Origin of the sequence: Prosthecodimorpha staleyi (assembly GCF_018729455.1) — a bacterium.
GTDB classification, from domain to species: domain Bacteria; phylum Pseudomonadota; class Alphaproteobacteria; order Rhizobiales; family Ancalomicrobiaceae; genus Prosthecodimorpha; species Prosthecodimorpha staleyi.
This window is the reverse complement of sequence record NZ_JAHHZF010000004.1, coordinates 223,698-336,989: the sequence shown is the minus strand read 5'-3', so window position 1 is coordinate 336,989 and position 113,292 is coordinate 223,698. Positions and strand designations below refer to the sequence as shown.

At 68.3% G+C, this 113,292-nt stretch carries 108 protein-coding genes and 1 riboswitch (2 of these 109 running past the window's edge); of the genes, 35 read left to right on the top strand and 73 right to left on the bottom strand.

Translation table 11 applies throughout. The features are described from left to right. The 11 genes from KL771_RS09960 to phnC form a co-directional block, all read right to left on the bottom strand. Positions 1–1,029, bottom strand: the 5' portion of a protein-coding gene (locus KL771_RS09960; RefSeq protein WP_261968381.1) for an alpha-D-ribose 1-methylphosphonate 5-triphosphate diphosphatase. It extends 141 nt beyond the left edge of the window; 1,029 of the gene's 1,170 nt are visible here — the first part of the coding sequence; the start codon lies at positions 1,027–1,029; its stop codon lies off the left edge, out of view. A gap of 29 nt (positions 1,030–1,058) precedes the next feature. Then, positions 1,059–1,763 carry a phosphonate C-P lyase system protein PhnL gene (gene phnL / locus KL771_RS09955; RefSeq protein ID WP_261968380.1) on the bottom strand — a complete coding sequence of 235 codons (705 nt, stop codon included), beginning with the start codon at positions 1,761–1,763 and terminating at the stop codon, positions 1,059–1,061. Beyond that, positions 1,760–2,539: a phosphonate C-P lyase system protein PhnK gene (phnK, locus tag KL771_RS09950; RefSeq protein ID WP_261968379.1), complete on the bottom strand. Its 780-nt coding sequence runs from the start codon at positions 2,537–2,539 to the stop codon at positions 1,760–1,762. Before phnK ends, phnL begins: the two co-directional genes overlap by 4 nt. After that, the gene (locus KL771_RS09945; protein ID WP_261968378.1) at positions 2,529–3,422 is read right to left on the bottom strand and encodes an alpha-D-ribose 1-methylphosphonate 5-phosphate C-P-lyase PhnJ; all 894 of its coding nucleotides are present in this window, start codon (positions 3,420–3,422) and stop codon (positions 2,529–2,531) included. Before KL771_RS09945 ends, phnK begins: the two co-directional genes overlap by 11 nt. Then, on the bottom strand, positions 3,419–4,552 hold the full coding sequence (locus KL771_RS09940) for a carbon-phosphorus lyase complex subunit PhnI (RefSeq protein WP_261968377.1): 1,134 nt from the start codon (positions 4,550–4,552) through the stop codon (positions 3,419–3,421). Before KL771_RS09940 ends, KL771_RS09945 begins: the two co-directional genes overlap by 4 nt. Beyond that, positions 4,543–5,154 (bottom strand): phosphonate C-P lyase system protein PhnH, encoded by a 612-nt coding sequence (phnH, locus tag KL771_RS09935; RefSeq protein WP_261968376.1) that lies wholly within the window; start codon positions 5,152–5,154, stop codon positions 4,543–4,545. Before phnH ends, KL771_RS09940 begins: the two co-directional genes overlap by 10 nt. Before the next feature lie 7 nt (positions 5,155–5,161). After that, entirely contained in the window at positions 5,162–5,623 is a 462-nt protein-coding gene (gene phnG, locus KL771_RS09930; protein WP_261968375.1) for a phosphonate C-P lyase system protein PhnG, read from the bottom strand. Positions 5,624–5,690: 67 nt separating this feature from the next. Beyond that, positions 5,691–6,500: a phosphonate ABC transporter, permease protein PhnE gene (gene phnE, locus KL771_RS09925; protein ID WP_261968549.1), complete on the bottom strand. Its 810-nt coding sequence runs from the start codon at positions 6,498–6,500 to the stop codon at positions 5,691–5,693. Positions 6,501–6,901: 401 nt separating this feature from the next. Further along, on the bottom strand, positions 6,902–7,789 hold the full coding sequence (gene phnE / locus KL771_RS09920) for a phosphonate ABC transporter, permease protein PhnE (protein WP_261968374.1): 888 nt from the start codon (positions 7,787–7,789) through the stop codon (positions 6,902–6,904). 182 nt (positions 7,790–7,971) lie between these two features. After that, the gene (gene phnD, locus KL771_RS09915) at positions 7,972–8,886 is read right to left on the bottom strand and encodes a phosphonate ABC transporter substrate-binding protein (protein ID WP_261968373.1); all 915 of its coding nucleotides are present in this window, start codon (positions 8,884–8,886) and stop codon (positions 7,972–7,974) included. A 62-nt stretch (positions 8,887–8,948) separates the two neighbouring features. Next, positions 8,949–9,749: a phosphonate ABC transporter ATP-binding protein gene (phnC, locus tag KL771_RS09910; RefSeq protein WP_261968372.1), complete on the bottom strand. Its 801-nt coding sequence runs from the start codon at positions 9,747–9,749 to the stop codon at positions 8,949–8,951. Between the two features lie 172 nt (positions 9,750–9,921). Here phnC and KL771_RS09905 point away from each other — a divergent pair, with 172 nt between their 5' ends. The 3 genes from KL771_RS09905 to KL771_RS09895 all read left to right on the top strand — a co-directional run bounded on the left by KL771_RS09905 (position 9,922) and on the right by KL771_RS09895 (position 13,310). Continuing rightward, positions 9,922–10,539, top strand: a complete 618-nt coding sequence (locus KL771_RS09905) for a DapH/DapD/GlmU-related protein (protein WP_261968371.1) — start codon at positions 9,922–9,924, stop codon at positions 10,537–10,539. A gap of 111 nt (positions 10,540–10,650) precedes the next feature. Continuing rightward, on the top strand, positions 10,651–11,895 hold the full coding sequence (locus KL771_RS09900; protein WP_390866574.1) for a M24 family metallopeptidase: 1,245 nt from the start codon (positions 10,651–10,653) through the stop codon (positions 11,893–11,895). Between the two features lie 122 nt (positions 11,896–12,017). Further along, a complete protein-coding gene (locus tag KL771_RS09895; RefSeq protein ID WP_261968370.1) occupies positions 12,018–13,310 on the top strand; it encodes an NAD(P)/FAD-dependent oxidoreductase in 1,293 nt (430 codons plus the stop codon). A 15-nt stretch (positions 13,311–13,325) separates the two neighbouring features. On the opposite strand, the gene KL771_RS09890 is transcribed toward KL771_RS09895, so the two are convergent. Continuing rightward, on the bottom strand, positions 13,326–14,204 hold the full coding sequence (locus KL771_RS09890) for a LysR family transcriptional regulator (RefSeq protein ID WP_261968369.1): 879 nt from the start codon (positions 14,202–14,204) through the stop codon (positions 13,326–13,328). A gap of 604 nt (positions 14,205–14,808) precedes the next feature. Between KL771_RS09890 and KL771_RS09885 the strand changes: the two genes are divergently transcribed. The 6 genes from KL771_RS09885 (at position 14,809) to KL771_RS09860 (ending at position 21,628) form a co-directional block, all read left to right on the top strand. Further along, entirely contained in the window at positions 14,809–15,903 is a 1,095-nt protein-coding gene (locus KL771_RS09885) for an ABC transporter ATP-binding protein (protein ID WP_261968368.1), read from the top strand. A 103-nt stretch (positions 15,904–16,006) separates the two neighbouring features. Next, positions 16,007–17,053 (top strand): ABC transporter substrate-binding protein, encoded by a 1,047-nt coding sequence (locus KL771_RS09880; protein WP_261968367.1) that lies wholly within the window; start codon positions 16,007–16,009, stop codon positions 17,051–17,053. Positions 17,054–17,163: 110 nt separating this feature from the next. Next, positions 17,164–18,426: an ABC transporter permease gene (locus tag KL771_RS09875; protein WP_261968366.1), complete on the top strand. Its 1,263-nt coding sequence runs from the start codon at positions 17,164–17,166 to the stop codon at positions 18,424–18,426. Between the two features lie 4 nt (positions 18,427–18,430). Beyond that, positions 18,431–19,255, top strand: coding sequence for an ABC transporter permease (locus tag KL771_RS09870; RefSeq protein ID WP_261968365.1), 825 nt, complete (start codon positions 18,431–18,433; stop codon positions 19,253–19,255). Positions 19,256–19,280: 25 nt separating this feature from the next. Beyond that, positions 19,281–20,246, top strand: coding sequence for an agmatinase (gene speB / locus KL771_RS09865; protein WP_261968364.1), 966 nt, complete (start codon positions 19,281–19,283; stop codon positions 20,244–20,246). 53 nt (positions 20,247–20,299) lie between these two features. Then, positions 20,300–21,628 carry an NAD(P)/FAD-dependent oxidoreductase gene (locus KL771_RS09860; protein WP_261968363.1) on the top strand — a complete coding sequence of 443 codons (1,329 nt, stop codon included), beginning with the start codon at positions 20,300–20,302 and terminating at the stop codon, positions 21,626–21,628. Positions 21,629–21,671: 43 nt separating this feature from the next. On the opposite strand, the gene KL771_RS09855 is transcribed toward KL771_RS09860, so the two are convergent. The 27 genes from KL771_RS09855 to KL771_RS09725 all read right to left on the bottom strand — a co-directional run bounded on the left by KL771_RS09855 (position 21,672) and on the right by KL771_RS09725 (position 50,823). Then, complete coding sequence (locus tag KL771_RS09855; RefSeq protein WP_261968362.1) at positions 21,672–22,457, bottom strand: aspartate/glutamate racemase family protein; 786 nt, start codon at positions 22,455–22,457, stop codon at positions 21,672–21,674. 77 nt (positions 22,458–22,534) lie between these two features. Next, positions 22,535–23,854, bottom strand: a complete 1,320-nt coding sequence (locus KL771_RS09850) for a TRAP transporter large permease (RefSeq protein WP_315901493.1) — start codon at positions 23,852–23,854, stop codon at positions 22,535–22,537. Between the two features lie 12 nt (positions 23,855–23,866). Next, positions 23,867–24,367 carry a TRAP transporter small permease gene (locus KL771_RS09845; RefSeq protein ID WP_261968361.1) on the bottom strand — a complete coding sequence of 167 codons (501 nt, stop codon included), beginning with the start codon at positions 24,365–24,367 and terminating at the stop codon, positions 23,867–23,869. Positions 24,368–24,456: 89 nt separating this feature from the next. After that, positions 24,457–25,482, bottom strand: a complete 1,026-nt coding sequence (gene dctP, locus KL771_RS09840) for a TRAP transporter substrate-binding protein DctP (RefSeq protein ID WP_261968360.1) — start codon at positions 25,480–25,482, stop codon at positions 24,457–24,459. Between the two features lie 73 nt (positions 25,483–25,555). Then, the gene (locus KL771_RS09835; protein ID WP_261968359.1) at positions 25,556–26,542 is read right to left on the bottom strand and encodes a 3-hydroxybutyryl-CoA dehydrogenase; all 987 of its coding nucleotides are present in this window, start codon (positions 26,540–26,542) and stop codon (positions 25,556–25,558) included. Next, a complete protein-coding gene (locus KL771_RS09830) occupies positions 26,539–27,624 on the bottom strand; it encodes an NAD/NADP-dependent octopine/nopaline dehydrogenase family protein (RefSeq protein WP_261968546.1) in 1,086 nt (361 codons plus the stop codon). Before KL771_RS09830 ends, KL771_RS09835 begins: the two co-directional genes overlap by 4 nt. Positions 27,625–27,844: 220 nt before the next feature. Next, positions 27,845–28,888 (bottom strand): Ldh family oxidoreductase, encoded by a 1,044-nt coding sequence (locus tag KL771_RS09825; RefSeq protein WP_261968358.1) that lies wholly within the window; start codon positions 28,886–28,888, stop codon positions 27,845–27,847. Then, positions 28,885–30,567 carry a hydantoinase B/oxoprolinase family protein gene (locus KL771_RS09820; RefSeq protein ID WP_261968357.1) on the bottom strand — a complete coding sequence of 561 codons (1,683 nt, stop codon included), beginning with the start codon at positions 30,565–30,567 and terminating at the stop codon, positions 28,885–28,887. Before KL771_RS09820 ends, KL771_RS09825 begins: the two co-directional genes overlap by 4 nt. 11 nt (positions 30,568–30,578) lie before the next feature. Then, positions 30,579–32,624, bottom strand: a complete 2,046-nt coding sequence (locus tag KL771_RS09815) for a hydantoinase/oxoprolinase family protein (RefSeq protein ID WP_261968356.1) — start codon at positions 32,622–32,624, stop codon at positions 30,579–30,581. A gap of 167 nt (positions 32,625–32,791) precedes the next feature. Continuing rightward, the gene (locus KL771_RS09810) at positions 32,792–33,586 is read right to left on the bottom strand and encodes an ABC transporter permease (RefSeq protein ID WP_261968355.1); all 795 of its coding nucleotides are present in this window, start codon (positions 33,584–33,586) and stop codon (positions 32,792–32,794) included. 3 nt (positions 33,587–33,589) lie between these two features. After that, positions 33,590–34,477 (bottom strand): ABC transporter permease, encoded by an 888-nt coding sequence (locus KL771_RS09805; protein WP_261968354.1) that lies wholly within the window; start codon positions 34,475–34,477, stop codon positions 33,590–33,592. After that, positions 34,474–35,586, bottom strand: coding sequence for an ABC transporter ATP-binding protein (locus KL771_RS09800; protein ID WP_261968353.1), 1,113 nt, complete (start codon positions 35,584–35,586; stop codon positions 34,474–34,476). Before KL771_RS09800 ends, KL771_RS09805 begins: the two co-directional genes overlap by 4 nt. A gap of 127 nt (positions 35,587–35,713) precedes the next feature. Continuing rightward, the gene (locus tag KL771_RS09795; RefSeq protein ID WP_261968352.1) at positions 35,714–36,760 is read right to left on the bottom strand and encodes an extracellular solute-binding protein; all 1,047 of its coding nucleotides are present in this window, start codon (positions 36,758–36,760) and stop codon (positions 35,714–35,716) included. 57 nt (positions 36,761–36,817) lie between these two features. Further along, complete coding sequence (locus KL771_RS09790) at positions 36,818–37,483, bottom strand: RraA family protein (protein WP_261968351.1); 666 nt, start codon at positions 37,481–37,483, stop codon at positions 36,818–36,820. Positions 37,484–37,504: 21 nt separating this feature from the next. After that, on the bottom strand, positions 37,505–38,308 hold the full coding sequence (locus KL771_RS09785; RefSeq protein ID WP_261968350.1) for a carbon-nitrogen hydrolase family protein: 804 nt from the start codon (positions 38,306–38,308) through the stop codon (positions 37,505–37,507). 141 nt (positions 38,309–38,449) lie between these two features. After that, a complete protein-coding gene (locus KL771_RS09780) occupies positions 38,450–39,361 on the bottom strand; it encodes a LysR family transcriptional regulator (protein ID WP_261968349.1) in 912 nt (303 codons plus the stop codon). Positions 39,362–39,478: 117 nt separating this feature from the next. Beyond that, positions 39,479–41,074 carry an alpha/beta fold hydrolase gene (locus KL771_RS09775; protein WP_261968348.1) on the bottom strand — a complete coding sequence of 532 codons (1,596 nt, stop codon included), beginning with the start codon at positions 41,072–41,074 and terminating at the stop codon, positions 39,479–39,481. A gap of 3 nt (positions 41,075–41,077) precedes the next feature. Then, positions 41,078–41,782: an ABC transporter ATP-binding protein gene (locus KL771_RS09770; RefSeq protein ID WP_261968347.1), complete on the bottom strand. Its 705-nt coding sequence runs from the start codon at positions 41,780–41,782 to the stop codon at positions 41,078–41,080. Continuing rightward, the gene (locus KL771_RS09765) at positions 41,775–42,557 is read right to left on the bottom strand and encodes an ABC transporter ATP-binding protein (RefSeq protein WP_261968346.1); all 783 of its coding nucleotides are present in this window, start codon (positions 42,555–42,557) and stop codon (positions 41,775–41,777) included. Before KL771_RS09765 ends, KL771_RS09770 begins: the two co-directional genes overlap by 8 nt. Before the next feature lie 14 nt (positions 42,558–42,571). Then, the gene (locus tag KL771_RS09760; protein WP_261968345.1) at positions 42,572–43,531 is read right to left on the bottom strand and encodes a branched-chain amino acid ABC transporter permease; all 960 of its coding nucleotides are present in this window, start codon (positions 43,529–43,531) and stop codon (positions 42,572–42,574) included. Continuing rightward, positions 43,528–44,400, bottom strand: coding sequence for a branched-chain amino acid ABC transporter permease (locus tag KL771_RS09755; protein ID WP_261968344.1), 873 nt, complete (start codon positions 44,398–44,400; stop codon positions 43,528–43,530). Before KL771_RS09755 ends, KL771_RS09760 begins: the two co-directional genes overlap by 4 nt. A gap of 97 nt (positions 44,401–44,497) precedes the next feature. After that, a complete protein-coding gene (locus KL771_RS09750; RefSeq protein ID WP_261968343.1) occupies positions 44,498–45,622 on the bottom strand; it encodes an ABC transporter substrate-binding protein in 1,125 nt (374 codons plus the stop codon). Between the two features lie 36 nt (positions 45,623–45,658). Next, positions 45,659–46,519 (bottom strand): isocitrate lyase/PEP mutase family protein, encoded by an 861-nt coding sequence (locus tag KL771_RS09745; protein ID WP_261968342.1) that lies wholly within the window; start codon positions 46,517–46,519, stop codon positions 45,659–45,661. A 14-nt stretch (positions 46,520–46,533) separates the two neighbouring features. Further along, positions 46,534–47,043, bottom strand: coding sequence for a hypothetical protein (locus KL771_RS09740; protein ID WP_261968341.1), 510 nt, complete (start codon positions 47,041–47,043; stop codon positions 46,534–46,536). A gap of 8 nt (positions 47,044–47,051) precedes the next feature. Further along, positions 47,052–48,308, bottom strand: a complete 1,257-nt coding sequence (locus KL771_RS09735) for a 3-isopropylmalate dehydratase large subunit (protein WP_261968340.1) — start codon at positions 48,306–48,308, stop codon at positions 47,052–47,054. A gap of 8 nt (positions 48,309–48,316) precedes the next feature. Further along, positions 48,317–49,921, bottom strand: a complete 1,605-nt coding sequence (locus tag KL771_RS09730) for an FAD-binding oxidoreductase (protein WP_261968339.1) — start codon at positions 49,919–49,921, stop codon at positions 48,317–48,319. Further along, entirely contained in the window at positions 49,918–50,823 is a 906-nt protein-coding gene (locus KL771_RS09725) for an MBL fold metallo-hydrolase (RefSeq protein WP_261968338.1), read from the bottom strand. Before KL771_RS09725 ends, KL771_RS09730 begins: the two co-directional genes overlap by 4 nt. Before the next feature lie 372 nt (positions 50,824–51,195). On the opposite strand from KL771_RS09725, the gene KL771_RS09720 reads away from it, so the two are divergent. Further along, positions 51,196–51,966: an IclR family transcriptional regulator gene (locus KL771_RS09720; RefSeq protein WP_261968337.1), complete on the top strand. Its 771-nt coding sequence runs from the start codon at positions 51,196–51,198 to the stop codon at positions 51,964–51,966. 84 nt (positions 51,967–52,050) lie between these two features. On the opposite strand, the gene KL771_RS09715 is transcribed toward KL771_RS09720, so the two are convergent. The 6 genes from KL771_RS09715 to KL771_RS09690 form a co-directional block, all read right to left on the bottom strand. After that, entirely contained in the window at positions 52,051–53,046 is a 996-nt protein-coding gene (locus tag KL771_RS09715; protein WP_261968336.1) for an energy transducer TonB, read from the bottom strand. After that, positions 53,043–53,513 carry an ExbD/TolR family protein gene (locus KL771_RS09710; protein ID WP_261968335.1) on the bottom strand — a complete coding sequence of 157 codons (471 nt, stop codon included), beginning with the start codon at positions 53,511–53,513 and terminating at the stop codon, positions 53,043–53,045. The genes KL771_RS09715 and KL771_RS09710 overlap by 4 nt, the downstream gene beginning before the upstream one ends. Further along, the gene (locus KL771_RS09705; protein ID WP_261968334.1) at positions 53,510–54,130 is read right to left on the bottom strand and encodes a MotA/TolQ/ExbB proton channel family protein; all 621 of its coding nucleotides are present in this window, start codon (positions 54,128–54,130) and stop codon (positions 53,510–53,512) included. The genes KL771_RS09710 and KL771_RS09705 overlap by 4 nt, the downstream gene beginning before the upstream one ends. A 118-nt stretch (positions 54,131–54,248) precedes the next feature. Next, positions 54,249–56,414 (bottom strand): TonB-dependent receptor, encoded by a 2,166-nt coding sequence (locus KL771_RS09700; protein WP_261968333.1) that lies wholly within the window; start codon positions 56,412–56,414, stop codon positions 54,249–54,251. A gap of 93 nt (positions 56,415–56,507) precedes the next feature. After that, positions 56,508–56,885, bottom strand: a complete 378-nt coding sequence (locus tag KL771_RS09695; protein WP_261968332.1) for a DUF2946 family protein — start codon at positions 56,883–56,885, stop codon at positions 56,508–56,510. Between the two features lie 136 nt (positions 56,886–57,021). After that, the gene (locus KL771_RS09690) at positions 57,022–58,248 is read right to left on the bottom strand and encodes a lytic murein transglycosylase (RefSeq protein ID WP_261968545.1); all 1,227 of its coding nucleotides are present in this window, start codon (positions 58,246–58,248) and stop codon (positions 57,022–57,024) included. A gap of 554 nt (positions 58,249–58,802) precedes the next feature. On the opposite strand from KL771_RS09690, the gene KL771_RS09685 reads away from it, so the two are divergent. Next, entirely contained in the window at positions 58,803–59,216 is a 414-nt protein-coding gene (locus KL771_RS09685) for a DUF6481 family protein (protein WP_261968331.1), read from the top strand. 255 nt (positions 59,217–59,471) lie between these two features. Here the strand turns inward: KL771_RS09685 and KL771_RS09680 are convergent, their stop codons facing one another. Together KL771_RS09680 and KL771_RS09675 are read right to left on the bottom strand one after the other, a co-directional pair. Further along, the gene (locus KL771_RS09680) at positions 59,472–61,070 is read right to left on the bottom strand and encodes an ABC transporter substrate-binding protein (RefSeq protein ID WP_261968330.1); all 1,599 of its coding nucleotides are present in this window, start codon (positions 61,068–61,070) and stop codon (positions 59,472–59,474) included. Between the two features lie 88 nt (positions 61,071–61,158). Then, complete coding sequence (locus KL771_RS09675) at positions 61,159–62,031, bottom strand: DMT family transporter (RefSeq protein ID WP_261968329.1); 873 nt, start codon at positions 62,029–62,031, stop codon at positions 61,159–61,161. A 188-nt stretch (positions 62,032–62,219) separates the two neighbouring features. Between KL771_RS09675 and KL771_RS09670 the strand changes: the two genes are divergently transcribed. The 4 genes from KL771_RS09670 to KL771_RS09655 all read left to right on the top strand — a co-directional run bounded on the left by KL771_RS09670 (position 62,220) and on the right by KL771_RS09655 (position 65,523). Next, positions 62,220–62,396, top strand: a complete 177-nt coding sequence (locus KL771_RS09670; RefSeq protein WP_261968328.1) for a hypothetical protein — start codon at positions 62,220–62,222, stop codon at positions 62,394–62,396. 8 nt (positions 62,397–62,404) lie between these two features. Next, complete coding sequence (locus KL771_RS09665) at positions 62,405–63,823, top strand: amidase (protein WP_261968327.1); 1,419 nt, start codon at positions 62,405–62,407, stop codon at positions 63,821–63,823. A gap of 104 nt (positions 63,824–63,927) precedes the next feature. Continuing rightward, positions 63,928–64,116 (top strand): radical SAM protein, encoded by a 189-nt coding sequence (locus KL771_RS09660; RefSeq protein WP_261968326.1) that lies wholly within the window; start codon positions 63,928–63,930, stop codon positions 64,114–64,116. 3 nt (positions 64,117–64,119) lie between these two features. Next, positions 64,120–65,523 (top strand): amidase, encoded by a 1,404-nt coding sequence (locus KL771_RS09655; RefSeq protein WP_261968325.1) that lies wholly within the window; start codon positions 64,120–64,122, stop codon positions 65,521–65,523. A 146-nt stretch (positions 65,524–65,669) separates the two neighbouring features. Here the strand turns inward: KL771_RS09655 and KL771_RS09650 are convergent, their stop codons facing one another. The 4 genes from KL771_RS09650 to KL771_RS09635 all read right to left on the bottom strand — a co-directional run bounded on the left by KL771_RS09650 (position 65,670) and on the right by KL771_RS09635 (position 69,692). After that, positions 65,670–66,638 carry an ABC transporter ATP-binding protein gene (locus KL771_RS09650; protein ID WP_261968544.1) on the bottom strand — a complete coding sequence of 323 codons (969 nt, stop codon included), beginning with the start codon at positions 66,636–66,638 and terminating at the stop codon, positions 65,670–65,672. An 89-nt stretch (positions 66,639–66,727) separates the two neighbouring features. Further along, complete coding sequence (locus tag KL771_RS09645; RefSeq protein WP_261968324.1) at positions 66,728–67,825, bottom strand: ABC transporter ATP-binding protein; 1,098 nt, start codon at positions 67,823–67,825, stop codon at positions 66,728–66,730. Positions 67,826–67,836: 11 nt separating this feature from the next. Then, positions 67,837–68,733: an ABC transporter permease gene (locus KL771_RS09640; RefSeq protein ID WP_261968323.1), complete on the bottom strand. Its 897-nt coding sequence runs from the start codon at positions 68,731–68,733 to the stop codon at positions 67,837–67,839. A gap of 14 nt (positions 68,734–68,747) precedes the next feature. Further along, complete coding sequence (locus KL771_RS09635; protein ID WP_261968322.1) at positions 68,748–69,692, bottom strand: ABC transporter permease; 945 nt, start codon at positions 69,690–69,692, stop codon at positions 68,748–68,750. Between the two features lie 611 nt (positions 69,693–70,303). On the opposite strand from KL771_RS09635, the gene KL771_RS09630 reads away from it, so the two are divergent. Together KL771_RS09630 and KL771_RS09625 are read left to right on the top strand one after the other, a co-directional pair. Next, positions 70,304–71,176 (top strand): DMT family transporter, encoded by an 873-nt coding sequence (locus KL771_RS09630; RefSeq protein ID WP_261968321.1) that lies wholly within the window; start codon positions 70,304–70,306, stop codon positions 71,174–71,176. A 38-nt stretch (positions 71,177–71,214) separates the two neighbouring features. Continuing rightward, positions 71,215–71,928, top strand: coding sequence for an isochorismatase family protein (locus tag KL771_RS09625; RefSeq protein ID WP_261968320.1), 714 nt, complete (start codon positions 71,215–71,217; stop codon positions 71,926–71,928). A gap of 247 nt (positions 71,929–72,175) precedes the next feature. On the opposite strand, the gene KL771_RS09620 is transcribed toward KL771_RS09625, so the two are convergent. After that, the gene (locus KL771_RS09620; RefSeq protein ID WP_261968319.1) at positions 72,176–72,880 is read right to left on the bottom strand and encodes a GntR family transcriptional regulator; all 705 of its coding nucleotides are present in this window, start codon (positions 72,878–72,880) and stop codon (positions 72,176–72,178) included. A 337-nt stretch (positions 72,881–73,217) separates the two neighbouring features. Between KL771_RS09620 and KL771_RS09615 the strand changes: the two genes are divergently transcribed. Continuing rightward, a complete protein-coding gene (locus KL771_RS09615) occupies positions 73,218–74,213 on the top strand; it encodes a DMT family transporter (protein WP_261968318.1) in 996 nt (331 codons plus the stop codon). A 58-nt stretch (positions 74,214–74,271) separates the two neighbouring features. On the opposite strand, the gene KL771_RS09610 is transcribed toward KL771_RS09615, so the two are convergent. From KL771_RS09610 to KL771_RS09570, 9 genes are all read right to left on the bottom strand, one after another. Beyond that, the gene (locus KL771_RS09610; protein WP_261968317.1) at positions 74,272–75,423 is read right to left on the bottom strand and encodes an AbrB family transcriptional regulator; all 1,152 of its coding nucleotides are present in this window, start codon (positions 75,421–75,423) and stop codon (positions 74,272–74,274) included. Positions 75,424–75,438: 15 nt separating this feature from the next. Then, positions 75,439–76,356: a DMT family transporter gene (locus tag KL771_RS09605; RefSeq protein ID WP_261968316.1), complete on the bottom strand. Its 918-nt coding sequence runs from the start codon at positions 76,354–76,356 to the stop codon at positions 75,439–75,441. 12 nt (positions 76,357–76,368) lie between these two features. Continuing rightward, a complete protein-coding gene (locus tag KL771_RS09600; protein ID WP_261968315.1) occupies positions 76,369–77,370 on the bottom strand; it encodes an asparaginase in 1,002 nt (333 codons plus the stop codon). A 193-nt stretch (positions 77,371–77,563) separates the two neighbouring features. Next, the gene (locus KL771_RS09595; RefSeq protein WP_261968314.1) at positions 77,564–78,271 is read right to left on the bottom strand and encodes an isochorismatase family protein; all 708 of its coding nucleotides are present in this window, start codon (positions 78,269–78,271) and stop codon (positions 77,564–77,566) included. A 17-nt stretch (positions 78,272–78,288) separates the two neighbouring features. Beyond that, entirely contained in the window at positions 78,289–79,314 is a 1,026-nt protein-coding gene (locus KL771_RS09590) for an ABC transporter ATP-binding protein (protein WP_390866584.1), read from the bottom strand. Positions 79,315–79,362: 48 nt separating this feature from the next. Next, positions 79,363–80,529 (bottom strand): ABC transporter ATP-binding protein, encoded by a 1,167-nt coding sequence (locus KL771_RS09585; RefSeq protein WP_261968313.1) that lies wholly within the window; start codon positions 80,527–80,529, stop codon positions 79,363–79,365. Positions 80,530–80,543: 14 nt separating this feature from the next. After that, complete coding sequence (locus KL771_RS09580) at positions 80,544–81,446, bottom strand: ABC transporter permease (protein WP_261968312.1); 903 nt, start codon at positions 81,444–81,446, stop codon at positions 80,544–80,546. Positions 81,447–81,459: 13 nt separating this feature from the next. Beyond that, positions 81,460–82,416, bottom strand: coding sequence for an ABC transporter permease (locus tag KL771_RS09575; protein WP_261968311.1), 957 nt, complete (start codon positions 82,414–82,416; stop codon positions 81,460–81,462). Between the two features lie 96 nt (positions 82,417–82,512). Beyond that, positions 82,513–84,111 (bottom strand): ABC transporter substrate-binding protein, encoded by a 1,599-nt coding sequence (locus KL771_RS09570; RefSeq protein ID WP_261968310.1) that lies wholly within the window; start codon positions 84,109–84,111, stop codon positions 82,513–82,515. Between the two features lie 565 nt (positions 84,112–84,676). On the opposite strand from KL771_RS09570, the gene KL771_RS09565 reads away from it, so the two are divergent. From KL771_RS09565 to KL771_RS09545, 5 genes are all read left to right on the top strand, one after another. Next, complete coding sequence (locus KL771_RS09565; RefSeq protein ID WP_261968309.1) at positions 84,677–84,883, top strand: hypothetical protein; 207 nt, start codon at positions 84,677–84,679, stop codon at positions 84,881–84,883. A gap of 1 nt (position 84,884) precedes the next feature. Next, a complete protein-coding gene (locus tag KL771_RS09560) occupies positions 84,885–86,303 on the top strand; it encodes an amidase (RefSeq protein ID WP_261968308.1) in 1,419 nt (472 codons plus the stop codon). A 112-nt stretch (positions 86,304–86,415) separates the two neighbouring features. After that, positions 86,416–87,651 (top strand): DMT family transporter, encoded by a 1,236-nt coding sequence (locus KL771_RS09555; protein WP_261968307.1) that lies wholly within the window; start codon positions 86,416–86,418, stop codon positions 87,649–87,651. A gap of 26 nt (positions 87,652–87,677) precedes the next feature. Next, a complete protein-coding gene (locus tag KL771_RS09550) occupies positions 87,678–88,625 on the top strand; it encodes an acetamidase/formamidase family protein (protein ID WP_261968306.1) in 948 nt (315 codons plus the stop codon). A 3-nt stretch (positions 88,626–88,628) separates the two neighbouring features. Continuing rightward, the gene (locus tag KL771_RS09545) at positions 88,629–89,408 is read left to right on the top strand and encodes an SDR family NAD(P)-dependent oxidoreductase (protein ID WP_261968305.1); all 780 of its coding nucleotides are present in this window, start codon (positions 88,629–88,631) and stop codon (positions 89,406–89,408) included. Positions 89,409–89,489: 81 nt separating this feature from the next. Here the strand turns inward: KL771_RS09545 and KL771_RS09540 are convergent, their stop codons facing one another. From KL771_RS09540 to KL771_RS09525, 4 genes are all read right to left on the bottom strand, one after another. Then, complete coding sequence (locus KL771_RS09540) at positions 89,490–90,923, bottom strand: amidase (RefSeq protein WP_261968304.1); 1,434 nt, start codon at positions 90,921–90,923, stop codon at positions 89,490–89,492. A 5-nt stretch (positions 90,924–90,928) separates the two neighbouring features. Further along, positions 90,929–91,126 carry a hypothetical protein gene (locus KL771_RS09535; RefSeq protein ID WP_261968303.1) on the bottom strand — a complete coding sequence of 66 codons (198 nt, stop codon included), beginning with the start codon at positions 91,124–91,126 and terminating at the stop codon, positions 90,929–90,931. A 119-nt stretch (positions 91,127–91,245) separates the two neighbouring features. Further along, positions 91,246–92,652, bottom strand: a complete 1,407-nt coding sequence (locus tag KL771_RS09530) for an amidase (RefSeq protein ID WP_261968302.1) — start codon at positions 92,650–92,652, stop codon at positions 91,246–91,248. 10 nt (positions 92,653–92,662) lie between these two features. Next, a complete protein-coding gene (locus tag KL771_RS09525) occupies positions 92,663–92,872 on the bottom strand; it encodes a hypothetical protein (RefSeq protein ID WP_261968301.1) in 210 nt (69 codons plus the stop codon). A 572-nt stretch (positions 92,873–93,444) separates the two neighbouring features. Between KL771_RS09525 and KL771_RS09520 the strand changes: the two genes are divergently transcribed. From KL771_RS09520 to KL771_RS09470, 11 genes are all read left to right on the top strand, one after another. Beyond that, positions 93,445–95,061 (top strand): ABC transporter substrate-binding protein, encoded by a 1,617-nt coding sequence (locus KL771_RS09520; protein WP_261968300.1) that lies wholly within the window; start codon positions 93,445–93,447, stop codon positions 95,059–95,061. A 67-nt stretch (positions 95,062–95,128) separates the two neighbouring features. Then, on the top strand, positions 95,129–96,082 hold the full coding sequence (locus KL771_RS09515; RefSeq protein WP_261968299.1) for an ABC transporter permease: 954 nt from the start codon (positions 95,129–95,131) through the stop codon (positions 96,080–96,082). A gap of 21 nt (positions 96,083–96,103) precedes the next feature. Beyond that, positions 96,104–97,012 carry an ABC transporter permease gene (locus tag KL771_RS09510; protein ID WP_261968542.1) on the top strand — a complete coding sequence of 303 codons (909 nt, stop codon included), beginning with the start codon at positions 96,104–96,106 and terminating at the stop codon, positions 97,010–97,012. A 10-nt stretch (positions 97,013–97,022) separates the two neighbouring features. Next, positions 97,023–98,102 carry an ABC transporter ATP-binding protein gene (locus tag KL771_RS09505; RefSeq protein ID WP_315901492.1) on the top strand — a complete coding sequence of 360 codons (1,080 nt, stop codon included), beginning with the start codon at positions 97,023–97,025 and terminating at the stop codon, positions 98,100–98,102. 10 nt (positions 98,103–98,112) lie between these two features. Continuing rightward, positions 98,113–99,177 carry an ABC transporter ATP-binding protein gene (locus KL771_RS09500; RefSeq protein WP_261968298.1) on the top strand — a complete coding sequence of 355 codons (1,065 nt, stop codon included), beginning with the start codon at positions 98,113–98,115 and terminating at the stop codon, positions 99,175–99,177. A gap of 12 nt (positions 99,178–99,189) precedes the next feature. After that, positions 99,190–100,284, top strand: a complete 1,095-nt coding sequence (locus KL771_RS09495; protein ID WP_261968297.1) for an AbrB family transcriptional regulator — start codon at positions 99,190–99,192, stop codon at positions 100,282–100,284. Then, positions 100,281–101,702 (top strand): amidase, encoded by a 1,422-nt coding sequence (locus KL771_RS09490; protein WP_261968296.1) that lies wholly within the window; start codon positions 100,281–100,283, stop codon positions 101,700–101,702. The genes KL771_RS09495 and KL771_RS09490 overlap by 4 nt, the downstream gene beginning before the upstream one ends. After that, positions 101,699–103,126, top strand: coding sequence for an amidase (locus KL771_RS09485; protein WP_261968295.1), 1,428 nt, complete (start codon positions 101,699–101,701; stop codon positions 103,124–103,126). Before KL771_RS09490 ends, KL771_RS09485 begins: the two co-directional genes overlap by 4 nt. Before the next feature lie 40 nt (positions 103,127–103,166). Then, positions 103,167–103,364, top strand: coding sequence for a hypothetical protein (locus KL771_RS09480; RefSeq protein ID WP_261968294.1), 198 nt, complete (start codon positions 103,167–103,169; stop codon positions 103,362–103,364). Between the two features lie 17 nt (positions 103,365–103,381). Beyond that, complete coding sequence (locus tag KL771_RS09475; RefSeq protein ID WP_261968293.1) at positions 103,382–104,716, top strand: amidase; 1,335 nt, start codon at positions 103,382–103,384, stop codon at positions 104,714–104,716. Between the two features lie 439 nt (positions 104,717–105,155). Beyond that, positions 105,156–105,653 carry a hypothetical protein gene (locus tag KL771_RS09470; RefSeq protein WP_261968292.1) on the top strand — a complete coding sequence of 166 codons (498 nt, stop codon included), beginning with the start codon at positions 105,156–105,158 and terminating at the stop codon, positions 105,651–105,653. Between the two features lie 102 nt (positions 105,654–105,755). Here KL771_RS09470 and KL771_RS09465 read toward each other — a convergent pair whose 3' ends face one another. Beyond that, a complete protein-coding gene (locus KL771_RS09465; protein ID WP_261968291.1) occupies positions 105,756–106,433 on the bottom strand; it encodes an energy-coupling factor ABC transporter permease in 678 nt (225 codons plus the stop codon). A gap of 59 nt (positions 106,434–106,492) precedes the next feature. After that, positions 106,493–106,686, bottom strand: a riboswitch (cobalamin riboswitch). A 396-nt stretch (positions 106,687–107,082) separates the two neighbouring features. Between KL771_RS09465 and KL771_RS09460 the strand changes: the two genes are divergently transcribed. Continuing rightward, a complete protein-coding gene (locus KL771_RS09460) occupies positions 107,083–107,424 on the top strand; it encodes a MarR family transcriptional regulator (RefSeq protein ID WP_261968290.1) in 342 nt (113 codons plus the stop codon). A 307-nt stretch (positions 107,425–107,731) separates the two neighbouring features. Here the strand turns inward: KL771_RS09460 and KL771_RS09455 are convergent, their stop codons facing one another. From KL771_RS09455 to KL771_RS09425, 7 genes are all read right to left on the bottom strand, one after another. Continuing rightward, positions 107,732–108,907: a M20 aminoacylase family protein gene (locus tag KL771_RS09455; protein WP_390866573.1), complete on the bottom strand. Its 1,176-nt coding sequence runs from the start codon at positions 108,905–108,907 to the stop codon at positions 107,732–107,734. A gap of 94 nt (positions 108,908–109,001) precedes the next feature. Beyond that, entirely contained in the window at positions 109,002–109,466 is a 465-nt protein-coding gene (locus tag KL771_RS09450) for an L-2-amino-thiazoline-4-carboxylic acid hydrolase (protein WP_261968289.1), read from the bottom strand. Positions 109,467–109,525: 59 nt separating this feature from the next. Continuing rightward, positions 109,526–110,224, bottom strand: a complete 699-nt coding sequence (locus KL771_RS09445; RefSeq protein WP_390866581.1) for an ABC transporter ATP-binding protein — start codon at positions 110,222–110,224, stop codon at positions 109,526–109,528. Positions 110,225–110,226: 2 nt separating this feature from the next. Next, positions 110,227–110,979: an ABC transporter ATP-binding protein gene (locus tag KL771_RS09440; protein WP_261968287.1), complete on the bottom strand. Its 753-nt coding sequence runs from the start codon at positions 110,977–110,979 to the stop codon at positions 110,227–110,229. Next, positions 110,976–111,983, bottom strand: a complete 1,008-nt coding sequence (locus tag KL771_RS09435) for a branched-chain amino acid ABC transporter permease (RefSeq protein ID WP_261968286.1) — start codon at positions 111,981–111,983, stop codon at positions 110,976–110,978. The genes KL771_RS09440 and KL771_RS09435 overlap by 4 nt, the downstream gene beginning before the upstream one ends. Beyond that, on the bottom strand, positions 111,976–112,890 hold the full coding sequence (locus KL771_RS09430) for a branched-chain amino acid ABC transporter permease (protein WP_261968285.1): 915 nt from the start codon (positions 112,888–112,890) through the stop codon (positions 111,976–111,978). Before KL771_RS09430 ends, KL771_RS09435 begins: the two co-directional genes overlap by 8 nt. Before the next feature lie 104 nt (positions 112,891–112,994). Continuing rightward, positions 112,995–113,292, bottom strand: the end of a protein-coding gene (locus KL771_RS09425) for an ABC transporter substrate-binding protein (RefSeq protein WP_261968284.1). Its footprint extends 821 nt past the window's final position; 298 of the gene's 1,119 nt are visible here — the last part of the coding sequence; its start codon lies off the right edge, out of view — the gene reads right to left on this strand; the stop codon is at positions 112,995–112,997.

Genomic DNA, 113,292 nt, shown 5'->3' with positions numbered 1-113,292 from the left:
CGTGACGGTGCGGATGGCGCCGGGCAGACCGCCCATGGCGGCGACGCCGGCCAGACCGAAGGCGCCCTCGATCAGGCTGACCGGGACATAGTCGGACGACAGGATGTCGAGCAGACCGGCCTCGGCCAGATCCAGCGCCGACACGTTGCCGGAATGCGAGCCGCCGCGGACCACGTTGGGCGCGCCCATCAGCACCGCGACGCCGGCCTCGTGCGAGGCGCGGGCGGCTTCGAGCGTGGTCGGGAATTCGGCGATGGCGACCCGGTCGGCGAGCGATTCGGCGACATGGTCCTCGGTGGTGTCGTCATGGCTGGCCAGCGCGACGCCGGCCTCATGGGCGAGAGCGACCAGCGCCCGGCGGTGCGCGTCGTGATGGCGGTCGTGCAGTGCCTTGCGGCCGGCGATATAGACGTCGAGCTCGGCCTCGGTCTTGCTGGCCTTGCCGCGGTAGTAGTCGCGCAGCTTCTGCTCGTCGCGGAACTGGCGCTGGCCGGGCGTGTGGTCCATCAGACTGATCAGGCGGACATCGAAGCGCTCGACATAGTCGCGCGCCATCTCGACCACGTCGTGCGAGCAGATCTCGCAGCGCAGATGGGTGTGATGGTCGGCGCGCAGCAGCCCCGTCGTGCGCGCGTGTTCGATGCCTTCGCCGAGCGCGAACAGGCCGCCGGCCAGCGAGTTGCGGTCGCCGTCGGAGCCGGCGCGCAGGCTGTCGAACACCGTCGTGATGCCGGAGGCGGCGATCTGCGCGTCATAGGCGATCACGGCCGAGAACGGCTTCCAGAACACCTTCGGGCGCGGCGAATAGTGCGGCTCCAGATGGTCGGTATGCAGTTCGACCAGACCCGGGATCAGCACGTCCGCCCCGCAATCGATGGCGCCGGACAGGACGCGCCCCTCCTCGATCGCCACGATGGTGCCGTTCTCGACCACCACCGTCCCGTCGGTCTCGCGGTCGGCGAGCACGATGCGGCGGGCGGCGAGGGCGGTCGAGCCGCGTGCCTCCGACGGCTCGGTTCTCTTCAGCATGACGGTGTCGGGCTCCTCATCGGATGGGTTCACGCCGCCGTGGCGACCGCGAAGGCGGTCACGTCGACGATCCGGTCGGCGACGCGGTCGCGCACGTCCTCGTCGTGGAAGATGCCGATCAGCGCCACGCCGCGCCGCTTCTTGTCCGCGATCAGGTCGACCACGGCAGCGCGATTGCGGGCGTCGAGCGATGCGGTCGGCTCGTCGAGCAGCAGCACCGAATGGTCGCCGACGAAACCGCGGGCGATGTTGACGCGCTGCTGCTCGCCGCCCGAGAAGGTCGCCGGCGGCAGGCTCCAGAGCCGCTCCGGCACGTTGAGCTGTGCGAGCAGGCCGCGGGCGCGGATCTCCGCCTCGCCGGCCGGGACGCCCTGGTCGCGCGCGGCGGCGACGACCAGATCGAGCGCCGAGACGCGCGGGATGGCGCGCAGGAACTGGCTGACATAGCCGAGCGTGGTCTGTCGCAGGCGCACGATGCGGCGCGGCGCGGCGCTGGCCACGTCGACGGTTTCGTCCCGATCGCGCACCAGGATGCGGCCGGCATCGCAGCGATAGTTGCCGTAGATCATCTTCAGGATCGACGACTTGCCGGCACCCGACGGGCCGCCGAGCACGACGCATTCGCCGGCCGCCACCTCCAGGCCGACGCCGGAGACGACCGGCAGCACCTTGCCGTCCTGCAGGTGCATGACGAAGCTCTTGGAGACCCGTTCGAGGCGCAGCATCACGGTCATGTCAGCACCGAGGCGACGAGAAGCTGGGTATAGGGCTCGCGCGGGTCGTCGAGCACCTGATCGGTCAGGCCCGTCTCGATCACCCGGCCGTGGCGCATGACCATGATCCGGTGCGACAGCAGCCGGGCGACCGCCAGATCATGGGTGACCACGATGGCGGCGAGGCCGAGATCGGCGACAAGGCCGCGCAGCAGATCGAGCAGCCGCGCCTGGACGGACACGTCGAGCCCGCCGGTCGGCTCGTCCATGAAGACGAGGCGCGGGGCGGTGACCAGATTGCGGGCGATCTGCAGGCGCTGGCGCATGCCGCCCGAATAGGCGCGCGGCGTGTCGTCGATCCGGCTTTCGTCGATCTCGACCCGGCCGAGCCAGTCGATCGCGGTTTCGCGGATGCGGCCGTAGTGCCGCTCGCCGACCGCCATCAGCCGCTCGCCGACATTGCCGCCGGCCGAGATGCCCATGCGCAACCCCTCGCGCGGGTCCTGATGCACGAAGCCCCAGTCGGTCCTGAGCAGGAGCCGGCGCTCCGCTTCGTTGAGCAGGAAGAGATCGCGGGTGACGCCGTCGCGCATCCGGTATTCGATCCGTCCGGCACTCGGTTCGGCCCGGGTCGACAGCACGGAGAGCAGCGTCGACTTGCCCGAGCCGGATTCGCCGACCACGGCCAGCACTTCCCCGGCATGCAGGTCGAAGGTCACGTCCTGGCAGCCGATGCGGTGGCCGTAGAGCTTGGTGACGCCGCGCGCCACCAGGAGCGGGGCTTCGTCACTCTGCATGGCGTCCCCCCTCCGCGGCGGCGATCGGCGAGGCCATCGTGCCGCGATGGCCGGCCGCCTGTCGGCTTTGGCAGTGGTCGGTGTCCGAGCAGACGAACATCCGCCCGCCGCGGTCGTCGAGCACCACCTCGTCGAGATAGACGCCCTGCGCCGCACACAGCGCGCAGGGCTGGTCGAAGCGGTTGACCTCGAAGGGATGATCCTCGAAATCGAGGCTGACCACCTCGGTATGCGGCGGCACCGCATAGATGCGCTTCTCGCGGCCGGCCCCGAACAGCTGCAGGGCGGCGGAGCGGTGCATCTTCGGGTTGTCGAATTTCGGCGTTGGCGACGGGTCCATCAGGTAGCGGCCGGCGACCATCACCGGATACGCATAGGTGGTCGCGATATGGCCGTGGCGGGCGATGTCCTCGTAGAGCTTGACATGCATCAGGCCGTATTCGGCCAGCGCATGCATCCGGCGCGTCTCGGTCTCGCGCGGCTCCAGGAAGCGCAGCGGCTCGGGGATCGGCACCTGGTAGACCAGCACCTGGCCAGCCTGGAGCGGGGTCTCGGGGATGCGGTGGCGGGTCTGGATCACGGTCGCCTCGGCGGTGGCCGTGGTGGTCGCCACGCCGGCGGTCTTCTGGAAGAACTTGCGGATCGAGACCGCGTTGGTGGTGTCGTCCGAGCCCTGGTCGATCACTTTCAGCACGTCGTCGCGGCCGAGGATCGAGGCGGTGACCTGCACGCCGCCGGTGCCCCAGCCATAGGGCATCGGCATCTCGCGGCTGGCGAAGGGCACCTGGTAGCCCGGGATCGCGATCGCCTTCAGGATGGCGCGGCGGATCATCCGCTTGGTCTGCTCGTCGAGATAGGCGAAGTTGTACGCGGCTGCCGTCATTCCGCGGCCTCCCGATCGAGGGTGGCGGCCGTGGCGGCCTGTTGGGCCGCTTCTGCCTGCGCGGCGGCTTCTGCCGCCTGCTCGCGCCGCATCTGGCGGACGAGGCCGAGTTCGGCCTGGAAGTCGACATAGTGCGGCAGCTTCAGGTGCTCGACGAAGCCGGTCGCCTGGACGTTGTCGACATGGGACAGGACGAATTCCTGATCCTGCGCCGGCGCCCCGGTCTCCTCGCCGAGATCCTCGGCCCGGAGCGCCCGGTCGACCAGCGCCATCGACATGGCCTTGCGTTCGAGCTGGCCGAAGGTCAGCCCGTAGCCGCGCGTGAATTGCGGCGGCACGGTCGCCGAACCCTTGAACTGGTTGACCATCTCGCATTCGGTCACGCGCAGACGACCGAGCGGCACGGCGAAGCCGAGTTCCTCGGCGAAGAACTCGACCTCGACATCGCCGATGCGGATCTCGCCTGCGAAGGCGTGGGTGCGGCCGTAGCCGCGCTGGGTCGAATAGCCGAGCGCGAGCAGGAAGCCCTCGTCGCCGCGGGCGAGCGCCTGCAGGCGCAGATCGCGCCCGGCCGGGAAGGCGAGCGGTTCGCGGGTCAGGTCGGCGGGCTCCGCCGTCCGGTCCGGATTGGCTTCGATCAGGCCCTCACCGTCGAGGAGCGCGGTGACATGCGGGGCCGGCTCGAGCGCGCGGGCGGCCTCCGCCGGGGCTTCCGGCTCCCCGCCCGTGGCCAGATCGAAATCGATCAGCCGATGGGTGTAGTCGAAGGTCGGGCCGAGCACCTGGCCGCCGGGGAGATCCTTGTAGGTCGCCGAGACGCGGCGGACGACCCGCATGGCAGCGGTGTCAATCGGCTCAGAGCAGCCGAAGCGCGGCAGGGTGGTGCGATAGGCGCGGACCAGGAAGATCGCCTCGATCAGGTCGCCGCGCGCCTGCTTGATGGCGATGGCGGCGATCTCCGGATCGTAGAGCGAACCCTCGGCCATCACGCGGTCGACCGCTAGGGAAAGCTGTCCGGCGATCTGCTCGGGCGCGATCTCCGGCACGGTCGGGTCGCCGCGGCGTTCGTGGGCGAGCAGGCGATGGGCATTGTCGATCGCCCGCTCGCCACCCTTGACGGCTACATACATGCCGCATCCTCCGTGACGCGCGTGGACCGCGGCAGGCCGACGACGGTGTCGCCGGCGACCAGCAGCAGGTCGACCCCGCGCGGAAACATGCCGTGATTGGCGGAAAGTGCCGAAGCGAGGCCGGGAATCTCAGGTCGGATGCCGAGCCGGCGCCGACTCGCGATGCCTGGACCGACGAGCTCCAGCGGTCCCTCGGCAGACAGCGTCTCGACCTGGAGTATCAGCGTCGTGGAACGATCCGGGTAGTCAAGCGTGCCCTGCGCGAAGGCCGCGAAGCCCGTGAAGGCCGCCGGTTCGGTGATCACTCCGAAGGCCGCGCGGCCCGCATCGGCGACGATCGGCGCGCCCGTCTGGAACCGGAGGAAGTCGGCTAGACCTTCGACGGCGAGCGCGGCCGGATCGAGCCAGATCGGCGTTTCGAAGTCGGCCAGGGCCAGCAGCAGCGCGGCCGTGGCCGGCTGCAGCGGCGCAGGCGCCAGCAGGGCGGGCTCGACCATTTGGGCGAGGCCCGGTTCGGCAAAGGCCCGCATGGCAGCCCGGAAGGTGGCCTGGGCTTCATGCACCGGGTTCTCGAACCCGGCGGCGGACACGATGGCGGTCATGTCGATCTCAATCCTCGCCGCGGACCATGGTGAAGAAGTCGACCCGGGTTGCGGCGGCCCGGCGGGAGGCTGCCTCGTCCGCCGCCGCCAGCCTGGCCTCGACGGCGGTGACGAGTGCCGCCTCGATCGCGGGGCGGCGGGCCGGGTCCTGCCAGAGTGCGTCGGCGATCGCGGCCAGCCGGGCAGCGTCGGTATCGCGGCCGAGCCGATAGGCGTGACCGGTTCGCCCGCCATCGAGCCGGACGCTCGCCCGGGCTACGGTCGCCTCGCCCAGATTGAAGGCGGGTCCATCGCCGCCGATCCGGCCGCGCACCATGACGAGACCGGCCGCCGCCGGGCGCAGGTCACGCGCCTGCGCGATCGCGTCCGCATCCAATGCAACGGCCAGTTCGGCTGGGGTTGCGGCCGCGAAGGCCGCCATGGCGCGGCGGCGCGCAGTTGCATCGGAATCGATGTCGGAACCAGTCATCGCCCTCTCCGTTCGGCGCGACGGGTGTGCCGCCTTGCCATGACGATGCGATGACGCCCGGGATGTTTCAGACCGCCCGGCGCTCGCCGATGATGGCGAAGCGCAGGCGCTGCGACAGCATGTCGATCACCGCGACGGTGACAAGAACCATCAGCACCAGGAAGGAGACCTGCTGCCATTCCAGCGTCCGGATGGCCTCGGACAGATGCAGGCCGATGCCGCCGGCCCCGACGATGCCGATGATGGTTGCCGAGCGGGTGTTGGATTCGAAGTAGTAGAGCACCTGGCTCAGGATCACCGGCAGGATCTGCGGCAGGATGCCGAAGCGGACGGCGTGCAGGCGCGAGCCGCCGGCGGACAGCACGCCCTCGACAGGCTTGCGGTCCGCGGTCTCGATCGCTTCGGAAAAGAGCTTGCCGAAGGCGCCGAAATCCGACGACATGATCGCGAGCACCCCCGCGAAGGGGCCGAGGCCGACGACGTTGATCCAGATCAGCGCCCAGATCAGCGTGTCGACGCCGCGCAGCGTATCGAAGGTCCGCCGGGTGACGAAGCGCACGAGCCAGACCGGGACCGCATTGCGCGCGGCCAGGAAGCCGAACGGAAAGGCCAGCGTGGCGGCGATCAGGGTGCCGAGGAAGGCGATCGCCAGCGTCTCGCCGAGGGCATGCACATAGAGCGCCAGCTTGGAGGACGATCCCCAGTCGGGCGGCAGCATCAGCTTGGCGAAGACGCCGAGTTGCGACATCCCGGCCGCGATCCGCGCGATCGAGAAGCCCATCACGCCGAGGCCGACGATCACCAGCGAGACCAGCAGGCCGAAGACCAGGAGCGTCTGGGCCCGGCTCGATCCGGATGCCCGAAAGGCATCGACGATCACGAACAGGACATAGAGCAGGAACGGCACCGCCGCCGCGAAGGCGAGCGGGGCGATCACGCGCGTGACGATGGCGCCGAGGCCGGACGCCATGGCCCCTCCAGCCGCCGCAAGATCGCCGGCGAAGAGCGCGGAGATGGCCGCCACAAGGCCCTGCCCGGCCTCGCCCAGGCCACCGGCGACCGACTGGCCGGCCCCCAGGACGGCAAGGCCGAGCCCGACGGGCGTGATCCCGGCGACGAGGACCAGAGCCGACACGATACCGCCGATCGCCACCAAGGCGGCCAGTGCGGTCGCCAGGGAGAACCCCGCGGCGGGGAACTCGTCGGGGTAGCGCGCCATGATGGCGGCCCGATCGAAATGGCGATCGGAAAAGGGGCTTTGCGGCACGACCGGCGCCGTCATCGGCCACCCTCCGCGCCGAGAACGCGATGCCGCAGGGTTTCGGTCAGCATGTCGATCGCCACCACGGTGATGATGATCATGAGCAGGATGGCGCTCACGTCGGTGTAGTAGAACTTCCGGATCGCCTCGACCAAGTCCTGACCGATACCGCCGGCGCCGACATAGCCCATGATGGCCGCGCCGCGGACATTGACCTCGAAGCGCAACAGCATGTAGCTGGCATAGTTGGTCAGGATCTGCGGCAGGACCGCGAAGCGGACCGTCTCAACGAAACCGGCGCCCGTGGAGACGAGACCTTCGACCGGTTTCATGTCGATGTTTTCGACGACTTCGGAAAAGAGCTTGCCGAGCGCCCCCATCGTGTGGATGGCGATGGCCAACACGCCCGGCACCGGCCCTAGCCCGAAGGCGACCACGAAGATCAGCGCGAAAACGATCTCCGGGACTGTGCGGCAGAATTCGAGATAGCGCCGGGCGGCGAAGCGCAGGGCCGGCGAGCGGACCAGATTGCCGGCCGCCGCGAAGGACAGCAGGAAGGCGCCCAGCGCCCCGACCAGCGTACCCACATAGGCGATCAGCAGCGTTTCGCCCAGCTGCCGCAGCCAGCGCTTCCAGCCCCAATACCATTCGGCGACGCCGGTATCGGCGGTGTCGAGGCGCAGCACCGGCAGGATGTCGTGGATGTATTTCGTGAAGCTGCCGAAATTGGCGAACAGTTTCGCGGGCTGGACATCGGCGAGCCAGCCGGCCAGCAGGATCGCCGCCACCAGCAGGCCGAAGCCGGTCAGAGTCCGCCGACGCCGCGCCGCGGTGGCCTCCTGATAGCCGCGTTCCAGACGGTCGCGGACGGCGGGATCGAGGCGGGGAAGCGTGTCGGCGCGCATGGATCCGGTTCGTCGGTTCGGCCGAGGCCGGGAACGGCCTGACGGGAAGGGCGACCGGTAGATGGATCCACCGGCCGCAAGAGGTGGGCGGGCCCGTCAGGGCCCGCCGCCTGCAATTTCGATCGAGCAATAGCTAGATGAAAGGATCGCACCGCGCCGGGGCAGTGGCGCGGTTCGCAATCTCACGAAGCCTTCTTCTTGCGCAGTTCGTCGACGAACTTGTTGAGGTCGACGATCGGCTGATAGGCCTTGTTGTCGGTCGGTTCGAACGGCTCGTTCTTGCCGTCGGAGATGCGATCGAAGGCCGCCTTGTCCTTCTTGGCCGCGTTCATGAAGGCATCGCGGATCTTGGCCTTCAGGTCTTCCGGCAGATTGGTCGGATAGGCGATCGGCGAATTCACGATCATGTCCGACTTGAAGATCACGCGGAAATCCTCGGCCTTGACCATCCCCTTGGTCGCCATGCGGGTCAGATTGGAATCGTCGTCCGCATTCAACCAGTTGGCGGCGACATCGACCGTTCCCTGGCCGAGCGCGATCACGGCATTCTCATGGCTGCCGGTATAGACGACCTTGCTGAAGAAGGTTTCCGGATCGATCTTCATCTTGTCGAGCGCGAAGCGCGGGACGTTGTTGCCCGAGGTCGAGTTCGGATCGACCAGGCCGAGATTCTTGCCCTTCAGGTCTTCGATCTTGGTATAGGGGCTGTCCTTCTTCACGTAGAAGACGGAGTAGTAGCCCTTGACGCCGCCCTTGGAGACTTCGATCGCGAAGGCGTCGATCTTGGAGCCGATCATCAGCGCGCGGGCGAAGCTGGACGGGCCGTAGTAACCGATATGGATCTGGCCGGCCTTCTGGCCTTCGATCAGGGCCGCATAGTCCTGCGCGACGCGCAGGGTGACCTTGGTGCCGATCTCGCGCGACAGATAGTCCATGAAGGGCTGGAAGCGGTCGGTCACGCCGGAGGCGTTCTCGGACGGGACGATGGCGAAGACCAGCTCGGGATACTTGGCCTTCCAGTCCTGGGCGATGGCGGGGCCGGCCGCGAAGGCGAGCGTGGCGGCGAGGGTGCCGAGAACGGCGCGACGATTGATCATGGGTTCGGATCTCCTTTGGGGATCGGCAGAAACGGAAACGGAAGGACTGGGATCGGCCGGCGTCAGGCAAAGGCCTTTTCGCGCTCGGCCTTGGGCGCCACGGGGACCGTCTCGTCGACCACGTCGCCGGCCTCCAGCCCGTAGAGCCGGCGCGCCACGTCGTCGGTCAGGTCAAAGCCCCGGCCGTCGAACACCACCTTGCCGGCCGCCATGCCGACGAGCCGGTCGCAATAGGCGCGCGCCAGATCGAGGGAATGCAGGTTGCACAGGACGGTGATGCCGAATTCCTTGTTGATGCGCTGCAGCGCATCCATGACCAGCTTGGTGTTGCGCGGATCGAGCGAGGCGATCGGCTCGTCGGCGAGCAGGATCTTGGGTTCCTGAACCAGGGCGCGGGCGATCGCCACGCGCTGCTGCTGGCCGCCGGACAGGCTCTCCGCGCGTTGATGCGCGAAGCTGCCCATGTCGAAGCTGTCGAGGGCCGAAAGCGCGATGGCCCGGTCGTCCGCGCTCCACAGGCGCAGCACGGAAGTGCCGGTCGAGACCTTGTTGAGCCGGCCGAGCAGCACATTGGTCAGCACGTCGAGCCGGCCGACCAGATTGAACTGCTGGAAGATCATGGCGCAGTCGGCGCGCCAGGCCCGCAGCGCCGCGCCATTGAGCGCGGTCACGTCGCGATCGCCGAAGCGGATCCGCCCGGCGGTCGGGTCGTTGAGGCGGTTGATCAGCCGAAGCAGGGTCGACTTGCCGGCGCCGGACCGGCCGATCACGCCGACGAAGCTGCCGGCCGGGATCTCCAGCGACACGTCGTCGACGGCTGCCTTGGTGCCGAAACGTCGCGTCAGGCCTTCGATGACGAGCATGGCAGTCTCCCGGACCCGTTTGGTCGGGACCAACAGCTACCCGTGCTCGGCAACGCTTTAGTGACATGCGAGGCCGGAGCCGCCCGCCGTCCGCCTGCTGTCCACCCTGGGGCGTCATCGGAGCGTCATCGGACGGGCGCACCAGCGCGCGATCTTTCGACGGAGCCCCGCCATGACCAAGACCCTCGGCCACGCGCCGCTGATCCACCCGACAGCCTCGGTGCGCGATGCCGAACTCGGCCGTTACACCGAGATCGGCGCCCGCACCGCCTTCGCCGAAAGCGCGCTCGGCGACTATTCCTACGTGGTCAACGATTCCAACATCATCTACACGCGGATCGGCAAGTTCTGCTCGATCGCGGCCATGACCCGGATCAATCCGGGCAATCATCAGATGCACCGCGCCACCCAGGCGCATTTCACCTACCGCGCCTCGGCCTATTTCCCGGACGAGCCGGACGAGGACGCCTTCTTCGACTGGCGCCGGTCGCAGCCGGTCACGCTCGGCCACGATGTCTGGATCGGCCACGGCGCCATAATCCTGCCGGGCCGCAGCATCGGCACCGGCGCGGTGGTGGCGGCTGGGGCGGTGGTGACCAAGGATGTCACGCCCTACACGATCGTGGCCGGCGTCCCGGCGCGCGTCGTCAAGCGCCGCTTTCCCGAGGCGATCGCGGACAGGCTGCAAGCGCTCGCCTGGTGGGACTGGAGCCACGAACGCCTGCACGCGGCCCTGCCGCAGTTCCGCGCCCTGTCGGTCGAGGCCTTCCTGGAAGCCCATGGCGGCTGATCGGCGGCGAGACGCCGCAGGCCCGAATTAATGGCCGCATAGGCACTTCAAATCGCGGTCCGGACGGGTCTGCCGATAGCATCCGGCCCATCAACCGCGATGGACAGGCCAATGAACGCTCCGATCGAAACGACCTTGCAGGCGCCGAACGAACTTCGCCGCCTCCAGACCATGCATAATGGCGACAAGGTCGTGCCGACCTTCTCGGCCGGCGAGATGCAGCGGCGCCAGGACGGGCTGCGCGCGGTGCTGGCCGATCTGAAGCTCGATGCGGCGGTCCTGACCAGCTACCACAACATCAACTACTATTCCGACTTCCTGTACTGCTCCTTCGGCCGCCGCTACGCGCTCGTCGTCACCGACGCCAAGGCGGTCACGGTCACGGCCGGCATCGATGCCGGCCAGCCCTATCGCCGCAGCTTCGGCGACAACATCACCTATACGGACTGGCGCCGGGACAACTATTTCCACGCCCTGCAGCAGGAACTGCCTGCCGCGAAGCGGATCGGCCTCGAGTTCGACCACATCAATCTCGACTTCTACAAGGCCATGCAGGAGGCCTTCCCGGGCGCCGAATTCGTCGATCTCGGCAAGCCGACCATGTGGATGCGGACGTTGAAATCCGAGGAGGAGATCGCGCTGATCCGCCAGGGCGCGCGCATCGCCGATCTCGGCGGCGCCGCAGTTTGCAACGCGGTCCGGGCCGGGGTGCGCGAGCACGAGGTCGCGCTCGCCGGGACGCAGGCCATGGTGCGCGAGATCGCCCGCACCTTCCCGCACGCGGAACTGATGGATACCTGGGTCTGGTTCCAGTCCGGCATCAACACCGACGGTGCCCACAATCCGGTCACCTCGCGCGCCGTGCAGCCGGGCGACATCCTGTCGCTCAACTGTTTCCCGATGATCGCCGGCTACTACACGGCGCTGGAACGGACGCTGTTCTGCGAACATGCCTCCGACGAGCATCTGCGCATCTGGGAGATCAACTGCGCGGTCCATCGGCGCGGGCTCGAACTGATCCGGCCGGGCGCGCGCTGCTCCGACGTGGCCCGCGAGCTGAACGAGATCTATCGCCAGCACGGCCTGCTCGGCTTCCGCTCCTTCGGCTACGGCCATTCCTTCGGGGTGCTCAGCCACTATTACGGGCGTGAGGCCGGGGTGGAACTGCGCGAGGACATCGACACGGTGCTGGCGCCCGGCATGGTCGTCTCGATGGAACCGATGCTGTCGATCCCGGAAGGCCTGCCGGGCGCGGGCGGCTACCGCGAGCACGACATCCTGGTCATCCGCGAGACCGGCGCCGAGAACATCACCGGCTTCCCGTTCGGCCCGGCGCACAACATCCTGCGCGCCTGAGCGCGGCGTCGGCCGCCGAAGTGGAGGCGGGCGGCTGGCTCGACCGCCGGGCGGCCGGCACGGGCCTTGCGTGGGCGGCACCCGATCCTGGTGGCCGCCCCGGCCCGACGATGGACATCCGCATGACCGCGCCGACGCGACAGCCCCTGCCTGCCTCCCTTTATGCCGAAACCGCCCGCCCGGCGCCGCCGGAAACCCGGCTCGACGGCGATCGCCGGGCCTCCGTCGCGATCGTCGGCGGCGGCTTCACGGGACTGTCGACCGCGCTGCACCTGGCCGAACGCGGCATCGAGGCCCTGGTTCTGGAGGCCCACGAACCCGGCTGGGGCGCCTCGGGGCGCAATGGCGGGCAGGTCAATCCGGGGCTCAAATGGGAACCGGACGAGCTGGAGGCCGCCTTCGGCCCGGAGCGCGGCGGCGCCATGGCGGCGCTCGGCGGTGGCGCACCCGACCTGGTCTTCGACCTGATCGCCCGCCACGCGATCGCCTGCGAGGCGGTGCGCGGCGGCACCCTGCGGGCGGCCGTCAACGACCGCTCGGAACGCTCGGTCCGTGCCGCCGCCGAAGGCTGGGCGCGGCGGCGTGCTCCCGTCGAATGGCTGGACGCGCCGGCCGCGGCCGCCATCACCGGCACCCTGGCCTATCGGGGCGTCTCGCTCGACCGGCGCGGCGGCAGCGTCAACCCGCTCGGCTATGCCCGGGGCCTGGCCGAGGCCGCGATCCGGGCCGGCGCGACGGTGGCGAGCGGCGCACCGGTGACCCGCCTCGTCCCGGCCGGCTCTGGCTGGAGGCTCGAAACCCCCAGCGGCACCGTGACGGCCGATCATGTCGTTCTCGCCACCAACGGCTATACGGACGGGCTCTGGCCGCGCCTGAAGGCGACCGTCGCGCCGGTCTTCAGCGCCATCGCGGCGACCGCGCCGCTGCCGCCCGAGGTCGCCGCCGCCATCCTGCCGGCGCGGCCGGTGCTCTACGAGATCTCGGCGCGCTATGCCTACTACCGGCTCGACGCGGCCGGCCGCTTCCTGATGGGCGGGCGCAGCGTACCGCGCGACAGTGCCGACCCGGCCGACTATCGCGGCCTCGTCGCCCATGCGCTGGAGCTCTTCCCCGCGCTGCGGACCGCGGAATGGCGTCAGGTCTGGAACGGCCGCGTCGCGGTCACGGCCGACCATCTGCCGCATCTGCACGAGCCGGCGCCGAACCTTCATATCGGGCTCGGCTACAATGGCCGCGGCGTCGCCATGGCGACCGCGATGGGCCGGATTCTTGCGGAGCGCATCGCCGGCGCCCGGCCCGAGGATCTGCCGCTGCCGGTCACGCCCGTCACGCCGATGCGGTTCCATCCGTTCTGGCCGGTCGGCGTGAAGACCGCGCTCGCCTGGGGCCTGCTGAAGGAACGGCTCGGCTTCTGAGCCGCTGCGATCCCGTCACGCCACCATGTCGTGCGCCGAGGCGGCGAACAGGTCGGCGATCCGCGCGGCCAGCGATTCGATATGGGCGGAGGCCTTGCCGGGGCGCAGATAGATGCCGGCGACCAGATCGGTCAGCGCCGGCATGCCGGACGCCGGGCGGGCGAGACCGACCAGCTTCGGCGGCAGGATGTCGCGCGAGAAGGCCGTAACGCCGAAGCCGGTGGTCAGCGCGGCCTCCAGCCCGGCAAGGCTCGGGCTGGTATAGACGATGTCGTAGGCCCGGCCGTCGCGCTGCAGCGCCGCGAGCATCGCGCGCCGATACAGGCAGCCCTCCGGATAGGCGACCAGCCGCAGGACGCCGTCCTCGTCGACCGCTTCGTCCGGCAGCCCGACCCAGGACAGCGGCTGGCGCCAGGACATCCAGGCCCCTTCCGCGGCGCTGCCCTCCGACATGGCGACGATCAGATCGAAGCCGCCCTCCCGGAAGGCCGAGAACAGATTGACGGAGAGATCGCACACGACATCGAAACCGGCACCTTCGCTGCGGGCATGCCGGTCGGCCAGGAGCAGCGGCAGGAAATGGTCGGCATAGTCGTTGGGCAGGCCGATCTTGAGCCGCCCGCCGAGCTGCCGGCGCGACAGCTTGACGACCAGTTCATCGTTCAGCGACAGGATGCGGCGCGCATAATTGGCGACCAGCTGCCCGTTCTCGGTCAACAGCGTGCCGCCGGAATCCTTTTCGAAGAGCGGTGCCCCGATCAGGTCCTGCAGGCGCTTGATCTGCAGGCTGATGGCCGGCTGGGACCGCCCGAGCCGCTCGCCCGCGCGGGTATATCCCTTCAGGTCGATCACGGTCACGAAGGCCCTGAGAAGGTCGGTCGGGATGTTGCGCATGAGGGTCTCCGGTCGCGACGATGACACCATGGGCCGCCGTCCCGTGCAAGCCGAAGCGGCAGTCGGCACGGTGCACGGATTCTGAGCATTGTGTGGCCAAGGCCACGCTTGGGTTTCAGGTGGGGCGATCGCGACGGACGGTTCCCGCCGGTCTCCCGAATACTGGCCTTCAACCTTTTGATTTCATGTATGGAATCTCATGCCTGCGGGGCCCGTGGGTCAGCCTTTGGCGGCCGACCATTCCGCGCCTCCGTTGGCGGAGGCGCACCCGCGGATGCCCAGGCATTGGGCGGGCATGTCTTCTGATCGGACAGAGTAAAGGCGCCAAAATGCCTTTGATTCCAATGAATATCGAACGCTTATCGGGAGATTTAGGATTCTCATTTCGTCGGATGCCGGAGTGTCCGGCATGCTTCGAACCGAAGTCGCCGCTGCCATGATTGGCGGGCCTGCCGGCGGGATTGAGTACGAAGGACCGAATGGCATGCAACATGCAGTGCGGGTCGCCGGCGATACGGAATTCGACCCGGAGACTTGGGCGACCGATCTGGGTCGCCATGGTCGGGAGGCAGTATCCCGCAGTGCAGGATCGGGGACTTTGAACGTGAGCAGGGCGGATCCCTTTGTCGAATTCTCCGGCGTCCAGAAGACATACGACGGCGAAACGCTGGTCGTGAAGAATCTCAACCTGGAGATCGCCCGCGGCGAGTTCCTGACGCTGCTCGGGCCGTCCGGTTCGGGCAAGACGACATCCCTGATGATGCTGGCCGGCTTCGAGGCGCCGACCCACGGCACCATCACGCTGGACGGCCGGCCGCTCAACCGGGTGCCGCCGGAGAAGCGCGACATCGGCATGGTGTTCCAGAACTATGCCCTGTTTCCGCACATGACCGTCGCCGAGAATGTCGCTTTCCCGCTCCGGGTGCGCAACGTGGCCGGGCCGGCCATCTTCGAGCGGGTCAAGCGCGCCCTCGACATGGTGCATCTGACCTCGTTCACGGCGCGGCGCCCCGGCCAGCTGTCCGGTGGCCAGCAGCAGCGCGTGGCGCTCGCCCGTGCCCTCGTCTTCGAACCCAAGCTGGTCCTGATGGACGAGCCGCTCGGCGCGCTCGACAAGCAGCTGCGCGAGCACATGCAGATGGAGATCCGCCACATCCACGAGCGGCTCGGCGTCACCGTGGTCTACGTGACCCACGACCAATCCGAGGCGCTGACCATGTCGGACCGGGTCGCCGTCTTCAACGAGGGCGCGATCCAGCAGGTCGCGCCGCCGGACGAGATCTACGAGCGCCCGTCCAACTCCTTCGTGGCCCAGTTCATCGGCGAGAACAACCGCATGACCGGCACGGTCGATGAGCGCGACGGCGGCCAATGCCGCGTCCGGCTCGAGGACGGCACCGCGATCCTGGCGACCGCGGTCGAACAGGCGGTCGCCGGCGCCCGCTCGACGCTGTCGATCCGTCCGGAGCGGGTCCGCATCGAGCCGGCGCCCGGCTCGGTGTCGAACATCTTCGACGCGACTGTCGAGGAACTGATCTTCCACGGCGACCATCTGCGGGTGCGCGTCGCCTTCGGCGGCGTCCGCGACTTCGTCGTCAAGGTGCACAATTCCGACGATCGGCCGTCGCTCGCCGTCGGCGCGCCGGTCCGCATCGGCTGGCGCTCGGACGATTGCCGGGCGCTCGACGCCGTCGGTTGAATCCGGCACGGGCGCGGGCCCGTGCCGCTCCGGGGAATGCCGGCCTCAACCGGCTCGAAATGCAGCGCGCGCCCTTCGGGGCCTTCAAAGGGGAACTGAATTCATGTCCAAGACGACCATCCGTACGGCCGCCCTGGCGCTGGCCGCGCTGACCCTCGGCGCGGGTTCGGCATTCGCCCAGGATCTGACCATCACCTCCTGGGGCGGAGCCTACCAGAAGAGCCAGGACGAGGCCTACTTCAAGCCCTATACGGCGAAGACCAAGATCAAGATCACTCAGGAAGAGTATAACGGCGAGATCTCCAAGATCCGCGCCATGGTCGAATCCGGCAAGACCACCTGGGACGCCATCGACGTCGATGCCGCCACGGCGCAGCAGGGCTGCGACGAAGGCATCCTGCTGCAGATCGACTATTCCAAGTTCGGCGGCAAGGACAAGTTCGTGAAGGGCTCGACCTTCGAATGCGCCGTGCCGACGATCATCTATTCGACGATCTATGCCTATGACGCTGACAAGATCAAGGACGGCCCGAAGACCATCGGCGACCTGTTCGACACCAAGAAGTGGCCGGGCAAGCGCGCCCTGCAGAAGACCCCGTTCGGCAATCTCGAATTCGCCCTGATGGCCGACGGCGTTCCGGTCGACAAGGTCTACGAGGTGCTGAAGACCAAGGAAGGCGTCGATCGCGCCTTCAAGAAGCTCGACACCATCAAGAAGGACGTCGTCTGGTGGGAGGCCGGCGCGCAGCCGCCGCAGCTGCTCGCCTCCGGCGAGGTGGTGATGGCGACCGCCTGGAACGGCCGCATCTTCGGCGCCAACAAGACCGACAAGCGCAACTTCAAGATCGTCTGGGACGGCCAGTTGCAGGACTGGGACCTGTGGGCGATCCCGAAGGGCGTGAAGAGTCTCGACGCGACCTATGCGTTCCTGCAGTTCGCCTCCTCGCCCGAGCAGCAGGCCGAGCAGACCAAGTACATCTCCTACGGCCCGGCTCTCGCCGCCGCGACGCCGCATATCGCGCCGGACATCCTGAAGGATCTGCCGACCGCGCCGGAAAACGCCAAGACCGCTCTCGCCAACGACCCGGTCTTCTGGGGCGACAACGGCGAGGAACTGCGCAAGCGCTTCAACACCTGGCTCGCCCAGTGATCGGATGACGGCTTCGATCTGACGGATCCTTCGGCCCGGACCGCCCATCGGCGCGGCCCGGGCCGGCCTCCCCATCCGCATCCCGCCCTGCCGGGCGACCGAGGACCGGAATGAGCTCAACGACCGCCCCTGCCCTTGCCGCCGGCACCGGACCGGACGGCCTTTCGCTGAAGGCGAGCCTCGCCCGGGCGGAACGCCGCAGCCGGCTGGTCTCCCTCGCGCTGGTCACGCCGCTGCTCCTGTTCATCGTCGCCAGCTTCTGCATCCCTCTCGGCTTCATGCTCTACCGGGCGATCGACAATCCCGAGGTGGCCGAGACCCTGCCGGCGACCGTCGCCGCCATGAAGGGCTGGACCCAGGGCGGCGTTCCCGAAGAACCCGTCTTCGCCGCGCTCGCCGCCGACCTGATCGCAGCCCAGAAGGCGCGCACCACCGGCCTCGTCGGCAAGCGCGTCAACTACGAGATCCCGGGCGCCCGCTCGAAATTCCTCAAGGTCGGCCGCGAACTGGAACGCGCCCCGGCCGGCGGTCCCTGGAAGCCGATCTTCGAGAAGAGCGACCCGCAATGGACTGACCCGGTCTTCTGGTCGGCGCTGAAGCGGATCGGCCAGCCGATGACGGCGTTCTACCTGCTCTCCGCCGTCGACCTGCGCCTCGACCAGACCGGCGCCCTGACCCGCCAGGTGCCAGACCAGGCGATCTTCCTCGACGTGCTGTTCCGCACGCTCTGGATCAGCCTCCTGGTGACGGTCTCGACGCTGGTGCTCGGCTATCCGATCGCCCATCTGCTGGCGAGCCTGCCGCCGCGCCACGCCAATCTCCTGATGCTCCTGGTGCTGCTGCCCTTCACCACCTCGATCCTGGTGCGCACCACCGCCTGGGTGGTGCTCCTGCAGACCAACGGCGTGCTCAACGACGTGATGGTCTGGCTCGGGCTGCTCGATGAGCGCATCCAGCTGATCTACAATCGCTTCGGCACCGTCCTGGCGATGACCCACATCCAGCTGCCGTTCACGGTGCTGCCGATCTACAGCGTGATGAAGGGCATCTCGCCGGCCCATATGCGCGCTGCGCGCTCTCTCGGTGCCGGCCCGGTCTATGCCTTCACGCGGGTTTACATGCCGCAGACGCTGCCCGGGGTCGGCGCCGGCTGCCTGCTCACCTTCATCCTGTCGCTCGGCTATTACATCACCCCGGCCCTGGTCGGCGGTCCGCTCGACCAGATGATCAGCTATTTCGTCGCGCTCTACACCAACCGCGAGCTGAACTGGGGCCAGGCCTCGGCACTCGGCGCCGTGCTCCTGGCGGTGACCATGGTGTTCTACGCGATCTTCAACCGCCTCGTCGGCATCGACAAGGTCAAGCTCGGGTAGCGACATGGCTCTTCCGTCCTATGCCTCGCGCGGCGAGCGCCTGACCCACGCCGCCTATCTCGGCTTCTGCGTCCTCGTCTTCATCTTCCTGGTGACGCCGATCCTGGTCATCGTGCCGCTCTCCTTCTCGAGCGAGCCGTGGTTCACCTATCCGCTGCCGGGGCTCTCGTTGCGCTGGTACGAGGACTTCTTCGGCAACGAGCGCTGGGTGGTGGCGATCAAGAACAGCGCCATCGTCGGCTTCGCCTCGACGCTGCTGGCGACCACCCTCGGCACGCTCGCCGCCCTCGGCTTGTCGCGCGGCAACCTGCCCTATCGCGGGCTGATCATGTCGATCCTGATCTCCCCGATGGTCGTGCCGGTGGTCATCACCGCCGTGGCGATGTATTTCGCCTATGCGCTGGTCGGCCTCAACAACAGCTATCTCGGCCTGATCCTGGCCCATACGGCGCTGTCGACGCCCTTCGTGGTGATCACCGTCACGGCGACGCTGACCGGCTTCGACCGCTCGCTGACCCGCGCCGCCGCCAGCCTCGGCGCCGCGCCCTGGACGGTGTTCCGGATCGTGACCCTGCCGATCATCGCGCCCGGCGTGGTCTCCGGCGCGCTGTTCGCCTTCGTCACCTCCTGGGACGAGGTCGTCGTCGCGCTGTTCCTGGCGAGCCCCGAGCAGAGGACGCTGCCGCGGCAGATGTTCTCCGGCATCCGCGAGCAGATCTCGCCGACCATCACCGCCGCCGCCACCTTCCTGATCGTCTTCGCCGCCCTCCTGATGACGACGCTCGAACTGCTGCGCCGCCGCTCGGAGCGCCTTGCCCGCGGCCGCTGATCCCCCCATTCCGGAGCCCCATCCCATGAGCCACGGCTACGAAAAGGGCCGCCTCGACCTGCCCTTCGTCGGTCACTGCACCTTCGGCAAGCGCCCGATCGTCACCGATTGGGACGCCATCGACGCCGACGTGGCGGTGCTCGGCATTCCCTACGACATGGGCACCCAGTACCGGTCCGGCGCCCGCTTCGGGCCGCGCGCCATCCGCGAGGCCTCGACGCTGTTCTCCTTCGGCCATGGCGGCGCCTACGACCACGAGGACGACGCCACCTACCTGCCGCTCGACCAGGTCCGCATCGTCGATGCCGGCGACGCCGACATCGTCCATACCGACACGGTCCGCAGCCACGCCAATGCCGAACTGGCGGTGCGCAAGATCCTCGCCGCCGGCGCCCTGCCGGTGGTGCTCGGCGGGGATCATGCCATCAACATTCCCTGCATCCGCGCCTTCTCGGAGCATGGGCCGATCCACATCCTGCAGATCGACGCCCATCTCGACTTCGTCGACGTGCGACATGGCGTGACGGAGGGCCACGGCAACCCGATGCGCCGCGCCGCCGAGCAGGCCCATGTCACCGGCCTGACCCAGATCGGCATCCGCAACGTCTCCTCGACCGCCCGCGAGGGCTACGAGGACGCCCGGTCGCGCGGGTCGACCATCCTGTCGGTGCGCCAGGTGCGCAAGGCCGGCCGTGATGCCGTGCTGGCGACCATTCCGGCCGGCGCGCGCGTCTACGTGACCATCGACATCGACGGCTTCGACCCGTCGATCGCGCCCGGCACCGGCACGCCGAGTCATGGCGGCTTCCTCTACTATGAGGTGATGGAGATCCTGCAGGCGCTGGCGGCAAGCCACGCGGTGGTCGGCATCGACCTGGTCGAGGTCGCGCCCGCATACGACCCCAGCGGAATCACGGGTTTCCTCGCCGCCCAGGTGCTGCTCAACTTCCTCGGCTACATCTTCGAGGCGAAGCGCAAGGCCGGGGCCTGATCGGGCCTTTGACCGCGCGGCGCCTCTCACAAGCACAGGACGGACCGGACAGGATGGGACCGACGATCGAAGCGGTCGAGACCGACCACGCCCTGCCGCCCGAGACCGACGTGGTCGTCGTTGGCGGCGGCATCATCGGCGCCTCGGCGGCGCTCTGGCTGGCCGAGGCCGGCATCCCGACGGTCCTGTGCGAGAAGGGCGTGCTGGCCGGCGAGCAATCGAGCCGGAACTGGGGCTGGTGCCGCGTCACCGGCCGCGATCCGCGCGAGGTGCCGCTGGTCGACCACGCGATCCGGCTGTGGGACGGCATGGACCGGCGCATCAACGGCGAGACCGGCTTCCGCCATTCCGGCATCTGCTATTCCTGCGAGACCGAGGCCGAGGTCGCCCGCCGCGAACAGTGGCTGAACGACTGCGCCCGCCCGAACGGGCTCGATACCCGCCTTCTCGGCAAGGCCGAGATGGCCGAGCTCTTCCCCGGCGGCCGGGCCTATGCGGGCGGGCTCTATTCGGCCTCGGACGGACGGGCGGAGCCGCAAAAGGCGGTGCCGGCGATCGTGGCGTCCGCCCGGCGCAAGGGCGCGATCGTGCGCGAGGGCTGCGCGGTGCGCGGTGTCGAGACCACCGCCGGCCGCGTCTCGGCCGTGGTCACCGAGCATGGCACCATCCGCTGCAAGGCCGTGATCTACGCGGCCGGGGCCTGGACCAGCCTGCTCGCCCGCGGCGCCGGCATCCGCCTGCCGCAGTTGAAGGTGCGCTCCTCGGTGCTGCGCACCGACCCGCTCGACGGGCTGCCCGAGACCGCCATGTGGGCGGGCGACTTCGCCTTCCGCAAGCGGCTCGACGGCGGCTACACCATCGCCGACGGCCATTCGAGCGTCGCCGAGATCACCCCGGACAGCTTCCGTTTTCTCGTCGACTTCGCGCCGCTCGCCCTGATGGAGTTCCGCAACTACAAGCTCCGCCTCGGCGCCCGTTTCTTCGACGAGGCGGCGACCTGGAAGCCGGCGCCGCTCGACCGCAAGAGCGTCTTCGAAAGCGTCCGCATCCTCGATCCCGAGCCCGACCGGGCCGCCCTGCAGCGCGGCCTCGGCCGGCTGACGGCGGCCTTCCCGGGCTTCGCCAAGGCGCGGATTGCACAGACCTGGGCCGGCTTCATCGATGCGACGCCGGATGCCGTGCCGGTCATCTCGCCCGTCGACGCGCTGCCGGGCCTCGTCATCGCGACCGGCTTCTCCGGCCACGGCTTCGGCATCGGACCCGCCGCCGGCCAGCTCGCCGCCGAACTCGCCACCGGCGCGCCGCCGATCGTCGATCCCGTCCCCTATCGCTTCGCCCGCTTCACCGACGGCTCCCGCGCCCGCCCGATCGGCGGCCTGTAGCGCGGGGCGCCTTCGGTCGGTGCGGCGCGATCCGGGGTCGCGGTCAGAGGCCCTTCGGGTTGGCCATGAATTCCTCGATGATTTCCGGCGGCGGCTTGATGAAGTCCGAGGTCCGGGACGCGCCGAGGCCGGTCAGGCGGCGCAGCTTGACCGCCATCTCGGCCATCTTGACCACGATGGGAATGCCGTTGATCACCGGTGCGCCGTCGACGGCGTGGTTCTTCAGCGCTGAGAACAGCAGCATCGGGATGCCGCCGCCGGGAATGAGCACGTCGCACCCCGACGCCACCAGCGGCTTGGCCTGCGCCTCGAACAGGGCCTCGACCTCGCGCGCCAGATCCTCGGATTCGTAGGCGCGCAGGATCTGGCCGGGCTCGAACTGCATGGCGTGGACCCCGGTCACGCGCTCCTTCAGCCCGTATTTGCCGATCTGGTGGTGAAACCACGGGATGAAGCGCGTGTTGATGGTCACGATGCCGGTGCGCTGCCCGAGCTGGGCGGCATAGAGCATCGAGGCTTCGCCGAGGGCGACGACCGGAATGTCGACCACCGAGCGCGCCTCGTAGAGCCCGGCATCCTGGAAATGCCCGATCACGAAGGCGTCGTAGCCCTCCCGCTCGGCCCGGACAGCGTTGCAGATCACCTCGCGGGCACAGCGGAGTTCGACGATCGCGTGGGCGTAGTTGTCGTGCGGCGTGATGCCGTGGATGTCGACGGTCGTGCCCTCGTCGACGATGTCCTTCAGATGCAGGCGCAACCGATCCCAGTAGGTCTTGCCGTGCTCGTAGTCGACATAGCTCTGATACCAGATGCGCATCGGTTTGGTCATGACGATTTCCCCCCGGCAAGGCGTCCGATTGGGTTTCGAGATGGTGACGGCATTCCTGCGCAGAACGAGGACGCCAGCTACTTCGCGATATGGTTGGGCAGCCAGAGTGCGATGTCGGGGAAGGCGGTCAGGATCAGGATCAGCAGCAGCGTGCAGCCGATATAGGGCATCGCCGCCAGCGCGACCGCGCCGAGCCGCGTGCCCGGTGGCCCGACCCCGACCATGATGAACAGCAGAAGCCCGAAGGGCGGCGTGGCGAGCGACAGTTCGAGCGCCAGCAGCATCACGAGCCCGAACCAGATCGGCTCGAAGCCGAGCTGGATGATCAGCGGGAAGAAGATCGGGATGGTCAGCATCATCATGGACAGCTGGTCCATGAACATGCCGAGCACCAGCAGGGCGAGCAGCATCAGGAGCAGCAGCATATAGGGGCTGAGGTCGTAGCCGAGCGCGATCTTGATGATGCTGGTGGTCGCGCCCGTATAGGCGACGATCTGCGAGAAGGTGGTCGAGCCGAGCAGGATGAAGAAGGTCATGGCGGTGACCGCCAGGGCGCCCTTCATCGAGCGGACGATCGCCGTCCAGGTCAGGCAGCGATAGAGGATCGCGAGCACGACGACCGAGACGGTGCCGAAGGCGGCCGCTTCCGACGGCGTCGCCCAGCCGAGCAGGATCAGCCCGATCACCGCGAAGACGACCAGGCCCATCGGCAGCACGTTGACGACCAGCGCCCGGATCTTCTCCGCCCAGCTGGCGCGCGGCACGTCGTAGGCCGGCGCCGCGTCGGGATCGAGGGCGAGCTGGATGCGCACCATGGCGACATACATGCTGGCCAGGATCACGCCCGGGATGACGCCGGCCATCAGCAGTGCACCGACATCGAGCCGGGCGAGCGAGGCGAGCAGCACCGCCAGCGACGAGGGCGGGATGATCATGGCGAGGCCGCCGGTCGACAGGATCGGCCCGTTGATAATGTAGGGCTTGTAGCCCCGCTTCAGCATCTCCGGCACCATCAGGGCGCCGAGCAGGGCGGTGTTGGCGAGCGAGGAGCCCGACAGCGCCGCGAACAGCGTGCCGCCGCCGATGGTCAGGTAGGTCAGCCGGCCGCGGATGTTGCCCATCCACTTGTCGAGCGCGTCGAAGACCCGCATCGCCAGGCCGGTATGGAAGAACAGTTCGCCCATGATGACGAAGAGCGGCACCGGTGCGAGCGTGAAGGTGGTGACCGCGTCGGTCGCGTTGGCGATCATCTGGTCGATTCCGGCGAGGCCGCCCATGAAGACGACGACGCCGACGATGTTGATGGAGAAGAACGCGAAGGCGACCGGCATGCCGATGCCGAGGAAGAGGAGCACGCCGCCGAACATCAGGCTCGCGGCCAGGGCCCAATCGATCATGTCCGCCTCCCCTCAGTGCCGCTCGCCTTCGCCCGCGCGGACGCGGCCGACGGCGATCAGGCGCAGAAGTTCGAGCGCGATCAGCGCCATGCCGACCCCGATCATGGCGTAGGTGAGCCAGCCGGGCAGGGTGATCGAGCGCATGTCGAGCGAGCCGGAGCGGTATTCCTCCAGTGCGAGCGCCAGCGCCCGCCAGGCGATCAGGCCCGAGATGGCCGCGCAGGAGAGGATCACCAGGCGGCCGAGCGCGTCGTGCAGCGCCTTGGGCAGCATCTCGATGAAGGTCGTGATGGCGACGTGGCCGCCGTTGCGCACCAGCCAGGGCGAGCCCGCCATGGTCGAGAAGAGCAGGACATATTCGACGGTGGCGCTGGTCCAGCGGAACGGCCGGCCGCCGAGATTGCGCACCATCACGTCGGCCACGATGGCCAGCGTGATGAAGGCGAGGCTGGCCGCGGCCGCGACGGCGAGGCCGTAGATCAGGGCATCGTAGGTGCGGGACACGGGGCGCATGCGGGCTCGCAGGGCTGGAGGGGATCGGGACGCGCCACGCGCGAGGACAAGGTGCCGCGGCCGGACCGGGCCGGCCGCGGATCAGGCCCTCAGCGGGTGTAGTAGGCCTTGCGCAGCGCGTCGTAATGCGGCGAGCCGGCATCCTTCATGCGCTTCCAGGCGGACTCATAGGCCTTGTCGAGATAAGCCTTCTCGGCCGCCCCGGTCAGCTTCAGGACGGTCAGGCCACGCGAGCGGGCGGTCTCGTCGGTCGCCTTGATCTCCTTCTGGAAGTTGTCGAAGGATTCCTGTTCGTATTCGATCGCCGCCTTGGTCAGGATGTCCTTGGCCGCCTGCGGCAGGCTGTTCCACTTGGCCGTATTGATCGTGATGCCGAGATCGGTCGAATAGAAGCCCGGATCGATGCGGACCTTCAGGAACTTGTCCCAGTTCAGATCCAGGATGCCGATGATCGGCCAGCCGGCGCCGTCGAAGACGGAGCGTTCGAGACCGCCATAGACCTCCGGCACCGGCACCGAGACCGAGACCGCGCCGAGATCCTCGAAGAAGGACTTGTAGATCGGCTGCGAGCGGATCTTGAGGCCGTTGAGATCGACGCCGCCATCCGCCGTGCGCTTCGGCTCCTTGAGCAGATAGACGTGGAAGCCGATGCCGGAATCGATGTGTCCGAGCAGGGTGACGCCGAGCTTTTCGTCGAAGGCCTTCTGCATGATGGCGAAGCCGCCATTCTTGCGCGCCTCCATGGCGGTCACCGTGGCACCGACCCAGGCATCCGCCTCGGGCATCTTGCCGAGATAGAAGCTCGCCGGGCCGTAATGCATGTCGAGCACGCCGCGGCGCACGGAATCGACCTGCTGGTTCTGCGGGATGACCTCCGGGCCGCCGGTGAAGTCGATGCGCACGACGCCCTTGCCGGCCGCATTGACCTTGTCGACATAGCCGAGGAAGCTCTTGGTGAAGGCGAGCGCCTTCGGGAAGGCGGCGACGGCGCGCAGCACGACCTCGTCGGCCTTGGCCGGGCTGCCGCCGAGCGTGGTGGCGAACATCAGCCCGGCGGCAAGACCGAACACGGCCCGACGGGCGATGGTTTGGACGGAATGCGCTTCACGAACCATGCTGTGTCTCCTCACGTCTCTCGCCGGTGACCGGTGGAGCCGTGCGGCGCCGCCGGTCCCGTCTTCCAACACCCTAGAGAACCGGCGGCCGGGTCAGGCCGAGATGGCCGAGCATGGCCAGGAAGGCTCCGAGCCGCTCGCGCCGATAGGCGTCGAGATCACGGCCGGCATAGTCGTAGAAGCCGCGGCCGGTCTTCAGGCCGATGCGGCCCTCCGCCATGTTGCGCTCGATCACGGCGGGGGCGGCGAAACGCTCCTCGCCGGTCGCCTGGCGCATATAGCGGCTGGCATAGTAGAGAATGTCGCCGCCGCCCCAGTCGATGAACTCGATCAGGCCGAGCACGGCGAAGCGGAAGCCGAAGCCGTAGAGCACGGCCTTGTCGACATCCTCGGCCGTCGCCACGCCCTCCTCGACCAGGCGGGCGGCCTCGTTCATGGCCAGAGCCTGGATGCGCGGCACGATGTAGCCCGGCGAGGCCGCGCAGACGACCGGCATCTTGCCGGCCCCCTCGAGCAGACGCAGCATGGCGGCGGTGACGGCCGGGTCGGTCGCGGGCGACGGGCTGACCTCGACCAGCGGAACCAGATAGGCCGGATTCAGCCAGTGGGCGTTGAGGAACCGCTCAGGATGGGCGGTCAGCCCGGCAAGATCGGTCGACAGGAAGGTCGAGGTGGTCGAGGCGACGATCGCGTCTGGTCGGGCGATCGCGTCGATCAGCGCCAGGGCCGAGGCCTTGGCCTCGCGCGTCTCCGGGACGCCCTCGAACACGAAGGGACAGTCGGCCAGCGCCGCCGCCGCATCGTCGAGCGCAACGACGCGGATGCGCGCCATGATCGGTTCGATGGCGGCGGCCTCGAAGGCGCCGAGACCGGCCAGCTGGCCGAGGCTCGCCCGGATCTCGCCGAGCGCCTCGGCGGCGAGCGCCGCATGGGCGGCCGCGTCGCGCGGCTTGGCGTCGACCAGCACCACGTCATGTCCGGCATATGCGAACGCATGGGCCATGCCGCGACCCATCCGGCCCGCGCCGATGCAGGCGATCCTGGCCGGGGCGCCGGTCATGCCGGCAGTCCTTCGGCGAGCAGCTGCGCCATGGCGGCTTGCGACAGGCCGGCGAGACCGAGCCCGTCCAGGGTGCGCCCGGTCTCCAGGAAGTTCTCGCCCGCGGCCGCGCCCGCGATCGCCAGCAGGCCGGCCGCGACCGGCGACGGCACGCCGGCCCAGCGGCACACCGAGACCAGGAAGGCGAGGCCGAGCTTCACGTCCTCGGTCAGGTAGCGGTGATCCTTCAGGTTCAGCCGCTCGTGCCAGTCCTTGGAGGCGACCAGCTTGTCATGAGCCAAATTGCCGTACATCCAGTTCGAGGTCTCGTAGTGATCCGCGAGCGGGAAATGCGGCGCGCCGTAGCCGAGCGCCTCGCGCACCGCCATCCGCTCCGCATCGAGCGCGCCATGTACCCGCCGGATCGACGGCTGGGTGCCCTCGTTGTGGATGTCCCAGCGGTCGAAATGCTCGATCGGGCCGGCATTCATCAGGATCAGCGGCGGATGGATGATCGGCCCGGCATTCATCAGCGCGGCCGACAGGGCATCCTCGATCGGTTCGATCGCACCCGGAAAGGCCGCCGAGATCGCCGCCAGCGCCGGCGCGGCGAGGCGCGACGGGAAGACGCCGGTCGGCAGGCGCGTCGCGCGGGTGGTGATCGCCACCTCGGCCGGGCCGTGCTTGCGGGTCAGCCAGGGCAGCGTGCCGGTCTCGGCAATCGCGAAATCGGCCCGGTTGCCGGCCTCGCGCATGACCTTGGCCATCAGATAGGAGCCGAAGGTGCCCGGCGGCAGATAGATCGTCTGGCCGTCGGCGACATGCGGGGCGAGCGCGCGGGCGAGCTCGGCCTGCGCGGAGGCCGGTACCGGCGCCAGGATCAGATCGGCCCCGGCGACGGCCTCGCCGATCTCGGCCGTCGGCCGGGCGATCGCCACCTCGCGGCGGCCTTGGGCGTCCTTGAGAGTGATCCGCCCGGTCTCCAGGACCGGCGCGAAGGCCTCGCGATTCGGCCGCCAGAAGCGCACCTCGTGGCCGGCCTCGCTCAGATCGGCCGCAGCCGCATAGGATCCGTTGCCACCCCCCAGCACCGCAATCCTGATCGGCGTCGTCGACATGGCAAGCCCCCCGGTCCGGTGCGGCCCGTCGGCGCCGCGCGGATATTTCAAAGCTAAAGGAAGGCTAGGTTCGTGTCACCGCGCTGTCAACGTCCGACCTCCCGGAAAGTACGAATTGGATGCTCTCGCATGGAATGGGGTCGCGCAACGCCCGGCGCTGCTGTGCAGCAAATGTGCCATGTACGGCAGGTCCGGACCCGACCGGTCAACCGGTCGATGTTGTCGCATAGACCAGCAGACGCCCGTACAGCGCCTCCGGGATCGAGACGCCTTCGGCTGCCGTCCGGGCGCGTGCTGCGGCGCGCCGTGTCCCCGGCAGGCGGGCGCCGGGCTGGTCGGCGATCGCCGCCAGGAGCCGGGCGAGCCGGGCCTCGGCCGCCTCGCCGGCGATCGGGCCGGGCGCCACGGCCAGGAAGAACTGGCCGGTGCGCGGCGGGCCGCCCGAATTGTCGGCGAAGGAGGACGCATCGACCGACAGGCTCGCGCCGGTCATCCAGGCGGCCATGATCTCCACCAGGAAGGCGAGGCCGGCGCCCTTGTGGCCGCCGGTCGGCACCATGGTGCCGCCGTCGAGCGCCGCCGCCGGATCGGTGGTGGGATGCCCGTCGCGATCGAGCGCCCAGCCGGGCGGGATCGCCTCCCCGCGCTGGCGATGCACCACGATCTCGCTCTTGGCGACCACGCTCGACGACTGGTCGAGCACCAGCGGTCCGCCCGCGGCGCGCGGCACGGCGAGCGCGATCGGATTGGTGCCGAAGACCGGGACGGTGCCGCCGACCGGTGCGATCGATGCGGGGGCGTTGACGAAGCCCAGCGCCAGGAAGCCGGCCTCGGCGATGCGCCGGACATGGTAGCCGACCACGCCGCAATTGTAGGACCGCGTCACCGCCATCGCCGCCACGCCCTGGTGCCCGGCCGCCTCGAACAGCGCCGGCAGGCCCAGGTCGATCGCCGGATGGGCGAAGCCGTCGGCGGCATCGACCCGGACGAGGCCGGGTGCCGGCCGGGTCAGCAGGGGTTCGGCTCGGCCGTCGATCTTGCCGCAACGGGCATGCTCGCAATAGGTCGGCAGGCGGGCGAGGCCGTGGCTGTGCACCCCCTCGGCCTCGGCATCGACGACCGAGGCGGTGACCGCGCGGTTCTGCGTCGGGCCGAGGCCGGAGGCGGCGAGCGCGCGGAAGGTCAGGTCCTCGACCTCGGCCAGGGTCAGGCGCACGGTGGCGACGGGGGTCTTTCCGGGGGTGCTCATTCGGCGGCCTCGCCAAGTTCGGTGCCGTAGCGAGCCGCACCGGCCGGCGTCACCATGCCGTCGGCCAGATCGGCGGCGATCCGTACGGCGGGACGCTCTGCAGGATCGCCCCAGCCGCCGCCGCCCGAGGTCTCGATGGTGATCACGTCGCCGGCCCGGATCGGCACCCCGGATACCTTGGAGCGCAGCGCCTCGACGCTGCCGTCGGCCCGCGTCACCGTGGTGCGGCTGAGCGAGCCGGGGCGGCCGCCGCCGACGCCGTAGGGCGGATGCTTGAAGCGCTCGAAATTGGTCGAGAGGCTGCCGATCGGCGCGTCGAGCCGGAATTCGCGCACCAGCCCGAGCCCGCCGCGATGCCGGCCCGCGCCGCCGCTGTCGGGCAGCAGGCCGTAGCGCAGAAAGGTGACCGGATACTTGGCTTCGACCATCTCGATCGGCGCGTTGGTGTTGTTGTGCAGGCCGCAGGACAGTGCGCTCGCCCCGTCGCCGCCGGCATGCCCACCCCAGCCGCCGACCTCGATGTCGAAATAGACCCGCCGTCGGCCCGAGGCCTCCACGGTGGCGAGCGCGTAGACATAGGAGATGGCGTAGTAGGCGGCCGGAATGCGCTCCGGCAAGAGGCCGGCCAGCGCCCCGAAGACTGCCGTGGCGATGCGGTGGTTGACCACCATGCGGCCGGTCACTGGTGCGGGGAAGCGGGCGTCGACCACGCTGCCCTCGGGCAGCACCACCTCGATCGGGCGATAGCAGCCGCTATTGGCCGGGATGTCCTTGCCGAGGGCGGCGAGGAGCGCGTAGTAGACCGCCGAGCAGGTCATCGCGCGGGTGTTGTTGACCGGCCCCTGCACCTGCGGGCTGGACCCGGCGAAATCGAGCCGGATGCGGTCGCCGCGCTTGTCCAGGCGCACCTGCAGGCGGATCGGCCCCTCGGTCTGGCCGTCGTCGTCTACCCATTCGACGAAGTCCGCCGCCCCGTCCGGCAACGCGGCGATCGCGGCGCGCATCATGGCTTCCGACCCGTCGAGGATGGCGGAGGTGGCGGCGGCGAGATCGTCGGCGCCGTATTTGGCGGCGATGCGCTCCATCGCGCGCGCGCCGATGCCGAGCGCCGCGATCTGGGCCTTCAGGTCGCCGGAGGTCTCGTCCGGCTGGCGCACATTGGCCAGCACGAGGTCGACGATCGCCTGATTGAGCGTGCCCCGCTCGGCGAGCTTCAGCGGCGGGATGCGGATGCCCTCCTGGAAGATCTCGCGCGCATCGGCGTAGTAGCTGCCGGGCGCGCCGCCGCCCACGTCGACATGGTGGCAGAGCGTGCCGACGATGGCGATCCGGCGGCCTTCGTGAAAGACCGGCCGAAAGGTCTGGATGTCGGGCAGGTGCTGGCCGCCCGAATAGGGATCGTTGGTGACGATCACGTCGCCATCGTCCCAGCGGTCGAGCGGGATGAAGTCGGCGATCAGCCGCTCCAGGCAGGCCGACATCGAGTTCAGATGCACGGGAATCCGGGCCGACTGCGCGACCTGGCGGCCGTCGGCGTCGAACACGGCGGTCGAGAAGTCGAGGATCTCGCGCACCACGGTGGAGCGGCTCGTGCGCCAGATGGTGATGCTCATCTCCTCGGCGGCGGCGACGAGGGCATTGCGGACGATTTCGACCCTGACGGGGCTGATGGCGGTCATCGGGGCTTTCCTCAATGGTCGGCGATGCGGCGGGCGACGAGCGCACCGGACCGTTCGAGCCGGGCCTCCCAGCCGGGCGGCACATAGGATGTGGTGTAGGTCTCCTCGATCACGGCGGGACCGGCCACGGAGCGCTCGCCGAGCCCGTCGCGGGCCCATACGGCTATGTCGACGAAGGCCCCGCGCGCCCAGGCCCGGCGGGTCTTGGGCGTCGCCGCGGCGACTGCGGCCTCGGACCCGTCGGGCGCCGGCTTGGCGAGACGGCCGATCGCGGCGAGCCGCAGGGCGACCAGTTCGACCGGCGTGGCGGGTTCGTCGTAGGAGAAGCGGCGGCGATGCAGCGCATGGAACCGACCGGCTGCGGCTTCGAGGCCGGCGGGACCGAAGTCGGCGCCGTCGAGCGGCACGGCCAGATCGAAGGCCTGGCCGGCATAGCGCAGATCCATGCGCCACTCGAAGCGGCGTTCGGCCTGCGCCACGCCATCCTCGGCGAGGAGCCGTTCGGCCTCGCCGCGCAGCCTTGCGGCGGCGGCGGCGAGGCGCGGTCCGGCTTCGGCGAGCGGGCCGATCTCGGTCGCGGCGAGATCGTGGACGATGTCCGACCACAGGATGCCCCAGGCCGACAGGGTCGAGGCGTGGGGCGGGAACACGACGCGCCGGATGCCGAGATCCTCGGCCACCTCGCAGGCATGCACGCCGCCGGCGCCGCCGAAGGAGAGCAGCGCGAAATCCTCCGGGTCGAGACCCTTCTCGAACAGGCTGAGCCGGATCGCGGTGGCGAGGCTCGAATTGGTCACCGAGATGGCGCCCGCGGCCGTCTCCTCGATGCCGAGACCGAGCCGCCCGGCGACGCGGCCGGCCGCCGCGCGCGCGGCGGCCGGATCGAGCGCCATGGCGCCGCCCATGAAGGAAGACGCTTCCAGCCGGCCGAGGATCAGGTTGGCGTCGGTAACGGTCAGGTCGGTGCCGCCGCGGCCATAGCAGGCCGGTCCCGGCTGGGCGCCGGCCGATTGCGGGCCGATGCGCAGTCGGCCGCCGTCGTCGACCCAGGCAATCGAGCCGCCGCCGGCGCCGATGGTGCGCATCTCGACCATAGGCAGGCGGACCGGCAGGCCGTCGATGTCGCCCTCGGTGACCATCGAAACCTGACCGCCATGGACGACCGAAACGTCGAAGGACGTGCCGCCCATGTCGACGGCGACGAGGTCGGGTTCGCCGAGTTCCGCCGAAAGCCGCCGGGCCGCCGCCGCGCCGCCGGACGGGCCGGAGAGAAGCAGGCGCGCCGGCTCGCGGCCGGCCTTGGCTAGGCCGCTGACGCCGCCATTCGACTGCACCAGGTAGATGTGGCTGCCGGGGACCTCCGCGGCGATCCGGTCGGACAGCCGCTTGGTGTAGCCCGAAACGACCGGGACCAGCATGGCGTTCAGGACCGTGGTCGACAGCCGCTCATATTCGCGGATTTCCGGCGATATGTCCGAGGACAGCGAGATCGCCACGCCCGGAAGCGCGGCGGCCAGGATCTCGCCGACGCGGCGCTCATGGGCCGGGTTGGCATAGGCATGCAGCAGGCAGACCGCGATCGCCCGGACGCCGGTCTCCTTCAGTCGGGCCGCCACTTCCGCGACCCGCGCCTCGTCGAGCGGGACGCGGACCCGCCCATCGGGTCCGATCCGCTCCGGCACCCCGAAGGCGTGGCGGCGCGGCACCAGCGGCGGCGGCGGGTCCAGCGCGATGGCATAGACGTCGCGCCGGCCGTGACGGCCGATCTGCAGAAGGTCCTCGAAGCCGGCCGTGGTGACGATGGCGCCGGCGGGCAGCTTGCGTTCCAGCACCGCATTGGTGGCGATGGTGGTGCCGTGCAGGATGTACTCGACCGCGCCGATATCGAGGCCGAACCGCTCCGCCGCGGCCTTGATGCCGTCGATCAGACCGATCGAGGGATCCGACGGGGTCGACGGCGTCTTGAACTGGTAGACGCGCCCGGTCGCCGCTTCGAGGATTTCGATGTCGGTGAAGGTGCCGCCGATGTCGACGGCGATGCGCAGGGGCGAGGTCATGGGGTGGGCTTTCGCTTCGATGTCGTCGGGATGCGGCGCGGCGGCCCGTGACGGGCCGGCCGCGCTCCATCCGGCCCGCGCGACAGGGCACGCGGGTCACACATGGTTGCGGATGGCGGTCGAGGCCGCCGGGTGGGTTCGAGCAGGGGCGGATCGGTCCGCCGCGGTCACTTCACGAAGGTCTTGGCCAGTCCAAGCGATCGATCGACCACGATCACGATCGCAAGAGTGAAGACGACGAGGAGCACCGAGATCGCCGCGACCAGCGGATCGGCCCGGGATTCCACATGGTGGTACATCTCGACCGGCAGCGTCGACAGCCGCGGGCCGGACATGAACAGCGAGAGAACGACCTCGTCGAAGGAAACCAGGAACGAGAGCGCACCGGCTGCGACCAGGCCGGGCAGCATCATCGGCAGTGTCACCCGGCGAAATACCGTTGCGGGCGCCGCGCCGAGCGTGGCGGCAGCCTCCTCGACGGCGACCGGCAGGGTCGAGAGGGCGGTCGAGACGACGCGCAGCACATACGGCAGGGTGACGACCAGATGGGCGACGAACAGGCCCGGCACGGTCGCCAGCAGGCCGATGCGCGCGAAGATGATCAGCATGGCGAGGCCGAGCACGATGGTCGGCAGCAGCAGCGGCGCGGTGAACAGGCTGGTCATCGCCTCCGCGCCGCGCGGCGCGAGCCGCACCAGCGCGTAGCCGGCCGGCACCGCGATCGCCAGGTTGACCACCGTCACGCCGGCGGCGAGCTTCACGCTGAACAGGAAGGCTTCCAGCATCTTCGGATTCTGCAGGATCGCGGCGTACCAGCGTCCGCTCCAGCTCTTGGGCGGGAAGGACATGAACACGTCGCCGGAGAAGGAGAGCGGCACGACGATCAGCACCGGTGCCAGCAGGAACAGGAAGGCGACGGCAGCGAGAATCTTGAGGGCGGGTGAGATCGGCGGCTTGTCCATGGGTCACCCGATCGATCGGACGAGGCGGCCGTAGACCGCGATCGCGATGCCGAAGACGACCAGCACGATCATCGACAGGGTCGCGGCGAGCGGCCAGTCGAGCGTCACGATGGCCTGGTCGTAGACCTCGGTGGCGAGCAGGAAGACCCGGCCGCCGCCGAGCAGCTTCGGCGTGATGAAGGACGAGACCGCGAGCACGAAGGTCAGCAGCGAGCCGAGCGCGATGCCGGGCACGGACAGCGGCAGCACGATGCGCCGGAAGACCCGGAACGGCGAGGCCCCGAGGGTGGCGGCGGCCTCCTCGGCACGCGGGTCGAGGCGTCCGAAACCCGCAACCAGGGCCAGGATCATGTAGGGCATCAGGATTTCGGTCAGGCCGATGGTGACGCCGGTCAGATTGAACATCAGCCGCCAGGGCTCGGCGGCGCCGAAGGCCTTCAGCACGCTGTTGACGACGCCCTGGTCGGACAGGATGGCGATCCAGCCATAGGTGCGCACGACGGCGGAGAGCAGCAGCGGCGAGATGACCATGACCAGCAGCACGCTGCGCCAGAGCCCGCTCGACCGATGCAGGTAGAGGGCGATCGGGTAGGAGACCAGCAGCGTCGCCAGGGTGATGCCGAGGCTCGTCCGGATCGTGTTCCAGAGCAGTTCCCAGTAGAAGTCGTCGGTCACCACCGAGACCCATTTCGCCGTCGACCAGCCGCCCGTCATGGCGCCGCTCGCCTGCACCTCCTGCAGCGAGATCAGCGCCAGATTGACGACCGGCAGCAGGAAGCCGACCAGATTGACCAGCGCGATCGGCAGCAGCAGGGCGATGACGAGGCCACCCCCGGACTGCTGGTCCGCCGCATATCCGGCGCCGGCGGCCGCGCCCGCCGTCGCGCTCACGAAGGCCTCCCGAAGACCAGGGTATCTTCGACCGCCCAGGCGGCGGTCACCACCGTGCCGACCGGGATGAGCCCGCCGATGCCGGCCGTGGCCACCTCGGCGATCATGGTCACCGCCCCGGCCTCGATCTCGTACTGGACGACGTTGCCGGCATAGGTGGCGCGCCGGATCGTCCCGGCGACGCGATTGCGGCCCGCGGGCGGCGCTGCACCGTGCGGCGCCACATGGACCCGGTGCGGGCGGATCAGCACCTCGACCGGGCCGGATTTCGGGATCGGCGCCTCGATGGTCAGGTCGGCGACCGTGACGGTCGAACCCTGCTGCACGCCCTCGAGCCGATTGGTGCGCCCGACGAAGGCGGCGACGAAAGGCGAGGCCGGGCGCTCGTAGAGATCCTCGGGCGTGCCGATCTGTTCGATATGGCCGTGATTCATGACCACGACGCGGTCCGACATGGTCAGCGCCTCGTCCTGGTCGTGGGTGACGAAGATCGCCGTGGTGCCGAGCCGGCGCTGGATGTCGCGGATTTCGTTGCGCATCTCTTCGCGCAGCTTGGCATCGAGATTGGACAGCGGTTCGTCCAGGAGCAGGATCGACGGCCGGATGACCAGCGCGCGCGCCAGGGCGACGCGCTGCTGCTGGCCGCCCGACAGTTGTCCGGGCTTGCGGTCCTCGCGGCCGTCGAGACGCACCATCGCGATCGCCTCGGCGACCCGTGCGCGGATTTCGGCCTTCGGCAACCCGCGCATCTCAAGCCCGAAGGCGATGTTGCCGGCGACCGTCATATGCGGGAAGAGCGCGTAGCTCTGGAACACCAGACCCATGTCGCGCCGGTAGGTCGGCATGGCGGTGATGTCCCGGCCGGCGACCACGATCCGCCCGTCCGAGGCGGGCACGAGGCCGGCGATCATGCGCAGCGTCGTGGTCTTGCCGCAGCCGGAGGGGCCGAGCAGGGAGACGAACTCGCCCTTGCCGACATCGAGATCGACGGCGTCGACGGCCACGAAGTCGTGGTAGCGCCGCGTCAGCGCCTGCAGGGACAGGAAGCCCTGTCCGCGCGCCGGCCCGGTTCCGGCAATGGTCATGGCGGTCGGTGCCTGATGCATCATGGGGTCCCGCTCGATCACTGGCGATCCGCAAAGGATGCGTCGTCTCGTCACCCGCCGGCAAGGCCGGCGGGTGCGGAATGACGGGTCGGCGACGAGGCGGCCGGATCGGCCGCCATGCCGGCGGCGGTCAGCGGGACAGCGGGATCACCTTGCGGCGCCAGGCCTCGGCGACCTGGTCGCGCACCTTGGCGACGGCCAGCCAGTCGATCGGGACGACCTTGTCGAGCGATTTGACCGCAGTCCGGTCGATCGCCGCAGGCGCGATCTGCGCCTTGGCGTTGGTCGGCGCGTAGAACATCGTCTCGGTGAAGGTCTTCTGGGCCTCCGCCGACAGCGCATAGGCGATGAACTTGCGCGCCGCGGCGCTTTGGGGCGCGCCCTGGACCAGGTTGATCGTGTTGATCTGGAACGCGGTTCCCTCGGCCGGGATGACGGCCTTCATCTTGCCGCCGGACGTGTCCGTGTTGACCTGGGCGCGCGCATTCCAGCCGACCCCGATGGTCGCCTGACCGGCGATGACCGGTGCATAGACCTCCGGCTTCGGCTCCCAGGTCTGCACGTTCGGTGCGATCGCCTCCATGGCTTCGATGCCCTTGGCGAACTTGCCCTCGACGCCGGGGCCGCCGTTCTTCTTGTCGAGAATGGCCACCATCGACATGCCCTGGATGTCCGGAATGCCCGGAATCACGACCTTGCCCTTGGCAGCCGGCGTCGCCATGTCGGCGAGGCCCTTGGGCGGCGTCGGCCAGGCTTCCGCGTTGTAGATCAGCACGAGATTGTCGAAGGTCACCGCCACGCCGGCGATTTCCGGGATGCGCGCATTGGGATAGAGTTCGTCGATGACCGGCAGGTCCTTGGCCTCCAGCTTGACGAACAGGCCCTCGTCGGCCCCGGCCTTGGCGACGGACACGTCCATGATCACCACGTCGACCTGCGGCGCCGCCTTCTGCGCGCGCAACTGGCCGATCATGGCCCCCGAGCTGGGCTGCGGGGCGAAGACGACCTTGATATCCGGGTTGGCCTTCTCGAAGGGCGCGAGGACGGCCTGGGTGTAGCGATCCTGAAACAGGCCCGTATAGGCCATCAGGGTCACGGTTTCCGCCGCCGAAGCCGGAACGGCCGCGAGGCCGCATGCAAAAGCCAGAACCGTCTTCGCAAAGTGACGCCTATCCATCATCTCGTCCTTCCCCTGTTGTCCCTGGATCCGATTGCCGACCGGCCTTGCCCCCGATCAGGCCCGCCGCTTGGCGTCCACCATGGCGCGCGCGCCGCTGATGTCCGGCAGCCGTTCGCCGTTGCGCAGCCGTTCGAGCAGCACCAGTTCGGCCGCCTGCATCTGGAGCGCCTTCTCGGCGACCGCGCGGGCACGCGCCGGATCGAGCACGATCACGCCGCTCTCGTCGCAGAGGACCGCATCGCCGGGATGGACGACCTGACCGCCGACCGAAATCGGTACGTTTACGGCCCCCTCGGAGCCGATCAGCTTGGTGGTGATCGGCGAGGGGCCGCGGCACCAGATCGGCATGTCGACGCGGACGATCTCGGAGAAGTCGGTCGCCGGGCCGTCGATGACGCCGGCCTTCACGCCCGCCTGCTTCATGACATTGGTGATGACGCCGCCCCAGCAGGCATGCCGGTCGTCGCCGCAGCGGTCGACCAGCACGATGTCGCCGGGCCGGACTTCCGCCGTCAGCCAGTGCAGCAGCGCGGAATCGGCGTGCGGAATGCGGATGGTGACCGCCGTGCCGGCGACGCGCTTGCCCGGCAGGACGGCGCTGATCCGGCGGTCGACGAAGCCGGAATGGAGCACATGGCCGACCGTCGCGGTCTCGACCTGCTCGAGAAGGGCGATGAGATCGGCCGGAATCTGCGGCGGCATCGGGTTGATGTCGAACATCGGAAGGGTGCCTCCGGCGGGTCAGAGCACGTGGTGGTTGGCGACCGGCAGCTTGGTGCGGATATCCGCCATCCGGTCGAAATCGAGGCGCGCGGCGGCGGTGCCGACCATGTCGGGAACCATCGCGGTGACCTGACCCCAGGGGTCGATCACCATCGAATGCCCGAAGCAGGCCTTGGTGCCGCCGGCATGGGCGAACACCTGCGCGGAGGCGGCGATCCAGCACTGGGTCTCGATGGCGCGCGCCCGCAGCAGAACCTCCCAGTGGTCCTTGCCGGTCAGGAGGGTGAAGGCCGCCGGCAGCACGATCACCTCGGCGCCCTTGTCGCGCAGGGCCCGGAACAGTTCGGGGAAGCGCAGGTCGTAGCAGATCGAGCAGCCGACGGTGCGGCCCGCGACCTGATAAGTGACGACCTCCTCGCCGCGGCCGACCGTGTCGGATTCGCGGTAACTGACGCCGCCCGGCACGTCGACATCGAACAGGTGGATCTTGCGGTAGCGGGCAATCTCGGCGCCGTCCGGGCCGAAGACATAGGTGGTGTTGAAGTAGCCGTTGCCGTCCTTCTCGACGATCGAGCCGGCATGGATGGTGACCTTGAGGCGTGCGGCGAGCGCCGACATGGTACGATAGGCATCGCCCTCCGGCGGCGTCTCGGCGCTGTCGCGCGCGGCCTGCGGGTCGGACCCGAGGAAGGCATAATATTCCGGCAGCACGATCAGATCGGCCTTTTCCTCGGCCGCGATCTGCTCGACCAGCCGGGACGCGACGGCGAGGTTGGCCGCCTTGTCGTCTTGGGTGTTCATCTGAACGATGCCGATCTTCATGGCTCTTCCTTCTGGCTCCACGCCAGCAGGAGACCAAAGGCCGGTGCGGTCGGCAAACGCGAAATGCTGATCCGGATCGACAAGAAAAATCTATAGATCACGCCTTGGGCAGAAGACGGCCGCGGGTCCGGACGCGTGCCGCTACAGCATCCGGTCGGCGAAAGCCTGGAAATCCGCGGCGATTTCGGACGCCATGCCGGCGATCGCGGCCGGGATCGGATTGCCCGGTCGATCGGCATAGGCCGCATGGAAATGCAGCGGCGGGATGCGCGCATTGACGGCGACGCGCCGGATCAGGCCGGCGGCGAGCGGCTCGCGCACCACGGCCGGCGGCAGGGTGGTCATGCCGATGCCGTCGCAGAGCAGCCGGATCATCGTGGCGATCGAGTTGGTGTTGTAGATGCGTGCCTCGTCGGTCGCGATCCCGGCCGCCTCCAGTAGGCGCTGGATGGCGTGGTGCGGCTGCGATCCCTTCGAATAGGCCAGGATCGGAAAGCGGACGAGATCGACCAGCTCCAACGGCTCGGCCGGGATCGAGAGCTTGGTCGCCGCGAACCACTCGCATTCGAACCGGCAGATTTCGAGATTGCGGATGTCCGCCCCGACCACCGGCCCCATCAGGATGCCGAGATCGACGGTGCCCTCCAGAAGCTGGCGGGCGATGTTGAGGCTGGTATCGACGTTGAGATCGAGGCTGACGCTCGGGTAGCGATTGCCCATCTGTTCGATCAGCAGCGGAAGCCAGGCGTAGACGATCGTATCGACGGTCCCGATCGTGATCTGCCCCCTCAGCCGCGCGCCGTCGCCGACGCATTCCCGGAATTCGGAGGTCAGGCGGACGATCTCCTCCGCCCGCTTCAGCGCCGTGTGTCCCTGCGGCGTCAGCCGAACGGTGCGCGGATCGCGTTCGAACAGGCGGATGCCGAGTTCGCGTTCCAGTGTCGCGATGCGATTGGAAACGGCCGCCTGGGTCGTGTGCAGCTTCTCCGCCGCGGTCGAGAAGCTGCGCAGCTTCGCGACCCAGAGGAAGGTTTCGAGAAAGCGCAGATTCACGGGGGCGATCGCTTCCGAAGACGGTGGGGCCGGAGGATATCCCAAAACGGTCGCCATGCAGCCGGAATTCGAGATCCGCTCGCCCTCTCGACCCGCGGCGTCGCGAACCGGCACGTTCTATCCCGCCGCACCGTCCAGAAAACGGGCGTAGCGGCGGATCGTTTCCCGGCGGGCATCGTCGGGTTGGTTCGGGTACCAGACGGTGGCCGGCGTCGCATCGATCGTGATCCGGTCGGGCGCGATCCGGCGGGCGGCCTCCAGGGCATCGACCAGCATGTCGGTCGGGCCGGCGCAGAGCAGGGCGGGGCGTTCGAGCCGCGCGAGGCGCTCTGCGGTCGGATACTCGAACGCCGCCCGGTAGCTGCGGTCGTAGCTGCGGCCGCTCTTCAGGAGGCCCACGGTCCAGTCGTGCAGCATGTCCGGGTCCGGCAGGCCGAGGGCGCGCCCGGCGGCGCGTTCGCGCCGGTACCACGGCCAGAACAGGAACATGTCCCGGCGCATCGTCCAGGCCTGCCAGACATGCAGGCCGAACGGATCGGGGCGGAGCGGCGGCAGATAGTGGGCGAGGATGTCGGCCGTGAAGCCGCCGGACAGGATCGGCGGCGCCTCCAGGACCAGCCGCCCGGCGCGGTGCGGCGCCTGGATGGCCATTTCCAATGCCACCAGCGCCCCCGTATGGGTCCCCCAGAGGTCGCAGCCGTCGATGCCGAGCGCATCGGCGGTCTGCCACATCCAGCCGGCGAGGCGCGCGATGTCGATCGGCCCGTCCGGCTTGGTGGAATCGCCGTTGCCCGGATAGTCCGGCGCGATCACGCTGCGACCCTCGGAAAGGCCGAGGATCACGTCCCGCAGCGGCGCGGCGGAGCCGGGCGCCGATTGCAGGACGAAGAGCGGCCGGTTTCCGGCGCCCGTACCCAAGCCTGAGCCCGAGCCCGCACGGCGCAGATGCACCCGCGCCTCGGGGATGTCGACATGATCCTGCCAGATCCGGCCCGGCCCGAGCGGCGCGGCGGCAGCCAGAGGTGCGGCGGCGGGATCGGACCGGGCGAGCGCCGCCGCCGCGGCCGGCGCGTCGCGCCAGTCGACATCGGGGCGGTCGGGCAGCCCGTCGCGGATGGCCGCGGCGGCCAGCCGGCAGAGTGTCTGGTAGCGATGCGGGGCGACGGCCGCAGCGATCAGCGCTTCGTGCAGGGCATCGGCGTCCGGCAGGGGCGGGCCGTCGCGCAGCGGCCGGAGCGGATCGGCCGGATCGAGAATGGCGGCGTCGCGCAGATGGGCGAACAGGGCGGGCAGATGGCTGCCGTCCGCGCGCGGCGCGATATCCGGCAGGACCCGTCCGGACGCCGTCCAGGCCCGCGCCCGGCAGGCGCCGGTGACCACGGTTCGGGCACCGGCATGGCCGGCCGGTAGGAAGGCGGCACCGAATCCTTCGGCCAGGATCGGCGCTTCCGACAATCCGGCGGTCGCCAGCGCCGCCGCCACCGCGGCGACCGCTTCGGCATGTGTGGCGGGCGCGATCTCGGCCGATCCGCCGATGCCCGGCAGTTCCAGCACGGTCCAGGCCACCGACGGGATCGCGGCCGCCAGCCGGGCCGCGACGACGACCGCCGCCTCGGCGAGATCCGGCAGGACGGCGACGGCCGGACCCTGCCCGGCCCGGAACAGGCGCATCTGCCCGGACCCGATGGTGACCATGGCGGCACGCGGCGTCATGGCTCAGATCCCCAGATAGGCGGACTTGATGCGGGTATCGGACAGGAGCCGATCGGCGCTGTCCTCTATCACGATCCGGCCGGTCTCCAGCACATAGCCCCGATTCGCGAGGCTCAGCGCCAGGTCGACGCGCTGCTCGACGACCAGGATGGTGATCCCCGAGGCGTGCATCGTCCGGATCGCGTCGGCGAGCAGGTCGACCATCACGGGCGCGAGGCCGAGGGAGGGTTCGTCGAGCATCAGGAAGCGCGGCGCCGCCATCAGGGCACGGCCGATCGCCAGCATCTGCTGCTGGCCGCCGCTGAGCGTGCCGGCCTTCTGGGCGCGCCGTTCCGCCAGGATCGGAAACAGCGACAGGACCCCGTCCAGCCGCTTCGCTGCGGGCTGGTCCGAGCGGGCGCGATGGCCGCCGAGGTCGAGATGCTCCATGACGGTCATGTCGGGAAACAGCAGCCGCCCTTCCGGCACCTGCACCAGGCCGCGCTCGATGATCCGGTGCGGCGGCAACCGGTCGATCCGTTCGCCCTCGAAACGGATTTCCCCTGCGGCCGGTCGGATGAGGCCCGACATGGTCTTCAGCGCGGTGGTCTTGCCGGCACCGTTGGAGCCGATCAGCGTGACGATCTCGCCCTTGCCTACGCGCATCGAAACGCCTTCGAGCGCACGCTTATGTCCGTAGCGGACATCGATCCCGGCCAGTTCAAGCATGGGCCTGCTCCCGTCCGAGATAGACGCGGATCACGTCCGCATTGCCGGCCACCTCCTGCGGCGTGCCTTCGGCGATGCGCGCCCCATGGTCGAGCACGACGATCCGGTCGCAGACCCCCATGACGACGCGCATGTGATGCTCGACCAGCAGCACCGTCACGCCGCGATCGCGCACCTTGCGGATGATCCCGACCAGCCGCTGGCCCTCCTCGGGATTGAGGCCCGCCGCCGGCTCGTCGAGCAGCAGCAGGCGCGGCGCGGCGGCAAGCGCGATGGCCACCTCCAGGCGGCGCTGCTCGCCATAGGAGAGCGCATCGGCCTTGCGGCCGGCCTGCGCGGCGAGATCGCAGAAGGCCAGCACCTCGTCGGTGACCGCGTCGATCGCGGCCTCGTCCCTGCGCCAGGCGGCCGTCCGCAGCGTACTGGCGAGCCAGCCGGCGCCGCGCGTGCGATAGGTGGCGGTGCGGACATTGTCGCGGGTGGTCAGCGTCGGGAAAATGCTGGTGATCTGGAAGGTGCGGGCGATGCCGAGCCGCGCCCGCTCATGCGCCGGGGCGCGCGTCACGTCGCGTCCGTCGAACGTGATGGAGCCGGCGGAGGGGCCGAGCGAGCCGGCCAGCATGTTGAACATGGTGGTCTTGCCGGCACCGTTCGGGCCGATCAGACCGACGATCTCGCCCGTGTGCACGGCGAGCGAGACCTTGTTGACGGCGACCAGGCCGCCGAAGGCGCGGGTCAGGTCGACGGCTTCGATCAAGGGGGCGGCTCCGGTCATGGCGCGGGCTCCGGTCATGGCGCGAGCTCGGGGCGGATGGCGGGATCCACTCTTCGGCGCCAGGGCCGCCAGAGGCTGACCAATCCGTGGGGAACGAAAATGACCGAACCGGTCAGCAGCGCGGCGAAAACGATCAGCCGCAGCGGACCGAAGGCGCGCAAGACTTCGAGCAGGACGACATAGATCAGCGCGCCGAGGATCGGCCCGACCACCGTGCCGCGTCCGCCGACCACCACCATGATGATCAGCGCCGCCATATATTGCAGGCTCATCAGTTCCGGCGTGATCACGCGCAGATAGTGGGCGTAGAGCCCGCCGGCGATGCCGGCCACCACGGTCGCGGCGACGAAGCCGAGCAGCTTGGTGCGGAACACGTCGATGCCGAGCGAGGCGGCCAGCGGCGCATTCTCGCGCACCGCCAGGAAGGCCCGGCCGGTCCGGCTGCGCATCAGCGCATGGCAGGCATAGGCGAAGGCCAGAACGCAGGCGAGCACGACGAAATAGGTGTCGCGCGCCTCGCCGAGCGGGCCGTATCCCCAGACGGCCAGCGGCGGGATGTTGTTGATCCCCATCGGGCCGCGGGTCAGATCGTCCCAGTAGTTGGTGACCGTGTAGATGATCGAGCCGAAGCCGAGCGTCAGGATGGCGAATTGCGGGCCGACGATGCGCAGCGAGACGTAGCCGATCACGAAGCCGAACAGGCCGGCGACCAGCCCGGCCGCGATCAGGCCGAGCCAGACCGGCAGACCGGTCTGCATGGTCAGGATCGCCGAGGCATAGGCGCCGAGACCGAAGAAAGCGGCATGGCCGAAGCTCAGTTCGCCGAGATAGCCGATGATCACGTTGAGCGACAGCGCGAGCAGGGCATAGAGCATCCACAGCACCATGACGTGGTGCAGATAGGTGGAATTCGTGCCGAGCGGCAGCAGCGCGAGCACCAGGGCGGCCGCGAAGGGAAGCGCCTTGCGCATCATCGTGCCGCACTCCCGAACAGACCCTGGGGACGCCACAGCAGCACCAGGATGATGATCGCGTAGCCGATCGCCTCCATGAAGCCGAGCGAGACGTAGCCGCCGGCCAGCGCCTCGACCACGCCGAGGGTCAGCCCGCCGACCAGCGCGCCGGGCACGCTGCCGAGACCGCCTAGGATGACGACGATGAAGCCCTTCAGGACGGCCCAGCTGCCGACCGTCGGGAAGATCATGGCGACCGGGCCGACCAGCGCGCCGGCCAGCCCGGCGAGCCCGCAGGCCAGCACGAAGGTGATGGTATGGACGAAGCGGATGTCGACGCCGGTCAGAGCGGCACCTTCCGGATTCTGCGCCGTGGCGCGCATCATCCGGCCGAAGGTCGTCCAGCGGATCGCCGCATAGGTGGCGGCCAGGACCAGGACGGCGGCGGCGAAGATCAGCACGCGCTGCTGGGTCAGCACGATGCTGCCGACCTCGAGGATGTCGTCGGTGAACGGGCTGTTGAGATATTTCGGGTCGTGCCCGAAGCCGAGTTCGGCGCCATGGGTGACCAGCAGGGCAAGTCCGAGGCTGGAAAGGAGCACCGTGAACTCGTGCTCCTTGCGCAGCGGCCAGAAGAACAGCCTGTTGACCAGGATGCCGAGCGCACCGACCGCCACCGTCGCCACCAGGACCGCGGGCAGATAGCCGATGCCCAGCGTCGACATGGCGAAATATGTCAGGAAGGCGCCGAGCATGTAGAATTCGCCATGGGCGAAGTTGATCACGCGCAAGACGCCGAAGACCAGCGTCAGTCCGGTCGAGATGAGCACGTAGTTCATCCCGTTGACGACGCCGTTGGCGATCTGCTGGCCGAGAAGGGTCCAATCCATCAGGTAGTTCCATGGGGTCGGAAACGACCCGGCCAAGCGACGCCCGGCCGGACGGGACGGGGCGGCGCGCCGGCGCCGCCCCCGGACCGCCGGTCCGTCACTTGATGCTGACGATCTTTCCGCCTTCGACGCGGATCAGATAGAGGTTCTGCAGCGCCTGGCCGTTTTCCTCGAACTTGATCTCGCCGAGCAGCGTCGGCCAGGTCTGGCCGCGCAGGGCGGCGGCGATCTTGTCCGGATCGCTGGCCGTGCCGGCCTTCTCGGCCGCACCGGCAAGCACCCGCACCGCTTGGGCGCCGAGGGTGCCGATGAAGGCCGGCTGGTTCTTGAAGCTCTTGCCGTACTGTTCGGTCCAGGCCTTCAGCATCGCGTTGTTGCTGTCGGGCGCATAGAGCGAGATCGAGTAGACGCCTTCGAGCGCCGGGCCGGCCAGTTCGATCAGCTTCGGATTCATGTTGCCTGCCGACGCGATCAGCGTGCCGCGGAAGCCCGTCTGCCGCGCCTGACGATAGATGGTGGCGCCCTGCGAAGTGTTGATCGCCGAGACGTAGATCGCATCCGGGTTGAGGCTCTTCAGCTTGGTCAGGGCGACCGTGAAGTCCGTGTCGTTGCGATTGTAGAACTCGTTGCCCTTGATCTCGACATTGCAGGCGCCGAGCAGCTTCGTATAGTTCTCGACCTCCAGGCGGCCGAAATCGTCGTTGATGGTGATGAAGGCGACCGACTTCGGCTTGATGCGATTGCAGATTTCCTGACCGTACTTGGTCGACATCATGTTCGAGGTGGCATTCAGGCGGAACAGGAACTTGTGTCCCTTGGCGGTCACGTCCGGATGCTGCGACGAGGTCATCACGCTGATGATCTTGTCGCGGGTGACCTCCTTCATCGACAGGGCGACGGCCGAGAACCAGCCGCCGACGATCATGTCGACCTTGTCCTGCTCCATGGCGCGGCGGGCGGCGCTGACGCCTTCCTCCGGGGTGCCCTTGTCGTCATAGACGACGAGTTCGATCTTGCGTCCGCCGAGGATGCCGCCGGCCGCATTGACCAGGGCGACTTCGGCCTGCATGCCCTCCAGGGCGAGCTGGCCGTCGAAGGCGCCGGCGCCGCTCTGCGGCACGATGGCGGCGATCTTGACCGGCGGCTTGTCCTGGGCGGTGGCCGGGACGGCGGCCAGCAGGGCAAGCGCCATGCCGGAGGCGAGAAGCGTGGTTCTGAACATGCGCGTTCCTCCCGTTTTTCTTTCTGGGGCCTGCCGTCAGCGGGACCGCAGGTATTTCTTCTGCAGTTCCTCGACTTCGCCGAAGCCGATGAAATCGACGAAGGGATCGTGCGCCATGACCGGCCGCGGCAGATTGCGGCTGCTCTTCTCGGCGGCCAGGATGGCGAGATTCTCACGCAGCGCCGCCGCGACGGTCATCAGCGGCACCAGCGCGAAGGTTGCCATGCCGGCCACGCTCTCGATCTCCTGGCGTGAGAGATTCTTCTCCAGCCAGCCGAGAATCTGCAGCGACAGCGGCACGCCGCAGCCTTCCCGCAAGGCGCGCAGGCCTTCGATCGACTTGAAGCATTTCGAGATCGGCTGGATCACGTCGGCGCCGGCGGCCACATAGGCCTTGGCCCGGTCGATCGCCTCGGCCTCGTCGACCACGTCGGTGCGGGCGATGATCAGCATGTCAGGATTGCGCCGGGCCGCGACCGCCGCCTGGATCTTGGCGACCGCCTCGTCCTTGTCGATGACCTCGACGCCGGCGACGCAGATCGGGCAGCGCTTCGGAGCGACCTGATCCTCCATGATCACCGCCGAGACGCCGGCCGCCTCGAATTCGCGGATCGTGCGCATCACGTTGATGGCGTTGCCGTATCCGGTGTCGATATCGGCCACCACCGGAACCCGCACGGCCGCCACGACATTGCGCGCGACGCCCAGATTCTCCGACATGGTGTAGAGTTCGGCGTCGGGCTGGCCGAGCAGCGAGGCGGAGACGCCGAAGCCCGAGGTCATCACGGCGTCGAAGCCGGCCGCTTCGATGAAGCGGGCCGAGAGCGTATCGTAGGCGCCGGCCGACCAGACGGTCTTCTGGTTGACGACCCTTGCGCGGAATTCGGACGAGGCCATGACGGGTCTCCGGCTCAGACTTCGAGGGGTTGCTTGAGATAGGGAACGAGGCCGCCAGCCTCGATCATGCGCCGGTCGGCCAGCGCCAGAGGTTCGAACGGCAGCGAGGCGCCGGTCGTCAGGTTCGTCACCCGGCCCTGCTGCCAGTCGACCTCGACCTCGTCCCAGCGCCTGACCAGGCCGAGGATGCCCGGGCAGCTGACCTGCGGAAAGCCCATGCTGACCTCGCCGCGCCAATAGCCGGGCGAGAAGGACTCCGCGATCATGCCGGCGATGCCCAGGTGCCGCATCGCCCGCATCGGCGGATAGTGCGGGTGGCCGTAGCCGAAATTGGCATTGCCGACGAGCAGGTCGCCCTTGCGCACCGAGTTGCGGAAATCGTGATCGTAGTCCTGCATCGCCGCGGCGGCGAGTTCGTCGATGTCGGTGATCTTGATGTTCTTGACGCCGACGATCTGGTCGACGTCGAAGTCGATCTCTTCGAAGATGAAGGCGACGCGCCCGCGCAGGTTCTGAAGCGGCATGACGGACCTCACCAGTATTTGCGGGGATCGGCGATCGCACCCTCGATCGCGGCGGCGGCGACCGAGGCGGCGCTGCAGAGGTAGATCTCCGAATCCGTGCTGCCCATCCGTCCGCGGACGTTGAGCGTTCCGGTCGAGACCGCACGTTGCTTCTGGGTCATGGTGGCGATGCGCCCGAAACAGTAGTCGCAGCTCGGCGACGAGACGAAGGCACCCGCCGCCACCAGCGTTCCGATCAGGCCCTCATTGGCGGCCGCCGCCATGATCTCCTGACTGGTCGGGATGACGTTGAGCTGGAAGCCGGGCGCCACCTGCCGGCCGGCCAGGATCTTGGCGGCGACGCGCAGATCCTCCAGCCGGCCCGAGGCGCAGGAGCCGAGATAGCCGACCTGCACTTCGAGACCGAGATAGTCCTTCAGATCGCGCGTATTGGCCGGCGTCGGCGGGATGACGATGACCGGCTCGATCGCCGAGAGGTCGATCGTGTGGCGGGCGGCATAGTCGGCATCCGGGTCGCTCCAGACCGGATCGAGCGCCTTGCGTGCCCGCGGCAGCGCATAGGCGAGCCGGGTCTCGTCCGGATTGACGATCGCCGTGATGGCGCCGGTGAACATCGCCAGCCCGGTCACCGTCTGCAGGCCCTCGGTGGAGAGCTGCGACAGGCCCGGCCCGCCCAGTTCGAGCACCTGGAAGCGACAGGAGGAGGGGCCCAGCACCCGCACCAGATGGTGGAACACGTCGCGCGCCATGACGCCCGGCTGCAGTTCGCCCTCCAGATCGACCCGCACGGTGTGCGGCACGCGGATCGAGATGCGCTCGCGGACGAAGGCCTCCAGGATGTTGCGCCGAATGCCCATGGCCAGCGTGCCGAAGGTGCCGAGCTGGCTGATATGGCCGTCGAAATGCACCACGAAGGCACCCGGGACCGCATAGCCGACCTCGGCGGCGACCTGGTGGCCGATGCCCTTGCGCTCGAACAGCGGCACGTTGTTCTCCGCGCACCAGGTGCGCGTGATGATGTGCAGCTCCTCTTCCTTGGGGCTGGTCGCCGGCACCATGTGGTCGATGAAGATCGCGAAGCGATCCGGCTCGGCGACGCGCTCGATGCCGAAATCCTCCTTCATCGACTTGAAGTAGACATCGGTATAGCCGGGGAAGTCGTAGGCGATGACGTAGTCCGGCTTGGCCAGGACCTCGTCGCCGGCCTTGACGGACGGCAGACCGGCGGCGCGCGCCATGATCTTCTCGGTGATCGTATAGCCCATCGTCTGCCTCAGGCGGTACGGGTTGGCGTGGAGGCGAGGCCGAGCGCGCCGGGATTCATCAGGCCGCGCGGGTCGAGCGCGCGCTTGACGCTTTCGAGAAGCGCCAGGGTCGGTGGCTGGAGCACCTCGCGGAACGGATAGTCACGCGCCGCCTGCCAGCTGACCCCGCCGAGACCGGCATAGAGCTCCTGCGTCGCGCGCCGCAGTTCGGCGACCGCGGCCCGCGTCGTCTCGTTGGCCGGCCGGTCACGCCACGGCCGGACGACATCCTCGCCGAGCGTCCGCGCATGAAGGTCGGTGATCTCGTCCTGCCAGTAGAAGGCCGGCTCCAGGAAAAACTCAGTGCCGACCGTCATCGTCATCACCGAATAGACGATGCCGTGCCGTTCCATGAAGTCGCGGCGCGTCGCATAGAAGGCGTCGTTGGCGTCGCAGACCTCGAGCGCGGCGGAGAGCGGGAAGACGGCGTGGATCGGCACCCAGCGCTCGCCGTCGCGGCCGAGCATGCCGCGCGGCGGCCCGAACGGCTTGGAACGCATCACCTTCGGCACGGTATTCTCGATCTCGCTGCCGTAGCGGCGCCCGATACCCCGGACCGCCGCCATCGAGGTTTCCAGTTCGGCGGCGTTGCGCGCCTCGACGACCAGATGCAGCGTGAAGGCATGCTCCTTCAGGAAGGCGGTGCCGGCGGCCGCGACCTGCACGGCGTCCTTGAGGCCGGCGACCAGCCCGCCGCCGGCGCGGGCGACCTGGCCGAGCGTGCGCACGCCGTCCATCAGCTTGTTGACCGAGGCGGAGTGCTCGACCTTGGTCCGATCGATGCCGAAGCCCTCGGCCACCACCTTGAGCGGCGCCATCTCGATCTGGGCGGCGGCCATGTCGCGGATCGAGCGGAAGCCGAACGAGATGAAGCCGACGGCTTCCGGGCGACGCATCAGCCGGAGCGTCGCCGCGACCTTGAAGCCGAGCGCGCCGTTGTCGCCAAGGAACAGCCCGGTCAGATCCGGTCCGCCCTCCCGCGTGAACGGCTTCGTGCCGATCCGCCCGCCCGATCCGGTCGTGACCAGGCTGCCGTCGGCCAGCACGACGGTGACGCCGAGCACGGCTTCGGCGACCGTGCCATGCGCGGCCGAACCGAAGAAGGCGCTGTTCTGCGACAGGGCGCCGCCGACGGTGGCGACATGGCCCGAAAGCGGACCCCAATAGGCGGTGCGCAGGCCGGTTCCCTCGAGCGCCGCGGCGACCTGCTCCCAGGTGCAGCCGGCCTCGACGGTGATGTAGAGATCGGCGGCATTGACCTCGACGATGCGGTTCAGCCGGCGCGCATCGATCACCACGGCACTTACCCGGTCGGGCAGATAGCCCTTGGTGTAGGACATGCCGCCGCCGCGCGGCACCACCGACAGACCGGCCGCGGTGGCGAGGCGGATGCCGGCGGCGGCCTCCTCGCGGGTTTGCGGCAGGAGGATCGCGGCCGGCTCGATGCCGGGCTGCCAAAAGATGTCGTTGGCGTAGTAGCGGCGGCTCTTCTCGTCGGCGAGCACCGCCTCGGCACCGAGGGCGCCGCGCAGCCGGTCGACGAGGTCCAGGGCCGGTTCGACGAGTAGGGTCATGACGGTCTCCCGGTAGCTTGCAGGGGCAGGAAGGTGTAGCCGCCCGGGCGGCGGCCGACGCGGCCGGCATGCGGGGCGCCGAAATGGGACGGGAAGATCACGGCGTCGGTCTCGGCCGCGGCCTCCAGCAGCGCGGCGCGCGTCGCCACGGCGGCCTCCGGCAATTCGCAGAAGCGGCTGTTCCAGCCCGGTTCGTAGATCTGGATCGGCTGGTGCAGACAGTCGGCCGTGAAGACGCCGGCCTCGCCCTCGGACTCGATCCACAACTGCAACTGCCCGACCGTGTGGCCGGGGGCCGCGCGGAAGACGAGGCCGGGGCGGAGCTGATCGCCGTCCGAGACGAAATCGACCAGATCGGCATCGAGCACCGGCCGGACGGAATCCTCGATCACTTCGGCCGCCTCCGGCTGCGCCGACAGGCCGCCGGCTGGATCGAGCCAGTGGTTGGTTTCGACCCGGCCCCAGACATAACGCGCGTTCGGGAAGGTCGGCACCCAGCGGCCGTCGACCCGCTGCGTGTTCCAGCCGACATGGTCGACATGGAGATGGGTGTTGACCACCAGCGTCACGTCTTCCGGACGCACGCCCGCCGCCGCCAGGCGGTCGAGATAGGGTGTCGAAAGGTCATGGAAGCGGCGGAAGGCGGGCGCCGAGCGGGTCTTGCCGTTGCCGCAGCCGGTATCGACGATGATCACCTCGTCGCCGGCGCGGACCAGCCAGCTCTGCATGCTCGACATCAGGCGCCCGCTGTCCGGGTCGCGGAAAGTCGGCTCGCGCAGCTGCGGATGGCGATCGAGGATCGCCGGATCCCAGTCGGGAAACAGGAATGCGGGGTCGAAGCCGGGCGTGAGCATCTCCTCGACGCGCACGACCTCGATCGCCCCGATGCGGGCGCTGGTCACGAATTTCCTCCCGGAACGTCTTTTGCGTTCTCTTGGATGCCAACAGACCGCATCGCCGGGGGTGTGTCAACAGATAACGTCTATGTCTATCCATGACACACAAGATCGCCGATCCTGCATCCGCCGCCGTCCGGGCGTGCGTCCCAGGGCCGGCCGGGCGGCGCCCGGGTGGGTGTGCAGGGCGCCTTCCTAGAGGGGATAAAATCAATCAAAATCAACGCACTAGAGGATCCGAAACGATCGCCGCCGGGCATCTGATGCAAGCGTTTCCGAGGCGATCGACGCTTTGATCGGCATGTCATATCTTGACACGGATGCGCTCCGTCGGCATCTCGTGGTAATCGGGCCGAAGCGGCGCGTACGGGGGACGGCATGACCGAGAAGGCGGGCAGCATCACGCATGTTCGCGCCGTGCAGAGGGCGCTCGCGATCCTGCGCGCCTTCGAGGGGCGGCCTGAAATGTCGCTGGCCGAGGTCACCACGGCGACCGGCCTGGACAAGGGCACCACCCGGCGCCTGCTGATCACCATGATGGGCGAGGGCTTCATCGTGCAGAACGCCGCGAACCAGCGCTACGGCCTGGGGCGGGCCGTCCGCAATCTCGCGGCCAGCGCGGCCGGCGAAATCGATCTGCGCGCCGCGGCCGTGCCGGTCCTGTCCGAACTGGCGGCCGAACTGCATTTCACGGCCTTCCTGTCGGTGTTTCAGGACGGTCAGGCGACCTGCCTTGAGCGCGTGCACGACATGAAGGGCATGGAGGTGCGCTGGTGGGCGGTCGGCGGCAGCCTGCCGCACAATTGCGGCGGCGCGCCCAAGCTTCTGCTTGCCTATCAGCCGGAACCGGTCATCGAGGCCGCGCTCGCCGGGCCGCTGGTGGCGATGACGCCGCGCAGCGTCACGGCGCCGGATCAATTGCGGGATCACCTGAGAACCATCCGCGCGCGCGGCTACGAATTCGCGGTCGACGACGTGGCGGTCGGCCTGTCGGCCCTGGCCGTGCCGATCCTCGACCGCGCGGGCGCGCTGCTCTGCGCGATCAGTCTCGCCGGCCTGACCCCGCAGATGTCGCGGCGCGGGCGCCCGGTCCATCTCGATCGGCTTCGACAGGCGGCCTCGGCGATCGCCTCCCGGATCGGATCGTAGGGCAGGGTCGACACCGTTCGGCCGGGCCGCCGGCAGGGCGGCGAGCCGGATCCTGCGCCGAATCGATCGCCCGGATCCTCACGGTCAGCGCGTCAGTTCGAACCGGATCGGCACCGTCGCGCGGAACATCCCGGCCGGCGGCGGCCGCAGCGCCAGATTGGCGAAGATCGCCCGGGCGGCCTGGTCGAGGGCCGGATGGCCGGACGAGCGCACGATCGCGTGGGTGGCGACGCGACCGCCCGAGCCGATGATGAAGGTCACCGTCACGGTCCCGGTGATGCCGGCCTCGCGGGCCGCCGGCGGGTAGTGCCGCAGGCGGCGCAGGGCGGCAGAGACCTCCGCCGCATAGGTGGCGACGGCGCTGGGATCGGGACGGGACGCGCGCGGCTGCGAACTGGCGGACGCGTTCGACGGCGCGGAAGGCGCGGGACGCCGCTCGCGGGTTTCCTGGCGCGGGCGTCTGCTCTCGGGTCGGGCCGCCCGGACCGGGTTCCGCTCGATCGCCGTCGCGTCGCGTTCGACCGCCGGTGCGGGTCGCACCGGCGGCGGCACGATCCGCGGCGGCGGCGGATCCGGTTCCGGGGACGGCTCAGGCTCGTTCCCCGGCAGCGGCGGCGGCACCGGTTGCGTTTCCGGTGCCGGCTCCGGCTCGGCGTCGGGCGGGGGCGGTTCGGGCATGCGGGCGGCCGGGTCCGGCGGCGGATCGGAGGTGACCGGCGGCGGGGTGACGGGCTGCGGTTCCGGTTCGGGCGCCGGGGCGGCGGCGATGATCGCGGCGGGTTCGGGCACGGCCGCCGGATCGGTCTCCGCCTCCGGCGGCACCATCGCGGGGTCCGGTAGGGGCGATGCCTCCGGTGGGGGCGACGCCTCCGGTGGGGGCAGTACCTCCGGCTCCGGTACGGCCTCGGGCGTCGGCCGCATCTCCGGCGCCGGATCGTTGAGGATGTCGATTTCCACCGGTCCGGGCACGGGCAGGCCGGGATGCGACCGGCCGGCGGCGAACAGGGCGAGATGGAGCGCCACAGCCGCCGTGACGGCGGCCGGCCGCAGCCAGCGCGGGCGCGGCCGTGCCGTCGTCACGGAACGGTGCCGGCGGCGGCCGGCGGCCCGGCCGCAGCCGCCGGCCCGTGCGGTCGCGATACCAGAGCGAGGCGCGAGATGCCGCCGGCGGCGAGCAGGTCGATGACCGAGACGATCTCGCCATAGGGCGCATCCCGATCGCCGCGGATGTGGACGACGCGTTCGCCGTCGCCGGCCAGCCGGCTGCCGAGGGTCGCCACCAGGGCGTCGCGGCCGACCGTCGCGCCGTCGACCGACAGCCCGCCGTCGCGGGTCACGGTGACCACGATCGGCGGCGCGCGCGGCGGCAAGGCGCGCGCGGTGTCGGCGCGCGGGAGATTGACCTTCAGGCCCGCGGCCAGCATCGGCGCGGTGACCATGAACACGACCAGAAGCACCAGCATAACATCGACCAGCGGCGTCACGTTGATGTCCGCGAGCGGCCGGAAGCCTTCCGGTCGCAGGGAACGCAGGGGGCGGCGGGTCATCGCACGGCCTTCCCGGCGACCAGCGTCACCGCATGCTCGTCGATCCGATCGGCGAGGGCGGATGCCATCCTGGCGAAACTCGCGCCGAGCCGGCTATAGGCGACCGAAGCCGGAATGGCGGTGGCGAGCCCGTAGGCGGTCGCCGCCAGGGCTTCGGCGATCCCCGGGGCGACCACCGCCAGGCTGGTATCCTGTGCGGTGGCGATGCCGGCGAAGCTCGCCATGATGCCCCAGACCGTGCCGAACAGGCCGATGAAGGGCGAGACCGAGGCGATCACGGCCAGGTCCGGCAGCCGGCCTTCGGCTTCGGCCAGCAGCAGGCGCGCCGCGCGGCCCATGGCCTCGGCGAGACGCTGGCGCCGCTCGCCGACGCTCTCGCCCGGCACCATGACGGCACCGGCGCGATGGCCGGCTTCGAAGACCGGGGCGAGGAGCGCGCCGACGGCCGCATCCGCCGGCGCGGAGACCGCCCGCCGCAAGCGCGCCGCGGCGAACAGGCCTTCGACGATCAGAACCCAGCACCAGAGCGAGGCGAGCCCGAGTAGGATCATGACGCCGCGGCCGACCGGCCCGGCCGCGAGAAACAGCCCCAGCGGAGACAGCGTGATGGCATCCATGGATGGGGTCCGTGACCTGTTGCGCCCCGCGGACGGGCGATCTGGGGATGGGCAGCGGGGCGGGAGCCGGCGGCGCGGGCGGCCGCAGCCGCCCGGGCGTCGCCGGCCCGGATTGCGATCAGAGCTGGACCTTGAGCGCGGCCCAGAACGACCGGCCGGTGCCGAGCAGAGGCCGCAGCGGCTGGCCGTACCAGCCGTAGTCGACGACGTTCAGCCCGCCGAGCGGCAGGGCGTATTTCTTGTCGAGGATGTTGTCGACGCCGACATCGAAGCTGACCTGGCCCCAGCGATAGCCCGTCTTCCAGTTGAGCAGGGCATAGCCGGGGGTCGTCTGTTCCAGCCGGGTCTTCGACACGTCGGTCTTGGCGGCGACCAGCTTCACGTCGAAGGCATTGGTCCAGTCGCCCAGGCGATGGTCGAGGCCGATCGTCGCGTTGAGCGGCATGACCCGGTAGAGGCCGTCATTGGTGTCGAGATTCTCGCCGCGCGTATAGGCGAGCTGGCCGGTCACCGAGACATCGCCCCAGGTCGGGCTCGACCAGACCGCCGCCCTGGCGCTGGCGTCGAAGCCCCACAGCAGGGCATCGTGATTGGCGAATTTCAGCTGGACGAAATTCGGATCCCACATCATCGGCGGCGCGACGCGGTCGGCGTCGATAAAGTTCTCCACATAGCTGACATAGGGCGTGACCTTGAGCGACCAGGTCTTGGACGCCGGATCATGCAGCGAAACGGTGGTCGAGACGGTGTGGGCGACTTCCGGCTTCAGGTTGAGATTGCCGATGTAGCCGTTGCCGTCGCCGAACCAGCCGGTCATCTGGCTCGACATGCCGCCCGTGCCCCAGGCATAGCGCTCGTAGAGATTGGGCGAACGGGTCTTGCGCGCATAGCCGAATTCGGCGTCGGCCTGGTCGGTCGGCTTCCAGCGGATCAGCGCCGTCAGGTCGAAATTCACATCGGTGCGATGGTGGTTGCGGGCATTGAAGGCGGTCGCCGCGGTCGCGTCGGTGTCCATCCCGTTATAGGACTGGACGTCGCCGGTATTCATGTCGACGACATCGACGCGGCCGCCGATCAGCGTCGACCATTCCTTCGACCAGGTCCGTTCCCACTCGGCGAAGGTGCCGATCCGGTCGCGCCGGCCGTCGTTGATGTTGCGATAGGTGTTCGGACCCATCATCATCGAGCCCGCCACCGCCGGCCACCAGTCGTCCAGGTCGGCGTGGTGCAGTTCGTTGCCGATCCGCACGACATCCTGCTTGGACAGATCGATCGACGCCTTGACCGACCAGCCCGCATCATGGCCGCGGGTATACATCGGCATGCCGGTCTTCGGCGTGCTGCCGCCCTTGTCGTCCAGGAAGTTCATGTAATGGTCGGTCTGGTGCCAGTAGGCCTTGGCGTCGAGCCGACCCCAGTCGAACGAACCCTCATAGGCCGCATTCACGAAGGCGGCGCGGTTGTAGAGCATGTCCATCCAGGCATTCGGATAGCCCTGGCGGGGGATGTTCTGGATGCCGCCGCTGACCGTCACGAGGCCGTTGTCGAGGCGCCGGGACAGGGTCACCATGTGGTTGAGGGATTCGTATTCGCTCGACCGGATGACCCCGCCGTTGCCGCCGGCCTTGGTGTTGTCGGACCGGCTCCAGGCACCCGTATAGGCGAGGGTCCAGTCGCGATTGGCGATCGAGGCCTCGAGCGAACCGCCGACACCGTGGCCGTTCGAGCGGTAGAAGCCCGAGATGGATCCGTGCACCTCGAGACCGTCGCCGGCCGCGAAGCCGGTGCGCTTGCGCTCGACGAGGATCGAGCCGGCGATGCTGTCGCCGCCCTTGGAGACCGGCGTGACGCCGGACAGGACCTCGACCGAACCGATCCCGCTGGTATCGGCATGCGACAGCGGCGGGTTCATGTGGTTGGCGCAGAAGGCCGTGATCGCCATGCCGTAGGTGATGACGTTGACGCGGTCGCTGGCGAGGCCGTGGATCACCGGCAGGCCGGAGACGCCGCCGCCGGTCGCGACGTCTACGCCCGGAATGGTCGTCAGCAGGCTGGCCGTGTCGCTGGTCGCGGGCGACAGCCTTTGCAGCGGCTGCCCCGACAGGGTGAAGGCGCTGAGCGGCGAGGCGAGACCGGTCGCGGGTGGCGACATCTTCGCCTGGCCGTCGGCGGTGACGACGACTTCGGGCAGGATCTCGGGCTTCGATTGCTGGGCAAGGGTGGGCGAGACGGCAAGGACGAGCGTGAGCAGGCTGACGCTGCCGTGGAGACGGACGGATTTCATGATGATCTCCCGAGGAGGCGACCGAGGTCGCGGTCCTTCGACGACTGACGCGCGTCGCGGCCGGGCGGCCGGCGCGGGCGAGGGAACGTCTTCTCAGGAGAGGGCAGGCGGGGCGCGGCCTCGGATTTGCGCGAGCAGCCGCGAAACGATGGCGGGCGTGTCCCGTTTCGCCCAGATCGCACCGCGCATCGTGGCGACCGGGACGACGACGGCCGAGGTCGCAGGCGGCGGTGCGAAACCGTCGCTGCTGACGAGCCGGCAGAAGAGACAGGCTTCGCTGCGATGGTCGGGGGCCGAATCCGGGTGTGACGGGCCGGTCTGATCGGAGGCCGAAATGCAGAGGACCGCGCCGGCGAGCGGGTCGGCCGCGGCACTCGCCATCGCCGCAACGGCATGCGTCGGCGCGACGATCTGTACGATCAGCGCCAGAACACAGAGCAGTCGTGCGATCGTCCTGCGTGCGCCGGCCACGCCTTCCCCCCAACCCGCATCACCCATATCACCGCGCCGTGATCGCGCCAACCGGGCCGTGAGACGTATCGGCGCAACGCAGCCGTGACGAGCGTGGCGGGCACCGGCGGCAGGCGCGGCCGTCCCGCCGGTCCGCTCACCGCGCCAGGCGCAGGGACCCCAGCACCGCTTCGCTCGGCCAGCAGTCGATCGTCAGCCCGGCCGACTTCTGGTAGATGCCGAGCGCCGCCCGGGTCAGCATCCCGGCCTTGCCGTCCACCTTGTCCCGGTAGTGGCCGAGGCGCGCCAGATGCCGCTGCATCTCCTCGACCGAGGCGGTCTTCAATTGCCTGGTCGCCGACCAGGGCGTCGCGAAGCGCTGCGGACTGAGCATCCGGTCCGCGAGATGACCGACGAACAGCACGTAGAGATCCGAGAAGTTGTACTCCTTGATGACGAAGTAGTTCCTCGTGGTCAGGAAGGACGGGCCGTAGATGCCCTCCGGCTGCAGCAGCGATGCAGTTTCCGCCCGTTCGGCTGCCGTCGGAACGCGTCCGCCGACCGGCGCATAGCCGGCGTCGAGCCATGCGCCGACGGTCCGGCGGATTTCGGGAACGCCCAGGGTGCAGTCGGCCTGCGCGGGCGGCCGGACTTCCCAGGCCCAGCGCAGGCCGGGCTGCCAGCCCTTGTCGGCGAGTTGCTTGGCGGCGGAGGCCAGCGCATCGGGAACCGATCGCCAGATGTCGATCCGGCCGTCGCCGTCGAAATCGACGCCATGGGAGAAATACTCGGACGGCAGGAACTGGGTGAGCCCGGTCGCCCCGGCCCAGGAGGCGCGGAATGCCTTTCTGGTCACCGCTCCGGTTTCCAGGAGCTTCAGTGCGAGAATGAATTCCCGGCGATACTGGTCCTTGCGCCGTCCGGCATAGGCCTGCGTGGCGACCACACGAAGACCGTCATGGCGCTCCGGCGATCGGCCGAAATCGGTTTCCCGCCCCCAGATCGCCAATACCATCGTGGCCGGAACGCCGAAACGAGCCTCCACCCCCTCGAGCACGGCGCGATGCGCGCCCAGGAGGCGGCGCCCGTCCGCGGCCAGCCGAGCGATCTGCGCCTCGTTGATATACTCGGCCGGCGGCCGCACGAATTCCGGCTGTCGCGCGGCACCGGTTTCGGGGCGCCCCGGCAGGACGAGATCGGGCAGGCTGTAGTCCGGTTCGAGCGCGCGGGTCTCCCGGTCGAAGGTTTCCCGGGAAACGCCGACGGCTTCGGCCTCCGGCCACAACGACGTGACGAACCGGGAGAAGCCCGCGTCCGCCGCATGGGACGGCCCCGCCCAAGAGGACAGAGCCGACAGAAGACCGATGGCGATCAATCGCCCGATGAACGACAAGGACCCCTCCCGACTCGCGCGATCGTGATCGCTGCAGGCTAGCACGACCGTATTCGCGGGTGGGGCCGCGCATCCGATGGCATGCGCTCTCCGGGACGGCGATCTGGCTCCTCAGGGGCTCCGGACATGAAGCTGGCCCGGCATTCGGGCCGCGACAGCGAGGCCGGCCGGTGCCGGACCGGGCCGAAAGTGCGACGGCGGCGGCAGATTTTTCCTTAGGAGAAAGCGCGGGGGTCCTGTATAAGCGCTCCGTCCATGGCAGATGACGACGATTTTCGATCCACGACATCACGCTTTCGCTTTGTCGGTGACATTTCGTGTCGTTTCCCGATCCGTGTCGGATCAGACGCAGCCGCGGACCGTCGTGTGATGATCCGTCAACCGGGCTTAAGTCATTGCCATTTGCGTCACGCCCGTGAGGCCACCAGCCGGCTCGTCGAACCCGACAGGTCCGACGGCCCCACCCGCCCAAAGCGATCCGACGGCGCTGCCGCAAAGGCCGCCCCGCATTCGCCTTCACCGTCCCTTGGAGTCCACACCCTCCCATGAGAATTCCGACTTTCGCCGAACGTCGCCAAGCTGCCGCAGCCGCCCAGTCCAAGCTCCTTGACAGGTTCAAGGCCGGAATCGACCCGAACGATCCCGCCGTCGCCAGCCGGGCGGAGGCCCGGAAGGCGGTCGCCGAGGCCCGCGCCGTGCGCGAGGAAACGCGCCGCCGCGAAAAGATGGCTGCCGACGCCGCCAAGGCGATCGAGGACGAGAAGGCTCGTTTGCTGGCGATCGCCGAAGCGGAAGCCGAGGCCGTCAGGCAGGAGGCCGCCCGACAGGAGCAGGAAGCCGAATTGGCGGCCGAGGAGGCGCGCAAGAAGGAGGCGCGCGACGAACGCTATGCGGCGCGCAAGCTGCGCAAGCAGCAGGGCGAAGACAATCGCCATGTCCGGACGGCCGCTCGTCGCTGATCCCGACTGCCCCTGACCGGGGTCGGTCGGCAGTCGCCGCACAGATCCGGCGTGCGTCTGTCGGACATGACGAGATTTTGCTTTTCAACGGCCCGGGACGTCGGCGTCCCGGGCCGTTCGCATGACGCCACGCGCCATCGGCCACAATCCTGCCGACCGGGCGCGTGGTGTCGCCCGGCCGGCATGACCCTGCGAGAGGTGCGCCGGGGGGGCGGTCGACGTCGATGTCGGTCGTCAGGCGTCAGTTGTAAGGCGTCAGTCGACGGTGACCTGTGTGAAATCCTGCATCCAGCTCTGCACGGGGACATAGCCCTTGACCTTCGGCGAGAAGGCGCGCGGGTTCAGGTCATGCACGATCCACAACCAGGGGCTTTCCTCGACCAGGATCTCGTGGGCCTTCGCGAGTAGCTTTTCCTGCTCCTTCTCGTCGAAGGTGACCGAGACCTGGTCGATGATCTTGTCGTAGTCGGGGCTCGACCAGTGCATCCAGTTGCTGGCCGTGGGCGTGAAGGCATCCGTGTGGAACCACCGGTACCAGACCGACGGATCGGTCCAGGTCAGCGAGATGTTCATCGCGTGGCGGCCCTTGTTGATGGCGCTGTCGGGCGCCTGGCGGAAGCCGAGCAGCATGGTGCCCCATTCGACCACGTCGAACTCGACCTTGAAGCCGACGGCTTCCAGATTCTGCTGGACGAGTTCGTTCATCGGGATCGGCAGCATCTGGCCGGAGCCGGAGGTGGAGATCATGATCTTCACCTTGGCCGGGTTCTTTTCGTCGTAGCCGGCCTCCTTCATCAGCGCCTTGGCCTTTGCCGGGTCGTAGCCGAACCGGATCTTCGGCTTGCCGAACTGCACGTCGTCCGGCCCGACGAAGCCATAGGCCGGCGTCGCGGTCCCGTTCAGGAAGCCAACCAGGCCGTCGCGGTCGACCGCATAGTTGGCGGCATAGCGGACCCGCTTGTCCTTGAAGGGACTGTCCGGCTCGACCGACAGCGCCCAGGGCCAGATATGCGGATAGAGCTTGGTGGTGATCTTGTATCCGGCCTGTTTCAGGCTCGGGATTGCGTCCGGCGGCGGCACCTCGATCCAGTCGACCTGACCGGACCGGAGCGCCGACAGCCGCGTGTTCGCCTCCGGCATCGGGAAGAGGGTGACCTTGTTGACCTTCGGTACCCGCTTTGTGTCCCAATAGTCGGCATTCTTGGCCAGTTCGATCGAGACCCGCGGCGTCACCTTGGTGATCTTGAAAGGACCGGTGCCGGCCGGAGCCTTGGCGAAGGCCTCCCAGCTCTTGCCGACCTTCTCGAACTGGGCCGGACTGGCGAGCGGCAGCCAGACCACGATATAGAGGAAGAAGGCCGTCGGCTTCTTGGTGTAGATCGCCACCGTATAGTCGTCGATCTTCTCCCATTTCGCCACCTGCGGCGCCCGGGCCCGCGCGATACCGGAGGCCGCCGCCTCGAACTGCGGCGACTTGTCGTCGAACAGCCGATCGAAATTCCAGATGACGGCATCGGCATTGAAGGCCGAACCGTCGTGGAACTTGACGTTCTTGCGCAGCTTGAACACCCACTTGGTCTTGTCGGCCTCGTCGACCTGCCAGGACTCGGCAAGGCCCGGGCGCAGGCCGGCGCGCCGGTCGACGGCGTTGGCGAGGTCCCAGTCGACCAGAGGCTCGAAGATCGGATAGCCGGCAAAGCGCATGCCCTCGGCGCCGTTGTTCGGCATGCCGGTGGTGGTCGGCACGTCCGCGGCGGTCATGGCGATCCGAAGATGGCCGGGCTCGGCCGCGACCGGGCCGGCGACCATCTGGATCAGGGCCGCTGCGGTGACGAATGTCTTCCAATGGCGCATCGCGATGTCCTCTCTGATCGGGGGAGACGGCGACCACCGGTCGAAGGGCGGTTGCCGCAAAGCTGCGATATTGTATCCAAAGCAATCGTCATGCCACGCTTTGTCCACTAGAGGCCGGCGGACGCAACGCCACATAGCCGGAGGCGACGACGATCAGGGCCGCGCCGGCAAGGGCAATGCTGTCGGGTACCTCGCCGAAGGCGACGTAGGCGATTGCGGCAATGAACGGAAGGCGGCCGAAATCCAAGGGCATGACCACGGAAGCGGGCGCATTGCGGAAGGCGAGCAGCATCGACATGCGGCCGCCATACATCACCGCCGCCATTCCCACGATCCAGCCCATTGTACTCAATGACGGGGTCTTCCAGACCCACAGTGCCGGGATGGCACCCATCACCACCGGGATGGCGGTCATCATGGCGGCCGCGCGGCGCATGCCCTCGACGCGGGTCAACTGCTTGGACAGCACATAGAGTGCGGCCATGCCGACCGTCGAGATCAGGACCGCCACCATGCCGGCGTCGAGATGCGAGAAACCGGGGCGAACGATCAGGATGACGCCCGAAAATCCGGCCAGAACGGCCAGCCAGCGCTCGAGTCCCACCTTCTCGCCGAACATCACGCCGGCCAGCGCCGTCACCAGGATCGGTGCCGCGAAGGTGACCGCCGTGGCTTCGGCGAGGGGGACGTTGGCGAGGGCGTAGAACCAGGTCAGATTCGAGATCCCGCCGAAGAATGCCGTAAAAGTGTACAATCGCCGCCTCGTTGGGCGATGGATCGGATCCCCACGCTCCCTGAAGGCGGGCCAAACGACGGCCAGGATCAGGGTGTTGGCCATGAAGCTGATCTGAAACGGATGCAGGTCGGCCGCCACCACCCGGACCGCCGAATTGCCCACACTGAGGCAGACGGTGCTCGCAATCATCCAGTAAATCCCGACTCTTACGGCGTTCTCGCTCACTCCGTCCCCCTCGCTCCGCATCGGCGTGCCGATCCCGGTCCGTCGTCCCCGCAGGGATCGGCTGGCTCGCCACCCGGGATCCGAGAACCCCGATGCCGTGGCGGCCTCGATGGCGCATGCCTTGCAAGGAGCAGGCCCGGATTGCATCCAATCCGTCATTTTGCCTGTTTCAATCGAGGAGACTTCCGATGGCCGACCTATCCGTCGACCGGCAGCTTGCGGCTGCCGGGCTGAAGCTGCCGCCCGGCGATGTGGAGAAGCTGACCGCGCTCGGCGCCGATCTCGCCGCCGCGGCGGCGACGGTCCGCCGCGATTGGTCCTATCTCACCGAGCCCGTGCAGGCGCTCCGGCTCTGGAAGAAGTGAGGCCCGCCATGACCGACCTTTGCTTTCTGACCATCGCGGAGGCCTCCAGGCTGATCGCGGCACGCAAGCTCTCGCCCGTCGAACTGACCAGGGCCTTCCTGGAGCGGATCGAGCGCTACGATGCCGGTCTCAACGCCTACATCCTGGTGACCGCCGACAAGGCCATGGCGGATGCCCGCACCGCGGAAGCGGAGATCATGGCCGGCCGCTGGCGCGGACCGCTGCACGGCATTCCGATCGCGCTGAAGGACATCTACAACACCGCCGGCATCGCCACGACCGCGCATTCCGCGCTGTTCAAGGATCACGTTCCCGCCGAGGATGCGGTAACGACGCGGCTTCTCGCAGAGGCCGGAACGGTCCTGCTCGGCAAGACCGCGACCTGGGAATTCGCCATCGGCGGCACCTCCTTCGATCTGCCCTGGCCGCCGGCGCGCAATCCCTGGAATCCGAAGCACGATCCGGGCGGCTCCTCGTCCGGAACCGGCGCCGCCGTGGCGGCGGGGCTGGCCATGGCCGGAATGGGCACCGATACCGGCGGTTCGATCCGGTTTCCGGCCGCCTGGTGCGGCCTCGCCGGCCTGAAGCCGACCTACGGCCTGGTCAGCCGGCGCGGGATCCTGCCGCTGTCCTTCAGTCTCGACCATGGCGGTCCGATGTGCTGGACCTCCGAGGATTGCGCCTTGATGATGCAGGCGCTCGCCGCGCACGATCCGCTCGATCCCGGCAGTGCCGACGTGCCGATCCCGGATTTTGCCGCCGCCCTGTCGCCGAGCCTGAAGGGGCTGCGGATCGGCGTGCCGCGCCACTTCTGGGAAACCGACGTGGACTGCGGCGCGGAAACCAAGGCGGCGATCGAGGCGGCGCTGGAGGTCTATCGGGGACTCGGCGCCGAGATCGTCGAGGTGACGCTGTCCCCGCTCGGCACCTACAACGACACCGGCACGCTGATCTCGCGCTCCGAGGCCTACGCGATCCACGAGCAGTATCTGACCAAGACGCCGGAGCTCTACGGGGCGATCGCCCGCCAGCGCATCAGCATGGGGGCGCTCGTCCGCGCGCCCGACTATGTCAACGCGCTGCGCCTGCGCGGTGAACTGATCCGCGAACTGGCCGCGGTGATGACCACCGTCGACGTGATCGTCACGCCGACCACCCCCGATCCGGCGCCGCTGCTCGGCGAGGTCGCCGCCTTCATGTCGAAGCGGAAGTCGCTCTTCTCCCGCGCCTTCAACGTGACCGGCTCGCCGGCCCTGTCGACGCCGTCCGGCTTCTCCTCCGACGGCCTGCCGCTGTCCATGCAGATCGTCGGCCGGCCGTTCCAGGACGACCTCGTGCTCAAGGTCGGCCATGCCTACGAAAAGGCCACCGCCTGGCGCGATCGCCGTCCGGTGCTCGCCGAACCCTACGCCGCCGCCGCGCAATGAGCCGCACCCCGCGGCCGGTCGAAGGCTGCCCGCGACTGGAAATCGGCGCCGGTCCACCCGGCGCCGCACTGTCCGCCCAAAGTCCAACCCGCAGGAGTTCCGCCATGCCGGACCCCATCACCAAGGAAGCCTTCGCGGCGATCGTCGCCGATCGCGGCCTCTCGCTCTCGCCCGAACGGTTCGAGGAGTTCTACGCGCTCTATCCGCTCGTCCGGGAGATCCGCGCGCGCCTGCGAAATCCGCGCGGCTACGACGCCGAGCCGGCCTCGATCTTCAGCCCCGGAGCCTTCTGAGCCATGAGCGACCCGACTTTCCTGACCATCGCCGAGGCCGCCCAGCTGATCAAGGCGCGCAAGCTCTCGCCGGTCGAACTGACCCAGGCCTGCATTGCCAAGACCAAACGCCTCGACAACGTGCTCTGCGCCTATGTCGAACTGACCGAGGATCTCGCTCTCGCGGCCGCCCGTGCGGCCGAGGCCGAGATCGCCGCCGGCGGCTGGAAGGGACCGCTGCACGGCATCCCGATCGGCCTCAAGGACATCTACGACACCGCCGGGACCCGCACGACAGGCCATTCCCGCCTGCTCGCGACCCGCGTTCCGGACCAGGACGCCACCACGGTGACCAAGCTGCGACAGGCCGGCTCGGTCATTACCGGCAAGCTCGGCACCTTCGAATTCGCCATCGGCGGTCCGTCCTTCGACATCCTGACCCCGCCGGCGCGCAATCCCTGGAATCCGGACCACACCACCGGCGGATCGTCTTCCGGCTCCGGCGCGGCCGTGGCGGCCGGGCTGGTTCTGTGCGCCATGGGAACCGATACCGGCGGCTCGATCCGCGGCCCCTCAGCCCTGTGCGGCCTCTCCGGCATCAAGCCGACCTACGGGCTCCTGTCGCGCAAGGGCATCCTGCCGCTGTCGCAGTCGCTCGACCATGCCGGGCCGATGTGCTGGACCTCGGAAGACTGCGCACTGATGATGCAGGCGCTGGCCGGCCACGATCCGGGCGATCCGGCCAGCGCGCAGGTGCCGATCCCCGACTATGCGGCCGAGATCGGCAAGCCGGTGCAGGGGCTGCGCATCGGCGTCATTCGGCACTTCCACGAGACGGACAATCCGGCGACGCCTGAAGTGCTGGCCGCCCTCGAGGAGGCAATCAAGGTCCTGACCGGGCTCGGCTGCGAGGTGGTCGATGTGACCCTGCCGCCGCTCGCCGACTTCGCCGCCGTCGGCGTCACCATCATGGCGTCCGAGGCCTTCGCGATCCACGAGAAGACCCTGAAGGCGAGCCCCGAGCTCTATGGCGAATTCGGTCGCGACCGCATCACCATGGGGGCCTTCTTCACGGCGGCCGACTATGTGGCGGCGGGCTACAAGCGGCGCGAACTCGCCGCCAGGGTGGCCGAAGTGATGAAGACGGTCGACGTGCTGATGACGGTGGGTTCGCCCTTCCCGGCCCAGCCGATCGACGGCGTGCCGAAATACCTGTTCTTCCGCACGCCTTCGCTGACCATGCCGTTCAACGTCACCGGTCTGCCGGCGCTGTGCGTCGCGATGGGCTTCTCATCGACCGGCCTGCCGCTGTCGATGCAGCTTGTCGGCAAGGCCTTCGCCGAGCCGGTCCTGTTCGGCCTCGGCGACGCCTACGAGAAGGCCACGCCCTGGAAGAGCCGCCGGCCGGCCATGGCGCTCGCGGCCTGACGGTGCCTCCGGCCGGGAGCCCCGGCCGGACCTTGCCGAGACCGCTGAACTGCGACGGCCCGCGACGGGGACACCCGCCGCGGGCCGCTGTTCTACGGCGGTACTGTCCGCCGCAGGCTCTCGGTCGATCCGGCGATCCGGGCCGCTCAGGCGTCCGCCAGCATGGCGAAGCGTTCGGCCTTGGTGTCCATGCGGAAGCAGCGGGCCGTGTGGGTCGGCGAGAAGGCGGTCGGTTCCGGCAGGGCGAGCGTGCAGGAGGTCGCGGCGAAGCGGCAGCGCGGCGCGAAGGAGCAGCCGGACGGCGCCTGGCCGAGGCTCGGCGGCGCGCCCGGGATGGTTTCCAGTCGCTGGCCGCGCTTGTCGCCGGACAGCATCGAGTCGAGCAGGCCGTTGGTGTAGGGATGGCGCGGCGTCTCGATCATGTCGATGGCCGTGCCGGTCTCGACGAAGCGGCCGGCATACATGACGGCGAGCCGGTCAGAGACCTCGATCGCCGCGCCGACATCATGGGTGACGAAGATCACCGCCATGCCGAGTTCCTTCTGCAGTTTGCGCAGCAGGAGCAACACCTGGATTTGGACCGTCACGTCGAGGGCGGTGGTTGGCTCGTCGGCCAGCAGCACGCTCGGCCGGCACGACAGCGCGAGCGCGATCATGGCGCGCTGGCGCATGCCGCCGGACATCTCGTGCGGATAGGCCTTGAGCCGGCGCTTGGCGCTCGGAATCTGCACCATGTCGAGCAGGTCCAGGGCCCGGGCTTCGGCCGTGCGCCGGTCGCAGCCCTCGTGCCGGCGGACCGTCTCGGCGATCTGCTCGCCGATGGTGAAGACCGGATCGAGCGCCGTCATCGGCTCCTGGAAGATCATCGAGATCGCGCGACCGCGCACGTCTTCGAGCCGGCTCTCGTCGAGCCGCGCGACGTCGTGGCCGGCCACCATGACCTTGCCGCCGACCTGGGCGTGGTCGGGCAGCAGCCGCATCAGCGCGCGCAGCGTGACGGACTTGCCGGACCCGGATTCGCCCAGGATGCCGAGCACCTCGCCGCGCCGCAGAGAGAAGGAAACGCCGTTGACCGCGTGCACGACTCGCTCGCGCGACCGGAAGGTCACCGTCATGTCCTCGACATCGACCAGGGCATCGGAGGCGGCCGGATCAGCGATCGGCCGGGCAGCGTGGAGTTGGGCGACGAAATGGGCGTGAACATTCATTCGGCGGCCTCCAGGGTGGAAACGGGCACCGGCGGCGCCTTGCTGTGGCCGGAACCGGCCGTGTCCATATGGCAGGCGACGGCATGGTCGACGCCGTCGCCGATGGCCGCCAGGATCGGCGTCCTGTCGGCACAGACGCCTTCGGCGAAAGGACAGCGGGTCCGGAAGCGGCAGCCCGAGGGCGGGTTGATCGGATTCGGCGGATCGCCGGTCAGCGGCGGCGCCTCCGTGCGCCGGCGCGGGTCGAGCGTCGGCACGGCCGAGAGCAGTGCGCGCGTATAGGGATGGCGGGGCTGTCGGTAGAGCGCCTCGACCTCGCCGATTTCCACGATCCGGCCGAGATACATCACGACGACGCGGTCGGACATGTAGCGCACGACGTTGAGATCGTGGCTGATGAAGATGTAGGTGAGGTTCAGGTCCTGCTTCAGGTCCTGGAGCAGGTTGAGCACCTGCGCCTCGACCGACTTGTCGAGCGCCGACACCGCCTCGTCGAGCAGCACGAGACGCGGGTCCATGGCGAGCGCGCGCGCGATGTTGACGCGCTGACGCTGGCCGCCGGACAGTTCGTGCGGATAGCGCCTTGCGAAGAGATGCGGGGCGAGACCGACGCGGGCGAGCAGGTCGTGTGCCCGCTCGCGCGCCTCGGTCGCGTCGCGGCCGTGGGCGATCTGGCCGAAGGCGATGATGTCGGCGATCTGCGCGCGCGGATTGAGCGAGGAATAGCTGTCCTGGAACACCATCTGCATCTGCCGGCGCAGATCGCGCACCGAAATGCCGCGCAGCCCGCCGACCGGATCGCCGTCGAAGACGATCGTGCCGGAATCGGGCTCGATCAGGTGCATCAGCAGCCGCGCCGTGGTCGACTTGCCGCAACCGGATTCCCCGACGATGCCGAGAGTCTCGCCCTTCTTCACCGCGAAGGAAACGCCGTCGACGGCCTGGACCACCGGGCGGCGGGTGAACGGCAGGCCCTTCAGCGGGAAATGCTTGCGCAGCCCCTCGACGATCAGCAGCGGCTGGGCCGGCCCGCCGCGGTCGCGCGGTTCGGCCGCCGGGCTTTTCGCGGACGGCAATTCGGCAGACGGGTTCATGCTTCGCCTCCTCAGCGCGGCAGCCGGACATCCATGGCGGACCGAAGCCCGTCGCTCATCAGGTTGAACGCCATCGAGGTGATCAGGATGACCAGGCCGGGCAGCGCGGCATTGACCGGATTGACGTAGATCGACTGGCGCAGGGCATTGAGCATCGAACCCCATTCGGCATTGGGCGGCGCGACGCCGAGGCCGAGGAAGGACAGCCCGGCCGCCAGGATGATCGAGAGCGAGACCAGGCTGGTCGCATAGACCAGGATCGGCGAGAGCACGTTGGCGATGACCTGATGGCGGATCACCATGGCGAGGCTGGCGCCGGTCGCCCGGGCCGCTTCGACGAAATCCAGGCTGCGGACCTGGGTGGTGACGCTTTCGCTGACCCGCACGACCGGCGGAATGAAGACGATGGTCAGCGACAGGATCATGTTGCGCACGCCCGACCCGAGCACGCCGCAGATGGCGATGGCGAGCAGGACGGACGGGAAGGCGTAGAACACGTCCATCGTCCGCATCACCAGCGTGTTGACGACCCGGCCGCCGATGCCGGCAACGATGCCGAGCGTCGCGCCGATCAGCGTCGCGACGACGACCGGCGTGACGCCGGTCAGCAGCGTCAGCCGCGATCCGTAGGCGAGCCGGGTCCAGAGATCGCGGCCGACCTCGTCGGTGCCGAGCCAGTGGTTGGGCGTGCCGATCGGCTTGAGGCGGTTGGCGACGCGGCCGACATAGGGGTCGTGGGCGGTGATCAGCGGGGCGAAGATGGCGACGAGGATCACCGCCAGCAGGATCGCGGCGACGACGAGCGTGACCTTGTCGCGGGCCAGGCGCTCGCCGACCAGGCGCCAGTAGCCCTTGCCGGCGACCGGGGCGGGGATCGATATCGCCGGAGCGGCGGCTGTGATCGACATCGGGGCCTCCCGGTTCAGCGGCGGATGCGCGGGTCGATCGCCGCCTGGAGCACGTCGACCGACAGGTTGATGAGGACGAAGAAGAAGGACAGGACCACCACGGTCGCCTGCAGGACCGGGATATCGCGCCGGAAGATGGCGAGGTTCATCAACTGCCCCGATCCCGGCCAGTTGTAGACGGTCTCGACCAGGATCGAACCGCCGAGCAGATAGCCGAACTGAAGGCCCATCAGCGCCATCGCGGGCGGCGCCGCATTCTTCAGGACGTGAAAGATGATCCGCTTGCGGCGCAGGCCCTTGCCGCGCAGGGCCGCGGTGAATTCCTGCCCGTTGATTTCCAGCACGGTCGCCCGGACCAGCCGGCTGATCACCCCCATGGGGATCAGCGACAGGGTCACGACCGGCAGGATCATGTGGGTCACGTCTTCCCAGCTCTGCGGCAGCCCGCCGGACGGCCCCATGCCGGTCGCCGGGAGCCAGTTGAGAATGACCGAGAACAGGATGACCGAGACGATCGCGCCCCAATAGTGCGGCATGCTCACGCCCGTGATGGCGATCGCCGAAGCCAGCTTGTCGATCCAGGTGTCGCGGTTGAATCCGGCCACGGCGCCCAGGAAGATGCCGAGCGCGAAACCCAGAACGGCGGCCGGAACGGCCAGCACGAGCGTGTTCGACAGGGCGCTGATCAGCTGTTCGCGCACCGGTTCGCCGGTGAACACCGAATTGCCGAGATCGCCGACAGCCACGCGGCCGAGCCAGGTGAAATACTGGATGTAGAGCGGCTGGTCGAAGCCGTACTTGGCCTTGATCTGATCGACCAGTTCCTTCGGCGCTTCGGGCGGCAGAAGCAGATCGAGCGGGTTGCCGGGCACCAGATGGATCAGTCCGAAGGCGATCAGCGAGACGCCGAGCAGGATCGGGATCGTATAGAGGATGCGGACCAGGGCATAGACGAGCATCGGCACTGTCCTTGCGAAGGCGGACCGGCAGGACCGGGCCGGGCTCTGCCGCGGAAGATCGACCGGCCCTGGCCGCGATCGGCGTGCCGGTCGCAATCGGATCCAGCAATCGTCATGCCAGACGATGGGATGCAATCAGGCCCGGGCCGCGCATCCCGCGATCCGTCCCGCGGAAGGCCGGGAACCTGCGCGAATCGACCGGCCTTTGAATGGGCCCGGCCGCTCCGCGGCCTTGCCCGAACGACCCGCATCCAAGGTAATTGTATCCATAATGATCATGGGACGATCATCGCCTGATCACGATGACGCCACCTTGGGTGCCCGGCCGGCCCCGATCATGGCGATCGGCGTCGCCCGTCTGCCGTGGAGACCGGCATCTTTCACACGGCAACCGGTCCGAATCCCGGCTGCATCTGGGTGAAACCGGCAAGCGGCCGGCTGCAAGCCCCGTAATTCCGTCCTTCCGCCGGGGCGACACTGCCGCGTCCGTCGGGTACCGTTGATGCACAAACTTCTCGCAGGTCGAGTTATTGTATCCAGCCCTGGGAATGATAGCCTCGCCGTTGCCGTCGTTTGGCGGCTGGCCGCTTTCGGCCCGAAGGCTGTTCCGGATGACCGATCTTGCCGTTCCTTCCCCGCGCAACGAGCGCACGGGCGTCATGCTCATGCTGGTCGGCATCGGTCTGTTCTCGATCGTCAATGCCGCCATCAAGGAACTCTCGACCCAGGTCTCGATCACCCAGATCATCGTGTTCCGCAATTTCGCGGCCCTGATACCGATCGTCATGATGGCCGGCACGATGGGCGGACTGCGCGTGCTGAAGCCGTCCCGGTTCGGGCCGCAGGTGGTCCAGGCCCTGCTCTTCTTCCTGACCCTCTACGGCTATTTCTTCGCCTACAAGCTGATGCCGATCACCGACGCGACGGCGATCTCCTTCGCCCAGCCGCTGATCGTGGTCGCCCTGTCGGCGCCGTTTCTCGGCGAGCGGGTCTCGGCGGCGCAATGGACGGCGGTTCTGATGGGCCTCGCGGGTGTGCTGCTGATGGTCGGTCCGAGCGGCGAGAGCCTCAATGTCGGCGCCCTTTGTGCGGTCGCGGGGACGCTGGCCAGCGCCATCTCGATGCTGCAGCTGCGCCGGATGACGGCCACCGATCCGTCGATCGCGATCCTGTTCTGGACCATGGCGATTTCCGGGGCCGCCGCGCTGCCGCTGCTCGCGGTCGGATGGGTGACGCCGACGCCCTGGCAGGTCGCCGCCCTGGTCGCCACCGGCATTGCCTGCGGGATCCTGCAATATCTGACCACGCTCGCCCTGCACCACGCCAGCGTCGCCGCCATCGCGCCGACCCGCTACACCGGCATCGTCTGGGCGCTGGCGATCGATGTGACCTGGTTCGCCGTCACGCCATCCCCGGCCGTCCTGCTCGGCGCCGCCGTCGTGATCGCCGCCGCCGTCCTGGTTCTCCGCAGGGAGGAGTCCTGACCGGGGCCTTCGACCGAAACCCAAACCGGAGCAGATCCATGCACAAGATCGCCATTCCTTCCTTTGTCATCGATCGCGTGATGCAGCGGCGCGGCCGCCTGCATGTCTTCGACCGGATCGATCCGGTCCGGACGGCCATGATCGTCGTCGACCTGCAGAACGGCTTCATGGCGCCGGGCCAGCCGTCGGAGATCGCCAATGCCCGCGAGATCGTGCCGAACGTCAACGCCATCGGCGACGCACTGCGCGCGGCGGGCGGGCAGGTCGTCTATATCCAGAACACCGTCACCGACGCGACGCGTGCGAGCTGGCGGACCTGGTTCGACAATTTCATGGAGCCCGGCCTGCGCGGCCGGATGATCGAGGCCTTCACCCGCGGCAGCTTTGGCCATGCCATCTATCCGGACCTGACCGTGCGGCCGCAGGACTGGACGATCGAAAAGGAACGCTTCGGCGCCTTCGTGCCAGGTTCGTCGGACCTTCATGCGAGGCTCCAGGCGGCCGGCATCGACACCCTGCTGATCGTCGGAACGGCGACCAATGTCTGCTGTGAATCGACCGCGCGCGACGCCATGATGATGAACTACAAGGTCGTCTTCCTGTCGGACGCCAATGCCTGCCGGACCGACGAGGAGCACAACGCGACTCTCGGCAACATGCTGGCCCTGTTTGCCGATGTCCGCTCGACCGAAGAGGTGGTGGCGATGATCGAGGCCGGCGGAGCGGCGGCGCTGGCGGACGCGGCCGAGTAGCCCGCCGGCCCGGGCGACGGCGCCGCCGGTGCGGACGGCAGGAGACCCATCCCGCCCGCCTCCTGGCGAGTGGCGGGTCCGCGCCGGTCGGAACGGGAACCGGATTGGATCCAGAATGGGCAGGCCGGGCCGCGCTGGCGCCGGTTCGGCCGCCCAGATGCCGGGACGGTCTTCGGAGACCGATCCGGCGCGCGCGATGGCGCCGCGGGCCCGGCCGCAAGACCGGATCGGCGGATGCGGGTGCCGATCAGGCGGCGGGGCGCACCCGCGAAGCCTTTTCGGACTTCTTGGCCTCGACCTTCTTCCACTGCTGCACCAGCCGGCGGCCGGCGCGGTAGATATGTTCGCGTTCCAGCGCCTCGGCGCGCGCGGGCTGCCGGTTGAAGATGGCGTCGGCGATTTCGATGTGATCCCAATGGGCCTGGGTCAGGAATTCGGCGTCGAACCACTGGAAACGGATATGCGCGATGATCGGCACGTCGCGGGATTTCCGGATCAGGGCGACCAGATAGGGATTGTCGGCGGCCTGGTGGATGATCTGGTGGAACTGTTCATTGAGGTCGGTCCAGCGGACGCGGGTCTCCTCGGTCCATTGGTGCTCGTCGACCAATTGGGCCGATTCGCTCAGCACCCGGTGCATCTGGCCGCGTTCCTCGTCCGAAAATCCCCGTTCGGCGGCCAGACGGGCGGCGAGGGCTTCAAGCGCGATGCGGACCTCGTAGGTCGCCGCGATGTCCTTGGAGGAATAGCTGCGGACGGCGTAGCCGCTGTTCGGGGTATAGTCGAGCAGCCCCTCGGCGGCGAGCGTGGACAGGGCGCCGCGGATCGGGGTGCGCGAGACGCCGAGGGATGTGGCGAGATCGATCTCGTTCATCCGCATCCCGCCGGCGTATTCCCCGTTCAGGATCCCATTGCGAAGAGTGCGGGTGACGGCTTGGCTGCGCGTTGCCATAGGGATACCTGTCCTCCTCCCCGAACCCGCTGCGCGGGCCGTGCAATTCTACTCGATATCGTCCGGCCGCCGCGTCTCGCCGCAGATCGGCCGCAGGATCCGGGCCCGCCATCTAGCCGAGCCGGCGGACCCTGTCCAGTGTCCAATCGCCCAATCGTACGCAATCTCGCAGCGGCCGGATCACCACGCTGGAATCTCACGAAATTGCAGCATTCTCGGCCTATCGGGCTTGCGCGGCGGCGTCGGCGAGGCTACTGACCTCTGTATTCAATACTGCCTCAGTCGAACCTTCGTATCCAATCAGTAAAGTTACGCAGCGGCCTCGCCAGGGATGCTCATGCCAGACCACCGACAGGGCGCCGTCTCCGGACTCTGGAGACGCGGGCGCCAACAGGCCGCCGAGCGATCGAGCCTCCTGCGCGGACGCTGGGACGAAATCCCCGCCAACGTGCGCGGAATCGTCTGGATCCTGCTCTCCGGCATATTCTTCACCGTGATGTCGGCGCTGATCAAGGTGCTCGGTACCCGAATTCCGATCCTCGAGATCCTGTTCGTCCGCCAGGCGGTGCTCTCCCTGTTCGTCGCGCCGACCGTCCTGCGGTCGCCGGTCAGGGCCTTCCGCACGCCCTATCCGGGCCTTCACGCGCTGCGGGTCACCCTTTCGGTGATCGCGATGGGCGCCGGGTTCGCGGCCATCGTGCACATGCCGCTGGCCGATGCGGTCGCGATCGGTTTCTCCAAGAGCTTCTTCGTCACCGTCTTCGCCATCGTGATCCTCGGCGAGACCGTCACCCGTCAGCGCTGGTTCTCGACGGTTCTTGGATTCATCGGCGTGCTGGTCATGATGCGGCCTTCCGCGGAGGGCTTCGACGTCTACGCCCTCCTGTCGCTGATTTCCGCCGCGGCGGCCGGCCTGATCATGGTCATCATCCGGCGGCTCGCCCAAAAGGAACAGCTGACCACCGTGATGGCCTATCAGTCGATCGGGGTCGGACTGGTCTTCCTCGTCCCCGCAGCATTGAACTGGGTCCCGCCGACCGGGTCCGAATGGCTCCTGATGGTTGCCGTCGGGCTGCTCTCCGGTGCCGGTCAGAGCCTGAACTTCGCGGGCTTCCGTGTCGGCGAGGCCGCCGCGGTCGCCTCGGCCGACTATCTTCGGCTCGTCTATGCGAGCGGTCTCGGCCTCTGGCTGTTCGCCGAAGGGCCGAGTCCGGCCACGCTGTTCGGCGCGGCGATCATCGTCGGAGCGTCGGTCTACTCGATCGTCTACGAGCGGTCGCGGGCCGTCCGGAGGGCGCCGGTCGCCGGACCGGCCGGCGCGCCGGCCGAGTGAGACCGGCGGCCCGGGATCCCGCGGCCGGAGTCCAGCAACCCCGAGGACCGGAACCCTGTCATTCCGCGGCCTGATCGAGGGGCGTCGGCGCGGACGCATGCGAGGACGGGGCCGGCTTCGGATCGAGCCGGTCGAGCAGCCGGAGGATCGGTCCGGCACTGACCATCACCAGCACGATGCGCACGATATGGTGTGCCGCAACGAAGGCCACGTCGGTGTGCAATGCCAGCGCGACGAGGCTCATCTCGGCGAGCCCGCCCGGCGAATAGGCGAGCATGATCGGCACCATGCCATGGCCGGTCAGCCGGCCGAGCCCCCAGGCGAAGGCGATGGTCACGGCGAGCAGGATCGCGGTCGACCCGAGCGCGATCCGCAGGACGCGCAGGATCGCCGTCGGCGGCGTGCCGGCGAAGCGGCAGCCGAGCACCGTGCCGAGCACCATCTGTGCGGTATTGACGATCTCCCGCGGCGGCGTGAAGTCGGTGATGCCGGCGACATGGATCGCCGCGGAGGCCAACATCGGGCCGAGCAGGTAGGGACCGGGCAGCCCGAGCCGGCGGCCGGCCCAGGCGCCGGCGAAGCCGCACAGGATCATCAGTTCCAGGCCCGACCAGGGTGCCGCCGCCAACCCTGCGCCGAGCTGGCTGCGGTTGCCGAGCGAGACCCCTTCCAGCCACTGAACCAGGAACGGCAGGGTGAACACGATCATCAGGATGCGGGCCGAATGGGCGAGCGCGATCGTGTTGTGATCCGCCCCGCGCTGCTCGCCGAGTTCGATCATTTCCACCAGCCCGCCGGGCATCCCCGAGAAATAGGCCGTCTCGCGATCGAAGCCCGCGACCTTGTGCAGATAGAGGATGCAGGCGAAGGCCGAGGCGGTCACGAACAGGGCGAGACCCAGCATGGTGGCGAACCACGTGCCGATGTGATCGAGCATGTCGGGCTTGAACGATGCGCCGAGCATGATGCCGATCACGGCGGTCATCGGCGGCCGGATGACTGCGGGGGCGGCGACCGGCAGGCGCAGCAGCGAGGCGACCGTCAGCACCGACATCGGTCCCAGCATCCAGGGCAGCGGGAGCCGAAGCCAGGCGAAGGCATAGCCGCCGCACCAGCCGATGCCGAGCGCGACGAGGAAGCGCAGATAGGGAAAGCGGGCGGGCGCGAAGGCGGCCGCGAGGGCCCGCAGGGGAGCGAGGCGGTCTTGCAAGCGGGATGTCTCCGGTCAGCGCGTCGGATCCGGCGCCGCAGCATCCCTGCGCCCCGAACGATAGGCAAGGACGGTCGAAACCAGAATGACCAGGGTGCCGAGCAGGACGGCCGGGGTCGGCACGTCGCCGAATGCGACGAAGCCGATCACGATCGCCCAGATCATCTTGGTGTAGCTGACCGCGGACACCGCCGCCGCGCTGGCATGGTAGAGCGAGCGCACGGTCAGATACTGGAAGGCGCCGGAGGCCAGCCCCATGGCGATCAGGCCGCCGAGCTGCGGGCCGGTCGGCGTTACCCAGGCGGCGGGCAGCGTCGGCACCATGGTCAATGCCGAGATGCCGAGCGTCCAGACGACGACCGAGATCGAGGTCTCGGTCCGGGAGAGGCGGCGCTGCATGATCATCGAGAGGGCCGACAGCACCATGCCCGAAAAGGCAAGGACAGCGCCGAAGACCGATCCCTGGCCGGTCGGATCGACCATCAGCAGCACCCCGGCGATGCCGACCAGCACGGCGCCCCAGTCGCGCCAGCCGACCCGGTCGCCGGCCAGCGGCGCGGACAGGAAGGTGACGACGATCGGCTGCAGGAAGGAGATCGCGGTGGCGTCGGCCAGCGGCATGAGATGATAGGCGCCGAACATCATGACCAGGACGCCGGTCCAGATCAGCGACAGCAGGATCTGCTCGCGCGGCCGTGCCGTCCGCAGCGCCGGAAGCCCGCCCATCTGCCGGGCCATGACGAGCACCGGGATGAGCGCGAAGGCATTGCGGAAGAATATGATCTGGTTGATCGGAAAAGTTTCCGACTGCCATTTCACCGCGGCATTGAGCAGCGAGAAGAGCGCGATGCCGAGCGCCATCAGGAGGATGCCCCGGCGCGGGTCGCGCGCGACCCGGTCGATCCGCGGCGCATCGATCGTGGTCGCCGTCATGGCGGTACCCCTTCAATAGGTCAGGAACATGCGCTCGATTTCGGCCGGGTCGGCAGTCCGCGTCAGCGCCAGCGAGAGCAGCAGGCGGGCCTTCTGCGGGTTGAGATTGTCGGCGATCAGAAAGCCCATCTCGCGCAGGCGCTTGCCGCGGAAGGTCCGCCCGGATCCGGCTCGGGTCGACTGCACGACCACCACGCCCTTCTCGGCCACCGCGGCCTTGAGCACGTCGGCATCGCCCTGACCGGCGAAGCCCGGCGCGAAGCCGGCCGAGACGACCCCTTTGGCCCCGGCCTCGACGAAGGCCCGCGCGGCGGTCCCGTCCGAACCCGTATAGGCATAGGCGATGTCGACGCGCGGAAGCTCATCGAGGTCGCGGATGTCGAACTCCGTGTCCGGGGCGGCCCGGCGGATCGGCTTGCGGTAGAATACGATCGCATCGCCGTCGGCATGGCCGAGCACGCCGAAATCCGGCGACCGGAAGGTCTGCAGGCGGAAGGTCGAGGTCTTGGTCACCTCGCGTGCGGCGTGGATCTCGTCGTTGAGCAGCACCAGCACGCCGAGCCCGCGCGATGCCGGCGCCGCCGCGGTCCGGATCGCGTTGGCGAGATTCATGCCGGCATCGGTGGACAGCGCGGAGGCCGGCCGCTGCGAGCCGACCACAACGATCGGCACCGCGACCTTGGCGGTCAGCGACAGGAAATAGGCGGTCTCCTCCAGGCTCGCCGTGCCGTGCAGGATGACGATGCCTGCGAGATCGGGGGTCTTGGCGACCAGATCGTCCATCATCAGGACGAGGTCCTTCCAGACCGCGAAGTGGATGTTGGGGCTCGGCACGGCCTTGTAGCGGACCGGGATCACCTCGGCATGCTCGTGCACTTCCGGAAACTTCGCCACCACCTCGTCGGCATGCAGCATGCATTCGTTGGCGCCGTAGTCGAGGATGTCGAACGGCCCGACACCGATCGAACAGATGGTTCCGCCGGTTCCGATGACGGCGACTTTGGGCTTCTGCATGGTCTGTCCTTTGAGGGGATGACTTCGAGGGGACGGGCGCGAACGGTCGTTGCCCGCCCGCGGATGGCGGGGAGCGCTCGTGCCGGAGATCGGGAGGCGGAAAGGCCGCCCGCTGCCCCTCGCGGGCAGCGGGCGGTCAGGTGTGCCGGCCGGGGGGAGGCGGCCGGTTCTGCGGCGTTCCGGCCGCCTCGGATCACTCCGCGGCGAGCTTCAGTCCGGCATTGCGCTCCAGGCAGGCGATGGTCTCGTCCGTGGACAGGATGTCGCCGAAGGTCAGGTAGAAGGCGATCAGGGCGGCGTTGTGCTCTTCGTCATTGGCGGCGGCATTGCCGTCGGTGATCATGATCGTCTTGAAATTCAGCATCATGGCGTCCCGCGCGGTCGTTTCGCAGCAGACATTGGTCACCGTGCCGGTGATCAGCAGCGTGTCGATCCCCTGGCGGCGTAGGCGCAGTTCGAGATCCGACGAACCCTGGATGAAAGCCGAGAAGCGCGTCTTGCGGACCATGTCGTCCTCGGGCTTCACGTCGAGATCGGCCCAGAGTTCGTTGCCGAGCGTGTCTTCCGACATCGAGCGGATGCGGTGCGCGCGCTTGTCCGGCACGGTGTAGTCATGGAGGATCGACCAGGACGTGAAGCACTCGTCGTAGTGGGTGTTGCGGATCCAGAAGACCTTGCCGCCGGTCGCCCGGACGGTGGCGGCGAGCCGGTTGACGTTGGGCACGATCTCGCGCGCCGTCGGGCAGACGGCATGGCCGACGCCGTCCATCATGAAGCCGTTCTGCAGATCGACCACCACCAGGGCCGTCCGGGCGGGATCGAGATCGGAGAAGGGATGGGCCGAACCGCGCCGGGCGACGACCCGGTCGACGACCGACTGCGGAATGGAAACCGTGTGCATGGCGTGTCCTCCTCGGATCAGGCGATGGCGAGCGATGCGGATGGAGCGCCGAACTGGCCGGCGCGGAAACAGCGCACGGCGCGCGCCGGGCCCATCCGGATTTCGGGCGGCGCGGATGCCAGGCATTCCTCGGTGGCGTGCGCGCAGCGCGGCGCGAAGCTGCAGCCGGGCGCGAGGCGGCGCATGTCCGGCGGGCTGCCGGGAATCGCCTCGATGTCGCGGTCGCGGTCCTGGCCGTGCACGGTCGAGGCGAGCATGCCGCGCGTATAGGGATGCTGCGGGTTGGACAGCACCTCCTTGACCGAGCCCATCTCGACGATCCGGCCGGCATACATGACCGCCACCTTGTCGGCGATCTGGGCGGCGACGCCGAGATCGTGGGTGACGAAGATGACGCTCATGCCGAGGTCCTTCTGCAGCTTGCGCATCAGGATCAGCACCTGGATCTGCACCGTGGCGTCGAGCGCGGTGGTCGGCTCGTCGGCCAGCAGCAGGCTCGGATTGCACGACAGCGCCATGGCGATCATGGCACGCTGGCGCAGTCCTCCCGACAGTTCGTGCGGATAGGCCTTCAGCCGCCGCTCTGCCGACGGAACCTTGACGAATTCGAGGAGTTCCAGCCCGCGTCGCAGCGCCGCGGCCCGGCTGCAGCCGGTATGGCGCATCACGGTCTCGGCGATCTGGTCGCCGATCGTGTAGACCGGATCGAGCGCGGTCATCGGCTCCTGGAAGATCATCGAGACCAGTGCGCCGCGCATGGCGGTCAGTTCGGCCGGAGACAGCGCCAGCACGTCCCTGTCGCCGACGCGCATGCGCCCGGACATCCGGGTCTTGTGGGTCGGGAGAAGGCGCATCAGGGCCCGCATGGTCACGGACTTGCCGGAGCCGGATTCCCCGATGATGCACAGGACCTCGCCGGGCATCAGCGAGAAGCTGACGCCGTTGACCGCGTGCACGGTCGCCTCGCGCGAGACGAAGCGGACCTGGAGGTCTTCGACCTCGACCAGCGGCCGGATGCCGTCGGCGGTCGGCGCCGGCGCCATGGTCGTCGGAGCGGAACGGAAGAAGAAGCTCATGGTTTCGGCTCCTGTTCAGGCCACGACGGCGGGACGCAGGGGGACGACCGGCGCCGCGCTGCGGGCGGCCGGCGCGAGGGCATGCAGGGGATCGAGCACGCCGGGCGGATTGCCGGATCGGCTGTGGCCGCCGGCGGCATCGTGCATGTGGCAGGCGGCGACATGGCTGTCCGCGTCGAGCCATTTCGGCAGGGTCGGCATGGCGCTGGCGCAGACCGCCTCCGCGAAGGGGCAGCGCGTGCGGAACCGGCAGCCGGACGGCGGATTGATCGGGTTGGGCGGATCGCCGGTGATCGGCGGATCCTCGATCCGCTCGTCCGGATCCATGGACAGGCGCGAGGTCAGCAGGGCGCGGGTATAGGGATGTTTGGGCGCCGTATAGATTCCATCGACCGGTCCGATCTCGACCACCTGTCCGAGATACATCACCAGAACGCGGTCGGAGATATATTGTACGACGTTCAGATCGTGCGAGATGAAGACATAGGTCAGGTTGAAGTGGCGCTTCAGGTAGCGGAGCAGGTTGAGCACCTGCGCCTCGACCGACTTGTCGAGCGCCGAAACCGCCTCGTCGAGGATCAGGAGCCGGGGCGACAGCGCGAGGGCGCGGGCGATGTTGACGCGCTGCTTCTGTCCCCCGGACAGTTCATGCGGATAGCGCTGGCCGAACAGGTTGGAGCGCAGGCCGACCTTCTCGAGCAGTTCCCGCGCCAGCGTCTTCGCCGCGGAGGCGGCCATGCCGTGCACCTTGGGACCGTAGGCGATCGAGTCCTCGACCGGCAGGCGCGGATTGAGCGAGGAATAGCTGTCCTGGAAGACCATCTGCACGGCCTTGCGGAACTCCTTCATGGAGATGCCGCGCATCTCGCCGACCGGGTCGCCGTCGAAGGTCAGGACGCCGGAATCGTGCGGGATCAACTGCATCAGCAGGCGGGCCAGGGTGGACTTGCCGCAGCCCGATTCCCCGACGATGCCGAGCGTTTCGCCCTTCAGCACCTGGAATGTGACGCCGTCCACGGCGCGGACATGGCCGATGGCCCGGTTGAGCAGGCCGCCGCGGACCGGGAACCACTTCTTCAGGTCCTGCGCGATCAGCAGCGGCTGGGCCGGGCCGCCGCGGTCGCGCGGATCGCCGTCGGGCACGACATCCAATTTCGGAGGGTCGCGGGTGATGATGGTCATGATCGCCTCCGGGGTCACATCTTCACGTCCATGGCCTGGCGCAGTCCGTCCGAGACCATGTTGAAGGAGAGCGAGGTGATGAAGATCGCCGCACCAGGCAGCGCGCAGACCCAGGGGTTGACGTAGATCGCCTGGCGCAGCGTCGAGAGCATCAGCCCCCAGTCGGGCGTCGGCGGCTCGACGCCGAGGCCGAGGAAGGATAGCCCCGAGGCGATCAGGATCGAGACCGAGACCAGCCCGGAGGCATAGACGAAGACCGGCGCCAGGACGTTGCCGAGGATGTGGTGGACGATGATCGACGGCGTGCCGGCGCCCGAGGCGCGGGCGGCTTCGACGAAATCGAGACCGCGCACCTGGGTCGTCGCGGTCTCGGCGATGCGGCAGAGCGGTGGAATGAAGACCAGCGTCAGGGCCAGCATGCCGTTGGCCATGCCGCCGCCCATGGCGCCGGAAATCGCCACCGCGAGCAGGATCGACGGGAAGGCGTAGAAGATGTCCATCGTCCGCATGATCAGCATGTTGATCTTGCCGCCGATGAAGCCGGCGAGGACGCCGAGCGTGCCGCCGATCAGAACGGCCAGGCCGACCGGCACGACGCCCATCAGGAGCGAGGTGCGTCCGCCCCAGAGCAGGCGGGAGAGGATGTCGCGGCCGAGCTCGTCGGTGCCGAGCGTGAACTGCTTGAAGCCGATCGGCTTCAGCCGATAGACCATCGAGGTCTTCTGCGGGTCCATCGGCGCGATCCAGGGCGACAGCAGCGCCGCGACGACGATGGCCAGGATGATGAGGCCGAAGGCCAGCGTGACGTAGTCGTAGCGCAGCCGGTAGGCGACGGACTGCCAGTAGCCGCGCACCTTGACGGGCGGAGCGGTATCGACCTTGGCCGGATTTGCAGCGCCAAAGGTGGTGTCGGTCATGGCGACGTCCTCCTCATGCCCGTTTGATGCGCGGATCGACGGCGGTCTGGATCAGATCCACGACCAGATTGGTGGCGACGAAGATGAGGGCGAGCACCAGGATGGTGCCCTGCAGGACCGGGATGTCGCGGGTCAGGATTGCCTTGTTGAGCAGGAACCCCGTGCCGGGCCAAGTGAAGATCGTCTCGATCAGGATCGACCCGCCCATCAGGTAGCCGAACTGGAGGCCCATCACGGCCAGCACCGCCGGCAAAGCGTTGCGCACGGCATGGCGCAGCACCGCGAATTCGCCGAGCCCCTTGGCGCGCAGCGTCTGGACGAAGTCGTGGTTGAGCACTTCCGAGACGGCCGAGCGGGTCGTCCGCATGATGATGCCGAGCGGGATCATCGACATGGTGACGACCGGCAGGATGGCGTGGCGCAACTGCTCCCAGTCGGTCAGCCGGAAGCTCTCCGAGCCCTTGGATCCCATGCCGGTCGCCGGCAGCCAGTTCATGTTCACCGCGAAGACGATGATCAGCACCATGCCGAGCCAGTAGTTTGGCACGCTGACGCCGACGATCGAGAAACCGGTGACCAGCCGGTCGACCCAGCGGCCGTTGAACCAGGCGGCAAGCAGGCCGAGCGTGAAGGCCAGCGAGAAGGCCAGGATCACGGCGGCGACGGACAGGATGACGGTATTGGACAGGGCGCCGAGCACCTCGCCGGTGACCGGCCGGTTGGTGGCGATCGAGACGCCCAGATCGCCGGTCAGGGCGCGGCCGAGCCAGATCGCGTATTGCACCGGGATCGGCTTGTCGAAACCGTAGGTCTTCTTGATCAGATCGATCACTTCCGCAGAGGCATCCGGCGGCAGAAGCAGCTGCAGCGGATTGCCGGGCGCCAGATAGACCAGCGCAAAGCAGAAGGCGGTGACGCCGAGCGCGATCGGGACGGCGTAGAGAATGCGGCGGGCGACGTAGAGCCACATGGGCGGTACCCCCGGGCAAGGGATGCGGGAGAGGCGGACCCGACAATCCGGGCCACGGCAACGGTGCGGGTCCGGCGAACCGGACCCGCGGCCGGATCAGTTGGTCTTGTCCTCGACGACGATCGGCGTCAGGTCCTGGAACCAGCTTTGCGCCTGGACGAAGCCCTTCAGCTTCGGCGACAGGGCCCGCGGGTTCACGTCATGGGCGACCCAGATCATCGCGGCATCGTCATTCATGATCTCGTGCACCTTGACGATCATCTTGTCGCGCGCGACTTCGTCGAAGGTCGTATAGATCTTCTTGATCAGGTCTTCGATCTCGGCATTGTAGTACCAGCCCCAATTGCCGCCGGCGGGTGCATTTTGCGATTTCATGGCGAAGCGGAAGATGCCCGAGAAGGGATCCTGCGTGGCGCGGCTGACATTGACGGCGTGATACTGCGGAAACTTCTCGCGCCCCTTGAACGTCACGTCGAGCAGGGCATTCCAGTCCATCACCTCGAGCTTGACCTTGAATCCGGCTTCCTCGAGTTGCGCCTTGACCAGCTCGTTCATCGGCAACGGCTGCATCTGGCCGGAGCCGGAGGTCGAGATCGCGAACGTGACCTCGCAGGGATAGCAGCCCGCCTGCTTGAGCAGTGCGGCCGCCTTCTTGGGATCGTATTCGTACTTCACCGGCTTGCCGAACCAGGCCGAGTTCGGCGGCACGGTGGCATAGCCCTCGATCATGAAGCCGCCGAGCATTTCCTTCATGTCGGCCCGGTTCAGGGCGTAGTTGGCGGCCTGGCGGACGCGCTTGTCCTTGAACGGCCCGTCGACGAAGTTGAGCTGGTAGGCCCAATTGTGCGGATAGGCGTTGGTCAGCACCGTCATGCCGGACTGCTTCAGGCGCGGCACGGTATCGGGCGACGGCGCCTCGACCAGATCGACCTGACCGGCGAGCAGCGCCGCGGCCCGGGTGGTCGCCTCCGGCATCGGGATCAGCACGAGCCGGTCATGCTTCGGGATGCGCGGCTTGTCCCAGTAGTCGGCATTGCGCACCAGTTCCAGGCGCTCGCGGGGCACGAACTTGTCGAACTTGTAGGGGCCCGTGCCGGACGGCATCAGCGCATATTTGCCGTTGTCGTTGCCGGCCTTTTCGAACTGGCAATTGGATACCATCATCCAGAAGCTCATCTGGATATAGAAGAGCGAGTCGGGCTCCTTCATGATGATGGCGACCTTGCCGTCGTCGATCTTTTCGACGCCGGCGATGTTGACGGTGCGGGTGCGCATCGCCGCGAACTGCTTGGCGACAAACTGCGGGACCGTGTTGTCGGTCAGGCGCTTGACGTTCCAGACGACCGTATCGGCATTGAACGGGCAGCCGTCGTGAAATTTGATGCCTTGGCGGAGTTCGAAGATCCAACGTTTGTTGTCGGCCGGGTCGATGGACCATTTGGTGGCGAGGCCGGGCTTTAACGTGGCTTCGCGGTCGGACCTGGTCAGATCCCAATTGATCAGCGCGTCGTAGAGAGAATAGCCGACGAAGCGATAGCCCTCGAAACCTTGGTCCGGCTGCCCGGTCACGTCGGGAATGTCGCCGGCCGTCATGGCTACGCGCAACACGCTTTCGGCATGGGCCGCCGGGGCTGCCGATGCGGCGGCGAGACCCATGACCATTCCGGCGGCAAGCCGTCTGAAGCTCGTCTTCATGTCGAAGCCTCCAATCACCAGAGGGCGTCGACCGCCTCTTGCGGCCGACGCCATGCTGCACAGCAAACAGCAACGGTCGTGCCATCCCGCCGGCGGATTGTGCGCAATCATGCGGCGCCGCTTTCCCGCCGGCCGGCCATTTCTATGCGCGTCGCTGCAAATACTGGCCTTTTTCCGCCTTTCCGCGGCATTTCGTCAGCGGTGCTTCGGCATTCCACACCATCCGCGGCGCGGATCGAAATCGCCGCGCAGGCCTGCGGCTCCGCCCTTTAGGATACAATATGAGGGTCAATGACGAATTCTGACGACAGCATGACGGAACTTTGGGCATCCCGTCCGGGATTCCGCACACGGCTTCGGCATGGCTCTAAAAATGTTATATAAAACAGATATTTGAAATGCAGGATTCCACTCCGTCCACCGGCGCCCGGGTGGGTCTTCGCACAAAATATTTGCGATGCGGTCGATTGTTCGCACTCGCATCATTGGATACAAAAATGGTCATGCCGTCTGTTCGGACGCGATCCCGCCCGCTGCACGACCCCACACCCCCGGAGGCCAGCGCATGACCGATGCCGCAACACTTGCCGTCGAACTCGATGTCCTGGCCGCCAAGGCCGGCATCGCGATTCAGCATGACCGCCGCGAGGCCATCCTGGCCGGATACCAGGACGTGAAGCGCCTGGCCGCGCTGCTGCGCACGGTCGAGATCACGCCGGCCGACGAGCCGGCCAACATCTATACCTTCGCCAACATCGTCCGGAGCGCGTGAGATGACAAGCAAGCCGCTGCACGACCTGTCGATCGCCGAGGCCGGGCGGATGATCCGCGCCGGCTCGCTGACCTCCGCCGCTCTGACCGAAGCCAGCCTCGCCCGCATCGCGGCGCTGGACGGAGTCCTGGCGAGCTTCATCACCGTGACCGGGGAGCGGGCGATGGCCGATGCCGCCGCCGCCGATGCCGACTTCGCGCAAGGGGTCGACAAGGGGCCGCTGCAGGGCATCCCCTACGGTCTCAAGGACATCTACATGACGGCGGGGATCCGTTCGACCTGCCATTCCAAGCTTCTGGTCGACCATGTGCCCGCGGAAGACTGCGTGGTCGAGACCAAGCTGAAGGCGGCCGGCGGCGTGCTGCTCGGGAAGCTCGCCACCCACGAATTCGCCTTCGGCGGACCGAGCTTCGATCTGCCCTTCCCGCCGGCGCGCAATCCCTGGAATCCCGATCACATCACCGGCGGCTCGTCGTCGGGATCGGGGGCGGCGGTCGCGGCCGGCTTCTGCCGGATGGCGATGGGCTCGGATACCGGCGGCTCGATCCGCGGACCGGCCGCCTATTGCGGCACCGTCGGGCTGAAGCCGACCTACGGGCTGGTCTCCCGTCGCGGCATCTTCCCGCTCTCCTTCACGCTCGACCATGCCGGTCCGCTGACCTGGTCGGTGGAGGATTGCGCGCTGACCATGCAGGCGATCGCCGGCCACGATCCCGAGGATCCGGCCTCCGCCGACCTGCCCGTGCCGAATTTCGTCGCCGATCTCGGCAAGGGCGTCGAGGGCATGCGCATCGCGCTGCCGCGCTGCCATTACAAGGATGCGGTCGGGCTGTCGCCCGAAACGGCCGCCGCGATCGAGCAGGCGGCGGCGACCTTCGAAAAGCTCGGCGCCATCGTCGAGGAGATCGCGCTGCCCGACTACGACCTGTTCAATGCGGCCGGGCGCCTGATCCTCTTCTCCGAAGCCTATGCGGTCCACGAGAAGAACCTGCAGACCCGGCCGCTCGATTACGGCCGGCTGACCCATCTGCGCATGGTGCTCGGCGCCTTGATCTCTGCGTCCGACCTGACCCAGGCCTTCCGCGTCCGGCGCAAGCTGTCGCTGCTCATCAACCGGGATATTCTCGGCCGCTACGATGCCATCATCACCGCCTCGGCTCTGGCCCCGGCGCCGCGCTTCGACGAGATGCCCCAGGGCAACCCGCCGAACTGGCCGATCCAGACCATCCCGTACAATCTGACCGGCAACCCGGCCATGTCGATCCCGACCGGTTTCTCCAAGTCCGGGCTGCCGCTGTCGATGCAGATCGTCGGCCGCCCCTTCGAGGACGCGACCGTCCTGCGCATCGGACAGGCCTTCGAGGCGGCGACCGGGCTGACCGCTCTGCGGCCGGCCCTCGATCTCGCGAAGGCCGCATGACCGGACGCGCATCGGCCGGATGCCGTCCGAAGCCGATGCCCGACCCCGGCGCGCACGACCCGCGTCGCATCGGCGCAGCCTGTCGCTCCGGCCGGCCGGCGGAGCGGCCGTGATGGAACGCGCGAACGTCGCCGGCCGGGTCCATGACGACGATCTGATCGAGCCGGCCCCGATTGGGGTCCCGGGCGGCGAATGCCCCGAGCTGGCGCACGGCGATCGCCAGGCTGCAGCTCTGGCCCGCCCGCCCGCGGTCGCTCCGCCGCCGCAACCGGCCTCGCGACCGGAGCCTGCGGCGGGCGAAGGCCCGGCCGACCCGCTACCCCCCGACCTGCCGCCCCCCCACCTGTCGCCCCCCGCACGGCCGCGCTCGATCGCTGCCCGGGCCGGCCGGCTGTGGCCGCGACCCGGCGGGATCGCCCGATGGCGTGCCTGGTGGGACCGGGCGCCCGACAATCTGCGCGGCTCCATCCTGATGATCGGCGCCTTCGTGGTCTTCTCGGTGATGACTGCGGCGATCAAGGCGATCGGCACGCGGGTGCCCCTGCCGCAAGTGCTGCTGCTGCGCCAGGTGATCATGACGGTGCTGCTGATGCCGCTGTTCCTGCACGACATGCGCCATGCGCTCAGCACCAACCGCCTATCGCTGCAGATCACCCGCGGCCTGTTCTCGCTGATGTCGATGCTGTTCGGCTTCACGGCGATCATCCATGTACCGCTCGCCGATGCCACCGCGCTGGGTTTCAGCCAGGTCCTGTTCGTCACCATCCTGGCCGTGGTGATCCTGAAGGAGGCCGTCGGCTGGCGGCGCTGGGCCGCGACGCTGATCGGCTTCGTCGGCGTCCTGATCATGCTGCGTCCGACCGGCGACGGCCTGTCCAATCCCTATGGCCTGTTCGCGGTGATCGGTGCCCTGTTCGGCTCGGGCATCACCGTCACGGTCCGCATGCTGGCGCAGTCGGAGAAGACCGCCACGATCCTGCTCTACCAGGCCATCGTCCTCTGCCTCGCGCTGATCGTGCCGACGGTCCTGTGGTGGGAGAGCCCGACGCCGCGGGAGTGGCTGCTGATCGGATTGATCGGCGTCGTCGGCACGGCCGGCCAGTATCTGATCACCCGCGCCTACCAGGTCGGCGAGGCCGCCGCGCTGGCGCCGCTCGACTTCGTCCGGCTGCTGATCGCGACCGGGATCGGCTTCGCCGTCTTTGCCGAGCTGCCGTCGCTGCCGACCTTCATCGGCGCCTCGATCGTCGTGGCCGCCACCGTCTACACTGTCCGCCGCAATGCCGGAACGGAAGGGCGCGGCGTGGCCGCCGCGGCGCCCCGACCGCCCGGCACCGAGACGCCCTGACCCCCGCCCGCTCCGGAGATGCCAGCATGTCCCATCACCTTCTCAAGGCCTCGGTCGAAACCTGCCACTGGGGCTTCTTCGATGCCCGGCTGAAGCCGGTGCTCGCGGTCGAATCCGGCGACACCGTCACGATCGACTGCCTGTCCGGCCCCCCGGAGGTTCTGCCCAAGGGCGACTTCCATATCCCGCCGGAGATCCACGACGTGCATGCGCGCTCCGAACGGCAGTTGCCCGGCCATATCCTGACCGGCCCGGTCGCGATCGCCGGCGCCGAACCCGGCGACGTGCTGCAGGTCGACATTCTCGACATCGCCCTGCGCCAGGACTGGGGATACAATTTCATCCGCCCGCTCGCCGGCACGCTGATCGACGATTTCCACGAAACCCGGCTCCTGCACATCCCGCTCGACCGCACCGCGATGGTGGGCAAGCTGCCCTGGGGCCTCGACCTGCCGCTCGCGCCCTTCTTCGGCGTGATGGGCGTGGCGCCGCCGCCGGCCTGGGGACGCATCACCTCGATCATCCCGCGCGCCCATGGCGGCAATCTCGACAACAAGGAGCTGGTCAAGGGCGCCACGCTCTACCTGCCGGTCTTCGCGCCGGGCGGACTGTTCTCCTGCGGCGACGGGCACGGCGCGCAGGGCGACGGCGAGGTCAACGTCACCGCGATCGAAACGGCGCTGCAGGGCACCTTCCGCTTCACCCTGCGCAAGGATCTGCGCTTCACCTATCCGCGCGCGGAGACGCCGAGCCATCTTCTGACCATGGGCATGGATCCCGATCTCGACCAATGCGTCGTCCGGGCGCTGCGTGACATGATCGTGCTGATGGGCGAGAAGGCCGGCCTTTCGCGCGAGGATGCCTATACGCTCTGCTCGCTTGCCGCTGATCTGCGGGTCACCCAGACCGTGAACGTCTCGAAGGGCATCCACTGCATGATCGCCAAGGCGCTGCTCGAAGCCAAGGCGGGCTGAGCCATGGATCTCGGACTGAACGGCAAGGTCGCCCTGATCACCGGCGGCAGTCGCGGCATCGGGCGGGCCACCGCCCTGACCCTCGCCCGCGAGGGGGTCGCCGTGGCGATCGCCGCGCGCGGCCCGGACCGGCTCGCCGCCACGGCGGCCGAGATCGAAGCCCTCGGCGTGCCGGCATTCGCCGTCGCCGCGGACCTGACGGTCCCGGCCGAGGCGGCGCGCGCGGTGACGGCGACGGTCGAGCGCTTCGGCCGGCTCGATCTGCTGGTCGCCAATGCCGGCGGCTCCTTCGGCGAGCGCGAGCTCGTCGCCGGCACGGATGAGGATTTCGAGGCGACCTTCCGCTTCAATGTCGGCCATGCCATCGCGGCGACCCGCGCCGCCGTGCCGCACTTGGAGGCCAGCGGCGACGGCTCGGTGGTGTTCGTCGCTTCGATTTCGGGGCGCGCGCCCTCGACGCGCGCGGCCCAATATGCCGCCGCCAAGGCCGGACTGATCCACGCCGCGCGCAACCTGTCCTGGGAGCTCGGTCCCCGGCGCATCCGCGTCAACGCGGTCTCGCCCGGCTCGATCCTGTTTGCCGGCGGCACCTGGGAAAAGATCCGTTCCGAACGGCCGGCCGATTTCGCCAAGTTCGAGAGCGAGGACTTCCCGTGGGGGCGGCTCGGCAGCGACACGGAAGTGGCCGAGGTGATCGCCTTCGTGTCGTCGCCCCGGGCGCGCTGGGTCAACGGCACGGATATCCATGTCGACGGCGGCCAGAGGCGTCCGTCGATCCGCTGACGGCGCGGCTTCGGTCCCGATCGTCGCAAACCCCGCCGCCGGCTGTCCGGCGGCGGGCTTTTTTATGTGTAGCAGCCCTCGTCAGACGGCCGGCTTCCGGGCGTGCCAATCGGTATCGCGCTGATAGGCGTCGGCGACCTTGAGCACGCGGCCCTCGGCGAAGGGGCGGCCCTGGATCTGGAAGCCGATCGGCACGCCGTTGGAATCGAAGCCGCAGGGGACGCTGACCGAGGGCAGGCCGAGATAGTTGATCGGGCGTGTGTTGATCGAGATGGCGTTGAACTTTTCGATCGCGCCTTCCGTTCCCGCGTCGATATCGGTCTCGAGCAGCGTCGGGACCTTGTAGCGCAGCGTCGGCGTCGCAAAGACATCGCAGGCGCCGAAGACCTCCGCGGCGACCGCCTTGAGGATCGCGCCGCGACGGGCCAGCGCCTCGACATAATAGACGGCCGGGATCGCGTAGCTGCCGTAGAGGCGGGCATTCAGATGCACCGCATAGTCGTCCGGCCGCTCGCGCATCCATTGCGCGTGGATGGTCGCGCCTTCGCAGCGCGAGACGATCGAACCGTAGGTGACCACCGCATCCATATGCGGGATGGTGACCGGGATGATCTCGGCGCCGCGCGCCTGCAGGACCGCCATGGCCGCCTCGAAGGCCGCGCCGACCTCCGGATCCACATTGTCGAAGAAATAGTTGGTCGGAACGCCGATCCTGAGGCCGCGCACGTCGCCGTCGAGCAGGCTCTCATAGTCCGGCACCGGTTCGGTCGCGGCGGTCGGATCCATCGGATCGGCGCCGGCGATCACCGACAGGATGCGGGCGCAGTCGCGCGCCGTGCGGGCGAGCGGCCCGACATTGTCGGCCGAGAAGGACAGCGGCATCACGCCGTAGCGCGAGACGCGGGTCTGGGTGCCCTTGATGCCGGTGACGCCGCAGATCGAGGCCGGCAGGCGGATCGAACCGCCGGTGTCGGAACCGAGCGCGCCGTAGACGAAGCGGGCGGCGACGGCCGCGCCGGACCCCGACGACGACCCGCCAGTGCAGTAGTCGAGGCTCCAGGGATTGTGGCAATGGCCGAAATGCCGGTTGTGGCCCGAAGGATTCTGGGCGAACTCGGCCATGTTGAGGCCGCCGAGCGTGATCGAGCCCGCCCCGTGCAGCCGGTCGATCACCGTCGCCGTGTAGGTCGGCTTGAAGTCCTTGCGGATGGCCGAGCCGCAGGTGCAGGGCTTGCCGGCCTGATAGTACATGTCCTTGTGGGCGAGCGGCACGCCGTGCAGCGGCCCGGTGATCCGGCCGGCCTTGCGCATCCGGTCGAGCGCCTCGGCGGTCTCCAGGGCGTTCTGCTCTTCCATCCAGATCAGCGAATTGACCTTGGCATCCTTGGTCTTGAAGGCCTCGATGGCGGCGGCGGTCAGGGCCACCGAGCTGGTCTCGCCGCGGGCGACCATGTCGGCCGCCTCGACCAGGGTCATGTCGGTCAGGGCGGTGGATGTCTTGAGTGGGGCGTTCATGTCCATCACTCCTTGGTCGCCAGGAGGGCCGCCTCGAAGGACGAGGGCTCGTCCTCGAAGGCCAGTTGACCGCGCAGCGCCTCGAAGCCGGCGATCACCGGTCCGAGACCGCGGGTCATCTCGATGGCGGCGGCATTGGGCGGACGGACCGCAGACCAGCAGGCGGCGGTCGCTTCCGCCAGTTCGATGAGATCGGCTTTCACGGGGCAGGTCCTCCTTGGAGTGATGGCGCGGAGCCGGCGCCGGCGGATCGAGCCGCCGGCCGGGTTCCGCCGGCGAATTTTCGCGCGATGTCCCGCGGCCGGGACTGTCGCCATGGCGATCAGGCGGCTTCGAGCGCCTTGGCGATGGCGGGGCGGCGGTCGCGCCACGGCGTCGCCTTCTCGTAGGCGTCGCCGATGCGCATGACGGTCGCCTCGTCGAAGGCCCGGCCGGCGATCTGCAGCGACAGCGGCAGGCCGTTGGCCGCAAAGCCCATGCACACCGACAGGGCCGGATGGCCGGTCGCGTTGAAGGGCGTGGTCAGCGAGGCATGCTTGAACAGCCAGCTGTGCGGGGTCGGCTCGAGCTTGCCGGCCGGCTCCGCGGTCGGCAGCACGATGGCGTCGACCTTGGCGAACATGGCCTGCATGTTGGCCGTCAGGGCGCTACGCATGCGCATGGCCTGGACATAGTCCTCGGACCGGATCAGCGCGCCGCATTGGATGCGGTAGCGCAGGCTGTCGCCGAACAGTTCGGGGGCGGTCCGGAGCGTCTTCTCGTGGATCGAGAACAGCTCCGACATGGCGATGGTCTTCTTGGAGTCCGAATAGAGCTCGATCGACGGCAGTTCGATGTCGACGATGGTCGCGCCGAGACCCTTCAGCGCCTCGAGCGCCGCCGCAAAGGCCGCCCGCACCGGATCCGACGACTTCGCCTCGTCGAGCCAGCGCCACGGCACGCCGAGCGTCAGCCCCGCGCAGGAACCGTTCAGCGTCGCCATATAGTCGGGTACCGGCACGTCGGCGCTGCCCGGATCGCCGGGATCGTGGCCGGCAATCACCTGCATGGTCAAGGCCACGTCCTCCGTCGTCCAGGCGAGCGGGCCGACGTGATCGTGGCTGAAGCAATTCGGCAGCACGCCCTTGCGGCTGACGCGGCCGTAGGTCGCCTTGAGGCCCGACAGGCCGCAGACGGCCGCCGGCAGGCGGATCGAACCGCCGGTATCCGAGCCGATCGTGGTCGTCGCCAAGCCGGCTGCGACCGCCGCCGCGGAGCCGGACGAGGAGCCGGCCGGATGATGGTCGGTGTTCCAGGGATTGCGCGCCGGCGGCGCGAAGGCATCCCAGGACGGGCCGCCATGGGCGAATTCCCAGGTCGTGTTCTTGCCGAGCAGCACGCCGCCGCCGGCTCTGAGCCGCGCCTCGACGGTGGCATCCTCGGCCGGAATATGGGTGGCGAGCGAGCGCGACTGGCCCGTGGTGCGGATGCCGGCCGTTTCGATGATGTCCTTCAGGCAGTAGGGCACGCCCTGCATCGGGCCGCGATCGATGCCGCGCATGAACTCGTCCTCGGCACGGCGCGCATCGGCGAGCGCGCGGTCCGGTGTCGGCAGCACGAAGCTGACCAGCTGCTCGTCGAGCCGTTCGATCCGGTCGAGATAGGTCCTGGTCAACTCGACCGGCGAGAGCTTGCGCTTGCGGTAGAGGCCGACGATCTCGGCCATGGTGAGGAGATGAATGTCGGACATCGGGGTCTCCTCAGAACTTGACCGGCGTGAAGACATGGGCCGGTTCGGCGGAGAAGTCGAAGTTGGTGTGCAGGCGCGCGGTCATCTCCTGGATGAAGCCATAGGCTTCGACGATTTCGTCGAACTGGGCCGGCGCGGGATCCAAACGAGCCAGTTTGACCAGGAGCGCGATCTCCTCGGTCGTGGCCTTGGGGGCAGGCTTCTCGATCGGACGCGACATGTCGCTTTCCTCTGCAGCGGAACCGCCCGGTCTGGCGCCGGCACGGCCCAAATTGAATACAATCGGCGGCGAAATTTGTGCAATCAGCATGCCATGCCGGGTGCAGGCCTGATCTGCACGAGGAGAGATGGGCTACGTCGCTTCGGTCGGTGCTTGCGAGAATGGCAAATTATAAAGAAATAACAATGCTCTGATCGAACGGACGACGGACCTCTATCGTTGTATGGCTATCGAATGGCCTGCAATCCATGAGCGGTTACGGAGCGGTAATGTCCCGGCGAATCCGCTTATCTTGTACGCATTCTCGCGATGGTGCACTGCGCAATTGATCGACATTCTTTAGGGACGGTTCAATAAAATATTGAAAAATATAGAGATTTCATACGACGGTCATGCACGATCTTTCGACAGCGGCAATTATTGTATCCATTTGGATGGCCGCCTATCGTTTGTGTCCGGAGGTACTGCGGCCGACCGCACAGCGATTGGTCGCAGGATGCGCTTCCCCTGTCGCACCGGGACCCGGAGACGGTCCGCCCCCCACGAAGGCCATCAGCCACGGAGCCCATCCGATGCGTCGCCGCACACTCGTCAAGGCTTTCCTTCTTGCCGGCCTTGCCACTCCCTTTGCCTATGCACCTGCGCCGGCTACGGCCGCCGAGAAGGTCTTGCGGGTCGGTATGACCGCCGCGGACGTGCCTCTGACCACCGGCCAGGCGAACCAGGGCGGCGAGGGCGTCCGGTTCATGGGGCTCTCGCTCTACGACGCCCTGATCATGTGGGACCTGTCGTCTTACGAGAAGCCCGCCGTCCTGAAGCCGGGCCTGGCAACCGAATGGAAGGTTGACGACGCCACCAAGAAGATCTGGACCTTCAAGCTGCGCGAAGGGGTCAAGTTCCACGACGGCTCGGGCTTCGATGCCGATGCGGTGGTCTGGAATCTCGACAAGCTGTTGAAGAAGGACAGTGCCCAGTACGATCCCTCCCAGGCGGCCCAGGCCTCGCAATATTTCGGCGGGATCGACAGCTATCGCAAGATCGACGCGATGACGGTCGAGATCACGACCAAGACGCCGGATGCGGTGTTCCCCTACCAGATTTCCGGCATCGTCTATTCGAGCCCGAAGCGCTGGGAGGAGGTCGGCCGGAACTGGGCCGAATTCGCCAAGCGGCCGTCCGGCACCGGCCCGTGGATTCTCGAAAAGCTGGTCCCGCGCGAACGCGCCGAACTGCTCCGGAATGCGAACTACTGGGACCCCAAGCGGGTGCCGAAATCGGATCGCCTGGTTCTGATGTGCATGCCGGACAGCTCGACCCGCACGGCGGCGCTGCTGTCCGACCAGGTCGACTTCATCGAGGCCCCGCCGCCGGATGCGGTGCCGCGCCTGAAGCAGTCGGGCATGCAGATCATCACCAACGTCTATCCGCATATCTGGCCCTATCAGCTGTCCTATGCGGACGACAGCCCGTTCAGGGATGTGCGGGTGCGCAAGGCGGCCAATCTGGCCATCGACCGCGAAGGCCTCGCCAAATTCCTCGGCGGCCTGGCCACGCCGGCCTCCGGGCAGGTCAACAAGGGCCATCCCTGGTACGGCAAGCCGACCTTCGAGATCAAATACGATCCGGAAGCGGCCAAGAAGCTGATGAAGGAGGCCGGCTTCGACGAGAAGCATCCGGCCAAGGTCAAGTTCGGCATCTCGACCTCGGGCTCCGGGCAGATGCAGCCGCTGCCAATGAACGAGTTCATCCAGGAGAACCTGAACGCGGTCGGCTTCCAGGTCGAGTTCGAGGTGATGGAATGGGAGGCCCTGCGCGGCAAGCGCCGCGCCGGCGCGATGTCGCCCGAGACCAAGGGCCTCAACGGCATCAACAACAGCTGGGCCTACTGGGATCCGGACATCGGCATCCTCGGCATCTCGATGACCCGGCTGAAGCCGCCGGCCGGCTACAACTGGGGCGCCTTCTCGGACCCGGAGATCGACGCGCTCGGCGAGAAGGCCAAGACCACCTTCGATCCCAAGGAACAGGACAAGGTGCTCGCCGAGATCCACGGCAAGCTGGTCGACAAGGCGATCTGGATCTGGGTCGTGCACGATCTCAACCCGCGCGGCCTCGGCCCCAAGGTGAAGGGCTTCGTCCAGGCGCAGAGCTGGTACCAGGACCTCACGCCGGTCTGGGTCGACAAGTGACCGCCGCCCGGCCGGCGCCCCGCTCGCGCCGGCCGGACCTCCGCCACCGGACAGGGGGGAGCACCGGATGCTCAGCTACATTCTCCGCCGCATCGCCTATGCGCTGCCGATCACGCTCGGCGTGACGATCATCTGCTTCTCGCTGATCCACCTCGCGCCGGGCGATCCCCTGAGTGCGGTCCTGCCCGACAATGCCGGTCCGGAAATGCGCGAGCAGATCAAGATCGCCTACGGCTTCGACAAGCCGCTGCCGGTGCAATACCTGCTCTGGCTGAAGAATGTCGCGACCGGCGACTTCGGGCTTTCCATCCAGTCGCGCCGGCCGGTCGTCTCCGAGGTCCTGCCGGCCGCTCGCAATACCGCCTATCTGGCGCTCGCCGCCGTTCTGATCGGCTTTCCGTTCGGGATCCTGATGGGTGCCGTCGCCGGCTACACGGTTGGCGGCTGGGTCGACCGGGCGGTGACCTCCGTCGCCGTCACCGGGGTCAGCGTGCCGCACTACTGGCTCGGAATGGTGCTGGTCGTGATCTTCGCGGTCAATCTCGGCGCGCTGCCGGCCATGGGCATGGGGCCCGGCGGCCAGTCGAGCTACGCCTTCGACTGGGCGCATCTGCGCCACCTCGTCCTGCCGGCGATCACGCTGGCAGTGATCCCGGCCGGCATCATCGCCCGATCGGTGCGCGCGACCGTCGCCGATATCCGCCGGCGCGAATTCGTCGGCATGCTGCAGGCCAAGGGCATCGGCGAGGGCCGCGTGCTCTATCACGTCGCCAAGAATGCCGGCCCGACCATCCTGGCCGTCGCCGGGCTGCAGTTCGCCCAGCTGCTCGGCGGGTCGATCCTGGTCGAAACCGTGTTCTCCTGGCCCGGCACCGGCTTCCTGCTCAACACCGCGATCTTCACCCGCGACCTGCCGATCCTGCAGGGGACGATCCTCGTCCTGTCGATCTTCTTCGTCTTCATCAACCTGGTCGTGGATGTCCTCCAGACCTTCCTCGACCCGCGCATCAAGCGCGCCTGAGCCGGAGGACGCCCCATGGCCATGGCCGAACCCGCCACCATCCGGACCGTCAGCGAGGTCCTCAATGCAGGCCGCCCGGCGCGCGCGAGCATCTCGCGCAGCTACTGGGCCGGCGTCCGCCGTCGCCTCGCCCGCGACCGCGTCACCATCGTCTGCGCCGCGATCCTGTTGGTCATCCTGGCGGCGGCGATCTTCGCGCCCTACGTCACCTGGGCCGATCCCTACAAGACCAGCATGATCCGGCGTCTGCTGCCGCCGGGTTCGCCGAACCATCTTCTCGGCACCGACGAACTCGGCCGCGACATGTTCACCCGCCTGGTCTATGGCGGCCGCATCTCGCTCTTCACCGGCTTCATGCCGGTCTTCGTCGCGACCCTGATCGGCGGCACCCTCGGCGTGCTGGCCGGCTATCTGGGCGGGCGGTCCAACATGCTGATCATGCGCGTGATGGACGTGTTCTATGCCTTCCCGTCGGTCCTGCTGGCGGTGGCCATATCGGGCGCGCTCGGCGCCGGCCTGGTCAACGGCCTGGTGGCCATGTCGCTGGTCTTCATCGCCCCGGTCGCCCGCGTCTCGGAGACCGTCGCCACCCAGGTGCGCAACGAGGATTTCGTCGAGGCCGCCCGCGCCACCGGCGCGCGGACCTGGCGCATCCTGATCGAGCATATCCTGCCCAACGTCCTCGGGCCGATCCTGATCTACGCCTCGAGCCTGATCAGTGTCGCCATCGTGCTCGCCTCCGGCCTGTCCTTCCTCGGCCTCGGCGTCTCGCCGCCCAATGCCGACTGGGGGCTGATGCTCAACACGCTGCGCCAGTCGATCTATGTGGCGCCGGTCAACGCCATCCTGCCGGGCGTGATGATCTTCGTGACCTCCATGTGCTTCAACCTCATGAGCGACGGACTGCGCGCCGCCATGGATGTCCGGTGAGGGCCGCCCCATGACACTTGCCGTCGTCCCCGAAAGTCCCCGCCTGCCGGTCTCCGCCGACCCGCGCGACCGTGGCGGACCGATGCAGCCGATGCTGCTGGTCGAAGACCTGAAGAAGCATTTCCCGATCAAGGGCAGCCTGTTCAGTCCGTCACGCGCCGTCGTGAAGGCGGTTGACGGCGTCTCCTTCGAAGTCGCCAAGGGCGAGACGCTCGGCATCGTCGGGGAGTCCGGCTGCGGCAAGTCGACCACGGCGCGCCTGCTGATGCACCTGATCCAGCCCGATGCCGGCACGATCGTCTTCGACGGCGATCCGGTCGGGGTGGTGCGCGGCATTCCGGTCGACGAACTGCAGCGCAACATGCAGATGGTCTTCCAGGACAGCTACGCCTCCCTCAACCCGCGCCTGCCGATCGCCGATTCCATCGCCTTCGGACCGAAATCGCATGGCCTGCCGAAAAGCGAGGCGCGGGAGCGGGCACGCGATCTGCTCGGCATGGTCGGCCTCAACCCGCGGCTCTTCGCCGAGCGCTATCCGCACGAACTGTCGGGCGGCCAGCGCCAGCGCATCAACATCGCCCGGGCGCTCGCCATGCATCCCCGGCTGGTCATCCTGGACGAGTCGGTCTCCGCGCTCGACAAGTCGGTCGAGGCCCAGGTCCTCAACCTGCTGGTCTCGCTCAAGGAACGCCTGTCGCTGACCTATCTGTTCATCTCCCACGATCTCAACGTGGTGCAATATGTGTCCGACCGCGTGATGGTCATGTATCTCGGCCGCGTCGCCGAGATCGGTCCGGTCGAGCGGCTCTACGAAGCCCCGCAGCATCCCTATACCCGCGCGCTGCTGTCCTCGCGGCCGTCGATGGACCCGCGCCGGCGCGTCTCCGTTCCGCCGCTCTCCGGCGACCCGCCCAATCCGGTCAATCCACCCTCCGGCTGCCGTTTCCGCACCCGCTGCCCGCTCGCCGAGGCCGTCTGCGCCGAAATCGAGCCGCCGCTGTCGGCGCTTCCCGATTTCCCGGCCCACAAGGTCGCCTGCCACGCCGTCGCGGCCGCATCCGGCCACAGCGGCACGGCGTTGCCGGTCTGAGGAGGATCCCATGGCCGTACCCCATCCCAGGCCCGATCCTGCGGCCGATGCCGGTCCCTCCGCCGCGGCGGCGACGGCGCCCTTCGTCTCGGTCAGGGACCTGACCGTGCGCTTCGTCTCACGTGATGCCGACGTGAAGGTCATCAACGGGGTCAGCTTCGACGTGCGGAAGGGCGAGGTGCTGTGCCTGCTCGGCGAGTCCGGCTCGGGCAAGAGCGTGACCATGCGCACGCTGATCCGGCTCCTGCCGCCGACCGCCCGGCTCGGCGGGGCCGTCACGATCGACGGCATCGACGTGCTCGGCCTGGCCAAGAACGATCTGAAGCGGCTGCGCGGGTCGCTCGCCGCCATGATCTTTCAGGAACCCATGACCGCGCTCGACCCGGTCTTCACGATCGGCCAGCAGATCGGCGAGGCTCTGGTCGAGCAGAAGGGCATGTCCTGGGCGGACGCGCGGGCGCGGGCGCTGCAACTGCTCGAACTGGTCCAGATCCCGTCGGCGCGCCGCCGGCTCGACAACTATCCGCACGAATTGTCCGGCGGCCTGCGCCAGCGCGCCATGATCGCGCTCGCCCTGTCGCTGTCGCCGAAGCTGCTGCTCGCCGACGAGCCGACCACCGCACTCGATGCGACCGTCCAGATCCAGGTGCTTCTGCTGCTGCGCGAACTGCAGAAGGAACTCGGCATGGCGACGGTCTTCGTCACCCACGATCTCGGCGTCGCGGCCGAGATCGCCGACCGGATCGGCGTCATGTATGCCGGCCGCCTGGTCGAGCTCGGCGAAGTGGCCGAGATCATGGACGCGCCGCGCCACCCCTACACGGAAGGGCTGATGCGCTCGACCGTGCATGCCGGCATGCGCGGCAAGGTGCTCGACGCCATCCCGGGCGCGCCGCCCGATCTTGCCGACCTGCCGCCCGGCTGCGCCTTCGCGCCGCGCTGCCGATCCGTGCGCGAGCACTGCCTCGCCGTCGAGCCGGCCGCCGAGACGGTCGGTCCCGGCCGGATCGTGCGCTGCCTGCGCCACGGCGACGACCCGGCCTATGCGGCTTCCGCCCCCCTCGCCATCGGTTGATCAGACCCCGTCATGACCCCAGTCCTCGCCCTCCGCATCCTGCTCACGCATCTGGCCGCTGGTTGCGGCGGGGCGGTCGCGGCCCAACTGAAAATCCCTCTGCCCTGGATGATCGGATCCCTGACGGTGGTCGCCGCGCTCGGTCTATCCGGATTGGCCGTATCGACCCACCGCACGGCTCGGGACGGCGCCGTCCTGGTCATCATGACCGCGCTCGGGCTGACCTTCACGCCGGAAGCCGCTCGCGCCGCCGCGGCACTGCTGCCGGAAATGCTCGCCGCCGCCGTGGCGACGGTGGCGATCGCCGCCCTGCTGTCGCGCGTCCTGATGCTGACGGCCGGGATCGACGCCACCACGGCCTTCTTCTGCTCCGTGCCCGGCGGCCCGGTCGAGATGAGCATGATGGGCGAGCGCAACGGGGCACGCGTGCCCGAGATCGCGATGAACCAGCTTCTGCGCATCGTGCTTCTGGTCATCATCATCCCGACCGCCATCACCCTGTCGGGCGCGACCGGCGACGTGGCCACGCTGCATTCGCGCATCGCCTTCGATCCTGCCGGCCTCGCGCTCTCGCTGGCGATCGCCCTCGTGCTCGCCCTGATCGCGCGCCGCCGCGGCCTGGCGACTGCCTTCCTCCTGATGCCGATGGGCACCGGCGTCGTTCTCGGCCTGACCGAGGCCAATCTCTCGGCGGTGCCGACCTGGATGTCGAATGCCTGTCAGGTGGTGATGGGCTGCTATCTGGGCGCCCAGTTCCGCCGCGATTCCGTCCGCGCGCTGCGCCGCTTCATTCCGTCGGCGATCCTCAACGTGCTTCTGCTGACCGCTGGCTGCTCGGCGGTCGGCTACGTCATCGCGCTGGTCTCCGGCATGCCCTGGCCGACCGCGATCCTGTCGACCTCGCCGGGCAGCGTCACCGAAATGGCGATCACCGCCAAGGTGCTGCATTTCGACGTGCCGACTGTCACCGCCTTTCATGTCCTGCGCATTTTCCTGGTGCTGGCGACGGTGCCGCTCGTCCATGCCGGTCTGAAGCGGATCGGCTATTTCGGCCCGCCGTCCCGGTCCCTGTCCGCATCTGCCGCCGAGAGGAGCCCGGCCGAATGAACGCCCCCGTCGCCGCCAAGGCGCTGCACCATCTGACCGCGGCCGAAGCATCCCGGCTGATTGCCGCCAAGGCCATCTCGCCTGTCGATCTCGTCAAGGCGCTGCTCGCCCGCATCGAGGCGGTCGAGCCGCGGATCGCGAGCTACATCACGCTCGACGCGGAGGCCGCGCTGACCGCGGCCCGGCGTGCCGAGGCCGAGATCGCGGCCGGTCGATGGAAAGGGCCGATGCACGGCATCCCCTTTGCGGTCAAGGACAACTACGACGCCGCCGGCCTGCCGACCACGGCCGGCTCGCGCCTCTCGGAAGGGTGGCCGCGACCGGATCGGGACGCCGCCCTGGTCGCCCGCATGAAGGCGGCCGGTGCTGTGCTGATGGGCAAGCTGGCGACCTGGGAGTTCGGCACCGGCAATGGCGGCGAGTATTTCGATCTGCCCTATCCGCCGGCCCGCAATCCCTGGCACCTCGATCATTTCCCGGGCGGCTCGTCGAGCGGGGCCGGCACGGCGGTGGCGGCCGGTACCGTCACGGTGGCCCTCGGCTCCGACACGACCGGATCGGTGCGGCTTCCGGCGGCCGCGACGGGGGTCGTCGGCGTGAAGGGCACCCACGGCCTGCTGTCCAAGTCCGGCATCCTCGCCAATTGCTATTCGATGGACATTCCCGGGCCGCTGACCTGGACGGTCGAGGATTCCGCCCTGGTCATGAATGCCGTCGCCGGCCACGACCCGGGCGATCCGACCAGCCTGACCGGTCCGGTGCCGGATTTCCGCAACGGCCTGAAGCAGGGCGTGGCCGGTTTGCGGATCGGCGTGATCCGCTCGCTCGGCCCGGGCATGACGCCGCCGGACGCCGATATTGCAGCGGCCTTCGAGGCCGGGCTGGCGGTGCTGGCGGATCTGGGCGCGGTCCTGATCGAGACCGATTTCCCGGCCCCGGTCGCGGACTTCTACGCCTGCACGCGGATCATCGGTCCGGTGGAATCGGCGACCATCCACGAGCGCGAACTGCGCGAGATGCCCGACCGGATGGGCTTCGCCCTGCGCGACAAGCTGATGTTCGGCGCCCAGGTGCGCGCGGTCGACTACATCGCCGCGCAACGGCGGCGGCGTACCCTGGCCGCGGCCATGAACGCGCTGATGGCGCGCTTCGATGCGGTCGTGACCTTCGGGGCGGCCCATGCGGCGCCGCGGCTCGGCGTCGAGCCGGAGATGACGGCCTTCACCACCGATACGGCGCTGGTCCCGTTCAACATTTCCGGCCATCCGAGCCTGGTGCAATGCACCGGCTTCAACGCCGCCGGCCTGCCGCTGCACTGGCAGATCGCGGCCCCGCATCGTGCCGACCCCATCTTGCTCAGGGTCGCGGCCGCCTATGAGGCCGCCACGCCCTGGCGCGACAGGAGACCCGAACCATGACCGCCGTCACACCCGTCACAGCCGCCGATCCGCTGGTCTATCTGACCGTCGCCGAAGCCTCGCGCCTGATCGCGGCGCGCAAGCTGTCGCCCGTCGAACTGGTCGAGGCCTATCTGGCCCGGATCGACGCCATCGACGACGTGGTGCACAGCTACATCACCGTGCTCGCGGACCGAGCGCGCGCCGCCGCCAGGATCGCCGAGGCCGAGATCCTGGCCGGCCGCTGGAAGGGGCCGCTGCACGGCATCCCCTTCGCGGTCAAGGACAACTACCACGTGAAGGGCGTCAAGACGACCGGCGGCTCGCGGCTGATGCTGGACTATGTCGCCGACGAGACCTCGACGGCGATCGAGAAGCTGGAGGCCGCGGGTGCCATCCTGCTCGGCAAGCTGAACACCTGGGAATACGGGACCGGCACCGGCGAGATCTATCCCGACCTGCCGTTCCCGCTCGCCCGCAACCCGTGGAACCCGGCCCGTCACACCGGCGGTTCGTCGACCGGGGCCGGTGTCGCGGTGGCGGCCGGCACGGCCATGTTCGCGCTCGGCTCCGATACCGGCGGCTCGGTCCGGTTGCCGGCGGCGGCGACCGGCGTCTACGGCATGAAGGCGACCTACGGGCTGATGAGCCGCGCCGGCTGCCTGCCGAACTGCTGGTCGCTCGACGTGGTCGGCCCGCTGACCTGGACGGCGGAGGACAATGCGACGGTCGCGCAGGTTATGGCCGGCTACGATCCGCGCGATCCGCAATCCGCCGACGTGCCGTCCTACGACCTGATGGCCGGCTTCGACATGGGTCTGAAGGGTCTGACCATCGGCGTGGTGCGCGACCTCGGTGCCGATGCGCCGTCGATGGACCCGGACATCGTGACGAAACTCGCCGAAACCGAGGCCATGCTGACCGATCTCGGCGCCACCGTCGTCGAGATCGCCCTGCCGGCGCCGCTGTCCAAGTACCGGGCCGTGACCGGCACCATCAACTGGGCCGAGAGCCTGTCGATCCACGAGCAGGACTTCATGGAGCGCAGCCACCTGATGGGCAAGGCGCTCAAGGACAAGATGACGTCCGGCTTCACGGTCCGGGCCGTCGACTATGTCGCCGCCACCCGCTACCGGCGCCAGCTCGCGGTCACCACCGACGCGGTGATCCGGACGGTCGACGCGGTGCTGGCGCCCTGCACCTTCATCACGGCGCCGAGCTTCGAGGACCAGGAGCGGCTGGTGAAATTCACCTTCGGCTCGGCCACCTCGATCTTCAACGTCACCGGCCATCCGGCCATCTCGATCCCGACCGGCTTCGACCGCGACGGCATGCCGACCTCGGCGCAGATCGTCGGCCGCTACTTCGACGAGGCGACCACCTACCGGGTCGCCCGCGCCCTCGAGAAGGCCGCCGGCACGCGCGGCCTGCGCCCCGCTCTCTGACGCCCGTCCCGCAACCGTCCGCCCTTTCGAGGAGACCGCCATGTCCGACCATCCTGCCTGGACCCAGGACGAGATCAACGCCTTCGCGGCCCGCTACGGACTCTTCAATCTGACGCCCGAGCATCTCGCGCGCATGCGCGAACTGGCCGATCGCGTCTCGGCCGCCGGCCGCGCCATCCCGCGCATGCCGTCCAAGGGCGACGAGCCGGCCAGCACCTTCCGCGTTCCCCTGGCCTGAAAGACGAGGATCCGACCATGAATGCTCCGGTGAAATCTCCGACGCAGCCCTGGCAGATGTCGGCGGCGGAAGCCTCGGCCCTGATCCAGGCGCGTGCCCTCAGCGCCGAGGAGCTGACCCGCTCCTGCCTCGACCGCATCGCCGCCCGCAATGCCGACGTGAAGGCCTGGGTCTGGCTCGATCCCGAACGCGCGATCCGCAAGGCCAAGGAACTCGACAAGGTGCAGATCCATGCCGGCGCGAAGAGTCGCCTGCACGGCATCCCCTTCGGCGTCAAGGACATGATCGACACGGCCGAGATGCCGACGACCAACAACTCACCGATCTATCCCGACAACCAGCCGTCCCACGACGCGCAGGTCGTCCGCATCATGAAGGCGGCCGGGGCCTTCGTGATGGGCAAGTGCGACACGGTCGAATTCGCCGCCGGCGGCCGCAAGGCGCTGACCCGCAACCCGTACGACTTCGCCCGCACGCCGGGCGGCTCGTCCTCCGGCTCGGGTGCGGCGGTAGGCGACGGCCAGGTGCCGATCGCCTTCGGCACCCAGACGGGCGGCTCGCATATCCGGCCGGCCAGCTTCAATGGCGCCTACGGCATCAAGCCGACCCACAACACCTTTTCCTGGTCGGGGGCACGCCATCTCTCGCCGACGCTCGACACGCTCGGCTGGTACGGCCGATCCGTCGAGGATCTGGTCCTGGTCGCCGAGGCTGCCCGGATGGTCGGCATCGACGCCATGCCGGACGTTTCCGTCAAGGGGCTGAAGGTCGGCTTTTCCAGGACCCACAATTGGCCGAAGGCCGAGGAGGGCACGGTCGGCGCCATGGAGCGGGCGGTCCGCCTGCTGACCGAGGCCGGGGCGATCGTCACCGACCTCGATCTGCCGGAACCCTTCGCCGATCTGAATACCGCCCAGCATATCGTCATGAACGGCGAAGGACGGGTGCAGTTCCTGGCCGACTATGTCCAGAACTACGAACTGCTGCACGAGGACTTCCGCAAGAAGGTCGAGAATTTCGAGGCCATCACCCCGGAGAAGCTGCTCTGGGCCTTGGATCTCGCGGCCGCCTGCCGCCCGGTCTTCGACAAGCTGTTCGGGCCGGAACTGGACGTGATCCTGACGCCTTCGGCCTGCGGTGAGGCGCCGTTCAAGCCGTCCGAGACGACCGGCGACCCCGCCTTCAACTCGATGTGGACGCTGCTTCACGTCCCGACCGTCAACATTCCCGGCCATCTCGGTCCGAACGGCCTGCCGGTCGGCGTGACGCTCGCCGGACCCCGCTTCGGCGATGCGCGGCTTCTGGCAATCGCCAAGGCGGTCGCACCGGTGCTCGATCCGAAGGCCGCCTGAGCGCATCCCGGCCGGGCCGTCGCCCGGCCGGACCATCGTCTGGTCGGGCCATCGTCCGGTCGGGGCTGCCGGCACGCGCGTGGTGCGCCGGGTCGCGGAATCGCTGCGGAGGTTCCGTATCGTTTCGGCCGTGCTCGATCGGAAGATAACATTCTTGTGATTCGGTCGTGATCGTTCTGTCCGAAGAAGACGGAATTCAGTCCGTGGTCATGATCCTGCGATCTTGATGGCAACGGTAAGCTGTGATCCGATCACGCATTTTCAATGCTCAAGTATTCTATTAAAATCATCGCGAACGGCCGGTCAGGCCTGCTCATAACTGCCGAATAACCGATGATGTAAGGAAAATAACAGCTCCGAACGACCATCCTCCTGTCGTTGCGGAAGGCGCCGGCCTGTTCGGCTCCCGGGCGGGCGACGCGAAAAGGAGGGGAACGCGATGCATTCGAAGATCGGTCTTGCGACAATGGCGCTGGGCGCGGCGGTGGCACTTGCGGCGATGGCCGCGGCGCCGTCGGAGGCGCTCGCCAAGAAGGGCGGCAACAGCGGCAGTGGCGGTGGCGGCGGCAGCAGCGGCGACGTGCGCTACACCTGCCGCGCGACCGGCGCGCCCGACATCAGCATGCAGGCGCGCTGGGAGGTGAAGAAGGGCCGCAAGCGCTTCCGCGTCGAGTTCGAGGCCGCCACGGGCGGCGCCTATACGGTCGGCCAGATCATGACCGTCGCGGTCGGACCGGTCGAGACCGCGCTCGACGTGGGGTCCGCGGCGCTTGAGGTGATCGGCGCCGATCTGGTCTTCGAACTGGGCTTCGACAGCAAGGCGCAATCGGGCGGCGACAATCTCGCGTTCCCGCCGAATTTCCCGACCATCACGGCCGCGACCGACGTGACCGTGAAGACCGGCGGCGCCGCGGTCCTCGGCTGCACGCTGCGCTGAAGCCCGTCCGGTCCGGATCGAGGCGATTCGGACATGCACCGGACATTCGAATCCTCGGGACGGGCGGGATCCGTCCGTCCCGGTCGATCCTCAAGCTGAGGATCAGGCCGGCTGATGCAGGCGGAGATTGAACAGGGGGCCGGTCGAGTAGCGGTGCAGGGCCTTGGCCACGGCCAGAATGCCGAGGTCGGCGAGCGGTTCGATGATGATCACGCTCATATAGGCCACCCCGAAGGTGGAAACCTCCGCGACGGTCTCCGCCGTGAAGCCGTGGCCGTAGAAGGCCCAGAAGGCGACCCAGCACACGATGCCGCCTTGAAACAGCGTCGAGAGCGCCAGCGCCTGGGAGTATTTCAGGTCGACATAGGGCGTCGCCGGGGCAATGATCCGTCGCGCCATGAGGCTGATGGCATAGAGCGGAACCAGCAGCGTCGTGACGTTCATGCCGTATTGCGGCAGGTCGGCCGGGGCGAAGAACAGGCCCTGGATCAGGAGCCCGGCCGCCAGGCCGATCGCTGCGGCACCGGCGCCGAACAGCAGAAGAAGGGTCGAGCCGAGGATCAGATGGACTTCGGAGACGCCGACCGGGTGGTGCGGCAGAACCTCGAAGAACGAAAAGACGAGGCCGGTCGTCACGAGCGAGCGCAAGGCCAGCGGCAGAAGGCCGGTCGAGCGGGCGTCGTCGGCGGCCATCCTCGCGGCGAGACCGAAGGACGCCACGGCCGTGGCATAGCTGAGAACGAGCTTGGCGCCGTCGACGACGCCGGGTTCGATATGCATGGGTCTTCCCCTGGGCCGTGCCCGCCGCACGGTCGATATGGATGGAACGGTGCGAGGGCAGGGTGGCACCGACCGAGGCAGGTTTCCCGGCTCGCGGCACTCGTCCCGCCACCCCTTCCCAGCCTTCGGCCAGTGGGATTCGTGGCAGACCGTCGCTTACGGTCGCGGGGGCGGCTGCGGCTTCGGATCGCTCCTCACCGCATTCCCTCTCGGGCGGACAAAATCCACCCTCACCTTGGTTCTCAGATTATTCACGCCTCGACCGGGCGCGGCAAGACATCGATCGGGGTGATGTAGCTATCGTAAAGATGTCCGGTTTTCGTAGCTCGTAATCTGTCCGCTTCGTTCTTGATTTACCCCGGGGAATTTGGCCGTCGTGGAAGCGTGTCGCGCGGCCTCGGCGATGGTGATGCGTACGTCCGCCACATCTCGTCCCCTCCAATCGATACAATCTGGAATATATAAATTAACGAAAGACAGTCTCTGGTCAGATTACAAGCTTGCCACATTAGTGAACGTACCACTTGTGGATTTAATGGATGATGTGATATTATATAACCTAGTAAATTCAAAAGAGTATTCCATGGTAAATCTCGAATTCCACACTGTAATCAAATTCCTAGGGGTTCTTCGCTCCTGGGACCCTGACATGCCGTTCCAGCAGGTCCAGACCCTTCTCCTGGTCTCGATGTACCCTGGTATCACCTTGTCAGAGCTTGCCGACCGCCTGGAAATTGCACAGTCCTCGGCCAGCCGGAACGTTGCGGCTCTTGGTAAAGTGCATCGTCTTCAGAAAGAAGGCCTCGACTTTGTCGAGGCTATTGAAGATCCGAGTGAGAGGAGGCGCAAGATTTGTTTCCTGACTGAGCGTGGTCACCGTGAAGTTCTCGGCCTAATGCGGATGCTCTACCCAGATTTCAACTTCGATGCTGGGCCGACTGCGAAAGAGCGGATCGACAACGTCATGTCTTCGCTCAGGAAGCGTCGGTAGCGTTGGTGCCGGCGCTCGGGCTCGAACCGAGACGCTGTTACGCGAGAGGTTTTGAGACCCTCGTGTCTACCAGTTCCACCACGGAGGCTATACGACGGGTATTTCTGTTGGACTAGTAGGTTAATGGTAATGTCCCGCTGGGTGGTGTAGCTGGACGGTAGCGAAGCGGCCCGCCTGAGCGCCGTCACCAGTGCCGTATCGGGCGGGGAGCATTTGTGATCGGTCTGGGCGCGTGCGGTCAGCAGGGTGGGGTAACCGCAGCAGCCGGCGCGCTTCCGACACTTGGTAGGGGGCAGTCCAGCCCCGATCAGGCCGGTGCGAGCTTGCGCTCGGCAATGGCCACCCAGACGGCGGCGCCGAGCGGCAGGGCGGCGTCGTTGAAGTCGTAGCGCGGGGAATGCAGGCCGGCCGTGTGGTTCGGCGTACCCTGGCCGACCCACAGATAGGCGCCCGGCCGCTCGTTGAGCATGAAGGCGAAGTCCTCGGCCCCCATGCTCGGCTCGACCGTCTCCTCGATGGCGAGGCCCGGCATGTCGCGCAGCACGCCCTGGACGAAGCGCGCCTCGTCGGCGTCGTTGATGGTCGCCGGATAGCGGCGCTGGTAGTCGATCGTCACCGTGCAGCCCATCGCGGCGGCGACGCCCTCGGCGATCGCGCGCAGCCGGGTTTCGATCAGGTCGCCGACGGCCGGGTCGAACCAGCGCACGGTGCCGGTCATCCGGCAGGAATCCGGGATCACGTTCCAGGCGTCGCCGCCGTGGACGGTGGTCACGGAGACAACCGAGGAGGCCATCGGCGAGACGTTGCGCGACGCGATGGTCTGCAGCGCGCTGCCGATCTGGAACAGGCAGGCGATCGGGTCGACGCCCTGGTGGGGCATGCCGCCATGGGCGCCGCGACCGGTCACGGTGATGTCGAAGATGCCGAAGGCCGCCATCATCGCGCCGGTGGTCAGGCCGGCGCGGCCGAGCGGCAGGCCCGGCCAGTTGTGCATGCCGAACACCGAATCGACCGGGAATTCGCGGAACAGGCCGTCGGCGATCATGCGCGCCGCGCCGCCCTCGTTCTCCTCGGCCGGCTGGAAGATGAAATGCACCGTGCCGTCGATCGTTTCGCTGCGGGCGAGGCGGCGGGCGGCGGCGAGCAGCATGGCCATGTGGCCGTCATGCCCGCAGGCATGCATGCGCCCCGGCCGCGTCGACGCGTAGGCGACGCCGGTCGCCTCCTCGATGGCCAGCGCATCCATGTCGGACCGCAGGCCGATGACGCGCGAAGAGGTGCCGCGCCGCAGCGTGCCGACCACGCCGGTGCCGCCAAGGCCGGTGCGGACTTCGAGGCCGAATTCCTTCAGCCGGGCCGCCACGAAGGCCGAGGTGTCGTGCTCCTCGTAAGCGATCTCGGGGATCCGATGCAGGGCCCGCCGCCAGGTGACGGCATCCTCGATCTCCTCGTTGGAAAAGACGACGGGGGGCATGGCGTTCATGGCGGAGCCTTCGGTTCGGACGGCGAGATGGACTGGGCGATGGAGTCGGAAGGAGGTCTTGTCGCTCGGACAAATCCGTCCGGCGGCCTGCGGCCTAGTCGGCCGGCTTCATGCGATAGCGGAAGTCGCAGCGCTTGGCACCCTGCATCAGGGTTCCGGTGCGGGTCAGCTCCATGTTCGGATTGTAGCCGGTGCAGAACTCGCCGTCGCGATTGCAGGACAGGAGATGACCGATCTCGCCGAGCCCCATCTCCCGATACATCTCCGCATAGCGGCAGCGGACCACATCGAATTCCAGCGTCTCGGGTGTCGCGGTCTTCACCTCGATGGTCAGGGCATCGTTGGCGGTCCAGTTCGGCAGGATGGCGGCGAAATCGGCGAAGTCCGGGTCGTGGCCGAGCTCGGCGCGGAACTTGGCACCCTGCGCGATGGCCGAGCGCGACACCGCCGCCCCGATGGTGGCGCGGGCGGTCTCCGGGCCGTGGCTCTCGGTCAAAACGTCATAGACGTGCTTCAGGATCTCCGCCTCGATGCGGCGCCGTTCGATGATCGGAAGCATGCTGGCTCCTCCTGGTTCGGAAGCGGGGCGGCCTCTGCGGCGGGCAAGGGCCGGTCGCGTCAGTGGACATGGCCGCCCAGATAGGCCTCGACGATGCGCGGGTCGCCGGCGAGATCGGCGGACGGTCCCTCGATGACGATCCGGCCGCCCTCCATCACGGCGGCACGGTCGGCGATGCGCAGGGCCGCCTTGGCATTCTGCTCGACGATCAGGATCGACAGGCCCTCCGAGCGGATCTGCGCCAGGAGGTCGAAGATGCTCTTGACCACCTTCGGGGCGAGACCGAGCGAGGGCTCGTCGAGCAGCAGGATCGACGGACGCGCCATCAGGGCGCGCGCGATGCACAGCATCTGCTGCTCGCCGCCCGACAGCGAGCCGGCCATCTGGCCGCGCCGCTGGCCGAGCACGGGGAACAGCGCCAGTACCCGGTCGAGTTCGGCGAGGCCATGGCGGCCGCCGCCGATGGCCAGATTCTCCAGGACCGTCATGGAGGCGAAGATCTGCCGGCCTTCCGGCGCCTGCAGGAGCCCGCGGGCGACGATCTCGTGGCTCTTCAGGCGGGCGATATTTTCGCCGCGGAACAGGATGCTGCCGGCCTTCGGGCTGTAGATGCCCGAGATCGCCCGCATCAGGGTGGTCTTGCCGACGCCGTTGGAGCCGAGCACGGCGACGATTCCGCGCTCCGGCACGGTCAGGTCGACGCCGTGCAGGATTTCCTGCAATCCCATGGCGACGGTCAGGCCGCGGATGTCGAGCAGGCTCATTCGTCGACCCCCAGATAGGCTTCCAGCACGGCCGGATCGGCGCGCACCACGGCCGGCTCGGCATCGGCGATCTTGCGGCCCGAGGCGAGCACGACGACGCGCGAGCAGATGCCCATGACCAGGTTCATGTCGTGCTCGACCAGCATGATCGAAAGCCCCTCGCCGTTGAGCGAGCGGATGAAGCGGGCGAGGTCGGCGGTCTCGGAATCGTTGAGGCCGGCGGCCGGCTCGTCGAGGATCAGGAGTTCGGGCTTCATCGCCAGGGCGCGCGCGATCTCCAGATACTTGCGCTTGCCGTAGGAGAGATTGGCGGCCAGATCCTCGGCCACGCCGCCGAGGCCGACCCGCTCCAGCGCCTCCCAGGTCCTGGCCGAGATGGCATCGGCGCGGGACCGCCGGCCGAACACCGCCGCGAAGGCCGACTGGCCCATCGCCCCGACGGCGCCGACCGAGACATTGTCGAAGACCGACATGTTCGGAAAGACGCGCAGATTCTGGAAGGTCCGCGACATGCCGCGGGCGGCGATGCGGTGCGGCTTCAGGCCCTGGATCGGCTCGCCCTTGAAGCGGACGGCGCCGGCGGAGAGCGGGGTGAAGCCGGAGATGAGGTTGAACAGGGTCGTCTTGCCGGCGCCGTTCGGGCCGATCAGGCCGACCAGTTCGCCCGTCTCGACCCGGGTGGAGACGCCGTCGACGGCGACCAGGCCGCCGAAGCGCCGGGTGACGTTTTCGATCTCGAGCAGGCTCATCGCCAACCGACCTCCCGTTCGGACGGGGCGGAGCCCCATTTCAGCCCGAAGCCGCGGCGGACCAGCGACAGGGCCGAGACCTCGCCGAGCAGCCCCTTGGGCAGGAACAGGATCGACACGAACATCACGATGCCGACCATGACGTTGCGCAGGTCGCCGATGCCGCGCAGCACCTCCGGCAGCAGGATCAGCAGCGCCGCGCCGATGATCGCACCGGGCAGCGAGCCGAGCCCGCCGACCACGATCATGGCCAGGACCAGGATCGAGGTGTTGAAGCCGAAATCACCGGGCGAGACGTAGCCGGTCGTGTAGGCCCAGAGCGCACCGGCGATGCCGGCGAAGAAGGCCGAGACGGTGAAGACCTCGATCTTCAGGCGCACCGTGTCGACCCCCATCGCGTCGGCGCACTGGTCGTCCTCGCGCAGCGAGCGCAGCGCATTGCCGTAGTAGGAGTGGCTGAGGCGGTGCAGCACCCAGATCGACAGCGCGACCAGCCCGGCGACCAGGAAATAGACCGCGACGGGAGATTTCACGGGCCAGCCGAACAGGTTGATGCCGGAGAACAGCATGACGCCGTTCGGACCCTTGGTGACCGCGACCCAGTTCAGCAGCACGGTATGGATCATCTGCCCGATGGCCAGCGTGGCGACCGCGAAATAGATCGAGACCAGCCGCATGGTCGGCAGGGCGACCACGAAGGCGAGCGCGGCGGCGGCGAGGCCGGCGGCCGGCAGGCCCCAGACGAAGCCGAGCTTCATCTCCGTGCCGAGCAGGGCCGCCACATAGGCGCCGACCCCGTAGAAGGCCGCGTGGCCGAGATGCAGCAGGCCGGCGGCGCCGGTGACCAGATGCAGCGACACCGCGAGCAGCGCATAGATCAGCACCAGCTGGGCGACCTGGAAGAAGTAGCCCTTGCCGAACTTCGCGAGGCCGTAGGGCACCAGCGCGAAGACGACGAGGAGCACGAGGAGCGGGACCAGCCGTCCCCTGGCGAACTCAGACACGTTCCCTCCCCGCTCCGAAGAGACCTTGCGGAAAGAAGATCAGGGTGACGATCAGGAAGCCGTAGGCGACCATGTCGGCCCAGTTGGAGGAGATGAAGGTGGTGGCGAGGCCCTCGGAGAGGCCGAGCAACAATGCGCAGATCACGGCTCCCGGGATCGACGACAGCCCGCCCATGACCATCGCCACGAAGGCCTTGATGCCGGGAACGAAGCCCATGGCGGGGAAGATCGCTCCGTAGTAGAGGCCGACCAGGATACCGGCCCCGGCGCCCATCATCGAGCCGAGCGCGAAGGTGGTGATGATGGTGCGGTCGGTGTCGATGCCGACATATTTGGCGCCGAGCGGGTTGGCCGAGACGGCGCGGATCGACAGGCCGATGCGGGTGCGCTTGAGCAGATATTGCAGTCCGCCGAGCATGACCGCCGCGACCGCGAAGATGATCACGTCGCCGGTGACGATGGTGACCGGACCGAGCTCGATCGGCTTGTTGATCAGGTAGTCGAAGGGCAGCGGCTGCATCTGCGAGCCGAAGCCGATCTCCAGGCCCTCGCGCACCACGATCGAGACGGCGAGCGACGACATCAGCGTCGATTCGCGCATCGCCCGCGATTTCAGGGAGGCCTCGTCGGAGAAGCGTCGGAACGGCTTGAAGGCGATGCGTTCGAGACCGAAGCCGAGCGCGGCGCCGAAGGCCAGTACGGCGAACAGCACGACCAGGAAGGGCGGTGCGAAGGCCGTGATCAGAAGCAGGCCCGCGAAGGCGCCGACCGTATAGACCTCGCCATGGGCGAAGTTGACCACGTTGAGCACGCCGAAGATCAGCGTGAAGCCGATCGCCATCAGGGCGTAGATGACGCCCTGCGACAGGCCGATGGCCAATTGCTGCAGGTAATAGGGATCGATCACGGCGGCCCCCTGGCGGCGCGTCGTTCGGACCGGGCGATGGGGTGCCCGGCTGCGGCTTCGGCTCGGGCCGGCGACGCCCTCGGCGGGGCCGCCGGCAGGCCGGATCAGTCGGCGACGGGCGTGAAGACGCCGCCGACGATGCGCACCTTGGAGAGCTGCTTGACCGGCTCGCGGTCGGCACCGAAGGTGGTCGAGCCCGTCACGCCGGGGAAGTCCTTGGTGGCGGCCAGCGCGTCGCGGATCGCGGCACGGGTCGACTTCGGATAGGTCTTGACTACCGCTTCGAGCATGATGTTGACGGCGTCGAAGGCCTGGGCCGGGAACTGGCCGGGCTCGGCGCCGCGGATCTTGACCCACTCGGCGACGAATGCCTTGACCTCGGGCTTGGGGCTGTTGGGCAGG

Bases quoted from the DNA above. Each gene is read 5' to 3' on its own strand.
- KL771_RS09500 (WP_261968298.1), top strand. From the start codon at position 98,113: ATGGCCGTACCCCATCCCAGGCCCGATCCTGCGGCCGATGCCGGTCCC.
- KL771_RS09455 (WP_390866573.1), bottom strand. From the start codon at position 108,907: ATGAACGCCATGCCCCCCGTCGTCTTTTCCAACGAGGAGATCGAGGAT.
- KL771_RS09750 (WP_261968343.1), bottom strand. From the start codon at position 45,622: ATGTTCAGAACCACGCTTCTCGCCTCCGGCATGGCGCTTGCCCTGCTG.
- KL771_RS09760 (WP_261968345.1), bottom strand. From the start codon at position 43,531: ATGATGCGCAAGGCGCTTCCCTTCGCGGCCGCCCTGGTGCTCGCGCTG.
- KL771_RS09940 (WP_261968377.1), bottom strand. From the start codon at position 4,552: ATGTATGTAGCCGTCAAGGGTGGCGAGCGGGCGATCGACAATGCCCAT.
- KL771_RS09745 (WP_261968342.1), bottom strand. From the start codon at position 46,519: ATGGCCTCGTCCGAATTCCGCGCAAGGGTCGTCAACCAGAAGACCGTC.
- KL771_RS09845 (WP_261968361.1), bottom strand. From the start codon at position 24,367: ATGCGCCCCGTGTCCCGCACCTACGATGCCCTGATCTACGGCCTCGCC.
- KL771_RS09630 (WP_261968321.1), top strand. From the start codon at position 70,304: ATGACCGATCTTGCCGTTCCTTCCCCGCGCAACGAGCGCACGGGCGTC.
- dctP (WP_261968360.1), bottom strand. From the start codon at position 25,482: ATGGTTCGTGAAGCGCATTCCGTCCAAACCATCGCCCGTCGGGCCGTG.
- KL771_RS09890 (WP_261968369.1), bottom strand. From the start codon at position 14,204: ATGCGCAACATCCCGACCGACCTTCTCAGGGCCTTCGTGACCGTGATC.
- KL771_RS09625 (WP_261968320.1), top strand. From the start codon at position 71,215: ATGCACAAGATCGCCATTCCTTCCTTTGTCATCGATCGCGTGATGCAG.
- KL771_RS09540 (WP_261968304.1), bottom strand. From the start codon at position 90,923: ATGAACGCCCCACTCAAGACATCCACCGCCCTGACCGACATGACCCTG.
- phnC (WP_261968372.1), bottom strand. From the start codon at position 9,749: ATGCTCGTCATCGAAGGCCTGACGCGACGTTTCGGCACCAAGGCAGCC.
- KL771_RS09660 (WP_261968326.1), top strand. From the start codon at position 63,928: ATGCCGGACCCCATCACCAAGGAAGCCTTCGCGGCGATCGTCGCCGAT.
- KL771_RS09795 (WP_261968352.1), bottom strand. From the start codon at position 36,760: ATGGATAGGCGTCACTTTGCGAAGACGGTTCTGGCTTTTGCATGCGGC.
- KL771_RS09515 (WP_261968299.1), top strand. From the start codon at position 95,129: ATGCTCAGCTACATTCTCCGCCGCATCGCCTATGCGCTGCCGATCACG.
- KL771_RS09530 (WP_261968302.1), bottom strand. From the start codon at position 92,652: ATGTCCGACATTCATCTCCTCACCATGGCCGAGATCGTCGGCCTCTAC.
- phnH (WP_261968376.1), bottom strand. From the start codon at position 5,154: ATGACCGCCATCGTGTCCGCCGCCGGGTTCGAGAACCCGGTGCATGAA.
- KL771_RS09815 (WP_261968356.1), bottom strand. From the start codon at position 32,624: ATGACCTCGCCCCTGCGCATCGCCGTCGACATCGGCGGCACCTTCACC.
- KL771_RS09835 (WP_261968359.1), bottom strand. From the start codon at position 26,542: ATGACCGGCGCCCCGGCCAGGATCGCCTGCATCGGCGCGGGCCGGATG.
- phnG (WP_261968375.1), bottom strand. From the start codon at position 5,623: ATGACTGGTTCCGACATCGATTCCGATGCAACTGCGCGCCGCCGCGCC.
- KL771_RS09570 (WP_261968310.1), bottom strand. From the start codon at position 84,111: ATGAAGACGAGCTTCAGACGGCTTGCCGCCGGAATGGTCATGGGTCTC.
- KL771_RS09800 (WP_261968353.1), bottom strand. From the start codon at position 35,586: ATGATGCATCAGGCACCGACCGCCATGACCATTGCCGGAACCGGGCCG.
- KL771_RS09820 (WP_261968357.1), bottom strand. From the start codon at position 30,567: ATGACCGCCATCAGCCCCGTCAGGGTCGAAATCGTCCGCAATGCCCTC.
- KL771_RS09465 (WP_261968291.1), bottom strand. From the start codon at position 106,433: ATGCATATCGAACCCGGCGTCGTCGACGGCGCCAAGCTCGTTCTCAGC.
- KL771_RS09945 (WP_261968378.1), bottom strand. From the start codon at position 3,422: ATGACGGCAGCCGCGTACAACTTCGCCTATCTCGACGAGCAGACCAAG.
- phnL (WP_261968380.1), bottom strand. From the start codon at position 1,763: ATGACCGTGATGCTGCGCCTCGAACGGGTCTCCAAGAGCTTCGTCATG.
- KL771_RS09710 (WP_261968335.1), bottom strand. From the start codon at position 53,513: ATGACCCGCCGCCCCCTGCGTTCCCTGCGACCGGAAGGCTTCCGGCCG.
- KL771_RS09655 (WP_261968325.1), top strand. From the start codon at position 64,120: ATGAGCGACCCGACTTTCCTGACCATCGCCGAGGCCGCCCAGCTGATC.
- KL771_RS09640 (WP_261968323.1), bottom strand. From the start codon at position 68,733: ATGTCGATCACAGCCGCCGCTCCGGCGATATCGATCCCCGCCCCGGTC.
- KL771_RS09775 (WP_261968348.1), bottom strand. From the start codon at position 41,074: ATGACGCCGCGTGCCGCCATGGTCACCATCGGGTCCGGGCAGATGCGC.
- KL771_RS09905 (WP_261968371.1), top strand. From the start codon at position 9,922: ATGACCAAGACCCTCGGCCACGCGCCGCTGATCCACCCGACAGCCTCG.
- KL771_RS09505 (WP_315901492.1), top strand. From the start codon at position 97,023: ATGACACTTGCCGTCGTCCCCGAAAGTCCCCGCCTGCCGGTCTCCGCC.
- KL771_RS09700 (WP_261968333.1), bottom strand. From the start codon at position 56,414: ATGAAATCCGTCCGTCTCCACGGCAGCGTCAGCCTGCTCACGCTCGTC.
- KL771_RS09635 (WP_261968322.1), bottom strand. From the start codon at position 69,692: ATGCTCGTCTATGCCCTGGTCCGCATCCTCTATACGATCCCGATCCTG.
- KL771_RS09495 (WP_261968297.1), top strand. From the start codon at position 99,190: ATGACCCCAGTCCTCGCCCTCCGCATCCTGCTCACGCATCTGGCCGCT.
- KL771_RS09645 (WP_261968324.1), bottom strand. From the start codon at position 67,825: ATGAACCCGTCTGCCGAATTGCCGTCCGCGAAAAGCCCGGCGGCCGAA.
- KL771_RS09755 (WP_261968344.1), bottom strand. From the start codon at position 44,400: ATGGATTGGACCCTTCTCGGCCAGCAGATCGCCAACGGCGTCGTCAAC.
- KL771_RS09480 (WP_261968294.1), top strand. From the start codon at position 103,167: ATGTCCGACCATCCTGCCTGGACCCAGGACGAGATCAACGCCTTCGCG.
- KL771_RS09730 (WP_261968339.1), bottom strand. From the start codon at position 49,921: ATGACCCTACTCGTCGAACCGGCCCTGGACCTCGTCGACCGGCTGCGC.
- phnD (WP_261968373.1), bottom strand. From the start codon at position 8,886: ATGATCAATCGTCGCGCCGTTCTCGGCACCCTCGCCGCCACGCTCGCC.
- KL771_RS09575 (WP_261968311.1), bottom strand. From the start codon at position 82,416: ATGTGGCTCTACGTCGCCCGCCGCATTCTCTACGCCGTCCCGATCGCG.
- KL771_RS09475 (WP_261968293.1), top strand. From the start codon at position 103,382: ATGAATGCTCCGGTGAAATCTCCGACGCAGCCCTGGCAGATGTCGGCG.
- KL771_RS09450 (WP_261968289.1), bottom strand. From the start codon at position 109,466: ATGCTTCCGATCATCGAACGGCGCCGCATCGAGGCGGAGATCCTGAAG.
- KL771_RS09900 (WP_390866574.1), top strand. From the start codon at position 10,651: ATGAACGCTCCGATCGAAACGACCTTGCAGGCGCCGAACGAACTTCGC.
- KL771_RS09735 (WP_261968340.1), bottom strand. From the start codon at position 48,308: ATGGGCTATACGATCACCGAGAAGATCATGGCGCGCGCCGCCGGTCTG.
- KL771_RS09895 (WP_261968370.1), top strand. From the start codon at position 12,018: ATGACCGCGCCGACGCGACAGCCCCTGCCTGCCTCCCTTTATGCCGAA.
- KL771_RS09685 (WP_261968331.1), top strand. From the start codon at position 58,803: ATGAGAATTCCGACTTTCGCCGAACGTCGCCAAGCTGCCGCAGCCGCC.
- KL771_RS09670 (WP_261968328.1), top strand. From the start codon at position 62,220: ATGGCCGACCTATCCGTCGACCGGCAGCTTGCGGCTGCCGGGCTGAAG.
- KL771_RS09580 (WP_261968312.1), bottom strand. From the start codon at position 81,446: ATGACCGACACCACCTTTGGCGCTGCAAATCCGGCCAAGGTCGATACC.
- KL771_RS09855 (WP_261968362.1), bottom strand. From the start codon at position 22,457: ATGACCAAACCGATGCGCATCTGGTATCAGAGCTATGTCGACTACGAG.
- KL771_RS09490 (WP_261968296.1), top strand. From the start codon at position 100,281: ATGAACGCCCCCGTCGCCGCCAAGGCGCTGCACCATCTGACCGCGGCC.
- KL771_RS09440 (WP_261968287.1), bottom strand. From the start codon at position 110,979: ATGAGCCTGCTCGAGATCGAAAACGTCACCCGGCGCTTCGGCGGCCTG.
- KL771_RS09790 (WP_261968351.1), bottom strand. From the start codon at position 37,483: ATGTTCGACATCAACCCGATGCCGCCGCAGATTCCGGCCGATCTCATC.
- KL771_RS09565 (WP_261968309.1), top strand. From the start codon at position 84,677: ATGACCGATGCCGCAACACTTGCCGTCGAACTCGATGTCCTGGCCGCC.
- KL771_RS09875 (WP_261968366.1), top strand. From the start codon at position 17,164: ATGAGCTCAACGACCGCCCCTGCCCTTGCCGCCGGCACCGGACCGGAC.
- KL771_RS09615 (WP_261968318.1), top strand. From the start codon at position 73,218: ATGCCAGACCACCGACAGGGCGCCGTCTCCGGACTCTGGAGACGCGGG.
- KL771_RS09705 (WP_261968334.1), bottom strand. From the start codon at position 54,130: ATGGATGCCATCACGCTGTCTCCGCTGGGGCTGTTTCTCGCGGCCGGG.
- speB (WP_261968364.1), top strand. From the start codon at position 19,281: ATGAGCCACGGCTACGAAAAGGGCCGCCTCGACCTGCCCTTCGTCGGT.
- KL771_RS09590 (WP_390866584.1), bottom strand. From the start codon at position 79,314: ATGGCGCCGGCGCCGACCGCCGACGGCATCCGGCCGCTGGTCGAGGTC.
- KL771_RS09545 (WP_261968305.1), top strand. From the start codon at position 88,629: ATGGATCTCGGACTGAACGGCAAGGTCGCCCTGATCACCGGCGGCAGT.
- KL771_RS09810 (WP_261968355.1), bottom strand. From the start codon at position 33,586: ATGGACAAGCCGCCGATCTCACCCGCCCTCAAGATTCTCGCTGCCGTC.
- KL771_RS09600 (WP_261968315.1), bottom strand. From the start codon at position 77,370: ATGCAGAAGCCCAAAGTCGCCGTCATCGGAACCGGCGGAACCATCTGT.
- KL771_RS09785 (WP_261968350.1), bottom strand. From the start codon at position 38,308: ATGAAGATCGGCATCGTTCAGATGAACACCCAAGACGACAAGGCGGCC.
- phnK (WP_261968379.1), bottom strand. From the start codon at position 2,539: ATGCAGAGTGACGAAGCCCCGCTCCTGGTGGCGCGCGGCGTCACCAAG.
- KL771_RS09825 (WP_261968358.1), bottom strand. From the start codon at position 28,888: ATGAGCACCCCCGGAAAGACCCCCGTCGCCACCGTGCGCCTGACCCTG.
- KL771_RS09560 (WP_261968308.1), top strand. From the start codon at position 84,885: ATGACAAGCAAGCCGCTGCACGACCTGTCGATCGCCGAGGCCGGGCGG.
- KL771_RS09860 (WP_261968363.1), top strand. From the start codon at position 20,300: ATGGGACCGACGATCGAAGCGGTCGAGACCGACCACGCCCTGCCGCCC.
- KL771_RS09520 (WP_261968300.1), top strand. From the start codon at position 93,445: ATGCGTCGCCGCACACTCGTCAAGGCTTTCCTTCTTGCCGGCCTTGCC.
- KL771_RS09585 (WP_261968313.1), bottom strand. From the start codon at position 80,529: ATGACCATCATCACCCGCGACCCTCCGAAATTGGATGTCGTGCCCGAC.
- KL771_RS09555 (WP_261968307.1), top strand. From the start codon at position 86,416: ATGGAACGCGCGAACGTCGCCGGCCGGGTCCATGACGACGATCTGATC.
- KL771_RS09665 (WP_261968327.1), top strand. From the start codon at position 62,405: ATGACCGACCTTTGCTTTCTGACCATCGCGGAGGCCTCCAGGCTGATC.
- KL771_RS09765 (WP_261968346.1), bottom strand. From the start codon at position 42,557: ATGACCGGAGCCGCCCCCTTGATCGAAGCCGTCGACCTGACCCGCGCC.
- KL771_RS09740 (WP_261968341.1), bottom strand. From the start codon at position 47,043: ATGCCGCTTCAGAACCTGCGCGGGCGCGTCGCCTTCATCTTCGAAGAG.
- KL771_RS09620 (WP_261968319.1), bottom strand. From the start codon at position 72,880: ATGGCAACGCGCAGCCAAGCCGTCACCCGCACTCTTCGCAATGGGATC.
- KL771_RS09460 (WP_261968290.1), top strand. From the start codon at position 107,083: ATGCCGTTCCAGCAGGTCCAGACCCTTCTCCTGGTCTCGATGTACCCT.
- KL771_RS09850 (WP_315901493.1), bottom strand. From the start codon at position 23,854: ATGATCGATTGGGCCCTGGCCGCGAGCCTGATGTTCGGCGGCGTGCTC.
- KL771_RS09650 (WP_261968544.1), bottom strand. From the start codon at position 66,638: ATGACGGTGACCTTCCGGTCGCGCGAGCGAGTCGTGCACGCGGTCAAC.
- KL771_RS09605 (WP_261968316.1), bottom strand. From the start codon at position 76,356: ATGACGGCGACCACGATCGATGCGCCGCGGATCGACCGGGTCGCGCGC.
- KL771_RS09720 (WP_261968337.1), top strand. From the start codon at position 51,196: ATGACCGAGAAGGCGGGCAGCATCACGCATGTTCGCGCCGTGCAGAGG.
- KL771_RS09510 (WP_261968542.1), top strand. From the start codon at position 96,104: ATGGCCGAACCCGCCACCATCCGGACCGTCAGCGAGGTCCTCAATGCA.
- KL771_RS09525 (WP_261968301.1), bottom strand. From the start codon at position 92,872: ATGTCGCGTCCGATCGAGAAGCCTGCCCCCAAGGCCACGACCGAGGAG.
- phnE (WP_261968374.1), bottom strand. From the start codon at position 7,789: ATGCGCGCCGACACGCTTCCCCGCCTCGATCCCGCCGTCCGCGACCGT.
- KL771_RS09595 (WP_261968314.1), bottom strand. From the start codon at position 78,271: ATGCACACGGTTTCCATTCCGCAGTCGGTCGTCGACCGGGTCGTCGCC.
- KL771_RS09680 (WP_261968330.1), bottom strand. From the start codon at position 61,070: ATGCGCCATTGGAAGACATTCGTCACCGCAGCGGCCCTGATCCAGATG.
- KL771_RS09880 (WP_261968367.1), top strand. From the start codon at position 16,007: ATGTCCAAGACGACCATCCGTACGGCCGCCCTGGCGCTGGCCGCGCTG.
- KL771_RS09770 (WP_261968347.1), bottom strand. From the start codon at position 41,782: ATGCTTGAACTGGCCGGGATCGATGTCCGCTACGGACATAAGCGTGCG.
- KL771_RS09470 (WP_261968292.1), top strand. From the start codon at position 105,156: ATGCATTCGAAGATCGGTCTTGCGACAATGGCGCTGGGCGCGGCGGTG.
- KL771_RS09485 (WP_261968295.1), top strand. From the start codon at position 101,699: ATGACCGCCGTCACACCCGTCACAGCCGCCGATCCGCTGGTCTATCTG.
- KL771_RS09550 (WP_261968306.1), top strand. From the start codon at position 87,678: ATGTCCCATCACCTTCTCAAGGCCTCGGTCGAAACCTGCCACTGGGGC.
- KL771_RS09870 (WP_261968365.1), top strand. From the start codon at position 18,431: ATGGCTCTTCCGTCCTATGCCTCGCGCGGCGAGCGCCTGACCCACGCC.